Here is a 115,343-nt window from a genome sequence, read left to right on the forward strand (position 1 = left end):
CGGCGGACGCGCTGAGGGCAGGGCAGGGGGAGGCGGAGCGCGCGGCCGGCGCGGCGGACGCGCCGCGGGCAGGGCAGGGGCAGGCCGAGGGCGCGGCCGCCGCGGCGTCGCCTCCCGGGCTTTCCGGGAGCGCGCTCGAGGCGGCGCCCCCGGCCGCCGAGCGGACGGCGCGGCCGAGCGCGGCCGAGTGGGCCGACGCCGAGCCGGTGCTGCTCGCGAGGAGCACGACCCCCGCCGCGTGCAAGGCGCGGAGGCGGCGCGAGTGGCTGCGCCTCGACTGCGCGGCTCCGGCGCTCGCCGTGGTCAAGACGCTCGGGTCGAGCGCCGGAGGCGAGCCGGTGCGGGTCGACGCGCCGAGAGGCGGCGACACGGACGGCGGCTTTCCGGGGGGCGTCTCGCTCGTCTTCCCGGTCCGGCGCGGCGACCGGAGGGTCATCGAGATCCTCTCCGCCGAGGTGGGGTATCGCGGCGCCTCCGGGCTCGTCCCCAGCGTCGTGATCTCCGAGCAATGGATCGACGGCGACCCCGGACCGCTCGTGAGCGCGCTCTGAGCCTCCCCGGAGCGGCCGAGCCGCTCGGGCCAGCGCGTTCGCTCGGGCCAGCGCGTTCGCTCGGGCCAGCGCGTTCGCTCGGGCCAGCGCGTTCGCTCGGGCCAGCGTGTTCGCTCGGGCCAGCGCGTCCGCTTGCGAGAGCCGCGCAGTTCACGAGGGCCGCGCGCAACGCGTGTGACCGTATGTAATTGCGGTTACTGACGGTGCCAGCGCAAGATTCGGACAAGGACAGCTGCCCCACCACGCGCCATGATCGGCGTGGCTCGGCGAGCGAGCCCGATCGACCGGCTCCTGTCGACCTACATGCGCGCCGGTGGAGGTGGCGCGCGGAAGGGGGTTGAACCGGTCGGGGAAGGCCGTACCCTGAAGGGCTCATCGCGGACGTGCCGGTCGAGGATGGAGGGCGGATGAGCAGCTTATGTGTTGATTCTGTCGTTACGGAGAGCTTCGGGATCGAGCCGGCGCTGCGGGACGACACGCTCAGCGTGAGGCTCACCGGGATGGGCGACATGGCGGCGGCCGCGCCGCTCAGCACCTACGTCAAGTCCCTCCAGGGGGAGGTGACGCGCCTCTCGGTCGGCACCGTCGAGTTCGACGTGCGGGGGCTGAGCTTCATGAACTCGAGCTGTCTGAAGGCGTTCATCGGCTTCATCCTCGGGCTCGTGGGCCAGGGGCGGCGGTGCAGGATACGGTTCGTCACCGACGCGAGGCTCTCGTGGCAAAGGCGGAGCCTGACGCCCCTCGACCGCATGTGCCCGGAGCTGGTCTCGATTGCCGACACGTGATCCGAGAGCCCAGGTATGACGACGAGGCGCCCGACGATCGGCTTCGTGATCGACAATGTCGTCGGCGACTACCAGTCCGAGCTGCGCGCCGGGATCGAGCGCGCCGCCGAGGCGCGTGACGTCAACGTGCTCACCGCGTTCGGCGCGGTCCTGACCGCCGCGGATACGGCCGAGTCCGCGCGGAGCAGCTTTTACCACCTCCTCGGCGCGGGGACGGTCGACGGGATCATCGTCGCCTCGTCGACCCTCTGTCACTATCCCGGCGTCGACGGGATGCGGGCGTTCTGCCGGTCGTTCGCGCCGCTGCCGATCTCCAGCATCGGGATGGCGATGGACGGCATCCCGAGCCTCATGATCGACAACGGCCTCGGGATCGAGATCGCGGTCGGGCACCTCGTCGACGACCACGCGCGCCGGCGGGTCGCGTACATCAGCGGCCCTGCCGCCAACGAGGAGGCGCGGCTGCGCGCCGACGCCTACCGCCGGGCGCTCGCGGAGCGGTCCGTCCCGTTCGACGATCGCCGCTTCGTGTACGGCGCGTTCACGATCCCGAGCGGGCGCGCCGCGATGCGCGAGCTGCTCGCGCGCGGGGTCGATTTCGACGCCGTCATCGCCGCGAACGACAGGATGGCGCTCGGGGCGATCGAGGTGCTCACGGCGCGCGGGCTGCGCATCCCGCGGGACGTCCTCGTGTGCGGCTTCGACGACGTCGGCATCGCGCGCTTCACGAAGCCGTCGCTGACCACGATCCGCCAGCCGATCAGCCGGCTCGGCGTCGCCGCCGTGGACGCGATCCTCCGCATGATCGACGGCGAGCCCGTCCCGCCGCTCACGCACGTGCAGGTCGAGCTCACGCTGCGCGAGTCCTGCGGCTGCGGTCACCACTCGGTCTCGACGCTCGTGCCGCCTCCGGCGGCGGACTCGCGGTCCGGGGCGCCCGCGCTCGCCGAGGAGCGGGCGTCTTTGGAGCGCGCGCTCAAGCGGGCGGTGATGGTCCCGCCCGGCGCGCTCGACGGCTGGGCGATGGAGCTGCTCCTCTCGCTGGAGGAGGAGCTCGCGGGCGAGCCGGGCCGCTTCCTGCAGGTGCTCCAGGGCCTGCTCGACGCGGCGAGGCGCCAGGGCGTGGTCCTGGACCAGTTCCAGGCCGCGATCTCGCTGCTGCGCTCGCGGCTGTGCCACCCGCAGGAGCACGGGGGCGATCCGGCCGCGAACGAGGCGCTGGAGCAGCTCTGGCACGCGTCCCGGATCCTGATCGGGCGCGAGGCCGTGCACGCCGAGGGCGAGCAGCGGCTCAACGTCGAGCTCGCCGCGATCGAGGTCTCGTACGGCGCGCGGGGCTTCTCGGCGTGTTTGAGCCTGCCGGTGCTCAAGCGCCTGCTGGCGTCGGAGCTGCCCAGGATGCAGTTCTTTCGGGTCGCCGTGTCGCTCTACGACGACGCGCATCGCGCCACGCTGAAGCCGTTCTTCCTGATGGAGGACGGCCGCGAGGTGGAGGCGCCGTCCGCGAGCTTCCCGGCGCACCTGCTCGCGCCCCCGGGGTTCTGGGGCGCTCGGAAGCGCAGGAGCATGGTCGCGCTCCCCGTCGCGTTCGGCGAGGTGGAGCAGTTCGGCATCGCCGTGCTCGACAGCGGGGCGACCGGGATGAACTACGACGTGCTGCGCCTCCAGCTCGGCTCGGCGCTCAAGGCCGCGGCGCTGCACCGGGAGGTGGTGCGGGAGGTGGAGCTGCGCGAGCGCCTGGAGCAGGAGAAGGTCCGCCAGGAGAGCCGCGTCGCCGCGCGCATCCAGACGACGCTCGTGCCGAGGCAGCTCGCGATCGAGGGGCTCGAGCTCTGCGCGGTCATGAAGCCGGCCGCGGAGGTCGGCGGCGATTACTACGACGTGATCGCGAGGCCCGGGGGCGGCTGGCTCGGGATCGGCGACGTGGCGGGTCACGGCCTCGCGGCGGGCCTCATCATGTTGATGATCCAGAGCATGATCTCGGCGCTCGTGGGCAGCGAGCTGACCGACAGCCCGAGCAAGATCCTCTCCGTGCTCAACCGGGCAGTGTACAAGAACGTCCGCGACCGCCTGGAGCGTGACGAGCACGCGACGTTGCTCCTGCTCCGGTACGAGCGGAGCGGCCGCGTGACGTTCGCCGGCGCGCACGACGACATGATCGTGTGCTCGTCGCGCACCGGGCGTTGCGCGACGATCCCGAGCACCGGCGTCTGGATCGGCGCGCTGCCTGCCATCGACGCGATGACTCGAGACGCCGAGTTCGTCCTCGAGGACGGGGACGTCCTCGTGCTCTACAGCGACGGCGTGACGGAGGCGCGCAACGCCCACCACGAGCAGTTCGGCCTGGAGCGCCTCTGCCGGGCCATCGAGGCCGTCCAGGCCGCGCCTGTCAGCGTCATCCGCGACCGGATCCTCGGGGAGGTCGAGGGCTGGTGTCCGAGCCCGGACGACGACATCACGATCGTCGTGGCGAGGTACCGCGCGCCCGGATGACCCCGCGCTGCGGTGGCCGGAGGCGCTGGCAAGGTTGCGGGCGATCGAGGCGGTGCGGCGCGCCGTGTCGCGGGCCGCCGCCGGGCGTCGGGTCCGTCGTTCAGTCGATGATCTGGTAACAACCGAGCTCGCCTTTGCCGCGCTGATGACATGACGGGAAGTCCGGCGGGGCCGTGCCGCCGATGCGCACGCGCCGGCAGATCCCCGGCGTGCGCGTCAGGTACACCTGCCCCCACTCTCTCCCGGTCGGGCTGTATCCGGAGGACATCGTGCACTGGAGCCCTGCCTGCCTCGCCTCGTGGTCCGTGGGCTGCTCCAGGGAGGTGTCGTCGCCCTGCGCGGCGTCCTCCGCCGATGCGGCCGCGGTCGCGAGGCCGAGCGCGCCGGCGAGCGCGAGCCCGAGCGTTGCCTGGATTTTCCGGAGAGTGCTCATACGTACCTGCCTTTTCGATCGAGATCCGGCGCGCGCTGCGCAGCGCCCGCGGCCTCGTCACGATCGATGGCAACCTGCAACGAGGGTGCCCGGGGCGTGCGTCACCTCGAGGTACGGCGCGCGGATCTCGAGGGTTTCGGATGCCTTTGGGGGCCGCGCAAGCGCTTGACGAGCGCGCCTGACGGCGCTGACGGTGCGGCGAGCGGCGGAGTCAGCGCTGCGCTTTCCTAACCGGCCTGGGTTTCCCTGAGGCGGGCGCGCGGGGGACGGCTGCGAAGCGACGGCGCCGTGGCGGCCGCGCTCGTCGACATTTCGGTGCTGGCCGGTTATCGCTTTTACGCCGTTCGTGGACTGCCTGCGCGAGAGCGAGAGCGAGAGCGCGGAGGCGCGGCGGGTGGCGGGCGGCCGCGTGGCGGGCGGGAGCGTAGCTCGGTGCGGGCCGCACCAGGTGCGGCGATTGGCTCAGCTAACGCGACGGTTTGCGGGACCGTGTCGTCTTCCGCGTCCGCGAGGTGTGCTCCGGCGAGTGGGAGCGCGTCGTGGACGGGGAGCCTCGCGCTGGCCTGGATCGCGCCGGCGCGAGGACCTCGCTGGTCGATGAGGCGGTCGCCGCGCGCACGATCCAGCGATCGAGGTCAGCGCCGCGGGTGCAGGAGGTGATCTGGGCCCGCTCCTGATCGGTCGGCGGCAGGCCCCGCGCGGTGAGGATCACGAGCAGGGCCTCCTGCTTGCCTTCGATCCTTCCTTCGCGCCTGCCCTCCTCCTCGGAAACGAGCCGTACTAGCCGCGACATCACGGCTGCGGAGATCTTGTCAGGGGCCATGGCCATCTTTCTCGGTGCAGCGAGCATGGCCCCGCTTGGTACGGCGAGGATCACACGCACCTGGGCCTCTCGCAACGGCTCGTCGGAGTGCTGCTCCGTCGTGAGCAGTTCCCGGCACCGGGAGCAGGTATAGTCGAAATGCGTCGAGGTGGGAAGTCGTTGCTGGACTTCGGCAGAGAGAGCAGCGCTCTGCCTGATGTGCTACGTCCAGCGCTCCTGGTATCAACGGAATCGTGGGGGCATCATGTCGATTGCGAAATGACAACCCGCACGACATCGTAATCGCCGCTGGCGTCCTCTGTGCGGCACGCACGCCCCGCTCGAGCGGGAAATTCCCCGTCCGAGCGGGAACAGTTCCCGCTCTGCTCGAGCCGCGAGGAAGGCCGGTCGGCCCTGTTCCCTGTACAGCTGGATGTGCTCGGCGCTCCCCGTAGATACGCCGGAGGCTCGCCGCGATATCCTCTCGGCGAGCCCAGAGAGGCGAGATCCCGACGGCGTAACCGGCGAGCCGCGCGAGCAGGCCCCGGAGAACGGGCCCTTCCTGTGCCCGAAGAGCTCGCCCTCGACCAGATCCCGCGGCAGTTGCGCGGCAGCTCTGCCGAGCTACTGGAATTTCTTGGGTACGAGCACAGTGGTGTGCCTCGATGCTTTGGGGCCGTTCGGCGGCGAGGCGCTGCCCGAAGCGGCCAGCTGCGGCGTCGATCCGCTGTCTGCGCTGTCCTCGCGCGCCGGCTGTGGCAGCTCGAGCTTCGTCGGATGTGCGCCCGACTCGGTCACCGCGATGTCCGCGACGATCTCCGCCTCTCCCTTGAAGGCGCGGACCCGCCGCAAGCTGCCCAGCTCGCCTTCGATCTCGAGGAGCCCGTCCCGCATCGTCGCCGGTTTCCCATCGATCTCCACGGAAGCATCGGCGGGCAGCACCTCGAGCTTGACGCTGCGTCTGGGCGCGAGCGGCTGGATCACCGCGTGAACCGGCGGCTGTGGAACGACCTCCGTGAGCGCCGGGACCTCCATCGCTCGATGAACGCCGTACGCGCCAAGACCGCCGGCGAGCAACACGCCGACGCCGACGACCTGCGAGAACCGGCGCCGCGCTGGCCCGTTGTGCTGCGGCGCTGCGGCGGCGCCGACGGGCTCAGGGACCGTGTGGCTCGAGGTCAGCGTGGTCGCGCTCACGTCGAGGGCGGTCGGGCCGTCGCCGGAGACGACGGCCGGTCTCTCGGCCACCATGGCGCGCTCCGCGTCCGAGATGGGGACGAGCATGCTCTCGTCAAGGGTGAAATCGCCGTTGAGCAGCGGCATGATCGCCGCGAGCATCGCCGCGGCGCTCGGGTAGCGCTGCTCCCGGTCGTGGCGGAGCGCCGTGTGCACGATGTTCGAGATCTCCGGCGGAACCCACGGCGCGAAGTCCTGCACGAGCGGGGGCGGCTCCTGCACGAGCGCGGTGATGAGCTCGCCGAACGCGTCGATGTGCTCGTGCGGGGTCCGCCCCGCGAGGGCGCGGTAGAGGACGATGCCGAGCGACCAGATGTCGGTCCGGTGGTCGATCTCCCTGCGGCCCCGCGCCTGCTCCGGCGACATGTAGCGCGGGGTCCCCAGCATGGTCCCCGTCTGGGTCAGACCGGTCGATGGGTCCTCCGAGCCCTGGAGTCGCCTGATCTTCGCGATGCCGAAGTCGAGCAGCTTGACGAGGAGCGTCGGGTCTCCCTCGCGCCGCGCGAGGAACAGGTTGGCTGGCTTGATGTCCCGGTGCATCACGCCGGCCTCGTGCGCCTTCTGAAGGCCGACGCAGGTCTGCGCGACGATGCGGAGCGCGAGCTGAGGGGGCAGCGGGCCGAGGCGGCTGAGGAGCCGGCCGAGGTCCTCGCCCCGGAGCAGCTCGATGATCATGAAGGGCGCGCCGGTCTCCGCGTCCTTGCCGCTGTCGAGCACGCGCGCGATGTGGTCGGTGTCGATGCTGCCGGCGACCCTCGCCTCGCGCTCGAACCGACCGATCGCCGAGCCGCTGCGCTCCGCCCGCTCGGGGTTGATGAGCTTCACGGCGACGCGGCGCTCCGCGACGAGGTCCTCGGCCTCGTAGACCGCCCCCATGCCCCCTTCGCCGAGCAGCGAGCCCAGCAGATACCTACCGTTGAGCGTCTTGGCCTTCATCACCGCGGCCTTCTCGAAGGGTACTCCACCACGATGCGGTCGCTCTCTCCGCGGCTGCCTCGCCGCAGTTGCCCGCCAAGAGCCCGTATACCATGGGCCCCGCGCGTTCACGAGCCCCTCTCGCGGAGCGCGCCGCGACGGCGGCGCCGGCGCGCGGCGTTCCCGGTGGACGTCGAAAAACTGCGTGGGGTGTTGAGGTTGCGCGAGCGCGTCGACACGGGTGCGCGGTGGGGGGGCGCTGCGACCACAGGACGTGAGAGCACGCCAGCAATGGGCCACTGGCCGGCCACTACGCCGGGGCGGCGGGGCAGCAGGGCAAGCGTGATGAAGCTCCGTCGCGCTGCCAGCAGCAAGCGGCCTTCCGCTCACAGGACGAAGGAGGTGTCCCATGAGAGCATCAGGAACTTCCTAGTCCGACTGGGGATGATCCGCGATGCGCCGAGACAGCCGCTTATGCCGTTTGCGCGGTGATTGTTCTCCAGCGGTCGGGCCTGCTAGACGTCCCCCGTCATCACCTGAAGATTCCCAACGACCTGGGAACTCAATCCCCCGCGCGGCACCGGCTCGCATCGGCGCGGCCAGCATGCAGCCGGTTGGCTGGATCTCATATTGCATTCTTGAGTAGCCCAGGATCCTGGCGAAGGACCCTTCAGCCCCGAACGGTCGCAGCGATACACCGGTCGGAATCGTGCAGGCGACGCGGCTCGCCGGCGGGGCGCAGCCTGACCCGCAGGAGAGCGCAGCACCTCACCGGCCGGGCGCTCCGCGCGATCCCGCCACCCGCCGGCCACCACCGCCCCCGCCAGCGCGGACCCCGCGGGCGCGGCGCAGGGCCTTGCGGTCGCGGCGGGTACCGTCATCGGGAACTACGAGCTTATCCGCCCGCTCGCTCGGCAGCGGCGGCATGGGGACGGTCTTCCTTGCCCGCGACACGCCAGCTACGGCGAACGCTGGAGCGCGCTACGGCGACGGGGGCGATGTGGACGTGCTCCACCCGCGCGGGGGCGGTGGCGCTTCGCGTATGCTCCGCGGTCGACCTCACGGAAAGGAGCCTCGATGGCCTCTGCTCAACGCACCAAATCCGCGTCGAAGAAAGCTTCCGCCTCCAAAGTGCCCGCGAGGAGCCCTGCGCCTGCCAGGCGCGCCGCTCCGCCGAGGCGCAGCGCCGGAGGCGCGGCGCCCGACGGCCTCGTGGACCAGGCGCTGAAGGCGCGCTGGGAGGAGGCGATCGCGCGGTACCGGAAGGCGCGCACCGAGGAGCTCGAGGGCTGGGACGAGCGGTACGAGGCGCTCGGCGACATCCTCGACAGTGATCCTCCATATTACCTCGCCGGCGGCTTCAAGACCGCGCGCGCCTTCCTCCAGGCCGAGGTGCCGGACCAGGACGAGCGCTCGGTGCGCACGTACATCCGCGTCGCGCGCTTCTTCGAGCCCGAGGACGAGGCGAAGCACGGGATCAGCAAGCTCGACCTCTTGCTGCGTTACCTGGAGGCGGCGGGCGGGGTGCCGCTCGCGCCGGCGAAGATCCGGCCCGACAAGCAGAAGATCCGCGTGGCGAAGGGCAAGACCCAGCGCCTCGTACCGTTCCCGGAGGTGACGTTCGACGAGTTGCGCCAGGCGATCCGAACGGCGGCGCGGAGCGCCGGCAAGGTGACGAAGAACGCGCCGCCGCTGGTGCGTGCGCTCGGCGGGCTCCTCGCCAAGGCGAAGCTCCGCGGGGTGGGCGTGCGCCTGCGCGGCGGGAAGGTCGACCTGTCCGGAATCCCCGCGGGGGAGCTCGCGGCGCTCGGCAAGGTGCTCGCCTCGGCGAAGCTGCCGGCGGGCGACGGGTGACGCGCCACGACGCACACCCAGCTCGAGCGGGGAATTCCCCGTCCGGGCGGGGACAGTTCCCGCTCTGATCGAGGCCGAATCAGCGTGCGTTGGCGCCGCGCCCGATCTGTTCCTTACGATCGCGATCCATCTCAGGGGAGGCGAGCGCGGCGGGCGGCGCCCGAGGGGAGCGAGCCGGCGCATCGAGCGCGGCGCAGCTGGTGGCTCGACGCCAGCAGCCCCATCGAGAGCAGCGCGGCGAGCCACGGCGTGTTGCCGTCGCCGTGCGGCGCGGCGCTGCACCCCGGGTCGCGTCCGGCGGAGATGCTCGGCGGAGCGACGCAGGTGCCCTCCGAGCCGCAGACCCAGCCGGGCGCGCACTCGGCGACCGACGTACAGCGGTCGTAACACCAGCCCACGACGGGGTTGCAGCGAAAGCCATTGCAGTCGAGCTCCTCGCGCGCATCGAGGTTGCACGCTGCGCCCTCACTCGGGCAGTAGGCCGGCCCCTGGGCGCGGCCTTCGTCGATACAGCGCCAAGGCGCACACTGCGTACCCGGGCCCGCGCCCATGCAGCGGCCCTCCGGCCCGCAGGTGCTGAGGCACGCGCCCTCAAGGCCGCAGTCGTGGTGGAGATCGACACCCATCGGCTCCAGCGTGCAGCGGCCGAGGCTGCCGGGCAGCACGCAGGAGAAGCACGGTTCGGTGCACGGCGTGTCGCAACATACGCCGCTGACGCAGAACTTGTCGGGCGGGCACTCTCCGGCTTCAACGCACAAACCGATGTCGGCGGGGATGCTGGGCACGAGCTGCTCGATGTCCGTGCCTCCGTCCACAGGCGGGGTGCACTCGGCGATCACGACGATGGTGCAGCTGCCGGTCCGGGGCTCGCACACGCCGTCGTGACAGGCATCCGGTGCAGGGCAGATGATGGGGGCGCCGCCGATGCAGGCGCCCGCCTGGCAGGTGTCGGTCTGGGTGCAGGCGTTGTGGTCATCGCAAGCGGGACCAGTGAGCGGCGCGCAGGTGCCGTCCATGGGGCGCCAGCAGCCGCGGAGCACGCGTTGCACGGGCCGGCTTCGCAAGCGGTCGTGCAGCAGACGCCGTCGACACAGAAGCCGGTCTGGCACTCACCGGGAAGGGTGCACGGGGCACCGGTGGGGAGGGGGCTGAAGAGCTCCGCGCTCGCGAGGACATTGTCGTTTTTCCCGCCGGCGATCAGCACCTGCCCGCTTCCCAGCCTTGTCGCGGTGTGATCGTAGCGACCGGTCGTCATGGACGCCGTGGGGGCCCAGGTGTCTCTCGCTGGATCGTACAGCTCTGCGCTTGCAAGATAGGACGTCTGATCCCCTGGAACGAGCAAGCCGCCTGCGATGAGCACCTGCCCGTTGCTCAGCAAGGTCGCCGTGTGACGGGAGCGCGCCGCGCCCATCGAAGCGGCAGGAGTCCAGGTGCTGCTCACCGGATCGTACAGCTCCGCCGCACTCAGGTTCGCTCCTCCAGCGACGAGCGTCCGTCCGTCGCCCAGCAGCGTTGCTGTGTGACCGCTGCGGTCAGCCACGCCCATCGGCCCGGTGACGGACCAGGTATCGCTATCCGGGTCGTAGAGCTCCGCGCTCGCCTGGCTGGTCGCAGAGCCGCCGACGATCAACACCTTCCCATTCCCGAGAAGTGTTGCGGTGTGGCCCGCGTGGCTCGCGTTCATCGATCCGGTGAGTGTCTCAGTATCGCTGTCCGGATCGTACAGCTCCGCGGTCGTACCGACCTCTGGGTCTGAGCCAAGCCCGCCGGCCACGAGCACCTTCCCGTTGCCGAGCAGCGTGGCGGTGTGGTGGTCGCGACCCCAGAAGCTGCCAGCGGCGCCGGTCCAGGTATCGTTGTTCGGATCATATAGCTGCGGGAAGAGGTTCTGCACCCCGTCAAAGCCGACGCCGCCGGCGACGCGCACAAACCCGTTGCCGAGCAGCGTGGCAGTGTGATTGGTGCGGAGACCGCCCAAGGCGGCAGCGGGGACCCAGGTATTGCCCTTCGGGTCAAACAGCTCCGCGCTGTTAAGCACGAGTTCGTCGGAGCCGTCGGCACCGATGCCCCCGGCGACGAGCACTCGTCCGTCTCCCAGCAGCGTCGCGGTCTGGCCGGCATAGCGAGCCGCACCCATCGACCCGGCGGCTATCCAGGCAGGATCTACCAGCGCCCGCTGATCTCCCGCGTCCACCCACAGCTCGATCCGCTTGCCGTTCACCGCGAGCCTGGCCTCGATCGGCCGGCCTCCCTCCGCATAGGCCCGCGGCGCCGTGACGCGCAGCCTGGGTGTCCCGCCCTCATCGCAGAGCTCAATGGAACGCCCGCCCTGACGCAGCGCAGCGCCCTCGATCTCCCACGCGGCCGAGGGCCGGTCGCCCGTGGCGAAGCCCTCCTCGAGCAGCAGCCACTCCTCGTAGCCGCTCTCCGTGGCCGTCCAGTACGACGTGCCACCTGGCCGCGCATACGCCACGGCGCTGCCAGCAACGGCGCCCTCGCCGGAAGCGCCGAGCTCGCGTACGCGGACCTCGAAGTCGGCGGAGAGCGCCGCGCCTCGGTCGCTGCCTGAGCTGTGCGCAAGCCGAAAGCGGAACACGTCCTCTCCGCGTCTCGGCAACACCGCCCGGAGGTCACCTCGTCGTTGCCAGGCAGCCGTGCCGCGGCTCGTGGACTGCACGGCAAAGCCCTCCGCCACGGCGACCAGGGCGTCGCGGCGCTCGAGGATCTCCGCGGCCTGGTCGGGAAAGCGGTCGCGCAGCGCAGCGGCACCTGGCGACCCCGGTTCGGCGGCGCAGCTGGCGACGAGGGAGAGGCAGAGCAGCAGCCCGCAGCGTGACTCCCTCCCCCGGTCGAGGCGCGGCAAGCGCGGCGACGCCTGCCTCCTGCGCCTCGCCGCCTCGAAAGCCAGCAGGCCGGCCGCGAGCCACGCTGCGCCGGGTCGGCCAGGCACCTGCGCCGTCAGGTTGCACCCGGCGTCCTGCCCATGGGCCCTGTCCGGCGGCGGCACACAATGGCCATCGGCATTACAAACCGACCCCGGTGCGCAGTCGTCCACCGAGTGGCAACGCGAAAGGCAGGCGCCGAGCGCCGGCGAGCAGCGGTACGGCCCGCAGTCGAAGGGCACCCCCTCGTCGTCGGGACACGGAACGCCCACGCCCGGGCAGTGGGCCGGGCCCACGCCCTGGCTCGCCCCGGTGCACCGGCTAGGGGCGCACTGCGCTCCCGTGAACGCGCCGATGCACTCGCCGTTCGGCCCGCAGGTGCGCAGGCAGTCCCTTTCAGCCGGGCAGCTTCCGCCCAAGTCGACGCCTGGCCGCTCCGGAGTGCAGGTACCGAAGTGGCCGGGGAGAGCACACGAGTAACAGGCTTCGGAGCACTCGGTGTCGCAGCAGATATGGTCGACGCAGAACAGGCCCGGCGGGCAATCCTCCGGTGCGTCGCAGAGGCGGGCATCTCTGGGGATCCTCGGCGTGCTGTCAGGGCCGCCCGCGAGGTCGGTGTCGCAGCCGGGTTTGCGCGGCGTGGTGCACCGTCCGGTCCGCGGGTCACAGGTGCCGGCCTCGTGGCACGCGTCAGCTGGCGTGCAGATCCTGGGAATCCCGGCGCAGACGCCGCTCGCGCAGGCATCGCCGTCGGTGCAGGCGTCGTCGTCATCGCACAGAGCGCCATCGGCCTTCGCGGAAGTGGCGCAGGCGCCGGTGCTCGGGTCGCAAACCGCGTCGTGGCAGCTATCGGGCGGATGGCAGGATCGAGGGTTTCCGCCGAAGCAGATGCCGTCCTGGCAGGTGTCGGTCTGGGTGCAGGGATTGCCGTCGTTGCATGCGGGGCCGGTGACCTGGGCGCAGGCGCCGTTCGAGGGAGCGCCTGCTGTCGTCGAGCAGGCGTCGCAGGGGCCTGCATCGCAGGCCGTCGTGCAGCAGACGCCGTCGGCGCAAAAGCCGGTCTGACATTCGCCGGGAAGGGTGCACGTAGCGCCCACGGGAAGTGGGCTGAAGAGCTCTCCGCTGGCGAGCGGACTCACGGTTCCAGGTCCCGACTCGTTACCACCGGAGATTAGAACCAGTCCGCTCCCCAGTAGCGTTGCAGTGTGGAAGCCACGAGCCGTGCTCATTGCGGCGGCGGGCATCCAGATATCGTTCACCGGGTCGTACAGAGCGGTCGTTGGGATGGCATTCGATGTGGAGAGAGAGGTCCCGTTGAGACCTCCAGCGATCAAAACTCGTCCACTGCCTAGTAGCGTTGCAGTGTGATAGCCGCGAGCTGTGTCTGTTGATGGTGTGGGAGTCCACAGGTCGCTTGCGGGGTCATATAACTCCGCGCTCGCTAGAAACTCTGTCGTGTTGAGCCCACCGATGACGAGCACCTGACCATTGCTCAGCAGTGTCGCTGTGTGTGTGTCGCGATCTGAGTCCATCGGGGCGACTGGAATCCAAGCATCATTCGCTGGATCGTACAGCTCGACGTCGGCGAGGCTGTTCCCGTTGAAACCACCCGCAACAAGCACTTCACCACTGGCTAGCAGCGTCGCCGTGTGGTAGCCACGAGCCGAGTCCATCGAGGCGACCAGAGTCCAGGAGTCACTTGCCGGGTCATACAGCTCCGCGTCGGCCAGGTAACCTCCGGGCCTGGAACCTCCAGAGATGAGCACTTGTCCGTTGCTAAGCCGCGTCGCGGTATGGGCCCAACGAGAAATGCGCATCGAGGCGGCGGGAGACCAGGTATTCGTCGCTGGGTCATAAAGTTCCGCGGACGCATCGGCGTCAGCCGGGAGACCGCCAGCAACGAGCACCTGCCCGTTACTCAGCAACGTGGCGGAGTGTTCAAAACGAGGCGCGCCCATTGAGGCGACGGGAGACCACGTGGCGGTCACTGGATCATAGATTTCCGCATCGGCAAGTGCATCCACGTCGCTGCCACCCGCAACGAGCACCTGACCGTTGCTTAGCCGCGTCGCGGTGTGTGAATGGCGCGCTGCATTCATTACGCCAGCTGCTGTCCATGCCGGGTCTATCAACACCTCCTCGCCGTCCGCGTCCACCCATAGCTCGATGCTGTCACCGCGCACCGAAAGCCTCGTCTCAGTCCGGCGATCTCCGGTCATATAGGTCTGTGGCGCACTGACGCGTACCTTTGGCGCCCCATGGATATCACAGAGCTCCACGACGTTTCCCCGCTGTCGCAGCGTGGCCCCCTCCACCTGCCACACGGCCGCCGGGCGGTCGCTCGTGGCGACGCCCTCATCGAGCAGCAACCACTCCTCGTAGCCGCTCTCCGTCGCCGTCCAGTACGACGTCCCACCTGGCCGCGCGTACGCGACGGCGCTGCCGGTGATGACTCCCTCGCCTGAAGCATCGACCTCGCGCACGCGGACCTCGAAGCCCGTAGCAGGGATCCCGTCTCGACCCGTGCCATAGCCCCCTTCAATGTGAAAGCGGAGCGCATCCTCGCCCCGCTTCGGCAGCGCGACCCTGAGGCCGCCCCGACGCAGCGAAGCCGCCTCCTCGCCGCCCGTCGTTCGCACGGCAAAGCCGCCCGCCACGGCCGCGAGCGCCTGGCGGCGGTCGAGGATCGCCGCTGCTTGCGCGGGAAAACCGCGGCGCAGCGCCGCCGCATCGGGCGGCGCTGGCTCGGCGCCGCACCCCGGAAGCGGGACGGCCAGCAGCAAGGCGACGAAGGCAAGTGCAAGGCGACAGATCCCAGGCCCCAGATGCATGACCAGCCCTCCGCGGAGCGACGACCCGCCCGCGCACCTCGATCAGAAATCGTAACGAACCCCGACACCTGGCATGAAGGCGAACAGCACCGGACCGGTGAGCGCCTCGTCAGGAAAGCTGCCTTCGCCGTCGGTATAGGCGTAAATCCTTTGTCTTGGGTCCCACCGCGCCACGGAGCCGATCAGCACGAGCAAATCCACGCCCCACGAGAGCTCCACATGATCGCCGACACGCATGCCGATCCGGACCTCCGGATCCAGGTAGAACCACGCACGTCGGGGCACCTGGATGTAGGGACCCACCTCGTAGGGCTCGCCGCTCCTCGTCGTGAAGGCTCCCGTCCGGGTGTCGGCGACCGAGCCCAGCACCGCGCCGGCGCCGAGCCGCAGGCGCATGGGATACCGCTCGCCGAACCTGAGCCCGGCCCAGGCTCCGGCGAGAAAGCCTCGGACCTGGGCCACGTCATCGGCCGTGCCCGGGGGCAGCTCGTCAATCCCGCGCGCCTCGATGGACGCACTCCGCCCGGTTGTCGACTGCTGCATACGGATATAGCCCGCCGCGATCCCGAAGCCAAACCTCGTCCCGACATCGAGCTCGTAGCCTCCACGGAACACGCCGTGACCACCAACGGCCGGACCAGCGCTGCACGAGCCGCCGCACGCCGCGGCGATGTCGCCGGCGAAGGAGGGCGAGAGCGCGAGCGCTCCGTCGAGCTCCAGCGTGAACCGCGGCGGCTTGCGCCACCGGCGAGCGCTCCGGTCGCGCAGCAGCGCGAGCGAGACAACCGCTCGGTTCCCCCGGTGGAGCTCCACTTGATGCGTCTCCTTGAGGTACCCGTCGTAGAGCGCCTCGATTCGGTGCAGCCCGGGGCGGAGGCGTCCCTCCCACAGGCCGCGCCCGACGAAGAGCCCATCGATCGCGATGCTCCCGCCCGCAGGCACGAGGGAGACGCGGATCGCCGCGTCGAGCTCCTCGGCTGCCAGCGCGAGCTCTACGGTCTGCTTGGGCCGGATAACGACCGGAGCCGGCAACGTCCCGAAGCGCGCCTCGCCGCGCAGCATCACCGTGTGATCGCCGACCGCGATCGGCCCCTCCCACGGGGTCGTGCCCACGATATTGCCGTCGACCACCACGTCGAGCGCCTTGCCGCTGCGCTCCGCCACGCGGAGGCGACCCGCCTGGATCAGCGGGCGCAGCCGCGCCGTCACCTGCGCGATCTGTCCTCCCCCGACGGTGAAGCTCGCCTCGAACGGCTCGAAGCCCTCCTTGTACACCCGGACAACGTGGGTGCCCGAAAGGACGTGATGCGGCGCGAGCGACGGGTGCTCGCCGCGGGAGCGGCCGTCGATCGCAATCGCGGCGCCGGGCTCGGCTCCGTCGAGCACGAGAGAGCCGACGCGCTGGCGCAGCGCGACCACCTTCTTCTGCGCGAACGCCTTGACGTCGGCGGGCAGGGTGCTCGCATGAACCGAGAGCAGGCTCTCGAGCATGTCGAGCCCCTCGTCGAAGCGCCCGAGATTCACGAGGCACGCTCCAGCGCTGGACGTTGCGCTCCAAGCGGCTGGATAAAGCCTCCTCGCCTCGAGAAACTCGGCGAGCGCCGCGTCCCAGGCCTCCTGATCGTAGAGGCTCCGGCCCTCCCCGAAGTGAGCCGCTGCCCGCTTCTTCAGGAGCTCATCCTGCTCCGCGCTCGACGTCACCGCAGCGGGATCGGTGGTTGCCGAGACGACAGCGGCAGGGCTCGACGGCGCCGCTGGCTGCGGCGGGCTCGACGCCGCGGGCTGCGGCGGGCTCGACGCCGCGGGCTGCGGCGGGCTCGACGCCGCGGGCTGCGGCGGGCTCGGCGCCGCGGGCTGCGGCGGGCTCGGCTCCGCGGCTTGCGCGGCGACGGTCATCGATACCAGCTGAAGCCCAAGAGCCGCCGCGCAGGCACACAGCAGAGGGGGAGCAAAGGGCATGAGGGTTCATTCGCTTGCTGTTGTCGTTGAACAGGAGCAGGGCCGGAGCGACGGGGATCCCGGCGGCGTGCCGGACGGTGCAACCTCCGCGCCGAGGCCGGACCGCGTCACAACAGCGTGCAAGGCGCGAGCGCTGACGCGTCAGCGGAGCCGGCCCACGACGAGGTCGCGCTCGGATCGGGGGTGATATGCAGACGCCTCGTGGGGGCTCCACGTGTACCCGGCGAGCCCTCCGCGCTCGTCTGCGTAAATACGCAGAACACCCAGGCCCGCACCGGGGTGCCACGATCCGTCTTCGGTGAAACGTGTGTCGGTGGCGCCGTGGCCAGAGCTGCTCGAGTCGAGGAGCGCCACCTCGTACTGTGTCGTACCCGGGATCTCCGGAGGAGCCGGTGCGCTCCGGACGGGCAGCTCGGCGACGATGCCCACGTGCCCGGAGACCTCACTCCCTGCCGGGTACTTGATGGCGACGATGTCGCCGGGCTCGATCCTGTTCACGTCCTGGATCACCTCGAATCGCACCCCTGCAGCGATGGCGTCGTGGTACCTCGCCGCGTTCGGGCTCGCGCTGCCGGACCAGGACTCGATGTCTGCGCTGGAGAGACGGTAGGCCCGCTGGAGCACCAGCGTCAGGAACGTCCCGCACACGCTGCGGTTCCGGTACTGATGCGCTCCATCCACGCCCGCCCAGTGGACAAAGCTGGGATCGGTCCCGTACTCGTTGTGCTCGGGGTCGATGTTGTCCACGAGCTCCCGCGCCCAGCGCACGTGGTCAGGCGCGCCGTCCGACGGCAGGAGCATCGGCTCCGATCCGGGCTCGCATCCGGCCGATATGAACGCGCCCATGACAATGGCGCCGGTCAAAAGAAGATGGTTGGGGTGCAGAGACTCCACGGTCTTGTTCCTCTCGCTGGGTTCAATGCGCCTGCGGCGGTGCCGCGGCGCCGCGGCGACGGTGGGCAGCGCCGCCTCGGTCTTCTCCCGGTCAATCGAGCGCGCGGGCGCCGTTGTCAGCGTCTGCTGCTGCGCCAGGGCAACCATCGAGAGAGCAACAACCAAGCCACGATCGAGCCCCTCTTTGCTCCGTCGCCTGCTGATCGACCGTGGTGCTCAGAAGCCGGCGACGTGTGTCCGGGCGATGATCTGGCAAGCAGGAAGGAGAGCGGGTGTGCGTCCCGGCGTAACCTGGGTGTAACCGGGCCCGTGTTCCGGGACGCGCGCCGGAAAAGGCCCTCTGCGGCGCGCGCTTGCAGGTGTCACACCGGTGCAACGCGCGCAACAGCCCCGTCGTGCCGCACGCCGCCACCCAGGCCCGCGGCCTGCGGAGAGCGCAGGACTACCCGCCGCGGGCCGCTCGCGGCGCCCGGCGGGCCGCTCGCGGCGCCCGGGCAGGCCGCTCGCGGCGCCCGCCCTGTTCAGGAATCGCTGCTTGCCCGGAAGCTCTCGGGGTCGAGCCCGTACCGCTTCAGCCAGCGGTGGATCTGCATGCGCGCCTTGCCCATCGCGCGCGCCACGGACGCGACGTTGCCCTCGTGCTGGCGCAGGAGGCCGATGAGCTCCTCGCGCCTCGCCTCGTCCTCGCTCCTCCGGGCCACGGCCGCGCCGCCCTGGGCTGCCTGCACCTTGGAAGGCAGGTGATCGAGCTCGAGCTCTCCCTTCGCCCTGGCGAGCACGAGCGCGGAGGAGATGGCCTGCTCCAGCTCGCGTACGTTGCCGTCCCATCGATGCTGGAGCAGCGCCCGCGCCGCACGAGGATCGATCCGGAGCCGCCCGGCGAGCTCCGGGTCGAGGCGCCGGAGCAGCGCCGCGAGGACCAGGCCGAGATCCTCGCGGCGGGCGCGCAGCGGCGGCAGCTCGACGCGATGGCCGGTGAGGCGATTCAGCAGATCCGCGCGGAATTTGCCGTCCTCGACCATGTGGTCGAGCGGCTTGTGCGTCGCCGCGATCACCCGCAGATCGACAGGGAACGCGCGCGTGGACCCCACGGGGCGCACCTCGCGCTCCTGGAGCACCCGGAGCAGGACGGCCTGCGCCTGGGCGGGCAAATCGCCGATCTCGTCGAGGAACAACGTCCCGCGATCGGAGGCGCGCACGAGGCCGGGGCTGTCCGACGCGGCGCCGGTGAAGGCGCCCTTGCGATGGCCGAAGAGCTCGTCCTCGATGAGCTCGCCCGGCAGCGCGGCGCTGTTGACGGCCACGAGCTCGCCGGTGCGGCCCGAGAGCGCGTGGATCGCCCGCGCCAGGACCTCTTTGCCGGTCCCGGTCTCCCCCTCGACGAGCACCGGCACCGTCGACCGCGCGACGAGCGAGAGCCGCGCGAACGTCCGGCCGAGGGACGGCAGCATGGTCGAGAGCCCGGCCGCGGACGGCTGCAGGCCGGCGCCGTCGAGCACCGAGGGCTCTCCCTCCTCGAGGGACACCGCCTCGCGGTAAATGAAGAACGTGTAGCCGATCTCGAGCACGTCGCCGTCGACGAGGTCGGCGCGCGCCCGCGGGATCCCGTTGACGATACACCCGTTCTTGGAGCCGAGATCCTCGATGGCCCAGCGCGTCGCGCGCCGCCGGAGGACAGCATGCCTCGACGACATCCGCTGATCCTCGGAGCGAACCTCGAGCACGCGGCGCGGCCCCTCGTCGCGCCGCACGAAGGACCGCGGCCGTCCCCGGCCGATGAGCACCTCGTCGAAGCCGTGGAGCGAGAGGCGGGCTGGAGGCGCGAGCGGGCGATGGCTCTCCAGAACGAGATACAGATGCGGGCTGCTCGGACGACCCGCGAGCTCACGCGCCTCCGACGACGAGGAGAGCGTGGTGGTGGGATCGTGGTCGCCGGGCACGGATCCAGGCGTACCCAGTCGGGCCAACGCGGTCAATACGGGAGGGGCAGCGCGCCCCGCGGCCGCCGCGCGGGGAGGCTCCTCCGCGACGGACGCGCCGGCGAGCTTCGCTGGCGGCGAACGCGCGGTGCGGCCGTTCCCGCTCGAGCGGGGAATTCCCCGCTCGAGCGGGGACAGTCCCCGCGGCCGCCGCGAGCCCCTGGGCAGAGAGCGGCTCAGCGCCTGCCTCGCTCGGGCCGACAGGCGGCCGTCCGGCGCCCGGAGGTCCACCGGAGGCTGCGTTCGCTGATGGCCTGCACGAGACGGCTCGGACCGGGCAGGACGCGTCTAGAACACCGATGGCGTTGATCGAGCGCGAGATGAGGCGCCAACGACGAGAAGGACGCCAAGGACGCCAAGGACGCCAAGGACGCCAAGGACGCCAAGGACGCCAAGGACGCCAAGACAATATTTTTTCTTGGCGTTCTTGGCGTTCTTGGCGTTCTTGGCGCCTTGGCGTTTCAAAGCCTGCTCGTGATTGATGCCTGATACGCCTCGTCGAGAGGGCACCAGGGCTTTACGCCATCAGACGCGCCAATCTCGGCTGGCCTCATCGACCGTCCGCCGGCGGATCGGCCGGCAATCGCCGATACCAGGCACTGCTGGCACGCTTCTTGGAGGATTGGGAGGTCGGATGTCTGAAGAGGCGCTGTGCGCGCTTGTCTAAACAAATTGATGACATGGAGGACTGCCTTGGAAAAGCGAATCAGCTCTTTGAGCATGCTTGTGCTCGCGCTGCTGAACGGATGCGCGACCGGCGGCGACGAATCCGAGTGCCGGACCGATCGGTACCCGTCGGCGCCGGCAGGAGCGACCGGCGTGGTCCACGTCTCCGCCGGCTGCCCGTCCGGAGACGCCGACGGCTCCGCTGCGCACCCGTATCCGACGATCCAGCGAGGCGTGGACAACGCTCCGGAGGACGGCGCCGTGCTCGTGGCAGACGGCATCTACGAAGAGAACCTCCGGATCGACAGGACACTGTCGGTGGTCGGCGCCCCCGAGGACGTCGATCCGGAGGACACGCCGGTGCTCCTCAAGGCGCCGGAGCGCCATGCCGTCGTCGTCTCCGGCGAGGGCACGGACGTGTGGCTCCGTGGGCTCGCCATCGTGTCACCGAGCGAGGTCGGCCTGTGGGCGCGCGAGGGGGGCAGCGCCACGCTGGAGGGCTCGCGGGTAGACGGCGCGCGCGCCGATGCGGAGGGCAACTTCGGATACGGCGTCCTCGCGACCGACCATGGATCGTTCGTCATCTGCCGGAGCTTGATCTCCGAGTCGGCGGCCGCCGGCGCGCTCGTCCGCGGCGCGCGAGGCGAGATAGGCTGGTCGACGCTCCGGGAGAACCGCGGCGGCGGCATCCGGATCGAGCGCTCCACAGAGAAGGTGTCCATCTACGACAACAAGCTCGACGCGAACCACGAGGTGGCCATCGGCGTGCTGAGCTCTTCGGCGCGCATCGAGAACAACCTCATCGAGAACACGCGGACGTCCGAGTCCGGCGAGCTCGGAGACGGGATCCTCGTGCTGGGGGCGAAGGACGCGCTGGGCAACCCCGCCGGCGAGGCGCACGTCGAGGTGGAGTTCAACCGATCCATCCGCAACGCGCGTGTCGGCGTGCTCCTCTCGGGGGACGTGAGCGGCGCGGTGAGAAGCAACGCCATCGAGGACAACGGCCACGGCGCCGCCTTCGCAGCCGGGGTCTGGGCGCAGGCGGGCGCGGGAGCGGCGGATGGAGCGAGCCTCGTGTTCGTCGGCAACACGATCGCAGGGAATCGCTACGTCGGCCTGGGGCTGACGAGCGGCGCGCGCGCGACGATCCACGACAACACGGTGATCTCGACCAGGGCCGGCGAGGTGCGCGTGGGCGCCGAGCAAGCGCGGATAGGAGACGGCATCGCGGTGCTCGGTGGATCCTCCGCCGTCATCACGAAGAATCGCGTGGAAGACAACGAGCGGTTCGGCATCGTGTTCGACGCGAGCAGCAGCGAGCGCATGGAGGAGAACAGCATCCAGGGCAACGAGGGCATCTCGACGGTACTTCAGGGTTCCGAAGGGGCACCGACGAAGCTCGCAGAGACGAACATGCTGGTGGGCAATGGAGAGGACGCGCCGCGACGCGTGCCGGCAGGCACCTTCGGCGTGAAGGCGGACGACTTCTCGACGGGTGATCAGTAGACGACGCCGGGCAAGGCGCCCCCTCCTCCGGCGAGGCATCCGTGGTGCTGCGTGCTGCACGCGCTCGCCTCGGCTCGTTGCGCGAAGCCGACCGGCTCGCGTCCGCGCCGCGCGAGGGCGCGCACCTCGAGCGCCCTCAGGCCCACCCCGAGCCACATCCGGCGGCGTCGCCTCTCGCCGCCTCGACACGCCGCGCCCGGCTTGCGCAAACCCGCAACCGCGCCCACCCGCTGCCCGGCTCGCCTTCTGCCCGCGCTGCGGAGCGGCTAGGCTCCGCCCCCATGGCCAGGTCAGATCCCTTCGGCTGGATCGGCTCCGTCATGGAGGGCCAGTTCTCGATCGAGGCCGTCGCGGGCGAGGGGGCTTTCGGCGTCGTCTACCGCGCCACACACCTCGCCTTCGAAGCCCCGGTCGCCGTCAAGTGCCTCAAGATCCCGAGCGACCTCGACGCCGACCAGCGCGACGAGCTGCTCTCGCGCTTTCGCGCAGAAGGGCGGCTCCTGCACCGCCTCTCCAGGCTCACCACGGGCGTCGTCCAGGCGCTCCACATCGGGGCGGCCGAAGCGCCCTCCGGCAGCTGGACGCCCTACATCGTCATGGAGTGGCTCGACGGCGAGACGCTCGAGTCCGACCTGCGCCGCCGAGGCGAGGCGGGGCTCGCGCCGCGCGGCCTCGGGGAGGCCATCGCGCTGCTCTCGCCGGCCGCCGAGGCGCTGGCGATCGCCCACCGCGAGAACGTGTCGCACCGCGACGTCAAGCCGGCGAACCTGTTCCTGCTGCGCAATCGCGCCGGTCCGCCCCTCAAGGTCGTCGACTTCGGCGTCGCCAAGGTCTTCTCGGAGTCGCCCTCGCTCACCGCCGCCCTCGCGCGCACGGGCGACGGGTTCCGGCCGTTCACGCCGCGCTACGGCGCGCCCGAGCAGTTCAGCCCCCAGTACGGCGCGACCGGGCCCTGGTCGGATGTGTTCGCCATGGCGCTCGTGCTCATCGAGGTCGCATCGGGGCGCCCCGCGCTCGCGGGGAGCACGCTCATGGAGCTCTTCATCGCCGCCGCCGACGAGCAGCACCGGCCCGACCTCGAGAGCCGCGGCGTCGCCGCGAGCCCCGCCCTCGCGGCGGCGCTCCGGCGCGCCCTGTGCGTCAACCCCGCGCTCCGCTACCGCGACCTCGGCGAGATGTGGACCGCCGTGACGTCCGCGCACGCGGCGCTCCACGGCGAGCGCCCGGGCGCGAGCGCGCTCGAGCCCAACCTCGCCGACACACGGGTCGACAGGCCGCCCGTGGACCTCACGTCCGAGGCCTCCACCGGCGAGCACCGGGTCTGCACCGTGATGTTCGTCGATCTCGCGGAGGCGATCGGGCCCCTCTCGCGCATCGATCCCGAGGCGGTCAAGGAGGTCCTCGACCGGTGCGCCCGCGCGGTGCAGGAGCGCGTCGAGGCGATGGGTGGCCTCCTGGAAGGACAACCCGGCAACCGCGCCATGGCGGTCTTCGGGCTGCCGCGCGCGACCGACAGCGATGCCGAGCGCGCCGTCGCCGCGGCGCTGCAGATCCAGACGGCGCTCGCGCGCATCCCGCTCCCGCGCCCCCTCCGCTCGGCCACCCGGCTCGCGGCGCGGATCGGGATCGCGACCGGCCGCGTCTTCGCCCAGACCCCCGCGAGCCCCTCGGGCCGGAAGCTCGCCCTCGTCGGCGACGCGCTCCACGTCGCGGTGACGCTCCAGCAGGCGGCCAGCGCAGGCGCGGTCGCGATCGGGCGCGACACCTACCGCCAGGTCGCGGGCCGGTTCAACGTCGAGCGGCTTCCCCCGGTCGAGATCGCCGGGCAGGCGCTGCCCGCCTTCCGCGTCGTCGGCCCGGTGGCGTTCCGCCACGGGCTCGCCATGCCCGATTTTCACGGGCTCGAGGCCGCGCTCGTCGGCCGCGCCATCGAGATCCGGCGCCTCCTTGAGGCGTTCGAGACGGTGCTCTCGGAGTCGCGCGCCAAGGTGGTCACGCTCGTCGGGCCGCCCGGCGTCGGCCGCAGCCACCTGCTCGCCGAGCTGTACGCGGCCCTGTCGCTGCAGCGCCAGGGCTTCTTCCCCATCACGGCGCAAGGCGCGCCGCTCGACCAGGACACGAGCTACGCGCTCGCCGCCTCGCTCGTCCGGAGGCGCTTCGAGATCCACAAGGACGACAGGCCCGCGGTCGTCCGGCGCAAGCTCCGCCGCGGCGTCCGCTGGCTTCGCTTCACCCACCGGGGCAAGGCGTCCGCTCGCGAGCTCGACGACGCCGAGCTGGAGGACACCCTCGGGCAGATCGCCCTCCTCCTCGGCGCTCGATCGACCGGCAGCACCGGCGCGCCCACGCGCGACGGGACCGTCGGCATCGCGAGGAGCCGCATCGCCACGGCCGTGGTGCGCCTGCTCGCCTGGGCCGCGTCCCGCGCCCCGCTCGTCCTGTTCTGCGACGACGTGCAATGGTCGGACGGCGCGAGCCTCGACCTGCTCGACGAAGTCCTGGCGCGCGCCGAGGATCTGCCGATCCTCGCCGTGCTGTCCGCGCGCCCCGAGCTCTACGAGCTGCGGCCGCAGTGGGGCGAAGGCCGCGCGGCCCACGAGCGCGTGGACGTCGCGCCGCTGCCGCGCCGGTACGTCGAGGAGATGATCCGCGACCGCCTCCGCCTCGTCCCGGATCTCTCGCCCGATCTGATCAGGACCCTCGCCGATCGGGCCGAGGGAAACCCGCTCACGCTGGTCGAGACGCTGCACCTGCTCATCGACGCGGGCGTCGTGGCGCCCGCGCGCGAGGGGCCATGGCGCGCACACGCGGAGCGGCTCGGCGCGCTCACATTGCCCGCGACGGTGCAGGGGATCACCCAGGCGCGCCTCGACCGGCTCGACCCCGAGGCGCTCGACCTCCTCGAGCGCGCCGCGGTGGTCGGGCGGACCTTCTGGGCAGGCGCCGTGGACGAGCTGCGGCGCGTGGGCGGGCGCGCGCCGGCCACCGCGACGGCGGAGCTCCTGGACCGGCTCCGCAGGCGGCAGCTCGTGCGCCCTCGCGAGCCGTCGACCTTGCCGGACGAGCGGGAGTACACGTTCGCCGAGTCGGCGGCGCACGAGGTGGCGTACGAGATGCTCAGCGCGAAGCTGCGCCGCGCCCTGCACCTCGCCGTCGCCGGCTGGCTGGAGGCGCGCGGGCGCGGGGACGCGGCGCTGCTCGCCCTGCACTACGATCGCGGCGGCGCGCTCGCGCGCGCGGCCACCGAGTGCGCGAGGGCGGGCGCGTACGCCGCCTCGCTCGGCGAGAACGCGGAGGCGCTCCGCCACTTCGAGCGCGCGCGGCAGATCCACGACGAGAGCGAGCTCGGCGAGCGCGACGAGGCGGCCCCCTCGAGCGACCGCCCCTTCGACGAGCTCTCCTCGGAGCGCAGGGTCGCGCGCTGGGAAGATCGGGTGCGGCTGCGGGTCGACCTCGGCGACGTGCTCCGCCGGATCGGTCGCACGGACGAGGCGGCGGGGATCTACGAGGAGGCGCGCGCCCGCATCCCGCGGCGGGAGCGCCGCGAGGCCCCGGGCGCCGCGCCCTCCGAGGCGCTCGCCTGGGAGGCCCAGATCGATCACCGCCTGGCGCAGATCCATCGCCTGCGGGGGGAGCTCGCCGAGGCGCAGGCGCTCGCAGAGCGCGCGATCCGCCGCGCGATCGAGGCGGGCGCGGCGCGCGACGTGCCGCCGATGTACGCGCACCTCGCCATCCTGCACCGCCGCGCGCGGCGCCCGGAGGCGAGCTTCCGCGCCGCCCTCGAGGGGCTGCGCGCGTGCCGCGCGATCGAGCGCCGGGACGAGCGCTGGCGCGACGACGTGGTGCAGCTGCTGTTCGGGATCGGCACGGCGCTCTATGGCCTGCGCCGGATGGTCGGCGCCGAGCGGAGCTACCGCCAGGCGCTCCGCTCGCTCGACGAGGCGAAGCAGCCCCACCTGGCGGGCGTGGCCCTGAACGGCATCGCCGGTGCGCGCAACGCGCGGGGTGACCTCAAGGCGGCGCGCGAGCTCCTCGTCCGGTCGCTCAAGCTCAAGGAGCGGGTCGGAGATCTCCACCAGATCGCGGTGGCGTGCAACAACCTCGCGGAGGTCTCCGTCCGGCTGTGCGACGCGCCCGCGGCGCTGGAGTACGCCCGTCGCAGCGTGCGCCTCGGCGAGCAGATCCACGCGGGCAGCGACCTCGCCGACTTCCACCGGAACCTCGCCGAGGCGGCCTCGGCGGCAGGTGCCCTGGAGGGTGCGCTCGACGCCGGCCTGCGCGCGCTGGCGGTCGCCGAGACGACAGGGCGCGTGTACCTCGGCGAGGTCGCCGTCACGCTCGCGAACGTCTGCGTCCGCGCCGCCGAGCAGAGCCCCGCCGGCGGGGACCTCCGCGCGCGCGCCGCGGAGGCCGCGCAGCGCCTCGAGGGCTCGCTGGCGGAGCACTTCGATGACGACGCAGAGCTCCGGCGGAAGGCCGAGGAGTGCCGCGCCCTGCTGGCGCGAGCCCTGCCGGCGCCGGCGCCGGAGTCTGCACCGCAGGCGCGGATGGCCTCGGAGCACAGCGGGAGCTCCTGACTACAGCCGTCGTGCTCCACGCGGCGGGCCGCGCGACGCCCGCGACGCCCGCGAGGGCCGCGAGGGCCGCGAGGGCCGCGAGGCGGCTTTACCCAGCCGCCTCGCTCGTCTCTGCGCCTCAGTACGGCAGCTCATCCAAGAGAGGCGCCTCCGGCGGCCGCCCGCGCGCGCCGTTCTTCCCGAGCCGCGCGGTCGCCGGCACCCCAGCCCCGGGCTGCGTCGGCTCGCCGTCGTCGTCCTCCGGCCCGGCCAGCGGCTGCCCCAGGGGCCGGCGCCCGGTGAAGCGGAGATCCCGGGCGATCACCTCGGTGCGGTAGCGCTTGATCCCGTCCTTCTCGTAGCTCGACGTGCGCAGCCCGCCCTCGATGAGCACGCCGTCGCCCTTGTTCAGGACCTTCGCGAGCGACTCGGCGCGCGGCCCCCAGAACACGATGTTGTGCCACTCGGTGCGCTCCTTGAGCTCCTTGTTCTTGTCCATGAACGACTCGTTCGTCGCCATGCGCAGCTGGAGCACGGCCATGCCATTGCCCGTGTAGCGCAGCTCCGGATCCGCGCCGAGGTTGCCCATGAGAATCACCTTGTTCAGACCTTCGTTCATGATGTGCTCCTGATCGGTTGCGTGTTGTCGTCTGCTGTCGTTGGTCGTCTGATGTCGTAGGTCGTCTTCTATCGTTCGTCGTCTGCCGTCATCCGTTGCTCGTTCTCGTTCGCCGTCGTTCGCCGCGCCTCCGCGGCTCAGGCATCCATCGCCGCGGCGCCCCCGGGCCGCGCCGCCGCGGCCGCGTCGACCGCGGCGCGCAGCGACGCCGCGAGCGCCGGCTTGCCGAGCAGCGCCTCCCGGGCGCGCTCCCGCCCCTGCCCGATGTGCTCGCCCCCGAACGACAGGTGCGCGCCGCTCTTCTCCACGACGCCGATCTGGCACGCGAAGTCGATGAGGTCCGCCGCCCCGTCGATGCCGGCGCCCCAGCGGATATCGAACTCCGATTCCTTGAACGGGGGAGCCATTTTGTTCTTTACGACCTTGACGCGCGTCCTCGATCCTATGGCCTCGTCGCTTACCTTCACCGGGCCCACCCGGCGCACGTCGAGCCGCACGCTCGCGTAGAACTTCAGCGCGTTGCCGCCCGTCGTCACCTCGGGGTTGCCGAACACGACCCCGATCTTCTGCCGGAGCTGGTTGATGAAGATGAGCGTCGTGTCCGTGCGGTGGCATATCCCCGTGAGCTTGCGGAGCGCCTGGCTCATCAGCCGCGCCTGGAGGCCCATGTGCGACTCGCCCATGTCGCCCTCGATCTCGGCCTTCGGCGTGAGCGCCGCGACCGAGTCGACCACGATCACGTCGACGGCGGTCGAGCGCGCGAGCATCTCGACGATCTCGAGCGCCTGCTCGCCGCTGTCCGGCTGCGACACGAGCAGCCGCTCGGTGTCGACGCCGATGGCGCGCGCGTACGTGACGTCGAACGCGTGCTCGGCGTCGATGAACGCGGCCATGCCCCCGGCCCGCTGCGCCTCGCGCATCGCGTGGAGCGTGAGGGTGGTCTTCCCCGACGACTCCGGCCCGTAGATCTCCACGATGCGCCCGCGCGGGTACCCGCCGATCCCGAGCGCCGCGTCGAGCGACAGCGATCCGGTCCGGATCAGGCCGATGTCCCGAGCCTCGCCCTCGTCGTTCAATGACATGATAGCTCCCTTCCCGAACTGCTTCTCGATGGTGCCGACAACGGTCTTCACGGTGCGCATCTTCTCGGCGATCTCGGTCATCATGGTGGTCTCTCCTTCTCTGGAACGTGCTGCTGTTTGCGTGTCTCGCGTGTCTTGCGTGCGCGCCCCCGAGCGCGCGGACATCGATTCGGCGCGGCCGTCGGGGCGGCCGCGATCGCGCCCGGGTGGACCCGGGCGCAACGGCTTTGATCGCGGCGCCGGCTCAGGCGCCCGCCGCTGCGGCGGCGGGCGGCGGTCCGGCGCTCGCCTCGCGGTCGAACAGCCGGGCGCCGATCGCCTCGGCCACGTGCGCGGCGCGCACGGCGGGGCTCCGGTCCATGTCGGCGAGGGTCCTCCCGACCCGCAGGACCTTGGTGTACGCCCGCGCCGAGAGGCCGAGCCGCTCGACGGCCGCCGCGAGCACGCGCGCGCCCGCGGCGTCCGGCATCGCGACGCGCGCGAGATCGCGCGGGCCGAGCTCGGCGTTGTGCGCCACGGCCACCTCTCCCGCCTCGAAGCGCGCCCGCTGCGCCGCCCGGGCCAGGGCCACCCGCGCGCGCACCGCCGCCGAGCCCTCGGGCGCCTCGGGACGGCGAGCCGGCGAGCCGGCGCCGCCCTGCTCCGGCGCGCAGAGGTGCGCGACGTCGACCGGGGGCAGGGCGATCTGCAGGTCGATGCGGTCGAGCAGCGGCCCGCTCAGCCGGGCGCGGTAGGCGCGCACGCGGTCGATGGAGCAGACGCAGCGGTTGCCGCGGTCGCCGTAGAAGCCGCACGGACAGGGGTTGATCGCGGCGACGAGGATCGGCCGCGCCGGAAAGACGACGCGGGCGCGGGCGCGGCAGAGGGCGACGGAGCCCTCCTCGAGCGGCTCGCGGAGCGCCTCGAGCACGCCGCGGCGGAACTCGAGCAGCTCGTCGAGGAACAGGCATCCATGGTGAGCGAGGGAGACCTCGCCCGGGCGGATGGGGTCGCCGCCGCCGACCAGGCCGGCGGTGCTCACAGTGTGGTGCGGCGCGCGGAAGGGGCGTGTCGCGACAAGGCCCCTGTCCGGCGAGAGCAACCCGGCGACCGAGTGGATGGCGGTGACGTCCAGCGCCTCCTCGTAGGTCATCGGCGGCATGATCGTGGGCAGCCTTCGGCTCAGCATGGTTTTCCCGCTCCCTGGCGGGCCCATCATGATCAGGTTGTGCGCCCCCGCGGCCGCGATCTCGAGGGCGCGGCGCGCGCCGTGCTGGCCGCGGACCTCGGCGAGGTCCACCGCCGCGGCGCTCGGCTCGACGGCGACGGCCGGCGCGGCGCTCGCGCCGGGCAGCGGCTTATTGCCGCGGAGGTGCGCGACGACCTGGCCGAGGTGCTCCGCGACGAGGACGTCGATCCCGGCGACGCTCGCCGCCTCGCGCGCGTTCCCCTGCGGCACGATCGCCCGCAGGACGCCCTGCTCGGCCGCGCCGCGCAGCGCCGGCAGGACGCCGCGCACGGGGCGCACCGCGCCGCTCAAGGAGAGCTCCCCGAGCAGGCCGATGCGGTCGAGCCCTTCGGAGGGCACCTTGCCGAGCGCCGCCAGCGCGGCGATCGCGATGGCGAGGTCGTAGGCGCCGCCGCTCTTCTTCAGGTCTGCCGGGGCGAGGTTCACGGTGATCACATATTCGTCGAGCTCGACGCCGAGTTGCTGAAGCGCTGCGCGGACGCGCACGCGGCTCTCGCGCACGCTCGCCTCGGCGAGGCCGACCATCTGAAAGAACGATGGGCCGCGGCCCGAGTCGACCTCCACGCGGATCGGGTGCGCGTCGAGCCCAAGCAGAGAGAACGTGAGCGCCGTGGCCTGCATGCCGGGGCCTATTCGCGAACGGCGTGCCAGGCCGGAATCGCGGCAAATCGCGGGGTATTCGGGGCAGCGGGGTGGCGGATCTGGCGGAGAGGGTGGCGGCCGCCAGGGGAAGCGGCGCGGGGACCGAGGTTCACCCAAGCGACGTCCGACGGGCGGAGCTTGCCGACAGGCGTCGTTGCGATTCCACGCAACGGATGTCGGTCAGCCCTTCGAGCTCGGGTCCCCAGGCGCGTGGTAGACCTTCTTGATCTCGTAGTCCTTGATCTTCTGCTGCAGCGTCCTGAGCGGCATCTCCAGCACACGCGCCGCCTCGGTCTGGCTGCCGTCGGTCTCCCGCAGCACGTCCACGATCGCCTCGCGCTCGGCGCGCTGCAGGCGCTCTTTCATGGTCCCGCCCGACCGGCCCGGCGCTGCCGGCGCTGCCGGCGGCGGCGATCCCCTGCGACGGACCTCCGGCGGCAGATCCAGGGCCGTAACGAGATCGGTCTCCGCGACCACCACGGCGCGCTCGATCGCGTTCTTCAGCTCGCGCACGTTCCCGGGCCAGCTGTGCTTCTCGAGGAGCGCGAGCGCCTCGTCGTCGATTCCGCGCATGACACGTTGATTCGCCTTGCTCGCGGCGGCGAGGAAGCGCGTCGCGAGCGGCGCGATATCCTCCTTCCGCTCGCGGAGCGGAGGGATCTCCAGCGTGATCGTGTTCAGCCGAAAGTAGAGATCCCGCCGGAACTTGCCGGCCGCGACCATCACGTCGAGCTCCTGGTGCGTCGCGGCGATGATGCGGACGTCGACCTGGATCTCCTTGGTGCTCCCGAGGCGCTGCACCCGCCTGGTCTCGAGCACGCGGAGCAGGGTCACCTGGGCCTGCACGGACAGCTCGCCGATCTCATCGAGGAACAACGTGCCGCCGTCGGCGTCCTCGAACACCCCTCGTCGGTGGACGGCGCTGGTGTGCACGCCCGGTACGGTGCCGAAGAGGATCCCCTCGACGAGGCCGGAGGGGAGCGCTCCGCAGTTCACGCAGACCAGCGGCCGGCGGCGCCGGGGGCTCGCTTCATGGATGAACTGGGCAAGGACCTCCTTGCCTGTCCCGGTCTCGCCATGGAGCAGCACGGTCGGCCCCGAGGGGGCGGCCGCCGGCCTCCGGGCGAGGTCCACGAGAGCGCGCATCCCCGGGCTCTCGGCGACCACCTCGGCGGCGCCCTGCGTCGGCGCCCACTCCTCGCGTGTGCCGACCGTCCGCGGCTCCGCGAGGGGAACCAACGCGACAGGCCTCTCCGGGCGCGCCCGGCGAGCGGCCTCCCAGGCGACGCCGAGCAGCTCGTCGGCCGAGGCCGCCGTGCCGGGATACAGGGCGACGCCGCACACCAGCGCGGGCTCGCCCTTGCGGTGCTCGACGAGCGCGTGCGCTACCTCGCTCGCCTTCCTCTCGTCCACTTCGGGGAGGAGGATCTCGACCGCATCCCCGCTATAGAGCGCGATGCGATCCACCGAGCGGAGCAGCGCGCGCACGCGAGGACACCACCGCGCCACGTGCCCGTCGGTGCGGGGCTCCTCCCGGACCGCGAGCACGGCGAAGCTCCGGCCAAAGAACTTCGCGCGCCGGAGCTCCAGGTCGACGGCGCTGCGCATCGCGTCGTGCCCTTCGAGCCCGAGCAGCAGCGGCTCCGCGGCCGATATCACCTGGACCGTGGCCGGAACCGTTCCGAGACGCACCTCGTCCGCGGCGCGCAAGCACACACGCGCGCCTTTCTCGACCTGTCGGCCCGCGACGAACGTGCCGTTCAGCGACCCGAGATCCTCGACGACGATCTCGTCCGCCGTGAGCCAGGTGAACTGGGCATGGCGCCGGGAGAGGGTCTTGTCTGGGATGGCCACGTCCGCAGGCGACTCTCTCCCTACGACCACGGTGACGCCGGGACGCAGGCGAACCGTCTCCACACCATCGCGATGGTAGATGAGCAGCACGGCGTGGCGCTTCGAAGCGCGCTCCGGATCGAGCTGGTCGCTCCCAGCCGCGGAGACCGGGAGCGTGGCGGCCGACTCGTCGTCTTGCGGTTGATCGGGGGTGCTCATCCGTGGCGAGAATAGATCAGCCGGACCCGCCCGGCCAACGGTCGGCGCGTCATGGAAGCAGCGGCGCCCCGGGGTGATGAGCGTCGTCCCTAGGCCCGCCAAGCGCTCCCCGATGCCCGCGTAAGCCGTCGCCTGCGTGCGCACGCCGCCGTGTGAGGCGGCCGCGAACCCGCGCGGGCTCATCCCCTCGAGGCGAGCGCGAGGGGCGCCGATGCGAGCTCGCTCAACCGCAGTCCGAGCGGCGCTGGAGGAGGCAACACGTCACAGGGTCCACGTCGCCCAGTTCCACCAGCTGGACCATGTCGGATCACACGCCACGCTGTTCATGGTGTCGTTATACGTGTCGCAGCTCGAGTTGTAGAATCGCACGTACGAGCCCGTGTAATTGTAAGTTATGCCTGCGTCCGTGTAGGTGGCCGGGTGGCCGTCGGAGGTGGCCAGTATCCAGGCCGAGCGGAGCGTGTATCCCTGGGTCATGTAGTACCCGTACATATCGGCGGTCGTCGCGGTGTCGAGCGCGAGGCTCTCGAACCCGAAGACGAAATGAACCCCGTCGTTCAGCGAGTTCGTGCCGTAGTTGTACCGTCCGTTGGCGTCGAGCACCTGGCAGGCGTCGAACGCCATCGCATCCATGTCGAGCTCGCCCCAGTACGTTTCGCTCGACGTGAGGAGGTTGTCGCCGTAGCTCCCGTTGAAGTACGTGGCGTCGGAGCTGCCGTGCGTCGAGATGTATGCGTAATCGGAGGCGTCGCCGTAGATGTCGTCGTACGAGGCCTCCTCGAAGTCGCTAGACCATGCTTCCCAGTTGGTGGAGTACCGGTAAGAATAACCGGCGCCGGCCATGCGCCCGGTCCACCTCCTGACACCCTCCGCGCAATTGGCGAGATCGGACCCGGTGCCCGGGTGGTCATCGACCGCGTCAGCGTAGACCTCCCACGTCCAGCCATCGTGATCGGCCGCGTCCGAGGGGCCGTGTGTAAAGTACCCCGCATGCGCGGGGTGCGCGCCGAGGACGGCGGCCGGAAGCAGCAGAAGAGCGAGTCGAGCGGTTCTCATTGGGGTTCTCCTAGAGCATGCGTCAGAGGCTTCTGATCTGGGTTCTCGGTTTCGTGTGGTGCGGAGGCCGCCGCGGCCTACTTCGCGTCCCTGGCGCTGATCTGCAGCGAGGGAATGTCGCGCCCCGGCGCGGCGGGCTCGATCCAGAGCACGTCGATGGCCGTCTGGGCGCCGCTCTGGTCGACGCCGTGCGCAGCGCCGTGCACCGCGTAGACGGGCTCCGCGGTCTTCGCGGGAACCGAGGCGTCCGGGAGGTAGTAGCCGAGGCGGACGTCCGTGATCTCGAGGCGATCGACCCGCTCGATGTGCGCCTTGATGAGATTCCAGCGGCCGGTGCGCTCCGCGCGGTCGAGGTAGCGGCCGACGGCCTTCTCGGGCCTATCGATGGTCAGGCTCTCGATCGCCTCGAGGGGGCGGACGTTGCTCGTCAGGCTGGCGATGGCGCCGCCTCCGGCGTAGACGATCTGGACGTCATTGCCGCCGCCGAAGGTCGGCATGCCGTCGATGCGCTGAACGAAGGAGACCGACTGGGCCGTCACCCAGCGCTTCTGCGTGTTGCCAGACGGGTCCATGGTGCCCGCCTCGCTGACGCCGGCGCGGCCAGGGACGAGGCTCACGGGGCCCGCCGCCAGGAGGCCGAGCGCTCCGAGCCGGCGGTGCGCGTCCTTCCAGAGGTGGCGCTCGGAGAGGGGCGTGATCGGCGCCTCGGAGCCGATGCGATCGACGTCGTGATAGGCGGCGCCGCCGCCGTCATAGACATAGAGGTGGCGCGCGCCGGCGCGAACGTGGGTCACGCCGCCGAAGTCGGCCGTCGTCTCGGCCGCGCCGCGCACATCGAACGCGTCCTCGAGGGCGCGCAGGTCGACGACCGGGGCGCCCTTCTTGACCTTGTAGAGGGTGACCTGCTCGGGGACGTCCGGCATCCGGGCGGGGAGCTCGACGTCGAACGACAGCTGATTCTCGGTCCGATCCCGCTGCGGCGCGACGCTGGCGCCCTTCTGCGGCGCGATGCCGGCGCCCTTCTGCGGCGCGATGCCGGCGCCGCTCTGCGATGCGGCTTGTGAGGTCACCCCCTCGTCGTTCATGGCGGTTGAGGCGTCGTCGACGGCGCAACCAGCGAGCATCAGCGCCGGGAGCATGGCAGAGAATGAGATGGAGGAACGGTGGTTCATCGGTGGTCTCCTGGAGTCGTGGCGGCATTGACCGCGGGGGGGCGCTGCGATCTATCCAGACCGACCGGCCCCCGGTGATTCCCCCTATGCAGCTGGTGCGCCATCCCCGATGACGCTGGCTCCAGCGGTGTCAAGAGCCCCGGTTACCCCGGTTTCGGCAGGTGACGGAGGCGCGCGGCGCCGCGGTATGCGCGTGTTTCGGGCAGCCCGCGCAGGATCACGACGAGGCGGCGCGTTCCGCCTTGCGGGATTGCGCAAGGCGTCTCGTGCGCCGGCAGGGGGCGCCTGCGTGCGGGATTGCGCAGCGCGCGCCGCCCCCGGGCGGCGGCCGATGGCGCAGCCTCTGCTGGCTCCGCTCCGGACGACGTCGGCGAGCCGGCGCAACCCAGGGCGGGCCTGTCGACCGCGCGGGCGGGGAAGAACCACCGGCGGAGGGGCGCCGGAAATGCGTGTGCTGAATGAGCTGCCGTGGTCAGGTCAGGAAATGCCTGAGGGAGGGCGGCCGACTCACGCCGCCTCGCTCCCGCTTTTCACGCGATCCCTGCGGCGCTGCTTGGCGGTCCACGCCGCTCACCTCGAACGCGCCGAAGTCCGGGATGCCGGGACCCCCGTCCGCCGCGTGGACGTGCGCTTCGTGGTGACAGGGCTCCTCTTGGCTCCGGCGCGCTTCGTGGCGGCGTCGCTCCTCGTCGCCGCAGCCCCCGCGCCCCTCGCCGCCTTCGTCCCTCTCCCCCGCGGGCCGCCCGCGGGCCGCCCGCGCGCCGCCTGCGCGCCGCCCGCGCGCCCCGCGGCCTGGCGCACCCCGGCGCTCGCGCGCACCCTGGGTGAGCTGCTCTTCTTCTTGATGGCCGCCTTCTCCTCGGCGCTCCCGGCGGCCTGCTCGGCCCTGCGCTGCGCCTCCTCCCGGTCGACCTCGACCCCGCCATTCCTGCTCGCCGGCTTCTTCCGGCAGCTCCCCTGCTCGTTGGGTCGCTTCCCGGGGACCGGCTCGTACCCGGGCCAGCAGCGTGAGTCCTTCTCGTAAGGACGGCTCGATTGTTTCTTCACCACGGACCTCCTTCCGGCATGTCCCGCTCACCTGGAGCCCGGCGCGCCGGCGTCAACGCCGCCTCGCGCCGCCGGGACCGCTGCCTCGCGCCGGCGGGGACGCCCTCCCGCGGGCATCTCGCTGGCCCCTGGCGCCTCGCTCCTGGCTCCGTGGCTCCCTGGCCCCCGGAGCCTCGCCGCCGCCGCGCCCTGCCTCTCGCGACGCCGGCGCGGCGCCGGCGTGAAACCTTCGTTGCGTGTTGCTGGATTCCAGCTGCACCAGCCTCCAGAGCGACCTCACCTTGCGGCCGCGCCTCCTCGAGAGGTTGGCGCGCGGCGTCAGCTGCGTGGACGCGAGAGTCGATGGCTCGCGCCGGTCGTCGCGCCGTCGTGGTGTGGACGGTATCCGGCGGTGCCGGCACAAGAGCTCATGTGTCCTACATGAACCCATGAAAATGAGTCTCTGACTCGCTGTGATGTGAAAGCATGTTGACGGATGCGCTCGATTGGAAGTAAACACTGGATGCTAGGCTCGACACGACCAGGTGCGAATCTCTGGCTGCACACGATCGACCTCCTGAACCGAATCGCTCGGCCTGCGGAACGGCAACGGCATTCATCACCCGAGGTATTCATGATCAGCAACACGGCTCGTTTCCTGATGGCATCTGCTGCTGCTTCTCTCGTCGCGCTTGGCTCGGCTCACGCGAACGCGCAATCGTGCGCCGACATCTCGGATGCGGCGGCCGACATCATCTCGGCTGGGACTACGGTCGGCACTGGGGCTACGTTCTTCACGGCGGCTGTGAAGAACGCGTTCGGATACACGAGCACGGACATCGCCGTCCTCTGGGGGTCGACGAGCCCGAACTCGGCCGCTTATTACGACCAGATCGTCGCGGGGCACCACTTCACGCAGATCACGAAGGCGACCAATATCGCTGCGGGCGACGTCCTCGTGATCGACGCGAACGCCACCTACAGCGGGCACACCGTGATCGCCACGGGGGCGCCCACGCAGATCACGGCGCTGAACCCGGTCTTCGCCAACACGAAGCAGTGGGCGCTGCCGATCGCGGACTCGACGACCACGGTCCATGGCTGCAGCGCCTCCTTCCCCGACAGCCGCTGGTCCGGCAACTGCACCGCCGGCACGTTCACCGCGGGGCCCGGGACGGCCTACGTCCGCATCTACACCAACACCACGGATGACCTCCTTGGCTACTCCTGGAGCGTCACCTCGGGCGCCACCTATTATTCGCCCACGACGCGTCCCTATGCGGTCGGCCGGATCACGCCCTGCCCCCCCATCTGATCATCACGCCCTCTCGCTGAGCCTCTCCGTTTCTCCCTGACTCCTCACTTCCCGGCGCGCGCCGCGTGCCCCCTCCGCCTCAGGGCGACATCGCCTGTCCGGTGTCGCCCACATCCCTCGTTCAGCGAAATCCCGTAGCAGGTGCCCTCTCGTCAAGGCGCTTCTTCCGGTCCTCCCTTCGAAGCAGCGGGGGAGGAAGATCCAAGCGGAACGCGCCGGCGGGAGGGGCCGCGCTCGTCGACACGGCGCGGGCGGGCGCTGGGCATCCGCCGAGGCGGGGGCGTGGGAGCTTGCGCATGGAACACCGCCCGGCATGTCTCCCTGTCGGGCCTTGCCACCTGAGACGTTTCGTTGCGCGCCACACAAGGCGCGCCTGGGACCTCGAGCGCCCTGAAGCCTTATGGCACCTCGGTCGGTGCTCGGCGCGCCCGCCCGCGCCGCGTCGACGAGCGCGGCCCCTCCCGCCGGCGCTCACCATTGGACTTGAGGAGGGAAGGGGGGTGGATCCGATCGACTGCGGTCGGCCCCCTGGGAGGGGGGCGCGGCGTGGCGTGGGGGACGGGCTGTTGTTTGAGCCCGATGACGTCGCGTCCCCGCAGTGGGCAGCACGGAGGGGACGCGACGTCCAAGGCGAGTTCAGCCCGTCCCATGCGCCGCGCCGCGATCCCCCTCCCAGGGGGCCGGGCAGCTCGGCACTTCCTGCGCCTCCCCAAGGAACAACCGGAGCAGCGCACCGGATTCCTGTGGATGAAACGCAAGCCGCTGCTCTACGATGGAGGCTCCCGCGAAGGCGGGGGGAAGACAACCATTGCGAGGAGCGACTTGTGGAGGTTCCTGGACGTGCAGACGACCTCTCGCCCGAGCTGCGCGAGCGCTGGCGCGACTACGTGGATCAGGTGTACGCGAGGCTGCGCCCCTCGTACCCGTCGCGGTTCTTCCGGCGCTCGCCCGCCGACCTGAAGAACCCGGTGCCGCTCCAGGTGCGCTGGTTCGCGGACCCGCTCGAGCCGAAGCGGTGCCTCGGCGAGGAGGCGGCCCGCGCGCTGTGCGACTGGGACGTCGAGGGCCGTTATGCGCTGCACGACGAATACTGCGAGTACCACGTGGCCTACGCGGTGGACGCCGAGGGGCGCATGCGGCCGAAGCGGGTGGCCGTGAGCACGGAGCTGCGCGAGTACTGGGTGCTCGTGGCCGAGCACGATCCGCGCGCCCTGCTCGCGATGGCCACCGACGCGCTGGGCTTCGAGCCGCGCTGGCGCGACCTCTACGGCGTCGCCGACCCCCTGTCGCTTTCGCCCCGGGCGCGGCGCCTCCGCTTCGCCCGGCAGGTCGCCGGCAGCGGCAACCTCGATGACGGCGTGCCCACGCAACCCGTGGGCGCGCTGAACCGCGAGCACCTGCTCTTCATGGCGGTGTCGGTCAACGGCGTCGACGACATCTTCTTCATCCACATGTTCGGCAGCCGGCTGTACTCCGTGAAGACGCCGGAGGGCCTCCGGCCCGCCACGCGCGACGAGATCTTCCTCCAACGCAGCCGCCCGGACCTCGCGTGCCGCAACTCGGACCCGGAGGCGGCGCTCACCGCCCAGGACGCCGTGCAGAAGGGGCGGCCGATCACCTTCGCCGACCCGCTCGGCATCTATATCCACACGTTCGCGCGCGAGAAGTTCTCCTACAAAGACGACGTCCTCCCGGAGCGCTGGGTGCGCTTCCGGCGCGGCCAGCAGGGGATGTTCCAGCGGCTGGAGATCGGCCCGGGCGACGACGAGCCGGCCTTCCTCGACGACATCCTCCTCCACGAAGGCGCGAGGGCGCGGCCGGTGACGGGGGGTTATCAGATCCTGCGCAACGTGGAGGTCGGCCCGCTGATGATGATGGGCGATCCGGAGCCGGTGCTGCCGGAAGATCACGTGCTGCTGGAGCCTGGGACGGAGACGATCCAGTGCGCGCAGGGCGCGGTGTGCGGCACGATCAAGGCCCTCAAGCAGCGTTACGACGCGGCCCACAAGCCGCGCACCGGGACCCGCGGCGGTCCGGGAGGCTCCCATGGATGAGCGGTTCCAGGAGGGGCTGTTCCACCGCTCCGGCCAGCGCCCCGGCCCCTGCTTCACGCTCCTCTTCCTGCGCGCCGCGCCGGGCGCCACCGCCCGGAAGGTGGGCGGCGCGTTCGCCGAGCTGTGGGGCCGCTACCAGCGGCTGAAGGAGGGGCGGGTCCAGGACCTCGAGCCGGAGCGCGTCCCGCCCGGCAACCTGTCCGTGCTCGTCGGCTACGGCCTGCGCGCGTTCAAGCTGCCCGAGGCGGGGCGGCCGCTCCCCGCGGAGCTCGGGGAGCAGCACCAGTTCCTCTCGCCGCGCCCCACGGGCGGGGGGCCGTTCCTGCACGGATCCGGCCTCGCGTACGACGCCGACGTGCTGGTCAACCGGGCCACCGAGGATCTGGCGCTGCAGTTCATCGGGGACACGCAGCTCGCGGTGCACCGCGCCGTCGTGGAGACGTGGAAGTTCCTCCACGACCTGGGCGACGCGGCGCCGCTGATGATGACGGGCTTCTTCCAGGGCTTCTCGCGCGAGGACGGCCGCTCGTGGATCGACTTCCACGACGGCATCTCCAACCTGAAGAGCAGCGAGCGCGCGGAGGTGATGGCGATCAAGCCTGGCGGGAGCGCGGCCGACGCGTGGGTGGAGGGGGGCACCACGATGGCTTTCCTGCGGCTCTCGGTGGATCTCGCCGCGTGGCGCCGGCTGCCGGAGGTGGCGCAGGAGCTGCTCGTGGGGCGCGCGAAGCGGAGCGGATGTCCCTTCGCCTCGGTGGACGCGAGCGGGCGCGGCGTCCCCGTCGCGGGCTGCGCGGCCGACCCGAGCCACCCCGAGTTCCGCGAGCCCCCGGCGGTCGCCGACGAGCGGCTCCTCGTGAGCCACGTCCAGCGGGCGAACCAGCACCGGAGGAACCTCACGTCCCCCGACTCGCTGCGCATCTACCGGCAAGGATACGAGTTCCTCGAGCCGCTGGAGTCGGCCCCCGGCTTCCGGGCGGGGCTCAACTTCGTGAGCTTCCAGGACTCGCCCGAGCGCGTCTTCCGGATGTTGACCACGCCGGGCTGGCTCGGCCGGACGAACTTCGGCGGCGATCCGGCGACCACGCCGCCCGAGCTCACGTCGCTGCTGCGCGTGCGTGCGGGCGGCGTGTTCCTCGTGCCGCCGGTGGTGCCGGCGGAGCCTTTCCCCGGGGCCTCGGTCTTTGGCCTGTGAGGGAGGCGAGGGGAGGGGAGAGGGAGGAGAGGGGGAGAGAGGGGGAGAGAGGGGCGAGCCCGCGGGCGCGGCGGAGCGCCGGGGAAGGGTGACCGGGCGAGACGAGGATCAGCGCATGCCGTGCTTTTGAGGCGGCGTGGCCGTACGGCAGAGCTGCGTGACGCCGCGGCTGGTGAGCCTCTCGCTCGTCAGCTCGAAATCAGGCACGATCATGCAGAATCGGCCGCCCCTCTGGGTCGCGATGCTCGCCCGGCGCGAGAGCATGTCCTCGAGCTCGGAGCGGGTGATGGGCGTGTCCGTCTTCAGCGTGTCGGTGACCTGGAGATCGGCCGTGTTCGGACAGCTGATCGACGCGGATACGGTGAGGTTGGGCTTCACCCGGTCCCGGTCGCCGTCACCTGATTGAGACTGACCGCCTGCCTGGGCGCCGCCTGCCTGGGCGCTGCCTGCCTGAGCGCCACCTGCCTGAGCGCCGCCTGCCTCGGTGCCGCCTGCCTGGGCGCCGCCCGCGTGGCCCTGGCTGCCGCCTTGGGCGCCGCCGGCGCGTGCCTGGCTGCCTTCTCCGGCCGGGCCCTGCCCAACGCCGCCGGTCTGGCCCTGCGCGCCCGTGCCGCCGCGGCCTTGGCTGCCGCCGCCCGGCTGGCCGCCCGAGGGCTGCTGCGACCTGCCGGCCGCGGCGGGCTCGAGCTTGCCGTTCACCGTGGCCGTGTAGGTGCACCCGTCCTCGACCGCGAACGAGACCCGCTCCTCCAGCTTCATGGCCTTCTTCTTCTGGCCTTGCTGCTGATGCTGCTGCGCGTGCCGCCCGCTCGCGGCGCCGCCCTGGTTGCCCTGCTGCGGCTGCGCGCCGCTGGCGCCATGCTGCTGCGCGCCGCTGGCGCCATGCTGCTGCGCGCCGCTGGCGCCGGGCTGGTTGCCATGCTGCTGCGCGCCGCCGGCGGCGCCGGCCTGGTTGCCCTGCTGCGGCTGCGCGCCGCCGGCGGCGCTCGACTCGCGCTGCTGCGGCGGACTCGTGCTGCCCGTCTGTGCGGCCGCGAGCGCTGGCGCGGCCGCGAGCGCGCCCATGACGAGCGCGAGATGGATGGACCGATTCGATTTCATACTACCCCCACCGTAGAGCCTGTTCGATTCCGTGTTCGCCGCCGTCGCGGGCCGAGCGCCCGCCTGGAGCGACAAACGGGTTGATCCCGCCTGAAACGAGCAGAATTTCGAGCCGCCAAGGCGCCAAGGACGCCAAGGACGCCAAGAAGAAGACCGTCTCTCGGCGCCCTGGCGGCTACCTCTCGCTTGAACAACGTGACCGGTGTTCCACCTAGGCGGCCTGCTCCCAGGCCTTCCTCGACAGCGCGTCCTTGATCCACGCGAGGTGTCGCTGCTCATCGCCGTAGTTGCGCTCGACGATGTCCCGGGCCTCGGTCGTGAGCGCCTCGTTCAGCGCCGCCTCGTAGTACCGGTTCGAGAGCTCCTCGTTCCCGCGCATCGCGAGCAGCGCGCTGTGGTCGCCGACGCTCGTGATCGCCGTGAACCCCTCGATGATCTTGCCCTTGAGATCGCGGTCCTGCGCCGCGACGCCGCCGAGCGCCGCGACATGCGCGCTCAGGTCCACGACGTGCCGCGCGTGATCGTCCCTGAACCGCGCGAGCATCTCCCTGGTCTGGACGTGCTCGCACGCCTTGATGGCCTGCTCGTACGAGGCGATCGCGTCGCGATCGAGCTGGATGAGGTCGTTGAGCACCTCGATGACGTCTCTCGCCATGATCGACACTCCTTTCGGGGCCGCGCTCGGCACCCCTCCTCGGGGCCTGCCTCCGCCCGCTCGCTCCGGGCCGCGCCCCGCGCCGACCCCACGGCGCAGCACCTTGAGCACCGACCCCCCTAGCGCAGCACCTTGAGCCGTTGCACGGCGTCGCAAGCCGTGCGCGGCGTTTCCGTCCGCCCGCGGCCGTCGGCGCCGCGCCCAGCTCGGCCGCCGCTTGCGCCGGCGATATCGCCGCCCCACGCCGTCGCCGTCGCTGTCGCCGCCCCACGCCGGCGCTGGCGCCGTCGAGCCCGGCCCCGGCCGCCGCCGAGCCCGGCTCGTTCGCCGCGCGAGGCCGCCCGGCGCCGGCCGCGGCGGCGGCGGCCAGGCTGCCCCCAACGGCCCGACAACCTCACCTGGCACGAACCGTGAAGTGGGATCCGCTCAGGAAACCCTGACGAACCCCTGTGTCCCGGCGCCACCAGCGCCGGCGCCACGGAGACGGGATGTGCCTATGAAGCTCTCCATCAGCTCTCCGATCCGCACCGCGCTCGCGCTGCTCTGCCTCGCCACCACCGCGGCGTGTGCCGAGGGGCTCGCGAACGCGCCCAGCGCCAACCGCGACTGGACCCCGGAGGACCTCGAACAAGACGCCATCGCCAACGGCCCGAGGTCGTGCCCGAGGGAAGGCCCCGACCCGCTGGCCCCGCCCGGGGAGCGGCGCCTCATCTGCGCCACGCCCGCCCCGGTCACGTTGACCCATGTCGTCGCCTCGCCGTGAGCCCCGGCGCCGCGAGGGCCTATCGCCGCGCGCTCGCACCCTCGGTGGAGCGCGCCGCAGGGGCGCTCGTCGCCTGGACAGCTATCCTGCGATGACGTGAACGCAGGAAGCCCTCCCGGCGCTCCTGCCCGCGCTCCCACCTTCAGCCTGGAGGACAGCACCGCCGCCCCGCGCTGCGCCGCCACGGCCCTCCGCACCCGCGTGCAACTCGACCCGTACACGCACAACGGACACCCGTACACGCACAGCGGAACTGTCAATTTGAATCCAAGCCAGAATGTCCCGGAATGAGGCGATCTGCCCCAGGCCACCCGCCCCGTGCTCGCCGGCGGGCTCCCGCGGCGCGCCTACGGCTCGGACACGCCGCTCTCCGCCGGGGATTCCGCTGCGGGGGCCGGGCACCGCGGCGCCTCGGCAGGGGGCCCGCGGCGCGCGTCGCCCGCGACCTCCGCCGCGCGCTGGTCGGTCCTTCGATGCCGGGGCGCGATCGGGATGGTGATGGGCTCCTCGATGAGCTCCGGGGCGAGCGCGCCGCGGGTGGGGACCAGGTACGGCTCGCCGGGCTTGCGATCCTCGACCCACGTCCACGCGCGCGGCACCTTCCGCAGCCCGACGGGATAGAGGGTGAGCCCCCCGCGGTGGACGTGGATGCGCAGGAAGTTCTTGTAGTCCTCGATCCGCAGCGCCGAGAAGGCCTCGTTGCCGTGCCTGCGCACGACGTTGAGCGAGATCAGCAGATAGACGCCCATGAGCGTCGGCCCGACCAGGGCGCCCGTCGCGCCGGCGAAGAGCGTCACGGCGAGGATGCTCCCGAAGGACGCGAGGTTCCGGACGTCGAGGCCGAGCAGCGCGCCGCCGAGGTGGGTGAGCCCCAGCGCCGCGGCGAGGTGCACGAGCGCGTGCAGCGAGCCGGCCAGGCGGCGATACCAGGTCCGGCTCGTGTCGGTGAAGAGGATGAACACGAGCACCAGGATGAGCCCCCACGCCACCGCGCCGGACCCCGGCCGGCGCAGCGTCAGGGACGAGAGCATGTAGACGAAGGCGGCCACGGGCAGGAACCCCGCGTTGTAACGGACGAACAGGAGGTTATGCCACGTGAGCCGCCGCGACTCCGCCGCCGACGGGAACGACGCCTTCAGGGTGTAGGGGCGCTGGTCGTCGCCCGGGCCGGAGTGGACCACGTCCACCGGCTCGCCGTGCGTCGGGTGGAGGAACGCGCCGCCGCCGCCGGCGGTGATGTTCTGCCGGCCGTCCGCGGACTCGTGGCGGCGGTAGTGGTGCAGATCTCCGGCGATGCGCGCGACGACCTCGACGCCCGGCCGCGCCTCGGCGAGGTGCCGCTCGAAGAACGCGAGGTTGCTCTGGAGATCGGGGTTGTAGATGGCGCCCTTCACCCAGTCGGGCTCCGCGGTGCAGAGCACCACCCGGTCGCCGTCGCGCATCTCGGCCCTCGCCAGCCGGCAGAAGTACTCGATCTGCGGCTGGTCGATGTCGGCCTCGAGGTGGATGTCCACGCCGAGCAGCCAGAAGCCGTGCGGCAGCTTCAGCGCGAAGTAGCTCCGCGTCTGGAGCGTCTTCCAGGCCCCGAGCGTGCGCCTCTGGCCGAAGAGCCGCATGAAGCTCGTCAGCCCGTCGTACCAGTCGTGGTTGCCCGGGATCGCGAACAGGTGCGGCGGCTCCTTCACGTCGGCCTGCGGGAGCGCGGCCGCGTAGGGCATGACGAGGCGCGTCCAGTACGCCTGCCGCGTCGCGGACGGGTAGACCTGGTCCCCGCCCATGATCAGCACCTCCCCGCGCCTCGTCTCCCGGCCGCCGAGCGAGAGCGTCGGCCGCGCGAGCAGGCTCGCGATCGCGTAGGTCGGGTTGAAGCCGTCGCCGGTGTCCGCCACGTAGTCGAGCCAGAGCTCGTCGCGCTCGAGGCCGTCGCGCGCGGCGTAGTCGAAGGGCGGCTGCGGCCCCGCGATCGCCTCGAGGAGCCGGAAGTCGCCGCGCGCGCCCATCAGGCCGGAGATCGCCATGTCGAGCCCGGAGCGGGCCAGCTGGAACGGGCTGTACCAGCTCGTCATCGGGCTGCTCTTCTGGATCGCCTCGAGCATCGCGCGATCAGGGCGGGCGGTCATCCATCCCCTCCGAGGAGGGTCAGGGTATCACCGCCCGCGCGGGGCGCAGGGTGCGAGGCGCGGGCCGCGGGCCGCGGGCGCTGCCGCCGGCCGAGGCGCCGCGCGCGAGGCTGCCGCGGACGGCGCGTGGTGGAGGCGTCGGGCGGCGCGCCGGGCGCCTCAGGCGCCGTCCTTGAGGCAGCCGGCGAGCTCGCTGAGGAGCTTGTCGGCGGCCTCGAGCCCGCTCGTGAAGGCCTCGCCGTCCTTGGCGCGGCGGGAGAGCCGCATGTCGGGCGAGAGCCGGTACGGAGAGCTCTTCGGCTGCACCAGCTTGAGCACCTTGGCCGTGTCGAGCGGGGTGTCCTCCCGCAGGTGCAGCGTGACGCCCTTCGAGCTCGCCTCGCAGGCGAGGGCCTTCAGCCGGCGCAGCTCGGTCTTGAGCCGCATGAGGTGCACGAACCGGCGCGCCTCGACCGGCGGCGGGCCGAAGCGATCCTCCATCTCGGCGGCGAGGTCCTGCACGTCCTCCGCCGCGCCCGCGCTCGCGAAGCGCTTGTAGAGCGAGAGGCGCACGCCGACGTCGGAGACGTACTCCTCGGGCAGCAGCGCGTCGGCGTCGAACGAGAGCTCGGTGTCCACGTCGTGGACGACCGGCTCGCCGCGCAGCTCGTGCACCGCCTCGTCGAGCATCTGGCAGAAGAGCTCGAAGCCGACCTGCGCGACGGTGCCGCTCTGCTCGGCGCCGAGCAGGTCGCCGGAGCCGCGCAGCTCCAGGTCGAGCGAGGCGATCTGGAAGCCGGAGCCGAGCTCGGTGTGGCGCTCGAGCGCCTCGATGCGGGCCCGCGCCTCGTCGGTCATCGCGTTCGGCGGCGGCACGATGAGGTAGCAGTAGGCGCGCTCCTTCGAGCGGCCGACGCGGCCGCGCAGCTGGTAGAGCTGCGACAGGCCGAACATGTCGGCGCGGTCGATGAGGATCGTGTTGGCCCGGGGGATGTCGAGGCCGCTCTCGATGATCGCCGTCGCGCAGAGCACGTCGTAGCGGCCCTCGACGAAGTCGAGCATGGCCTGCTCGAGGTTCTGCTCGGACATCTGGCCGTGCGCGACGCAGATGCGCGCGCTCGGGACGAGCTCGGCGAGGCGCGCGGCGCGCTCGTACAGGCCCTCGACGCGGTTGTAGACGTAGAACACCTGGCCGCCGCGGCCGAGCTCGCGGAGCACGGCCTCGCGGATCACGGCCTCGTCGTGGCGCGTCACCACGGTGCGGATGGCGCGGCGGTCGGTCGGGGGCGTGGAGATGATCGACATGTCGCGCAGCCCCGAGACCGCCATCTGCAGGGTGCGGGGGATGGGCGTGGCCGAGAGGGTGAGCACGTCGACGTTGGTCTTGAGCGCCTTGATGCGCTCCTTGTGGGTGACGCCGAAGCGCTGCTCCTCGTCGACGACGAGCAGGCCGAGCCGCTTGAAGTGGACGTCCTTGGAGAGCAGGCGGTGCGTGCCGATGACGACGTCGACGCTGCCGTCGCGCAGGCCGCGGGAGACCTCGTCCTGCTCCTGCTTGGTCTGGAAGCGGGACATCGCGCGGACCTCGATCGGGTACGAGGCCATGCGGGACCTGAAGCTGAGGTAGTGCTGCTGAGCGAGCACCGTGGTCGGGCAGAGCACGGCGACCTGCCGGCCGGCGTTCGCGGCGCGGAAGGCGGCGCGGATCGCGACCTCGGTCTTGCCGAACCCGACGTCGCCGCAGACGAGGCGGTCCATCGGGCGGCCCGACTCGAGGTCGGCCGCGACCTCGGTGATGGCGCGGGCCTGGTCGGGCGTCTCGTCGAAGGGGAAGGTCGCCTCGAACGCGCGGTAGTCGTCGTCCGCGGGCGGGACGGGCTCGGCCGTGGCGGCGCGCCGCTCGGCGTAGAGGCGCAGGAGCTCGTCGGCCATCTTGCGGACGCTCTTCTCGACGCGCGCCTTCGTCTTGGCGAACGTCTGCCCGCCGAGCCGGTCGACCTTGGGGGCGCCCTCGCCGCCGCTGAACTTCTGGATCTGGTTCAGGCGGTAGACGGGCAGGTACAGCTTGTCGCCGCCCGCGTACTCCACGGCGATCAGGTCGACCGTGGTCGCGCCGACCTGCTTGTGCACGAGGCCGAGGTACCGCCCGATGCCGTGCTCCACGTGGACGACGTAGTCGCCGACGCCCAGGTTGCGCAGGTCCTCGAGGAACGCCTGCGAGGGCTTCGTGGCGGAGGCGGCGGCGCGCGCGGCGCGGCGGTGGGCGCGCGCGCCGAAGATCTCCTCCTCGGTGACGAGCGCGAGCCCCTCGGTGGGCGCGATGACGCCGCGCGCGAGCGAGCCCGCGACGACGAGGGCGGCGTCGCGCGCGGCGGCCGGGCCGGTCCCGTCGAGGAAGGCGGGGTCGAACGGGCCGAGGTGGGCCCTCACGCGCACGTCGCGGTGGCGGAGCAGGGTGACGAGGCGCTCGACCTGGGTCTGGGCGCGCGCCGCGATGAGCACGCGCAGGCCTGCCTCCTGCCACGCGATCACGCGGCGCACGAGCGGGTCGAGGGCGCCGTGTTTGCCGCGCGAGGCGCGGGCGGCCTTGATGGCGCGCTCGAGGTCCGACTGGTCGCGCGTGGCGAGCGAGGGCGTGTCCTCGGGGACGACCTCGAAGCGCTCCAGCGAGCCGGGGTTCTCGGTGGCGCCCTCCACGCCGGTGCGGTGCAGCGCGAGGGCGGCGCGCGCCGCGAGCCACGACGCGGCGTGCGCCTCGTCCTCGTAGAAGGCGTCGAGCGGGAAGTGCGGCTCGCGGTCCTTGTGGTTCCGGTCGGCGGCGGCGCGGCCGAGCTCGTCGCGCAGGGCGGCGGTGAGGGAGGCCGGGTCCTCCAGGACGACGAGGGTGTCGTCCGGCAGGTACGACGTGAAGGGGGCCAGGTCGACGTACGCGGGCAGGTACCCCTCGGCCCCGAAGAAGGCGCGGCCGCTCGCGACGTCGTCGACCAGGGCGCGCGCCTTCGACGACGGGAAGTCGACCGCGTCGCAGGCGGCGCGCACGCGCTGGCGGGCGCGCTCGACGTTGTCCGGGGTGAGGATCGCCTCGCGCGCCGGCGGCAGCCAGACCTCCTTCACGTCGGCGACCGTGCGCTGGTCGTCGGGGTTGAAGGTCTTGATCGACGCGATGATGTCGCCGTAAAAATCGATGCGTACGGGAAATTCGGCGGACGGCGCCCAGACGTCGAGCAGGGCGCCGCGGACGGCGAACGATCCCGGGTCCTCGACGAGCGGGCTGCGGACGTAGCCCGAGGCGCCGAGGCGGGCGGAGAGCGCGTCGCGGTCCATCTCCTGCTCGGCGATGACGAGCTCGGCGTGTTCGGTGACCTCGTCCTTGGGCACGACCTTGCGGGCGAGCGCGGCGACGGGGCAGACGAGGACCGACCACGGCAGGTCCATGGCGAGGTGGAAGAGGGTGGCGAGGCGGGTCTGGGCGCCGCGGCGGTCCGGGTTGACGTCGGCGTACGGGCTGGCCTCGTTCGGCAGGTAGAGCAGGACGCGGCCGGAGGTGGTGGCGCCGGCGGCCTCGGCGTCGTCGGCGTCCCGGTCGGCGAGCAGGAACGAGGCGTCGGCCGCGAGGGCGCGGGCGCTGTCGACGTCGGCGGTGAGGGCGACGATGCGGCGGCTCGGGGCGGCGGCCGTGAGGCGGCGGATCACGAGGGCGACGGCCGAGCCGGCGGCGCCGGCGGCGTGGAGCGTCCTCGGCTGCGCCGCGGCGGCGAGCGCTGCGGCGAGGTCGCGCGGGGTGACGACGCGGCGGTCGGTGGGCAGGTCGAGCGACGGGAGCGGCTCGTGGTCCGCCGGCGCGGAAGCGGGCGCGCTGGCGGGTGCGCCGTCGTTCGAGGGGCTGTCGGCGAGCTCACCCGCAAGCTCGCCCATGGTGGCGGTGAGCGGGGCGCTCGCGGTGGAGAGGAGGGGGCGCTCGGGGGGCATCGGCGCCGCGCGGTCTAGCATGGACATCGCGCGCCGACCGGGGGCGCCGGCCGGGGCGCGGCGCTCACGCGGCGCCGGCCGCGCGCGCCGGCCAGGGCGCGGCGCTCACGCGGCGCCGGGCGGCGCCTTGGCGGGGCCGCGCGGGTCGGCGCTCACCCCGAAGGCCGCGACCGTGAGCACCGCCATGAGCGCGCCGAACACGACGAGCCCCATGAAGGCCGCGATGCCGGCGTGGAGCGCCACCGTGGCCGCCACCCAGAGCCGCCGCGTGCGCCGCGGCCAGATCAGGACCGCGTAGCCGGCCTCCACGAGGATCACGAGCCAGCCGGCGATCATCGGGATGAAGGGGTGCTGCGCCATCCAGGAGAAGTCGACCTGGCGGTACCCGGGCAACATGACCGAGCGCCAGACCGCCTCCCCGTTCCACCACGCTTCGCCGGACGCCTTCGCGAGCCCGCTCGCGAGGTAGGAGATGCAGAGGTGCACCTGGACGACGCGCAGCGAGAGCCGCGTGGTCGCCGGCGGTCCTTGGGGCGCGCGGGCGCGCCGGCGGTCCAGCGACAGCGCTGCTCCCGAGGGCATCCAGAGGAGGTAGAAGAGAAAGATGTTGGCGTAGTTGTCCGCCCCGTAACTCGTGCTGTCCGCCGTCATCATCAGCAGGAAGTGGGTGAGCCAGGCCAGCGCCGCCGCCGCCCTCGTCCGCCACCCGACGAGCAGCGCGGCGAGCGCGAGCGCGTAGAGCGCGCCCGCGCCGAGGACGACGGACTCCTCGCCGACGCCCAGCGGCGCGAGGCGGTCGATGAGCCAGCCGATGCGGAGCAGGTCGCTCCTCGCGAACACCTCGTTGAGCGGCCCCTGGAGAATGCCGGATCGCCCGTACAGCTCGAGCAGCGCCGGGGCGACCATCGCGGCCTGGAGGAGGAGGACCGCCGCGAGCCCGATCCGCAGCGCCGCGAGGGGCGCCGCCGACGCGGGCGCGAAGGCGAAGCGATCGATCGAGAGCCACGCGTGCTCGAGCGACGCCCGGCCCGCGAGCCGGAGGACGGCGCGCCCGCTCACGGCGCCCCCCCGTCTCGGGTCGGGGCGGCGCGGAGCTGCGCGCGGGGGACGAACTTCGCCTGATAGTGCAGCTCGCACCGGAGGCCGTCTCCCTGGCGATACACGTGTATCGGAGCGACGTCGCATTCGTCCACGCGCACGACGACGCTCCGGGCTCCAGGGTGCCTGGCGAACATCTTCCCTGCCCAGGACGCGGCGATCGAGCGTTTCAGCGCCTGATCCTCCTCCAGCTGGAACTTCCCGACGACGTTCCCGGTCCGCAGGTCTGCCTCGGTGTTCGCCCCGGACTCGAGGTGGTCGATGATCACCGCCCCCGTCGCGTCCACGACCTCGAACGTGGCCATCGGCGGCGATCCGAAGTCGGGCGCGAAGAAGGAGTACCCGCTGTCGGCGCCGGAGAGCGCGCCGTAGCCGGCGATCGCGTCCGCCATCGGCCCTCGTCCTCGAAGGTCGATCTGAAGCGCTCCCAGGATGATCACCAGCCCGAGGTGTCCCGCGGCTGCGACCAGGACGACGAGCGCTCGCCCCCGGCCGATCGTCTCTCTTCCCATCGTCCCCCCTTCACGACCGCCCCTCTTCGCCGCACATTCGCCGCACACACCGGCCGGTGAGCTCGCGCGCGGCGATGGAAGGACGGTGGGGCGGCCGGGGCCCGCGTCCTGCGCCGCTGGTCCGCAGCACCCGCCTCAGCGAGGGTCAGCGTGGCTCACGACCACGACCGGCGCCGGCAGCGCCCCGTACGGAGCCGCGTCGGAGTGCAGACGACCGCGGTGTCCGTGGCCATGGTGCCCATGGCCGTGGTGCCCATGGCCGTGGTGCCCGTGGCCGTATTGCCCGTGGCCATGGTGCCCATGGCCGTATTGCCCGTGGCCATAGTGCCCGTGGCCATGGTGCCCATGGCCGTATTGCCCGTGGCCATAGTGGCCGTGGCCGTGATGCGGCTGGTGGTGATTCCTCGCCTCCGTCGAGCTCGGAACCGGCGTCTCCTCGACCAGCGCGAGCTCCCCGACCGGCGTGGTCGTGGCGGCAGCGGCGAGCTGGGCTCCGCCGAGCACCGCGGCGGACGCCGCCAAGATTCCGATCAATTCCACATGCTTCATCATCGACTCCTTCCAGGTGGAGCGCCCGACAGGGCTCCACCGGGCCTCGCACCAATGCAAGCGGTACGCCGGTTCGGCCGGAACATGGGGTGACGGCACCGCTGTTATCGCCGGCGTCATCCCCGACATCGCTGGTTCCACGGCAGAAGCGCCGGTGATGCGCGGCGCGGTGTGCACGGTGCGTACAGGCGGCGAGACCGAGAAAGAACCGAGAAGCGGGCCGGGCGCGGAGATTCATCACCAGCGCTCGGCGCGCCGTGAGGCCTCGCTCCCGCGAAGCTGTCCAGTCTCGCGCGCCAGAGATCTAGTTCCGAGCGTCACAAGTCTGGCCAGAGATCCAGAGAAGATTTCAACGCAAAGGCGCAAAGGCGCAAAGACGAAAAGATACAGAGAAAATTCTGGTTTGCGCCTTTGCGCCTTTGCGTTGAAATCTCTCTTCTCTCGCCGTGATCCCTGCCATGGAGGGGCCCGCGGCATCATCGGTCGGGATCGGCTCCTGGCCCGGCGTCGTCGCGCGGCGCCTGAAGGCGAAAGCGGCGCGTCGGCGCCGCCGTGCCCAGACGACGGCTGGCTGTCCGTGGCCAGGCCCATCAAGGCATGGCGGGATCGTCTCAGGGAGATAGGGCGCCTCCCGTCCACCTGTATGGAGCCACCTTGACGAGCGGGACGCACCGCATGATGCTCCGCGTTATGAGGACCAGGCGAAGCGCGGCGACCGTATGGATGTGGGCTGCGGCTGTGGCTGCATCCGGAGGGTGCGCGCAGCTCATCGGGGCGGACTGGTCCAGCTACGATCCCGGCGAGGGGGGCCCCGAGGGCGGCGGGGCGGGTGGGAGCACGGCAGGAGGCGGAGGCGCAGGCGGCCTCCCCGCCGTCACTGCCGTCTCTTGCACGCCCGACGCCAGGCGGTGCCTGGACGACGGACCGCAGCGGTGTGGCGACGAGGGCGAATGGGAGGACGCGGCGCCGTGCCCTGCGGCGGCGCCCGCATGTGATGGCGGCGAGTGCGTGCCCCCGAGCTGTGTCGGGCTGGCCAAGGTGTGCGGGCCGAGCGGCGATGAAAGCTGCTGCGCGAGCGCAGAGGCGGTGCCTGAGGGCACGTTCAACCGGAGCAACGACAGCGGGGCTCCGGCGACGGTGAGCGGGTTTCAGCTGGATCGGTTCGAGGTGACGGTCGGGCGTTTCCGGAAGTTCGTGGAGGCGTATGACGAGGAGGGCGTGCGCCCGCCGGCGGCGGGAGCGGGCGCGCACCCGAAGATCCCGGGGAGCGGGTGGGATCCGGCGTGGGACGACAAACTGCCCGAGGACGCGGCGGCGCTGAGGGCGGCTGCGAACTGCGATCCGGAGAGGTACGAGGTGTGGACGGATGAGGCGGCCGACCATGAGCGGCTGCCGATGACCTGCCTGAGCTGGTACGTCGCGTTCGCGTTCTGCGCGTGGGACGGGGGCCGGCTGCCGACCGAGGCGGAGTGGAACTATGCGGCGGCAGGGGGAGACGAGCAGCGGGAGTACCCGTGGTCGGATCCGGCTGAGTCGACCGAGATCGACGGCAGCTTCGCGGTGTACAAATGCACAGGAGACGGGAATGCGGACGATGATTGCCCGCTCAGCGATATCCAGCCTGTGGGGTCGCGGTCGCCCAAGGGGGACGGCAGGTGGGGGCACGCGGATCTGGCCGGGAGCATGTGGGAGTGGACCCGGGACACCTGGTCTGAGTCCTACTCCGGATCATGTGAGGATTGCGCCAACCTGGAGAGCGGCTCCGAGCGGGTGATCCGGGGCGGGGCCTGGTACAGAGATTGGCAGTTCCTGCTCACGTGGCACCGCAACCACTACGAGCCGTCGATCCTCACCAGCCACGTCGGGGTCCGGTGCGCGAGGACACCGTAGCCGCGCGCCGCTCCGGTTGACCCGAAGCGTCTTCCGCCGACTCAAGGCGTCTTCAGGACGAGCAAGAGATCGTCCACGACCCTCTCGACGTCGGCGTCCTCGTGGTTGACCAGCACGGTGACGGCGGCGCCGCGATCGACCGCGCAGTACGACGCGGAGACGAAGCCCCACATGCTGCCGCCGTGCCCGCAGGTGGCGCCGACCGGCGACGGGCGCTGCGCCAGCCCGAGGCCGTACCCCGGCGCGTCGGCCGACAGGGAGCCGACCCAGGTGGTCATCTCCTCGAGCTCGGCCGGGCCGAGCAGCCCGCCGTCGAGGAGCCGGACGAAGAAGGTCGTGAGGTCCTCCGTGTTCGACACGAGGCCCCCCGACGTCCACGCGGACGACGCATCCACGGCGGAGGTCACGTCGACGAGCTTGCCCCCGTAGGACCCGTAGCCGCGCACGAGCCCCGGCAGGGCGGGCTCTGCGCCGTCGAGGTACGTGCTCGCGAGCCCCGCGGGCTCGAGGATGCGCGTGCGCAGGAGCTCGACGACCGGCTTCCCCGACACCGCCTCGACGAGGAGGCCGGCGACGATGTAGTTCGTGTTGGAGTACTCGAAGCCTCGCCCCGGCTCGAAGTACGGCCGCTCTGCGGCGGAGAAGGCGACGAGCTCCTCGGGCGCCCACACGCGGGCCGGGTCGGCCTCGACGGCGCGCAAGAAATCGTGGGTATCCGTGTAGTTGAACAGGCCGCTCGTATGATTCAGGATCTGACGTACCGCGATCTGCTCGCCGCCGGGAACGCCGTCCACGTAGGCCGCCACGGCGTCGTCGAGCGACAGCGCGCCTTCGGCGCGGAGCATCAGGACCAGCGTCGAGATGAACGTCTTGGTGATGCTCCCGGCGCGAAAGAGATCCCCCGGCTTGACCGGCGTGTTCGCCTCGACGTCCGCCATGCCCGCCGCGCCGCGGAAGGAGCAGCCTCCGAGGTCCACGGCGGCGGCAGCCCCGGGGAGCCCCTGCGCGTCGACCGCCGCGTCGAGCGCGGCCTGGAGCCTGGCGGCGAGCGCGTCGCAGTCCACCGCGCCGGCCGCAGAGCCCGAGCCCCCGGGCCCACCGCCGTGGTCGCCGTCGACGTTCGCAGAAGCCTCCGTGTTGCCGGCGGGGCCGGACACACACCCTGCGAGCGACGAGAGGACCGAGCAAGCAATCCAGGCTACCGAGTAAAGGACATGACGCATCGAGCGAATCTCCAGACCCCACGCGGACGTTGAGACGAGACCACCACGCCGGGACGACGTGACTCGGGCGGTTGCGAACGCTGCGCGCGCCGAGCGGCGGCAAGAGACGGAAGAGCGCTTTTGATGTCAATGAATTATCACAGTAAAAGTGGCATCGCGCACTGCTCGCTCAGCGGGCGTGACATCGCGCACTGCGAGAGCCAACAAGGATACAGCCTATCGGTGCGCGGCGCGTGGCGGATTCCCCATCTCGTCGGGAGGCCTGCCTGTGGCCTGGATCTGTCTCCTCTAGAACACCGCTCGCGTTGCATCGAGGGAGAAAGGAACGCCAAGGCGCCAAGACGCCAAGAACGCCAAGAACGCCAAGAAATGAGGATGTCTTGGCGTTCTTGGCGTCTTGGCGTCTAGTTTCTCGCTCGATTAACGTGATCGGTCTTCTAAAGGCGTACGCCGCCGCCCACCGCCACGCCCCACACGGTCGCGCCTCGCTGCCCCGCGAGGCCGAAGGGCGCGTCCAGGTTGACGGCGAGCTGCGAGCGCACGAACACCGCCTCGAGCTCCGCGTTCGCATACAGGACCGCCGCCCATTGCGCGAAGTCGCGGCCGGCGAGCGGCGCCGATTGCGCCAGCACCTGCACGCGCAGCCCGGGCGTCAGCCACCCGAGCCGCACGCCCGCGTGCGCGGCGGCCGAAAGCGCCAGGCGCGACGGGTTGGAGCTCACCGAGATGAGCGCGGCCGGCTCCAGCGAGGCGCCGAGCACCACCGGCGCCTCCAGCTCCGCCCTGGCGCGCAGCAGCAGCGCGATCGGGATCGCGTTGGGCGCCCAGAGCCAGGGGTCGCCGAACCCGCGCGCCGCGGTCGCGACCGCATAGTTGTACTCGACCTCCGTGTTCACCGGGATCGTCCCCGGGAACGTCGTGAGCGGCGGCGCCAGGCCGAGCCCGGCGTGGATCCCGCGCTTCTCCTCGTCGAGCAACGCGGCCTGCACGGCCACGAACGGGTTGCCGAAGCGGAACGACGACCGCCGCGCCTCGCCCTCCACCTGGAACGTGGTCCAGGCCGACGTCACGTCCGCGGTCGCGGTCAGCCACCCGTTCAGGCGCACGCCCGCCGCGATCTGCGGCGCGACATGGACGGTCGCGATCTCGCGGTCCTGCGGCGACGCCGAGAACACCCCGTAGAGGGCGACGTAGCCGCGGTCCGCCGCCCGCATCGGCAGGTCGCCCACGCCCTGGGCCGAGCTCCGCGCGGGCGCGAGCGCCGCGACCACGCCCACGAGCGCCGCGAGCGCCGGAGCCGCGCCGGCGCCCGCCCGCCGCCGCCCGCTCACTTCGTCCTCCGGAACTTCTGCACGCCGCGCCCCCGCAGGCTGGTCACGTAGACGCTCCCGTCCCGGCCGACCGCGATGCCGTGGCCCCAGTCGAGCTCCCCTGGGCCATCCCCCGCCGCGCCCCACCGCTCCACGATCGCCCCCTCGCGATCGATCCGCAGCACGTGCCCTCGGGGGCGCTCCGGATCCTGGTCGCCCCCGTCGACCACGTACAGGTGCCGGTCCGGCCCGTACGCGATGGCCCACGGCCGCCCGAGCGCCGCGCTCTTCCACTGCGCGAGGTACTCGCCGCCTTCGCTGAAGACCTGGACGCGCGCGTTCTCCCGGTCCGCCACGTAGACCCGCCCCTCGTCGTCCGTGACGATCCCGTGGGGCGTGTCGAACTGCCCCGAGGCGAAGCCCTTCTCGCCCCATTCCGCCAGGAACTCGCCGCTCGCGGAGAAACGGGCGACACGAGCGTGGTTGTAGCCGTCCGCCACGTACACGTCGCCGTTCAGGCCGAAGGCCACGTTCGTGGGCCGATCGAGCTGCTCGGGGCTCGCCGCGCACCCGAGCGAGACGAGCGACAGACAGAGCCAGCCGCCTGCGCGCATCACGGCACCTCGCCGAGCGTCATCACCACGCTCCCCTCCGCCGTCAGCTTGAACACCCGGTCCTGCTCGGAGTCGGTCACCCACACGAAATCGTCCCGATCGACCTCCAGCCCGTGCGGGTACACGAACAGCCCCTCTCCCCACGCGTCGAGCAGCTCCCCCGTCTCCGGATCGAAGACCAGGATGGTGGGCTCGCCGATCGGCGCGTCGTTGCCCGAGTCCCGCCCGGCCGCGTGGCTGACCAGCACACGCCCCCGCCCGTCGACCGCGACGTCGAGCGCAGGGCCGAACACCACCCCCTCGGGGACGCGCGGCCAGCCGTCCACCACCTCGTACGGCCCCGCGGGCACGTCGTCCGCGGCGGGAGGCCGCGACGACGTGCACGCCCCCGCGAGCGCGCCCGCCGCCGCCAGGCACGCCGCCCGTGCGCGCAGGCACGCCGCCCGCGCGCGGCCGCGCCGGGCCGCCCCGCGAGCCGCCATCTCGCAGCCGTCCCAGCCGCGCCTGTCGCCCATGTTGCCCCTGTCGCCCCTGCCAAGCAACTCCATGACGGTCGAGGATAACACTGTTATCCTATCGCCGTCAACCGGGCGAGGCGCGGGCGTGGCAGACTCGCGGGCATGGGTGTGATGGCCGCGGACGAGCCGGTCGAGCGCGTGTTCCAGGCGCTCTGCGACGGGCGCCTCACGCGCGACGACCTCACCGCCCGCAAGCTCGCGGCGTTCCTCGGTCAGACGACGATGGTGCTCTACCACCACTACGGATCGCTCGACGGGTTCCTCATCCGCGTCGACGGCGCCGGGTGGCGGATGCTCGCGGAGGGCCTGGAGGCGAGGGCGCGGGCCGGCGCCGACGCGCGCGCGCTCGCCGTGTACTACGTCGAGTTCGCGCTCCGGCGCCCGGACCTGTACTGGCTCATGGCCGAGCGCCGCTTCGATCGCGCCCGCCTGCGCGACGAGGGGCGCCTGCGGCTCGCGCGGCCGCTGTGGGGCGCCTTCGTGGGGCTCCTCGGCCGTTACGGCAGCGCGCGGCCGGCGGAGGACACACACGTGCTCTTCGCCGGCCTGCACGGCATCGCGATGCTCACGCTGAGCGGCCGCGCCAACCTCGGCGAGGACCCGGCCGCGGACCACGAGGTCGCCTTCGCCGCGGCGCGCCGCCTCGCGGACCTCGTGCTCCCGCCCCGCCCCGCCGAGCCGGCGGCCCCGGCGGCCCCGCCGGCCCCGCCGGCCATCGAAGGCTGCACCCTGCGCCGCAGCCGCTGAGCCGGCGCGCGGCAGCCGAGGATCCGGCTGGGACAACTCGGCACGTCCTGCGAGCGAGCGGCATCGATCTCTGCTCGGAGGTGCTCGTGCGCGCGCGACGCAGGATCGCTTGGTTGCTCGCCGGAGGGCTGCTCGCCGCCGGCGCAGGTTGTGGCGGCGACGAACCGGAGGCGCTCGGCGCGGCGCGGCGCGCGATCGCCGCGAGCGCGGACCGCGCCGCGCACGCGCCCGACGCGCTCGGCGCCCAGCGCGACGCGGCGATCGCCGCGAACGCGGACGCGAGCCTCCTCGTGGTCGCCTACACCGACCCGCGCGGCGCCCTCGCGAGCCCCGTCAGCCTGTCCGCGGTCGCGCGCTCGACGAACGGCGGGCGGACCTTCGCCGAGGTGCTCGGCCCGAGCGGCGAGAGCGCGCTGCGCGCCGCCGCCGGCGGTGAGGTGCTCGGCTCCCCCCGCGTCGCCTACGACCCGAGCCGCGACGTGTTCGTCAGCGCCTCCACGTACGTCCGCCCCGCCGACGACCTCCAGGGCCTCGGCCTCCACACGTCGGGCTCCGGCAGCGCGGCCGGAGCCGCGTGGTCCGGGCCGGTCGAGGTGACGCCCTCGTTCGTCGCGGGGGAGAGCGCCGAGCAGGGGTCCCTCGACGTCGACACCACCACCGGACGGCTCTCCGCGACCTGGGTCCAGCGCGGCGGGGCGTCCCCCAGGATCCTCTACAGCCGCTCCGACGATCTCGGCCAGACCTGGTCGCCCGCGGCGGTCCTCGCGCAGGCGCCGGCCGGCGGCGAGGTCGACGGGCCGAGCGCCCGCGTCCTCCCCGGCGGCGCCGAGCGCGACGCGGTCGTGTACGCCGTCTGGCGATCCATCGCGCCGGGGAGCTCCCTGCGCAACATCGGCTGCCGCCGCTCGACCGACGGCGGCGCCACGTGGGAGCCGCCCGTCCTGCTCGACGTGGACGGTTACCCCCCTGAAGATCAGGTCCTCGGCGTCGACCGTGCCAGGAGCTCCCCGTCGATCGACGTCGATCACGCCACGGGGCAGGTCTACGTGGTCTATCAGCGGAGCGGCGCCGGAGGGACGGGGGACATCGCCCTGCGCGCCTTCGCGGGCCAGTGCGCCGCCGGCAGCCCCGTGCTGCTCAACAGCGATCCAGGGCGGGATCGGGCCCAGTTCTTCCCGTTCGTCGCGGTCGACCGGACGACCGGCAGCGCGCACGTCGTCTATTACGACCAGGATGTCGCGGGCACGGGCGATCTGACCGAGATCATGCACACCTCGTCGATCGATCTGGGCGCAACCTGGAGCCCGCCTGCGCCGATCTCGGACCGCGCGTTCCACGCGGGGTACGGCAACGACACCACCCGGCAGAACCTCGGCGAACACATCGGCGGCGTGGCGGTCGCCGGCGAGCTGTTCAGCGCCTTCAGCGTGCCGGGCGACGCGCCGCGCTTCGACGAGGGGCAGCCGACGTCGGCGTCCATGATCGCGCCGAACGTCCATGTCGATGTCCGCGACGAGCTCGTGCGTGTCGTCCCGCTGCGCGCCGTCGGCACGCGGATCGCGGAGGCGGCGTGCGGCGATCGCGCGAACGAGCTCGTCGACCCGGGGGAGCTCGTCGAGGTCCGGGTGTACCTCGAGAACTACCTCGCCAACCCGGCCTCGGGCAGGACGACCGTCTCGGGGATCTCGGCGACGCTCGCCGCGGAGACCCCGTCCGTGACCGTCGTGTCGTCGAACGCGGACTACCCCGACATCGAGCCGCTCGGCGCCGCGGCGAGCGAGATCCCCTTCCAGATCAGCACGGCCCGGGACTTCGTCCCCGGCGACCCGATCGATCTGACGCTCACGGTGAGCGCCGATCAGGGCGCGATCGAGCTGCCGGTCCGGATCGAGACGGGCGTCCCCGGCGCGCCCGACGTCCTGCTCCGCGAGGATTTCGACGCCGCGAGCGCGCCCGCGTTGCCGTCCGGCTGGAGGTCGGAGCGCACCGGCGGGCCGGCCTCCGTCGCTCCCTGGGTCGTCGCGCAGACGCTGACGCCCGGCGACGACGCGGCGTTTCACGACGAGGGCCCGACGACGGGGAGCGTCGCGCTCGTGTCGCCCGCGGTGACGATCCCGGAGGGCTCCGGGGCGTCCTACGTCGCGCTCGATTTCGATCTCACCTACGACCTGGAGGACGATCCGCAGCGCTTCATTCAGGCCTTCGACGGCCTGACCTTGCGGGTCGAGGACGTCACCGACGGCGCCGCGCGGCGGGCGGTCCTCGCGGAGGCGTTCGCCGAGCGGATCACGACCGGCGCGAGCCACCACTTTCCCAAGCACCTCCCGGCCCTGGGCGACCCGGACTACCTGGGGGACCAGTCGGTGTGGTCCGGGAGCTCGGGCGGGCGCACACACGTGGCGATCCGCTTCCCGGGCGAGGGGATGCGCGGGCGGACCGTCCAGCTCCGGTTCGAGTACACGCAGGACTCGACCCTGCGCTGCACCGACGTCGGGCGCGCCGGGCCGTGCGGCGTCGCGATCGACGACGTCGTGCTCGCCGCGGTGCCGGTCGAAGCCCGGGGTTGCGGGGCGGATCTGGAGATCGCCCTCGATGCCGCGCCGGATCCCGTGGCGCCGGGGGAGCAGCTCACGACCACGATCGCGGTCACCAACGAGGGGCCGGGCGACGCGAGCGACGTCGTGGTGACGTCCATCCTGCCGGACGGGGCGAGCCTCGTCGGGGCCGCCGGGGCCGGCTGGACGTGTGGCCTGGAGGACGAGGAGCTCGTGTGCCGGCGCGCGTCGCTCGCCGCCGGGGCGAGCTCCTCGATCGCGGTCACCGTGGTCGCGCCGGCGCTCGCGCCGCCGGCGGTCGTCGGCGAGATCGAGAGCGAGGCGGAGGTCGACGCGGCCGAGCACGATCCGGATCCGGAGAACAACGAGGACGAGCTGAGCACGGTCGTCTCCGTGCCGACGCGCGTGATCGGCGTCTTGACGGTCGTGAGCACGCGCGTCGCCGACGAGTCCGTCGTCTACACGCTGCTCCTCAACAACACGGGGGGTCGCGCGCAGCGCGACAACCCGGGGTACGAGTTCACGGACGTGCTGCCGCCCGAGATCGCGCTGAGCGGCGCGATCGCGGAGAAGGGGGCGGCGGCGGCCGATCCCGTGACGAACTCGCTCGGCTGGGACGGGGAGGTCGCGCCCGGGGAGTGGGTGCTCATCTCGATACAGGGAGAGCTCCTGCCGTTCACCGAGGGGCTCGTGGTGTCGAACCAGGGCACGGTCTACTTCGACGCCGACTCCGACGGCATCAACGAGTCGAGCGTGCTCACCGACGATCCCGTGCTGGCCGGCGCCGCGGATCCGACGCTCCTGCTCGTGCTCCCCGCGATCTGCGGCGACGGCGAGCTCGGGCGCGGCGAGGAGTGCGACGACGGCAACCTGTTCGACGGGGATTGCTGCTCGGCGCTGTGCGTCGCCGAGCCGACCAGCGTCCTCTGCCGACCCGGCTTTCCGTGCGACCCGGCGGAGTACTGCGACGGCGCGGGGAGCTGTCCCCCGAACGTGGTCTTTCCGGACGGCACGTCCTGCGGTGACTTCGATGCCTGCAACGGAGACGAGGTCTGCTTTGAGGGGGACTGCTTGAGCAACCTTCCCCTCGACTGCGACGATGGAGACCCGACGACCACGGACGAGTGCCATTCTATGTACGGCTGCCGCAACACGCCGATCGAGGCGTCGACCGCCGCCGCCGGGGGGGCCGGCGGCGGCGACGGGGGCGGCAGGGACGTAGGCGTCTTGGTCGGCGCGGGCGGCGGCGGAGCTGGGGGAGGTGGCGGTGTCGGCGGAGCCGGGGGCGCCGGTGGAGTCGGCGGCGGCGGCGGTGGAGCCGGCGGCGGTGAAGCCGGGGACGGAGGGGACGGTGCGGGGGCCGGCGGAGCCGGCGGCGACGGCGGGGGTCGAGACGCGGCAGGCGGGGAGGGGGGCCACACCGGCGAGGGGGCGCCGCCCGAGCCGTGCTGCTGCTTCAGCTGCGCCTACGCCGCAGCCGGCGGCGATGCGAGCCGCACGCCGGGGGCAGCGGGGACGGTGGCTAGCGTCCTGGCGCTCGGGATCGTGTGGTGTTTCCGCCGCCGACGCAGGGAGCGGCGGGAGCACGCCGGGTGAGGGCAGAGCGCCGCGCTCGCTCCCTCGCCGTCACTTGTAGAGGAAAACCCCCTTCAGATCCTCGGTTTGCGAGATGGCCGCGCCGTCCTTCCACGAGGTGGCGCGGAACTGGTAAATCATGCCCGGCATCAGCGCCGGGCCGTCGTACGCGACCGAGACGTCCTCGCTCCCATTCACCCTGGGCACCTCCGTGTTCTCCCAGATCTTCTTGCCGAGCGCGTCGAACAGGGCCACCCCGTAGAGATCTTCGCTGGAGTCGTCCTCGAACACGAACGTCGGTGTCCCGCTGACCTCCTCCAAGGTGCTCGCGCCGGGCGACACGACCGCGAGCGCTCCCGTCACCTTGAACGATTCCTGCACCGGCAACTCTGCGCCCGCGACCGTGATGCGCACGATCTCGGTCCCGCCGATCGACGTGTCCGGATCCCGCACGAGGGCGTCGTTCTCGAACGCCGCGAGGATCACGTACTCGCCGTCGGGCACGCCGTCGATCGAGAACACGCCGCTGACGTTGCCCTGCCGGAGCCCGCGCGGGGTCTCGCCGCGCGCGGCCGTCGCATCGAAGGTGTCGGCCACGACGAGGATGACCGACGTCGCGCTCCCGCCGGGCGCATTCACGATCTCCACCTTGCCGCTCACGACCGAGGTGGCCTCTCCGGTCTCGTGCAGGTCGACCCCCTTGGTCTCCGCGCCCGCGCTGACCGTCGCGGTCGCCGTGTCGAGCGCGAGGCCGGCCGCATACCCCTTCACCGTGACCTCGCCCGACGGCACGTTGAAGATCGTGTACGTCCCGTCGAGGTCGGCCGCGCCCGTGGCGCCGCCCGCGACCACCAGCGTCCCGCCGGGCGTGTCGGCGCGCACGACGCCTGAGACGGCCCCGAGATCCGCGCTGTCCGGGAGCGGCAGCAGCGCGATCTCGGTGGCCGCCGACGCGATCGAGGGCGGCTGGCCCGCCGCGGTCGCGAGGTCGATGGGCAGCGCGACCCGCGGCGCCTTCGGGAACGTCTCGTAGGCGAGCGCGTCGGCCCGCAGGGTCACGTCGGCCTTCACGGGCGCGCCGCTCGCGTCGCGCCGCGCCGGCACGACGAGCTCGTACGTGCCGTCCTCCTTCGTGACGGCCACCCGCGAGATCACCGCGTCGTTGGCGTCGCGGGCGAGCACCCGCGCGCCCGCGATGGCCTTGTCGTCGAGCGAGTCGACCACGCGGCCCCTGAGGGTCACCGGCTCGAAGCAGGCCGGCTCGGCGCCCTCCACCTCTTCACACACCTGCGTCGCCGCGCACCCGGTCTGCGCGGACAGCGAGCAGCTCTGCGATTCCTCGTCGCCCCCGCCGCACCCCATCCCCACCGAGGCGCAGAACATCCCGACAGCCATTGCGCGCGTCCCCATCCCCATCCTTCGCATCGACGGATCTCCTTTCACGTCACGTCTCGTCGCCACGTTCACAACGCCCCAGCACGCGGCCGGCTAGCGGATGTAGGGCTGGCAGCACCCCGTGATGCAGTATTCGGCGGCCGAGCAGGGCTCCTGCCCGGGCAGCCCGCACGGCTGGACCCCCGGCGCGCACTGCCCTCCGCTGTCGCCGCCGCTCCCGCCGCCGCCGGTGCCGGGCTCGCCGCCGCCGGTGCCGGGCTCGCCGCCGCCGGCGCCGGGCTCGCCGCCGCCGGTGCCGGCCTCGCCGCCGCCGCTCCCGCTGCCCTCGAAGCAGTCTGCAGGCAGCGTGTCCTTGCCGAGGCACAGCTCGCAGCGGCCGCAGTCGTTCAGGCAGGCGGTCACGGGCGTGCACGGCTCGCAGCGGCTCGGGTCGGTGATGCCGTCCCGCGAGCAGGAGCCTTCGCCCGTCCCGTCGGCGTCCGAGCCGAGCCAGACATAATCGCCGCTGCCCGCAGGCAGCTCGCAGCAACCGAAGCAGTCGCAGCCGTTCGGCGTGAGCGGACCGCAGAGGGTATGGCACGCGTCCGACTGCTCCCGCTGCAGATCGCTGCAGCTCTGGGTCTGGGCGCCCGGCGTCGTCGCGCGGGGGTTATAGGCGCACATCTCCCCGTTGTTCGACTCGGGGTGATAGCCGGGCGCGACCTCGTTCGGATCACACTGGTGGTTCCAGTGACAGTCGTCGTTGCCCGAGCCGGAGTCCTGGTCGAAGTAGCAGTCGACGGTGCACGAAGGCCCGGCCTGGCCGGGGATCCCGCCGTAATAGCTGTCCTCGGTGTTGTCGCACGGACCGAGGCAGTCCGGATCCTGCGAGTCGAGCAGCCCGTCGCCGTCGTTGTCGATGAGATCCCCGCACAGGTACGTCTTGCCCTGACAGGTAGCGATGCTCGTCGGGGGCGCGATCCCTCCCGCGCCCGCGCCGCCGCTCCCGCCGCTCGCGCCGCCGCCGCCGCTCCCGCCGCTCCCGCCGCTCGCGCTGCCGCCGCCGCTCCCGCCGCTCGCGCCGCCGCCGCCGCTCGCGCTGCCGCCGCTGTCCGCGGCGCCGGCGCCGCCGGACGGGGCGGCCCCGTCCACGGTGCTGTCGCTACAGCCGACGCCGAGGGTGAATCCGAACAAGGTCGTCGTCAGCAGACTCAGAGAGAGCGGGAGAGCAAGGCGCATGGTATCTCCAAAGGTGGCTTTCAGCACTCCCGCCTACAGCGCAGGCTGCGGAGCGGGTGTACCGGCGCGGTCCAGCAGGCTAGTCACATCGCCGCGCGCTCACGGCTCATAAAAAAGCACGGGTACACAAAAATGCCGGTAACCGCTGGGATCCGGCGTGCTGCCGTGGGGCGATGCCCCACGTTGTTCCTGGGTCGGCCGTCCCTGGCGCCTTTTCCAGGAAGCTGACGGAAGCTGACGGAAGCTGACGGAGGCTGACGGAGGCTGACGAGCGGGCGCTCGCGTCGATAGCTGTGTGCGCACCTGCACGGCACGCGGTCTCGCTCCGCGAGGCTGCCGGGCGGATTGAGCCGACCACGCCACGAGAGGAGTCGCTTCCTCTCCTGGCGTCCTCGGTCGGCCTCTGGTTGGCTGTTGGTTTCTTCTATCGAATCGGCTGCTTACGAGCCGGTGTGACCGGCCGCCGCGCGGCGGTCACCCCGCGCGGCGGCGCCGCCGGCGGGATCCCAGGCCGATCGCGCCGGCGAGCAGCGCCGTCAGGCCGACGAGCTCGCCCGCGCCGCCGTGCCGCTGCATCGCAGGCATCGCGCAGACGAACCCGGACGAGACCTCGGGCTCCGGGGCCGCCCCGCCGCCGCCGCCGTCGCTCCCGTCGTCGCAGGCGTCGCCGATCCCGTCGCCGTCGCTGTCGCCCTGATCGGCGTTGGCCACGAGCGGGCAGTTGTCGGCGCCGTCCTCGAGGCCGTCGTCGTCGTCGTCCGCGTCGTTGCTGTCGCAGGCGTCGCCCTGGCCGTCCTCGTCGCTGTCGGCCTGGTCGGGGTTGTGGACCGCAGCGCAGTTGTCCTGCTCGTCGGCCGCGCCGTCGCCGTCGTCGTCCTCGTCGCAGGCGTCGCCGAGCCCGTCGCCGTCGACGTCGGCCTGGTCGACGTTCGGCGCCTCGTCGCAGTTGTCGGCCGCGTTGGTCACGCCGTCGTCGTCGCTGTCCTCGCACGCGTTGCCGACGCCGTTGCCGTCGCTGTCCGTCTGGTCGGGGTTCGGGACGCCCTCGCAGTTGTCCTGCTCGTCGAGCACGCCGTCGCCGTCGTCGTCGCCGGCCGCGTGATCGCAGGCGTCGCCGCGGCCGTCCGCGTCCGTGTCGGTCTGGTCCTGGTTCGCCGCGTTCGGGCAGTTGTCCTCCGCGTCGACGAAGCCGTCGTTGTCGTCGTCGTCCTCGCAGGCGTCCCCGGCGCCGTCGCCGTCCGTGTCCTCCTGGAAGATGTTGGGCACGCTCTCGCAGTTGTCCTCGGACTGCGGCAGGTTCGGCAGGCCGTCGTCGTCGATGTCCAGATCGCAGGCGTCGCCGAAGCCGTCCCCGTCCACGTTCTCCTGGCCGGGGTTCGGGTTGCCAGGGCAGTTGTCGTCCGCGTTGAAGAGCCCATCGCCGTCGAAGTCGATGTCCGGCTCGCAGGCGTCCCCGGTGCCGTCGCCGTCGGCGTCCTCCTGGCGCGGGTTCACCGCGGTGAGGCAGTTGTCGCAGGCGTCGCCGATCTTGTCGTCCTCCACGTCGGCCTGGTCCGGGTTCGGCTCGAAATCGCAGTTGTCGATGTCGTTGGCGACGCCATCGTCGTCGAGGTCCTCATCACAGACATCGCCGATGTCGTCCCCATCGGCGTCTTCCTGCCCCGGGTTCTGGAGCGACTCGCAGTTGTCGTCGTCGTTGCGGACGCCGTCGCCGTCGAAGTCGCCGTCGCAGGCGTCGCCGACCCCGTTGGCATCGAGATCCGCCTGGTCCACGTTCGATACGGCAGGGCAGTTGTCGCAATGATCTCCGACCCTGTCTCCGTCGCTGTCCTCCTGTGCCGGATTGGGTACACTCGGGCAATTGTCGTCCTGATCGATGATCCCGTCGACGTCTGTATCCGGGTCTTCCGCCACCGCCAGGGCCGGCAGCATCAGCGCGAAGAGGCCCGCCGCGAGCCCCATGGTGAAACGTCGCCCGCGCGACCGCCCGAACCCTCTCTCCGAACGCCTCATCGCGCCTCCCTCCTTCATGGCAAGAGCTTCGTCACGAACACGTCCGCGCCCTTGCCGCCGCCGAGCTGCCTGTCGCCGAACGCCACCTCGCCGGTGAACGCCCCGGTCACGAACACCTGCTCGTTCTCGTCGAGCGCCGCGCCCGTCGCCCAGTCCGGCTCCGGCCCGCCGAAGCGGTGGCTCCAGCGATAGCCGCCCTCCGGATCGAGCTTGGCCACGAAGATGTCCGTCTCCCCGGCGCTCGCGAGCGGCGCGCCCGCGAGCTTCAGCTCCTCGCTGAACCCGCCGGTCACGATCACGTTCCCCGCGCCGTCGACGAGCAGCTGCCCCAGCGACGCGCCGCGCTCGCCGATCGCCCGGCTCCAGCGGTGCTCGCCCTTCGCGTCGAGCTGCGCCACGAACACCGCGGTGCCCTCGCCGGCGCGCCGGGGGCCGCCGCCGAGGTCGATCGTCCCCCGGAACTCCCCGCCCACGGTCACGTTGCCCGCCCCGTCCACGGCCACGGCCACGGCCCGCTGCGGCCCCGCGTCGCCGAAGCGCTTGCTCCAGCGGTGCTTGCCGAGCGCGTTGAAGCTCGCCACGAACACGTCGAAGTCGCCGGCGGTCCGCAGCGGCCCGCCGCCGAGGTCGATCTCCCCGGCGAAATCGCCGACCACGATCACGTTGCCGAGCCCGTCGAGGGCCACCGCGCGGGCCTGCTGGTCGAAGCCGTCGCCGAAGCGCCGGCTCCAGAGGTGGTTGCCGGCGTCGTCGAAGCTCGCCACGAACACGTCGCTGCCGCCGGCGCTCTCGAGCCGGTCCGGGCCGATCGTCATCGCGCCCGAGAAGCGGCCTGCCACCGCGACCTGCCCGTCCTCGCTCGCCGCCACGCCCGTCGCCGCCTGCGGCCCCTTGCCGCCGAGCGGCTGCACCCACAGCTCCTGCCCCTCGTCGTCGAGCCGCGCGACGTAGCCGTCCCGCCCGCCGAGGCTCGTCCGCGGCGCGCCGCCGAACTCCAGCGTGCCCGAGAACTCCCCCGCGACCAGGAGGTGCCCCTCCGGATCCCGCGCGAGCGCGTTCACGATCTGCGGGTCGAACGCGCCGAACCGCCTGAGCCCGAGCCCGGACCCGTCGCTCTCGGCGAGCCGGGCGAAGAAGACGTTCTCCGCGCCGACCGAGTCCACCGCGTCGTCGTCGAGCGCCACGCGCTCCGCCTTCGTGAGCCTCCCGACGAGCGCCGCGCTGCCGTCGCTCGCGACCGCCACGCTCGGCCCGGCCTGCTGCCCGTCCCCCCCGAGCTCGCGCGCCCACTGCACCTCGCCGCCCGGCTGCGGCGCCTCGCCGCCCGCGCCGCCGCCGCCCTCGGAGCCCGCAGGATCCGACAGGGCCAGCTCCGGCGCGCAGCCCAGCGCCGCGCAGCCCAGCGCCGCGCAGCCCAGCGCCGCGCAACCCAGCGCAGCCCGGCCCAGCGCCGCCCAGCCCCGCGCCGCCCGGCCCAGCACCGCCCCGGCCGCCATCGAACGAAGATCCCGCGCCCTCATCAGAACACCCCTTGCCAGATGACGCCTTGCGTCATCGGCGTCACGAGCGGCATGAGCGACGCGGCCCGTTCGCTCCCTGCCGTCGGGCGCAGGAGGATGCCGCCCACGGCCGCGCCCACGCCGGCGAGCCCCACCACGCCGAGCGTCACCGACAGACCCAGGCTCCGGTTCCACCGCCCCCGGAGCGCGTCCATGCTCTCGACGTCGTGGGTCCGCCGGTCGCACACGGACCCCGGGCATTCCGTCTCGAGGGCGTCGCGCGCGGCCGCGTGCTCGACCGCGAACGCCACGCTGCCCGCGAGCGCCGCGATCCCGACGCCGCCCGCGGCCCACGCCCACGTCGGCACGGGCGCGCGCGTGTCCCTGGGCGGGGCCTCGGGCGGCAGCGGTCCCTGGACGCCCTCCGGCGGGGCCGAGCGCCCCGGGACGAGGGCGACGTGGACCTCCACCGGCGCGAGCTCCGCGTCCTTGAGCTCGACGTCGCGCCGCTCCGTCCGGAAGCCGGGCGCGGTCACCACCACCTCGTGGCGACCCGGGTTGAGCTTGCGCGGGTACGCGAGCGCCGCGGGGGGGATCGGCTGGCCGTCCACCCGGGCCTCGACCTCGGCCGCGGGCGCGCCCTCGATGTGCAGCACGAGCGAGGGGATGCGCGCGTCGAGCCGCTCGACCATCTCCGCGGCAGCCGCCCGCGCCTGCGTGAACGCCGCGGGCTCCTGCGCCCCGCGGGGCAGGTGCACCACCTCGTACGCCGTCTCGCGCGCCTCGATGAGGTGGCCGAGCGCCTCGTCGGCGCGCGCGAGGTCGAGCCCCGTCGTGGGGACGCGCATCAGCGCGTGGGCGGCCTGGAAGTCCGCGCGGGCGCCGGCGACGTCGCCCGCGTCGCGCTTCTTGCGCCCCTCGATGAGGAGCGTCCGGGCGGTCTGGCGGTCCGCCGCCGAGGGCTCGGCCCGGGCCGGGAGCGCTCCGGCCATCGAGAGGACGGCCAGGGCGATGCCTGCGGCGCGGGCGGCACGAGGGCGCAGCAAACTCATGTCATCACCAAGAGGCCGGGACCTCCCCGGCCAACCTGGTGATGATCGCACGCGGGTTGTGCGGGGGTCAACTACCCCATCGCCGGGATCCGCGCATGCGCGCGTTTTCGTAGGTTTCGTAGGTTTCGTAGGTTTCGTAGGTCGCGCAGCGCTGCTGCGGGAAGTCCCTCGGAATCAGCAGAAAAAACGCCAAGGGCGCCAAGACGCCAAGGGCGCCAAGAGGAGAGGGAAGGGCCGTCCCTGCATTCCCTTCTTCTATCTCCCTGTTTTCTTGGCGCCCTTGGCGTCTTGGCGCCCTTGGCGTTTTTCTGCCGATCCGGGGCCGCGTCCCGCCGTGGAGGCAGGTTGCGTGTGGCGGTGCGGCGTATCCCGCGCGCGCGGCGGCGCGGCCGGGGTGATCAGGTGGCGGGGCGGCTCTGGGGCGACATCGACACGGCCGACACCGGGGCGGCGCCCCCGTCCGTCGCCCTCGACGACGCTGCCCCGTCGGCGGCCGGCGCGCGCGCGGGCGCCGGCGCCTCGAGCGGCGGGACCGGCGTGAGATCGGCCTTGGCCGGGCCGCGGATGACCCGCCCCGTCGCCTCGAACCGGGCGCCGTGACAGCGGCAATCCCAGCTGCGCTCCGCCGGATTCCACGACACGATGCCGCCGAGGTGCGTGCACATGGCCGACATCTCGTGGAGCTGCCCCGCCGGATCGCGGTAAATGGCGAGCTTCTTCAGGCCCCTGCGCACGACGGCGCCGGAGCCCGGCGCGATGTGCGACGCGTCGTGGACCTCGCCCGCGCCGAGCCACGCGGCGTACTGGCAGGCCACGTTGACGTTCTCCTTGATGTACTCGGACACGGCCCCGGCGCTCAGGTTGACGCGGGTCGGGTCGTAGAGCGACGCGAAGCGGTTCTCGCGCCCCTGCACCAGATCCGAGATCACGATGCCGGCGATCGTCCCGTGGGTCATGCCGTTGCCGCAGTCGCCCGTGGAGATCAGGATCCGCGAGTCCTTCTTCACGCGGCCGATGTACGCGAGCCCGTCGACGGTCTCCATCACCTCGCCGGACCAGCGGTGCAGCACCTCGCCGGCCTGCGTGAAGCGCTCCCTGGTCCACGCCTCGAGCCGCGCGTGGCGCTGGTCCGCGTCGCTCGCCTGGCCCGTCTTGTGGTCCTCGCCCCCGACGATGAGGATCTCGTCCGGGCCGTCCGCGCCGTCGACGTTGGCCAGACGGACGTAATGGAACGGGTCGGCCGTGTCCCAGTAGAGGCCCGGCGGGACGGCGCCCCGGGGCATGCGCAGGCCGATGGCGTAGGTCCGGTAGCCGGCCTGCTTCATGTGGACGCTGATGCGCGGGATGAAGGGGGAGTTCGTGGCGAGCACCGCCTCGCTCGCGAGGACCTGGTGCCCGCGCGCCGTCTTGACGACGACCTTGTGGGGCACCTCGTCCTCGGCGACGTCGACCACGTGCGCCAGGGTGTAGAGCTTGCCCCCCTCGCGCTCGATCGCCCGCGACAGCCCCGCGAGGTAGCGGCGGATATGGAACTGGGCCTGATCGGGGAAGCGGACCGCGGGCCCCGTGTCGAAGTCGATCAGCGGCGCCCGGTCGACGTAATGCACCGAGCCGAGCCCGGCCCGGTGGGCGGCCTCGATCTCGTCGCGGAGCGTGGACGTGAACGACCCCGGCGCCGTGAAGAGGTAGCCGTGGACGCGCCGGAAATCGCAGTCGATCTCCTCTTCCTTGACGATCCGCTCGATGGTCTCGATCGCGTTCGTGTGGCTCCGCGCGGCGAGGCGCAGGTCGCGCGCGCTGTGCAGCTTCGCGAGCGAGGCCCAGCGCCGGTCGAGCGCGTTCGTGATGTGCGCGGTGGTGAACCCCGACTCGCCCCCTCCGACCGCGCCGTTGTCGAGGACGATGACGCTCTTGCCGGCCTTCGCGAGGAGATAGGCCGTCGTCAGCCCGGCGATCCCGGCGCCCACGACGCAGACGTCCGCCTTGTGGTCGGCGGCGAGCGGGGCCATGGGGGTGATGACGGCGTGGGTCCAGACCGTGTTCTTGTCGTAAGCTCGATCGGTCATATTCTCTCCGCGTTTCTACGCCGAAGGCCGCAGCCCGGCGCTCGGTCATCGATCGCGTCGAACGCCTCCGGGGAGGCGAGGTGAAGCAGGGAGCCTTCATTGCGCGCCGCACGTCTCATGAGGCGCGCCTCGACAGGGTGACGAGCAGCCCGTAGTGATCGGAGAAGCCGCTCTTCAGCTTCTTCTTGCCGGCGTCGATCGTGAGGCTCTCGCGCATGATCTGGGCCCCGGCGGCCTCCCCCTCGAAGCCGCGCAGGAGCACGTGGTCGATGAGGGTGCCGCGGGTGCCGCGCCCCCCGTCGAGGGGGTTGTCGAAGCAGTAGGTGCACCTCGCGTCGTCCTGGGACGCGTAGGGGTTCACGAACCCGCGCTCGACCAGCCTGCCGTAATGGGCCGGCAGGCGCGCCGAGATCGACGGCGGCTTGGCCGGGCCGGTGTTGAGATCGCCGACGAGCAGCGCCGCGCCGCGGCCGCCCGTCTTCTGGTCGACGTAGGCGAGGAGCGCGTCGATCTGCGCCGACTGGTCCTTCAGCCAGGAGGCGTTCCGGGGGTGCGGGACACCTTCCATGTTCGCGGTGAGGTGCGTGCAGAAGACGTGGAGCTCGCCGACCGAGGGCGGCGAGAGCCTGGCGTAGAGCACGGCGCGGCGGTCGATCGCGGACGGGAGCACGAGCGCGTCCCGCTCGAGGATCTCGGCGTTCGTCAGGATGGCCGTGCCCGCGGCCCCGGAGTACGCCTCGAGGGCCGTCGCGCCGCCGACGCGCGCGGGGGGACGCGCGCCGGCGGCGCTCTTCGCCGGCGTGCGGAGGCACGCTCGGGCGAGCTCGTCAGGCCCCTTCCGCGGGTTCGCGGAGAGGCAGTTGAAGCACTCCGGCGACAGGCCGGTGAGCTTCGCGGAGCAGCTCTGGAGGAGGCAGGGGAGCAAGGCGTGCTGCGTCAGGCCGGCGCAGCGATCCGCGGCGCACGCGACGAGCGGATCCGTCTCCTCGCGCGTGCACCCGCCGTCGCCCTGACCCGGCGGCAGCCTGAAGGTGTTCGGGAGCGTGCTCGCCGTCGACGCGACGAGCTTCTGCCAGTGCTCCTCCAGCCAGAACTCCTGCACGCAGAGCAGGTCCGCCGGCTGCCTGGCGAGCTCGCGGATGAGCGGATCCGCGCGCTCGTCCACGTACTTCAGCACGCCCATCGCGAGGCCGCCGTTGTAGGTGGCCACGCGAAACGTGGTGGGGGACTCCGGCGCGTCCCCCGCGCGGTCCACGCGCGCGCGCCCCTCGGCTTCCGTCGCGGCGGCGCGCGGAGAGAGGCTGCCGTCCGGCGCGCCGGCGCCCTCGCGCCCGGGGCTCTTCTCGCCGCTGCACGCGGCCAGCGCGAGCAGGCAGACGATCGTTGCGCTCCGGGGCAAGGCCGACGCCATCGGGCGAACGAGAATGCAGATCGCGTACCGCGGCCGCCCGCCCGCGCGCGCCGCGCGCCCGGCCGAGGGCGTCGTGTTCTTGCGCTGCGGTGTGAGGCATTCCGCCACAATGGGACAAAGCTGCACCGGGCGGGCACGACGATTTGTATTCTTTGCGCAGCGCGGAGAGGGCGACCCGCAGGTAGTAGGATGTGGCCCGGCATTTACGTAAGGCAGCTGCTTGATTCGATCCACGCGCACGCGTACTCAAGCCTTCAGGGCGCAGCAGATGGTGATGCTCCACGCGGCGAACGACGGCTACCGGACCATCCTCGCTCCCCTTGAACACCCCGCAGCGCGGGCTCTTCGTCGAGACGACACGGAGGAATAATGAAAGCGCATTTCTTAGCGAGAGTGGCCCAGATCGCTCTTTTGACGAGCATGGGAATGCCCCTGGGCTGCGACGGCTGCGGCTCGGATGGCGGGGGTAGCACCGAGGCGTCCTCCAGCGGCACGGGAGGCGCCGGCGGGGCGGGGGGGACCGGCGGGCAGGGCGGCGACGCGGGCGGCGGCGGCGACGGTGGCGACGGTGGCGACGCGGGCGGCGGCGGCGGCGGTGGCGACGCGGGCGGCGGCGGTGGCGACGCGGGCGGCGGCGGTAGCGGCGGCGCCGGTGGGGCCGGTGGGCAGGGTGGCGCCGGTGGGCAGGGTGGCGCCGGTGGAGCCGGCGGCGTAGGTGGCGCGGGCGGCAGCGGCGGCGCGGGCGGCAGCGGCGGCGCGGGCGGCAGCGGTGGAGTCGGCGGCGCGGGCGGCAGCGGTGGAGTCGGCGGCGCGGGCGGCAGCGGTGGAGTCGGCGGCGGAGTCGGCGCGGGCGGCGGCGGCGGCGGGGCGGGTGGTGGGCCGTCCGAGCCCGTCGGAGAGGCGCTCTGGGGCCGCGGCGTCGTCGATGAGCGGAACGACAGGATCGAGGCAATGGCGGCGGATGAGGACGAGAACGTCGTCCTGGTCGGCGGCTTCCAGGCGGTGATCAATTTCGGCGGCGAGGCCGACGCGCTCGAGAGCGCGGGCCAGAACGACGTCTTCGTGGTGAAGCTCGATCCGGCGGGAGGTCACCTCTGGAGCAAGCGGTTCGGCGACGGGGGGCACCAGTACCCGCTCGCGGTCGCCACGGATCCGGGCGGCAACATCTTCATCGCCGGAGAGTTCGAGGGGACCCTCAACTTCGGCGCGGACCCGAGCACCGCGCTCACGAGCGCCGGCGCGAGGGATCTCTTCATCGCGAAGCTCGACGCCGACGGCAACCACCTCTGGAGCAAGCGCTTCGGCGACGCGCAGGATCAGTACGCCACGGCCCTGGCCGTCACCGGAGAAGGGGAGATCGTCGTCCTCGGCGTCATCAACGGCAGCATCAACTTCGGCGACGACCCCTCGACCGCGCTCACGGCCGTCGGCACCTACAACGCCGCCGTCGCCAGGCTCGACGCGTCGGGCGGCCACGTCTGGAGCAAGCGCATCGGGTCCGACACGAGCTGGCAGCGCTTCCGCAGCGTCGCCGCCAACGAGTCGGCCGTCTATGTGGCCGGCGCGTTCGGCGGCATCCTCGACATCGACGGTCGACGTGTGGAGAGCGCCATCGAGCGCGAGACCGAGGGCGAGCCGGTCTATGGCATCGACGCCATCGTCGTGAAGCTCGACCTCGGGTCGGGGGACCTCGCCTGGGCGCGCGGCCTGGGGGCCGCCGGCGAGCAATACGCGAAGTTCGTCAACCTCGGGCTCGACGGCAATCCCGTCGTCCTCGGCAATTACGGCGGCGCGTTCCAGATCGGCTCCACGGAGATCCCGCACCCGGCGACGGCGGGATACAACCTCTACCTCGCCCGGCTCGACGCCGAGGCGGGTGAGCCGCTCGCGGCGCGCGGGTTCCCGTCCCGCGGCGATCAATTCGTCTGGGGTCTGTCGCAAGATCCCTGGGGCAATCCCGTGTTGAGCGGCTACTTCACGGGCTCGCTGGAGCTCGGCGGAGAGCCCATCTCCATCGAGGCGCCTTCGACGGGCGACGCGTTCGTGGCCAAGCTCAGCCCCGACTTCTCCCAGGAGCTCTGGTCCGATGTCTATCGGGACCAGTTCTATTCCTTCATCACCGCCCAGACCGTCACCGCCGGCGGCAACACCGTCGTCGCGGGCCTCTTCTACGGCGCGCAGCTGGAGCTCGGGGGCGACCTCCCGCCCATCGAGCACAGCGCCCCCGCGCCCGACGCCGGCAACGGCGACCTCTTCCTCGTCACCCTCTCGCCCTGACGCAGCCCGCCCGGCGCGCGCGGGGGGTGATGTCACCACCCCGCGCGCTGCCTCTCTACCTCACCTCCGCGCCGCCTCTCCGCCTCACCTCGAGGCGCGCGTGAGACGCATCGCGTGCGCCTGGGGCGCACCGCTCGCGCGAGCGCCGGCGGCCGCGAGGTGATCGACGCGCTCGCGGCGAGCTCGGCCATGGGCCTCGACCGGTGGCCGGGAAGGCGGGCTTCGCGCGCGCCGATCCGGGCTTCGCGCGCGCGCCGATCCGGGCTTCGCGCGCGCGCCGATCACGGCGGGCTGCGGCCCGGCGCGCCCGGGATCACGCGCGCAGCGCGGATCGGCGGGTGCGCCGAGACCGAGGTGTGATTGACGAGAGACAGATCTGGGCGGGTGTAGGTGGATGGGCGCCAGGCGCGGCGCACGCCATCACGGCGCTCGTCCAAGGCGCGGCGCCTCTGGCGAGGGGCCCTTGGACAAACGCTGGTTCAGTGGCTCTGCTGACCGGCGGGGATGTGCTGCTCGTGGCCCTCGCGGCGCGGCTCCTGCACGTCGTCCCGCTCGTTCTGGTCCTGCGCGCCGCTCGACCCGTCGCCCCGCGCCTCGCCGCCCTTGCGGCCGATCTGGGCCATGTGGGCGCGGTTCTGGCTCACGGCCGCGCCGCCCTTGCGGCCGATCTGGGCCATGTGCTCGCGGTTCTGGCTCACGGCCGCGCCGCCCTTGCGGCCCGCGGCGCGGGCCTCCTCGGAGCTGAACTCGTGGGCGGTGCCCTTCTGGTGCGCGGCCTTGCCGCCCATGCTCGCGATCCGGCGCTGCTGCAGCTCGTCCATCGCCGCGAACCCACGGCTGCTGCTCTGACTCTGGTTCTGCTTCATGACAGTTCTCCTTCTGGTCGAGCGCATCGTTCCGCGCGCTCACGAGGACATCGCCCGCAGCGGTGGTCCTCACTCGCGGAGCTGAACGACGTCGGTGTTGAAGGGGGCAACTGCAACGTGGATGCCACGGAGAGGAGAGCTCCTGGATCGCGCTGGAGCAGCGGGCGCCGGGGCGGCCCCGCCGCGGCGAGCGCCGGCCAGCCGCCGGCGACGGCAACGAACGCAGGGCGGGATCGCGCCCTGGGCGTCGGCGGCGCGCGCGGCCGCGCGTCGACGCGCGCCAACATGCGGCCGCGCGCGCGGGACGATCCGCGGCGAGGATCGCCGCGGGAACAGCCGTCCCGCTCGGCTCAGCTCGTCCGAAGGGGCTTATTTCCGCGGGCTGATCCGCGCGGAAAACCCAGCGGACGCGGCAGACTGCCTCACTCACCTGAGCACTGAAGCCATCACGCCCCGCACTACAAACCAGCGACGAGCCCGGCAAGGAGCACGTATGTCCGAGCTGAGGTGGCCCGGTGCGGCGCGTCACGCGCGGAGGCCAGAGGCCGTGCCGTGCGAGCGCGGCCGTTCGGTGCGGAGCGCCGCGCCGGCGCCGCGCCGAGCGCAACGGCGGCGTCGGATCAGCCGAGCGTCTTTCTCATGCTCACGCCGGTGATCCGGTGACCGAGCGCCTCATAAAGCCTGCGCGCTCGCGTGTCGCTCCGGATCGTGAGGTGGAGGAGCGCCTCGAGCGCGGCGGCTTCCAGCGGGCGCAGGGAGACGGGCAAAGAGCGCATGCCGCGAGCTTGCCCTCGGACCGCGCGGCTCGCCGGATGTCGGCCCTCGGCCGTCGGACGAACACCCATTGAGCCCGCGAGCGCGCGGGCCATGCACGCTGCTGCATCGAACTCTGCGCGACGCCCGGGGCCGCCGTCTTGCCGCGGCTGGCCTGCTCGGGTAGAGCCGCGATCATGATCCTGATCGGCCAATACGACTCTCCGTTCGTTCGCCGCGTCGCCGTGGCGCTCCAGCATTATGGCCTCGCCTACGAGCATCGCCCGTGGTCGGTGTGGGCCGACGCGGACGCCATCGCGAAGTACAACCCGCTCCGGCGCGTGCCGGTGCTGGTGATGGACGATGGAGAGGCGCTCGTCGAGAGCGCGGCCATCCTCGACGCGCTCGACGATCTGGTGGGGCCCGAGCGCGCGCTCCTGCCGCGATCGGGCGAGGCGCGCCGCGCCGGCCTGCGGATCTGCGCGCTGGCGACGGGCGTGGCCGACAAGGCGGTGAGCTTGCTTTACGAGCACGTGCTGCGCACCGGCGAGCGTCGCAGCGCGATCTGGGTCGACCGCTGTACGGCCCAGATCTCCGACGCGCTCGATCTGCTCGAGAGCGAGCGCGCCGCGCGGGGCGGGGACCACCTGCTCGGCGCCTTCAGCCACGCCGACATCGCGCTCGGCTGCGCGCTGCGCTTCCTCAACGAGGCGCACCCGTCGCTCGTCGACGCTGCGAAGCGGCCCGCGCTCGCCGCGCACTCCGCCCGCTGCGAGGCGCTTCCGGTGTTCGCCGCGGTGGTGCAGCCCCTCCACGTGGCCGTGTAGCGGTCGCGGCCGCTCACCGCGCCGGCGGCGCGGGGTCGGCGAGCGGCGCGCAGGGGCCGGCCGGCAGGAGCGACCGGCGGGGGCCCGCGCGGGGCGGCCCCCGCGCCGGGAGCGCTCGCCGTCGCCGCCACGCCGTCGCACAGCGCAGCGCGTAGGATCCGCACCGCTGCGTCGCCGCGTTCGCAGGTGCCCGCCGCGGTTCCGGGAAGCTGGTGCGCTCCCGGGTCGAGGCGAAAGCGACACGCCCGTGGGGGAGTCCGACGTGGCCCGGAGAGTCCGACGCGGCCCAGGGAGGCCGACGCCGCCCGCGGGCGCTCCTGCGACGCCTCTGCGAGGCCTGCGCGTCGAAAACTCGACGTCCCCATGGCCCTCAAGTTGCTGCTACGTCACGCGCGTGACACGAGGCACGTCCGGCGCTGCCTTGCACGTGGTACAGAGCGGCCTGCTTCGGCTGCCCCCGCGCGCCACGCCTTCACTGGAATAATCCCCCATGCATGAGAGGCTGACAACGGACTGTGGTAAGGTAGACGACCCACGCAGCAGCGTGCTCGACGTCGAGCGCGCCGGTGCGCTCTGGAAGGACGTCCTGCGCGGCCTGGTCGCCGTGTTCGCGCTGCAGGACGTGCTCATGATCGGCTACCTCGCGGTGACGACGGTCGTGCTGCTCTGCGCGGACGCGAGCGAGGTGCGGTCGCAGTGCGTGCACCGCAACCTCGCTTACATCGCCGCGCTGGTGGCGGGCTGCGTGTTCGCCCGCCGCGCGACGTTCGTGGCGCCCGTGATCCGGCGGACGGTGTACCGGCTCCTGCTCGTCGGCGTCTTCCTGCTCAACTACCTCGCGCTCCGGCACGTCCTCCCCGTCGTCCGGAGCGACGCCCTCGACACGGAGCTCCTCCGCCTCGACCTGCTCCTCTTCGGCGTGGAGCCGGCGCTCTGGCTCGAGCGCTTCAACACGCGCCCGGTCGTCGAGTGGTTCGCGTTCTTCTACTTCAGCTACTTCTTCATCTGCTTCTTCTCGATGGTGCTGTCGCTCTGGGTCACGCGCCCCGGCCGCGCCGTGACGCAGTACGCGCTCGGCACCGCGCTCGTCTATTGCGTCGGCCAGCTCGGCTACATGGCCGTCCCCGCCTACGGCCCGATCGTGGCGCTGAGCAGCTCGTACCCGGGGCCGGTCGACGGCGGCTTCTTCTGGAACACGGTGATGAAGATCGTGCAGTCCGGCGGCGCCATGAAGGACGTCTTCCCCTCCTTGCACACGGCCGCGCCGCTCTGGTTCGCCCTCTACGCCTTCAGCCGCGCGCGCGCCGACCGGCGGCTGCTCGGGCTGGCCGTGGTGACCGCGTTCTTCTCCTTCAACATCATCATCTCCACCATGCTCCTCCGCTGGCACTACGCGGTCGACGTGGTCGCCGGCGTCGCGCTGGCCGTGAGCGCGGCGTGGGCCGCGCCGCGGCTCGCCGCGTGGGAGGAGCGCCTGCGCGAGCGCATGGGCCAGCCGCAGCCGTGGATCTTCAGGTAGGCGCGGCGCCAACCGCTCCCCGGATCTCGACGCGGACACGCGACGACGCGGGGACCGCCCGCACCTCGGCGCCGCTCTCCGGCAGGAAGCCGTCCGACTGCTTGCTCCAGAGCTGCTTGTAGGCCCCGCCCTTCGCGAGCAGCTCGGCGTGGGTGCCGTCCTCCACGATGCGGCCGCTATCGAACACCAGGATCCGGTCGAGCTGCGCGATCGTCGAGAGGCGGTGGGCCACGACGAGCACCGTCTTGCCCTTCATGACCCCCTCCAGCGTGTCCTGGATGGCCTTCTCGGTGATCGAGTCGAGGCTGGAGGTCGCCTCGTCGAGGATGAGGATCGGCGCGTCCTTCAGGATGACCCGCGCGATCGCGATGCGCTGGCGCTGCCCGCCGGAGAGCTTCACGCCGCGCTCGCCGACCATGGAGCGGTACCCGTCCTTCATCTGCTCGATGAACTCGTGCGCGTGCGCCCGGCGCGCGGCCTCGACGACCTCCTCCTCGGTCGCGTCCAGGCGGCCGTACCGGATGTTGTCGAGCAGCGTCCGGTGGAACAGGCTCGGATCCTGCGGGATCAGGCTGAGCTGCGCGTGCAGGGCGTCCTGCGTCATCTCGCGGATGTCCACGCCGTCGATCGCAATCTGCCCGGCGCCGACGTCGTAGAGGCGGAGGATGAGGCTGACGAAGGTCGACTTGCCCGAGCCGGAGAAGCCGACGAGCCCGACGCGCTGCCCGCGCGGGATCGTCACGTTGAGCCCCGAGAAGATCGCGCGATCGGGCGTGTAGCCGAAGGTCACGTCCCGGAACTCGATGTGACCGCGCTCGATCGTCGGCGCGAGGGCGCCCTCCCGGTCGACGATCTCGTGCGAGCGGATGATGGTGTTCACGCCGTTCGCGACGTTGCCGACGAACTCGAAGAACTCGAGGAAGCGGCGGCTCAGGTTGCGCGCCTCGTTGATGATGAGCAGCGACAGGCTCGTCGCCATCACGAACTCGGCCACGCCGATCTCGCCGCGCCGCCAGAGCGTGAGCGCGTAGTAGAGCGTGCCCACCTTGAGCAGCGCCGCCGACGTGAACTGGAACCACCGCACGCTCTCGGAGTACCAGTTCGACCTGCGGACCGCCCGGAGCTCCTTCGCGAGCTGGTCGTTCAGGTACTCGCGCTCGAAGCCGAACCGCGCGAAGAGCCGCGCGCTCGTCAGGTTCGTGACCGAGTCGACGAGCTTGCCCGTGGTCTCGCTGCGCGCGGACGCGGCCCGCACCGCGTGCGGCTGACAGCGGGTCGCGAGGAGATACGAGATGCCGACGAACAGCACCGCCCAGATCGAGACGAACGCGCCGAGCCTCGGGTGCGCCCGGTAGAGCAGCCCGATCGAGACCGAGAACACGATCGCGATCGGCCAGAAATCGAACAGGACGGCCCAGAGCGTCTGCGAGACGCCCATCGACGTCTCGCTGATCCGGTGGGCGAGCGCGCCGGCGAAGTTGTTGCTGAGGTAACGGTGGGAGTGGTGCTGGAGGTACGCGTAGAGGTGCCGCGTCACGTTCTGCCGCTGCCACGGCCCGACCGTGATCTGACAGAGGCCGGCGATGCGGCTGCACAGGAGCTCGCCCACGATGAGCGCGCCGAACAGCGTCATCGACCCGCCGAGCTCCGCGTCGAGCGCGGCCGCCGCGACGCCCTGAGCGCGCGTCACCGACTTGATGATCTCGCCGATCGCATAGGGGATCAGGATCCCGAACGAGGCGTGCGCCGACTCGAACACGAACATCGCCAGGTACCAGTACCGATAGCGGCCGATGAAGTGGACGATGAACCGGAACGGCGTATCGGGGAGCGACGGCGCGCCGGGGGCGCGTTGCAGAGGGGTGATAGATTCCACGGAGTATCCTCGACGTCGGCGCGTCCGGCGCGCCATCATGAGCCTACGGGCCGTCGCTCTCCGAGCAGCGTGCTCCCCACCCAGGTCGGCGCGTCGACGGAAGCCGCGTCACCCTCTTCTTATCATTGCCTGGCTGTCGCGGCCCGCAGCCGGAACGTGGGGTCCTGCTCGGCGCCGCCGGGCTTCGCCGCGCGCCAGCCGAGGTGGTGCGCGTAGCTCCCGAGGCGGCCGTCCCGCGCGAGCCGCTCCTCCTGCACGAGCTCGCGCCGCTCGGCGAGCGGGCTCACATAGAGCGCGTCGGTCGGGCAGTAGAGCTCGCACATGAAGCACGTCTGGCAGTCTTCCTGGCGCGCGATGACCGGCGCGTCGCCCGGCCGCGCCTCGAAGACGTTCGTGGGGCAGACCTTCACGCAGAGGTTGCAGTCGATGCAGCGGGCGTCGCTCAGTAGCTCGATCACGCGAGATCTCCTCGACGGTGGGGGGGCCGGTACGGCTCGACCCAGACGGCCGACAGCCCCCCGGCGATGAGGTGGTGCGTCTGGCCGGGATCGGTGTCCGGCAGGTCGGTGCGCCGGTGCAGCCCCCGGGACTCGGCGCGCGCGAGCGCGCTCCGGTAGCAGAACCGCGCCGTGGCCAGCATGGCGGCCGCCTCCCGGGCGCGGATCTGGGCGACGCCGTCCGCGTGGAGGTGCGCCGCCGCGTCCTCCCACGCGCGCTCCAGCCGGCCCACCGAGGCCTCGAGCTGGTCGCCCCGCCGGAAGAGGTTCTTGTCGAGCGGCAGCATCTCCTGCTGCACGAGGTCGATGACCTCCCTGGCCCCGAGCCCGCCCGCGCGCCCGCTGGGCCGGAGGCCGGCGGTCCCGGCGGCGCGCACGCGCCTCCCGGCCGCGCCGTCGCCCAGCGCGGCCGCGAACTGCGCCGCGGCGCGGCCCGCCCACGTCCCGCTCGAGATCGCCCAGGCCGCGTTGGGGCTCCCGCCGCCGCTCGACGACCCGACGATGAGCTCGCGCGAGGCCGCGTCGCCCGCGGCGTAGAGCCCCGGCACGCTCGTCCCGCACCCCTCGTCGACGACGCGGATCCCGCCGCTGCCGCGCACCGTGCCCTCCAGCCGCAGCGCGACCGGGAACCGCTGCCGGAACGGGTCGATCCCGAGCCGGTCGTGCGGCAAGAAGCAGTTCGGCTGCCCGTCGCGCAGCCAGCGCTGCGTCTCGGCGCTGGCGCGGTCGAGCACCGCGTAGACCGGCCCCTCGCGCAGCGCCCTGGCCACGGCGACCATGCGATCGCCGCGGCTCTCGATCACCTCGCCCGACTCGGTGGTGAACGTCGCCCAGAAGAAGGGGAGGCCCTTCGTGACCGACGCGTAGGCCGGGCTGATCCCGTACTGGGCCGAGAACTCCATCCCGGAGAGATCGGCGCCCGCCTCCACGGCCATCAGGTACCCGTCCCCGGTGTTCACGTCGCAGCCGAGCGCCTTGCTCAGGAAGGCGCAGCCGCCGCTCGCCAGCACCACGGCCCCGGCGCGCACGGCCCACGGGGCGTCTTGCTGGCGGGAATAGCCGCGCGCGCCGGCGACCACGCCGTCGCTCACGAGCAGCTCGAGGGCAGGGGAGTGGTCGAGCACCCGGACGCCGGCGCGCCGGATCTGCCGGCGGAGGAAGTGCATGTAATCCGGGCCCCGCAGGTTCGCGCGGTATTGAAGGCCGCTGTCGTCGAGGGGGAAGGGGTAACCCCACGCCGCCAGCTGGTCGATCTGCGTGTAGGTCGCGTCGAGCACGCGCTCCATCCACGCGCGGTGGGCGAGCCCGCCGCTCCGCGCGAGCCTCGCCTCGATCGCGCGCTCGCGCGCGTCGCCCTCGGGCGGCACGTACCAGGCGCCGGTGTTCGCGGGGGCGGTGGCGCCCGACGTGCCGCAGTAGCCCTTGTCGACGAGCACCACGCTGCGCGCGCCGCTCGCCGCCGCGCCGAGCGCGGCCCACGCGCCGGCGGGGCCGCCGCCGATCACCAGCACGTCGGCGAAGCCGTCGGTCTCGGAGGCGCTCGGAGGGGATGGCTGGACAGGAGTGTTCATCGAACGTACCGCAACGTGCCGCGGCGTGCCGCGCCGCAGGCCACAGGCACTAACCGGGCCAGCGCTGCCATGGAGGGGGACACGAGGCGCCGGGGCCCGCGCTGCTGCTCCGGCAGCAACGCGTGATGATCCGCTGCTGCGGCGCGAGCAAGATCTGTGTCCGCCTGCCCGTCGGCCCGTCGTCCAGCCGGCCGGACGGAGCGTCGCGCCCGCGCCGCGACTCGGCCTCTGCAAACGCTCGTTCGACCTCTTGAGCCTTTCAGACACCTTGCGCCGCTGGCGATCTCCGCTAAGCGGTCGAAGATGAGCTGTCGCCGCGAACAAGCGGAGCCGCAGGCGGGATGAGCGAGAGCATGGAACGCCGGTCGATCGACGAACACCGGTCGATCGATGGACACCGGTCTATCGACGGACACGGGGCCATCGACGGACACAGGTCGATCGAGGAATCCGCAGAACGGCCCGACTCCCCCGGAGGCCTGGAAGACCTGACGACCGTGAGGCCCGTGGACGACTCCGAAGATCACCTGTTCCAGGACGTCGAGCTCCTGAAGCGGGAGCTCGAGGGCGCGAGCCCCGGCCGCGAGTCGGCGCTGATGCGGCTCCTCGCCGCGCGCGTCGCCATGAACAGCGCCTTCCAGTTCTGGGGCCTGCTCGACGTGCACGGCACGAGCTGGGAGTCGAACCACGCCTCGATCCACGGCGCCGGCGTGGCGCGGAGCCAGGTGCACGGCGCGCCGTTCTGGGATTGCCGCTGGTGGCAGCGCTCGCCGGAGGCGAAGGACCGGCTCAAGGAGGCCGTGCGGCGCGCGGCAGGGGGCGAGTTCGTCAGGTACGATGTCGAGATCCTCGGGGGCAGCGAGGGAGAGGAGCTCATCACCATCGATTTCAACCTGAACCCCGTGAGGGACCGGCGGGGCGAGGTGGTGTTCCTGATCGCCGAGGGCCGGGACGTCACCGAGCAGCGGCGGCTCGAGCGGGAGGTCGCGCGGCACCGGGACGAGCTCGCGACGCTGGACCGGCTCAAGACGGAGTTCGTGGCCAACGTGAGCCACGAGTTCCGCACCCCGCTCACCCTCATCCTGGGGCACGTCGAGGACGCGCTGTGCCAGCCCGACCGCGCGCTCGCCGGCGAGGGCCTCGCGGCCGTCCAACGCAGCACGCTCCGGCTGCTCCGGCTCGTGAACACCCTGCTCGACTTCTCCCGCATCGAGGCGGGGCGCCTCCCGACGTCGTTCGAGCCCACCGATCTCGCGCGGCTCACCGCGGAGCTCGCGAGCTCCTTCCGGTCCCTGGTGGAGGGCGCGGGCCTCGCGTTCGTCGTGGACTGCCCGCCGCTGCCGGAGCCCGTCTACGTGGACCGGGCGCAGTGGGAGAAGATCATGCTGAACCTGCTGTCGAACGCCTTCAAGTTCACGTTCCGGGGGCAGATCACGGCCTCGCTGCGCCTCCGCGACGCGTCCGTGGAGCTCTGCGTGAGCGACACCGGCACGGGGATCCCGGCGGACGAGCTGCCCCGCATCGTCGAGCGGTTCCACCGCGTGCAGGGCGCGCGCGGCCGGAGCATCGAGGGCACCGGGATCGGGCTCGCGCTGGTCCAGGAGCTCGTCCGGATGCACGGGGGCTCCCTGCGCGTGTCGAGCGAGGTGGATCGGGGGAGCACGTTCGTCGTCTCGATCCCGAGGGGCCGCGCGCACCTGCCGCCGGATCGCGTCGCCCCGCCGGGCGAGCCGGCCCCGAGGCAGGCGGCCGAGGCGACCGCGGCGAGCGCCGGGGCCGAGGTCCCCGCGCTGCTCCGGCTCCCGTACTACACGCCGGCGCGCGGGCCCGGCGACCGTCCCGCCCCGCCGGGCGCGCGCGCCGAGGCCCCGCCGGGGCCGCGCCCGGGGGAGGACGGCGGCCGGATCCTCGTCGCCGACGACAACGCGGACATGCGCGACTACCTCGTCCAGCTCCTCGGGCGAAGGTGGCGCGTCGAGGCGACCCCCGACGGCTGCGCGGCCCTCGCGTCCGCGCGCGCCCGCCCGCCCGACCTCATCGTGTGCGACGTGATGATGCCCGGGCTCGACGGCGTGGAGCTCCTCCGGGAGCTCCGGGCGGACCCGCGGACGTGCATGATCCCCGTGGTGCTCGTGTCCGCGCGCGCCGGGGAGGAGGCGGTCGTCGAGGGCATCGAGACGGGCGCGGACGATTACCTCGTGAAGCCGTTCTCGGCGCGCGAGCTCCTCGCGCGCGTGACGACGCAGCTCGAGCTCGGGCGGATGCGGCGGGCCGCGGCCGAGGCCGCGGAGCGGGAGCGCGCGGAGGAGGCGCTCCGCTTCCTGGACGCGGCGAGCGTGGCGCTCGCCGACTCGCTCGACCCCCGGGCGACGCTCGCGCGGGTGGCGCAGCTCGCGGTGCCCGCCCTCGCCGACGTCTGCCTCGTCGACCTCAACGAGGACGAGGAGGGCGTGGACCTCCGGCGGGTGGAGGTGGCCTGCGCGGATCCCGCGCAGGCGCCCCTCGCGGAGGAGGCGAAGCGCCTCGCGCCCAGGGTCCTCGGCGGCCCCGGCCACGCGTTGGCGAGCGCGCTGATCGAGCGGGGCCCGGTGCTGCTCGATCCCCTGACGGAGGAGCACCTGCGCGCGCTCGCGCAGGGCGAGGAGCACCTCCGGGCGCTGCGGGCCCTGGGCGGGCGCTCGCTGCTGTGTATCCCGCTGGCGCGGCGGGGGCGGCTGCTCGGCGTGCTCACCTTCCTCGCCGCGCGGCCCGGGCGCTACGGCGACGCCGAGCGGGCGACCGCGCAGGAGCTCGCGCGCCGCTGCGCGCTCGCCGCGGACAACGCGCTCCTCTACCGGGACGCCCAGCGCGCGATCGCCCTCCGGGACGAGTTCCTCTCGATCGCCTCGCACGAGCTCAAGACGCCGCTCACCCCGCTCGGGCTGCAGATCCAGACCCTGCTGCGCCGGGCGCCGGAGCTCGCCGTCGACGCCGAGCGCCGGGCGTGGCTCACGGCGCGGCTCGAGCTCATCCGCCGGCAGGGCGACCGGCTCAAGCGGCTCGTCGACAACCTGCTCGACCTCTCCCGCCTCTCGGCAGGGCGCCTCGTCCTCGATCTGGAGCCTGTCCGGCTCTCGGAGGTCGTCCGGCAGGTGGTGTCCCGGTTCGACGAGAGCGGCGAGATCGCGGCGTCGGGCTCCTCGGTCGCCGTGCGCGCCGAGGGCGACCCCGCCGGGCGCTGGGACCGGATGCGGCTCGACCAGGTCGTCGACAACCTCCTCTCGAACGCGCTGAAGTACGGCCAGGGCAACCCGATCGAGATCGCCGTCGCGTCGACGGCGGAGGCCGCCACGCTGACCGTCGCGGACCACGGCATCGGGATCGCGCCCGAGCACGTCGGGCGCATCTTCGGGCGGTTCGAGCGCGCCGTGTCGGCGCGTCACTACGGCGGCCTCGGCATGGGACTGTACATTTCCAGGCAGGTTGTCGACGCGCTGGACGGCGTGATCCAGGTGAGCTCCGTTCCGGGCGAGGGTTCGACCTTCACGGTGACCTTGCCGCTCGCCGGACCTGCCGCCCCCCCGGATGGAGCGAGCGCGCCTCATGTCGAGCCGCCCCGGTAGGCGCATCCTGATCGTGGATGACGACGCGGCGATCCGCCGGACGCTGGGCGAGCTCCTGGAAGAGGAGGGCTACGCCGTCGCGTCGGCCGCGAACGGGCGCGAGGCCCTCGATTGCCTGCGGGACGACCCCACGTTCGCGCTGGTCCTGCTCGATCTGATGATGCCGGTCATGGACGGGTTCCAGTTCCGGGCCGAGCAGAAGAGCGATCCGGCGCTCGCGTCGCTCCCCGTCGTGGTGATGACCGCGCGCGGCGGCATGGATCGCGCCGGCTTCGACGCGGAGGCGGTCGTCAGCAAGCCGTTCGATCTGCTGCTGCTCATGGGCGCCATCGAGCGGAGCTGCCGGGGAGGCTGAGCGGCCGGGCCGCTCGTTGACGGCGCACGGCGCATGGCGCACGGCGCACGGCGCACGGCGCACGGCGCGCGGCGCACGGCGCGCGGCGCACGGCGCACGGCGCACGTTATGGACCGACCGTCGCCCCCGCGAGGTTCGCGATCACCGCGAGCAGCTCCGCCGGATCGATGGGCTTGGGGACGTGGGTGTTGAACCCGGCCCGCAGGGCGCGCATGCGGTCCTCGGTGCGCGCGTACGCGGTGAGCGCGACCGCCGGGATCCGCCCCCCGCTGCGCGCCGGCAGCGCCCGGACCTTGCGGATCAGCTCGTAGCCGTCCTCGCCCGGGAGCGCGATGTCCGACACGAGCACGTCCGGCCGCAGCGCCTCGAGCGCGGCCAGCGCCTCGGCCGCGGACGCCACCGCCGTCACGTGGGCCCCGCACTGCTCGAGCATCGCGGCGACCAGCTCGCGCGTGTCCTCCTCGTCGTCGAGCACGAGGACGTTCAGCCGGTCGAGCGCGGGGCGGGGCTCGACCCCGGAGGGGAGCTCCAGCCCCGACTGCCGCCGGCGCTCGCCGAGCCGCCGCGGCGGCGCGGCGAGCGGCAGCCGGACGGTGAACGCCGCCCCCCGGCCGCGGCCCTCGCTCGTCGCGTGGGCCGTGCCGCCGTGCATCTCCACGAGGCTCTTCACGATCGTGAGCCCCAGCCCGAGGCCGCCGTGCTTGCGGGTCGTGCCGCTGTCCGCCTGCCGGAACTGCTCGAACACGTAGGGCAAGAACGCCGGATCGATGCCCTGGCCCGTGTCGGACACGACCACCTCGGCCGACGCGTCGACGCGCTCGAGGCGGACGTGCACGACCCCGCCGCGCGACGTGAACTTCACGGCGTTGCTGAGGAGGTTCCACACGACCTGCTGCAGCCGGCCCGCGTCGCCCGAGACCGCGCCCACGCCGGGGTCGAGCAGCAGCTCCAGCCGGACCCCCTTGGCGTCGGCGGCGGGCCGCACCACCTCGAGCGCGGCCTCGATCACGGCCACGAGCTCGATCGGCTGCACGTCGAGCCGGAGCTTGCCCGCCATGATGCGCGAGATGTCGAGCAGGTCGTCGACCAGCTGGGCCTGCGCCTGCGCGTTCCGCTCCACCGTCTCCAGCGCCTTCTCGCGCCGGTCCTCGGAGAGCTTGCCGGTGCGCAGCATCCGGATCCACCCGAGCACGGCCGTGAGCGGGGTGCGGAGCTCGTGGCTCATCGTCGCAAGGAACTCGTCCTTCAGCTGGCTCGCGGCCTCGGCCTCCCGCCGGGCCGCCTGCGCCGCCGAGAGCAGGCTCTGCCGCTCCTCCTCCGCGCGCCGCCGCGCGGTCACGTCGAAGAACGACGTCACGACGCCGGCGACGGCGCCGTCCGCGGCGCGCAGCGGACGCGCGTTCACCGAGAGCCAGACGAGGGTGCCGTCCCGCCGCTCCAGGCCGAGCGTGACGCCCGACTGCGGCTCGCCGGTCCGGAGCGCCACGTTCGTGGGGACCATCTCGGCGGGGAACGGCGAGCCGTCCTCGCGGATCATCGGGAGGAACGGATCGAGCGTCCTCAACCCGACGAGCTCGTCCACCGACATCCCGAGGATCCGCTCGGCGCTCGCGTTCGCGGTGCGGATGACCCCGGCCGCGTCCTGGAGCGTGATGCCCTCCTCGAGCGCGCTGATGATCACGCGGTAGCGCTCCTCGCTCTCCCGGAGCGCCCGCTCCGCCTCGATGGCGTCGGTCTCGTCGCGCGTGATCAGCACGGCGCCCGCGGACGAGCCGTCGGCGTGCCGCAGCGGCGACGCCGTCCCGGCGAGCGCGCGGACCGAGCCGTCCGGGCGCGTGACGAGCCAGCGCGCGTTCTCGACCCGCTCGCCCCGGAGCGCGCGCTCCAGCGGGCTGTCGCTGAGCGGCATCGGGCAGCACGCCGCGGCCGGCATCCCACAGCCCTCGAGCCGCGCTGCGGCGGCGCCGGCGCCCCGAGCGAGCACGCCGTGCTGGCGCTGCGCCTCCCGGTTGCAGATGCGCAGCACCCCGCGCTCGTCCGTGGCCATGATGCCGTCGCCGCTCTGCTCGATCAGCGCGCGCAGCAGATCGCGCTCCACCGCCGCGGCCCGCTCCGCCCGCTCCGCCCGCTCGCGGAGCCGCTTCGAGCGGACGAGGGCCCCGACGCGGGCCGAGAGGGCGGCCGCGGGGCAGGGCTTCACCACGTAGTCGTCGGCGCCCGCGGTGAGCCCCTCGATCAGGTCCTGCTCCTGGCCGGCCACCGTCAGGATGAGGATCGGGAGGCCGACCGTGGCGGGGTTCGAGCGCAGGACGGCGCAGACCTCGGTGCCGGACATGCCCGGCATCATCTGGTCGAGCACGAGGACGTCCGGGAGCTCGCCCCCCGTCATGCGCTCCAGCATCACCGGCGCGTCCGAGAAGACCCCGACGTCGTAGGCGGCCGCGAGGCCGCGCGCCGCCATCTCGGCCTCCAGCGGGGAGTCGTCGAGGATCCACACGACCGCTCGCTCCGCGCGGTCGCTCGACGGCGGCCCGTCCCCCCCTCCGCGCGCGCACGGCCCCGCCCCGGCGCCCACGACGCCCGAGCGGCGCGGCGGGGCGCTCGCGTCGCGCGCCGCGTCGGCGGGCAGGAAATCCATCGAGAGGGGGTGAGTCATGGTTCTCCAGGAGCAGCAGGGGGCCGCCGGACTCCGCTCTCCGCGGCGACGCCCCGATCCAGCGCGGGTCCACGGCGTGGAGAGGTGATGGTTCCTCAGGAGTCGTTACCGCCCAGTCTCATCTGAGCGAGAGCGCGGGGCGGCGCAAGCTCCGCGCGGCGAAAAGCACGGTGTCGCAGTCTTGGCCGGCGCGCTGGCGCGCCGCATCGCTCCTCGGTTCTTTCCCACCATGACCACGGACCACGTCGCTCGTGAGTAGTTCTCGTCGTACATCGACGAGCGTAGTGGGTTTCACCGAGCGGCGCGGCCGAGCCCGGTCCGGCGCCCTGCCGGGAGAGCGCGCCGCCCGCCATCGAGTCCGCCTCGCGATTTTGCCCCTTCCGAGCGCGCGACCTCGTCGCTGCTCGGGCTCACTCCGACGGGAGAAACCTGATTCTTTTCGCGGCGCTTCGCCTCGCGATTGACACCCCGCGTCCGAGCCGGCTATTCCCTGCGCTCGAGCACCGCTGTGGCCGAGATCCTCGTCGTAGATGACAGCAGGGTAATGCGCGAGATGGTCGTGGCGTGCCTGCGCTCCGAGCAGTACGCGTTCGCCCATGCGGCGAGCGGGCTCGAGGCGATTGAGACGCTCTCGCTGAGGCCCTTCGATCTCGTGGTGCTCGACCTGAACATGCCCGATATCGGGGGACTCGAGGTCATCGAGTTCATCCGTGGGCAAGACAAGCTGCGGAGCCTGCCGATTCTGGTGGTGACCACCCGCGGTGATGAGGAGTCGAGGGCCCGGGCGCTCGGCGCGGGGGCGTCCCAGTTCATGACGAAGCCCTTCACGCCCGACGCCATCCTCGGGAGCGTGCGGTCGCTCCTCGGGGATGGCGTCGCGGGCGCCGGATGAGCGACGCGCTCGACGTCGGCGAGTTCGTGGGCGGCTACCTCGTCGAGGTGGAGGAGCACCTCTCCGCCTCGACCGCCAACCTCCTCGCCGTCGAGGCGGCGATCCGCGCCGGCGAGTCGAACCCCAAGGCGATCCGGGAGCTGTTCCGCTCGCTCCACACCATCAAGGGCCTCTCCGCCATGGTGGGCGTGGAGCCGGTCGTGGACATCGCCCACGCGATGGAGACCGTGCTCCGGGCCGCGGACCGGGCGGCGGGGAGCCTCTCCGCCGCCTCGGTCGAGGTGCTGCTCCGCGGGCTCAGGGCCATCGAGGAGCGGACGCGGATCCTCGCCGCGAAGCAGCCCGTGCCGGCCGCGCCGGCGTCGCTCCTCGACGCGCTGGCCGCGCTCGAGCTCGCCGCCGCGCCGCCCCCGCCCGCGCCGGAGATCACCGCCGACCCCGAGATCCTCGCGAAGCTCGGGCCGGGCGAGCGGGTGCAGCTCGCGCAGGGCGTGGCGCGCGGGCGGCGCGCGCTGCGGGTCGACTTCGTCCCCTCGGCCGCGCGGACCGCCGAGGGGATCAACATCACGAGCGTCCGCGAGCGCGTCGGCAAGATCGCGGAGATCGTCAAGGTCATCCCGCTCTCGGTCCCGGCCACCGACCGGGCGCCGGGCGGCATCTCGTTCGCGCTCCTCGTCCTCACGAGCGCGACGGACGCGGAGCTCGCGAGCGCGGCGTCGGCCGACAGCGTCCGCCCGCTCACCGTCGAGCCGGCCGCGCCCCTCGCGGTCGCGGCCCTCTCCGAGGACGAGCCCGAGGACGCGGCGGACCGGGAGCCCCAGCTCCGCGGCGTCGTGCGCGTCGAGGTGGCGCGCCTCGACGACGCGCTCGACAAGCTGTCGGCGCTCGTGGTCGCGAGGTTCCGGCTCGCCCGGGCGGCCGCGGATCTGAGGGCGCGCGGCGTCGACATCCGCGATCTCTCGGAGATCCTGCGCGAGCACGACCGGCAGCTGCGCGACCTCCGCGGCGCCATCATGCGCGCGCGCATGATCTCGGTCACCGAGCTCCTCGAGCGGGTGCCGCTCGTCGTGCGCGGCCTCGGCCGGGCCACGGGCAAGCAGGTCCGGATCGAGATCGACGCCGGCAAGGCGGAGCTCGACAAGGCGGTCGCCGAGCGCATCTTCCCGGCGATCGTGCACCTGCTCCGCAACGCGGTCGACCACGCGATCGAGCCGCCCGCGGAGCGGCGGCGGCTCGGCAAGCCGGAGGAGGGCGTGATCCGGGTCGCCTGCTTCGAGCGCTCGAACAACCAGCTGGAGCTCAGCGTGACCGACGACGGGCGCGGCGTCGATCGCGAGGCGGTGGCGCGGCGGGCCGGCCGCCCCGTGCCGGAGACCGACGCGGCGCTGCTCGATCTCGTCACCGCGCCCGGGCTGTCGACGCTCGATCAGGCGACCAAGACGAGCGGCCGCGGGCTCGGGATGGACATCGTGCGGCGCATCGCCGTGGAGCAGCTCGGCGGCGAGCTCTCCGTGCGCACCGCGCGCGGCGCCGGCACCACCTTCACCCTCCGGATCCCGCTCACGATCACGATCGTCGACGCGTTCTCCTTCCTCTGCGGCGACCAGCCGTTCGTGACGCCGGTCGCCGGCGTGGAGGAGGTGATGGAGATCGAGCCGGCCCGGATCGTCCGCGGCCCGGCGCCGCACCGGGCGCGGGGCTCGACGGGGCTGATCGAGCGCCGCGGCGAGGCCGTGCCCCTCTTCAACCTCGGCGCCGTCTTCGAGCTCGACGCGTCCTCCGCGAGCCGGGCGCTCGTCGTGCGGCGCAACGGCGCGCCGTTCGCGTTCGGCGTGCACCGCGTGCTCGGCCAGCAGGAGGTCGTCGTGCGGCCGCTCGAGGACCCGCTCGTGCGCGTGCCGGGCGTGAGCGGCTCGACGGACCTCGGGGACGGGCGCCCCACGCTCGTGCTCGACCTCGTGGCGCTGAGCGGCAGGCTCACCGCGCCGCCCTCCTCCCACGCCGCCGCCCTCGTGCGCCGCAGCGAGGCCACCTCATGAGCGACCTGCACGTGGTCCTGAAGCTCTCGGACACCGAGTACGTCCTCTCGTGGCAGGACGTGCTCCACCTGGAGTCGTTCACCGGCGCGACCCGGGTGCCGGGGGCGCGGCCGTACGTGAGCGGCCTCATCCAGATCCGGGGCCGGGTCGTCCCGGTCGTGGATCTCCGCGCGCGCTTCGGGCTGCCGAGCGCCGAGCCAACGCTCGACTCGCGGGTCATCGTGGTGCAGAGCGGCGCCCGCACCGTGGGCCTGCTCGTCGACAGCGCGCGGGAGGTCGTCAACATCGCGGCGGACGCCCTCCGCCCGCCCCCCGAGGTGATGGCGCACGAGAGCGCCGGCTTCGTGAAGGCGGTCGCGCAGCTCGGGAAGCGGCTCGTGATGCTCGTCGACGTCGGCAGAATCATCGATGAGGAGCAGGATCATCATGGCAAGTGAGGCAATCGCGGACATCGACGGGGCGCTCGCGCAGGCGGAGCAGGCCGAGCGCGCGCTGCGCCAGGCGGTCGCGAGCGCGGCCGCGATCGAGCAGGCGGCCTCGCGGGTCGCCGCCGCCAGCGCCGAGCAGGCCGCGGCCGGCCGGGAGCACGGGGCCGCGGCGGGCGCGATCGGGGGCGAGATCGACGAGGCGGCGTCCGTCGCGCAGGCGCTCGCGCGCTCCTTCCCGCGGCTCAGCGGGGGCCTCGCCGAGGTCGCGCAAGGGATCGAGGCGACGGCGGGCGGCCTCGGCGCGCTCGGCCCGGCGCTCTCCGGCGTGAAGGGCGACGCCGACACGCTCGCGACCTCGGCGGAGACGACGGCCTCCACGCTCGAGCAGGTCGCCCGCTCGGTGAAGGGCGTGAGCGACGGCGCGGAGGAGCTCGCCTCGTCGAGCGAGGAGCTGCTCGCCGCCGTGTCGCTGACGAGCGGGAACGTGAGCGAGATGGCGACCCGCGGCGAGAGCGGCGCCGCGGCGTTCGAGGAGGTCGCGGCCACGATCGAGGAGATGTCGAAGGGCATCGGGCGCCTCTCGGCCGACGCCAAGGGGGTCGGGGCGCAGATCGCGAGCATGGCCGGGGGCGTCGCGGGCGTGACCGGGTCGCTCGAGCGCGTCGCGAAGGACGCCGTCGAGATGGCGAGCGCCGTCGAGGAGACCGCCGCGACCGCCGAGCAGATGGCGCGGTCGATCCGCGGCGTCGCGGAGAGCGCGAAGGCGCTCGACGCGAGCGCCTCGGTGACCGCGAGCACGATCACCGAGATCGCGAGCTCGATCGAGGAGGTCGCGGTGACGGCCGAGAAGAGCGCCGCGACCATCGAGGCGAACGCGGTCGCCGCCGAGGAGCTCGCGCGGACCGCGCAGCAGGTGGCGCAGAGCGCCGAGCAGATCAACACGCTCGCGGTCAGCAACGCCGCCGCCTCGTCCCAGGTCGAGGCCTCGACGCGGCGCATCGTCTCGATCGTCGAGGGCGCGCGCGCGACCGCGGAGCAGGGCGTCGTCACCGCCCGCCAGGGCGCGTCGACCGTGGGCCGGTCCATCGCCGGCCTCGGGAGCATCCGGCAGGCGATGGTCGACTCGGCGTCGGTCATGAAGGAGATGGGCAAGCGGGCCGAGGAGATCGGCGACATCGTCCAGACCATCAACCTCATCGCCGACCGCACGAACCTCCTCTCGCTCAACGCGAGCATCGAGGCCGCGCGGGCCGGGGAGCACGGGCGGGGCTTCGCCGTCGTCGCCGAGGAGATTCGGAACCTCGCGGACAGGGCCGCCGTGTCGAGCGCGGAGATCGCCAAGATCGTCCGCGCCCTCCAGGCGAGCGCCCGGGAAGCGGTGGCCGCCTCGACCGAGGGCGTGAAGGTCGCGGACGAGGGGACGCGCCTCGCGGGCGACGCCGATCGGGCGCTCGCGTCGATCCTGCAGGGGGTCGAGGAGCTCGGCCGCTCGATCCGCGACATCGATCGGGCGAACGCCGAGCAGGTGCAGACGGTGGGGTCGCTCACCCAGACCGCCGCGCGCATGAGCGACGAGGGCAAGTCGATCGCGCGCTCCGCGGCCGAGCAGACCAAGGCGATCCAGGCGCTCGCGCAGGGGAGCGCCGAGATGCGGCGCATGGCCCGGCAGACCAAGGAGGCCACGGCCGAGCAGGCGCGCGCGCTGCGCGACGCCGTGAAGAGCAACGCGCAGCTCACCTCGAGCGCCGAGCGGGTGTCGCGGGCGACCGAGGAGCAGGCGACGGGGGCGTCCCAGCTCGCGAAGGTCGCCGCGCAGATGCGCGCGCTCACGCAGCAGACCAGCGCCGCGATGACCGAGCAGACGCGCGCCCTGACCGCGATCACCACGCTGACGCAGGAGGTCGCGGGCGCGGCGCAGCGCATGATCGCCGGCCTCTCGGAGCAGGCGGGCGGGGCGGCCGAGGTGGCGCGCGTGATGGACGACCTCCGGAAGCAGTCGGCCCAGTCGGCCCGGGGGATCGTCGAGCAGGCGCGGGCCACGAAGCAGCTGGAGGCGTCCGCCCGCCAGGTCGCGAGGCTCGCGGCCGCGGTGACCACCGCGACGGCGGACCAGAGCAAGGCGACGGCGGCCCTCGCGCGGGAAGCGGACGTCGTTCGCCGCATCTCCAGGCAGACGGCGCGGGCGATGAACGATCAAGCGGAGTCCGTCGCCGCGCTCGCGTCGGGCGCGGCCCGCCACGCCTCGGCGCTGCGGGAGGTGACCAGGACGGCGTCCGATCAGGCGGCCCGGAGCGAGCAGGTCGCCGACGCGCTGGCCCGGCTGCGCGACCCGCTCCGGGCGATCCTCGCGGCCACCGCCAAGCAGGCGCGGGACTCCGGGGCGGTCGCGACCGACGCCGGCTACGTGCTGGAGCAGGTCGGCAAGATCCGGCACGCGACCGGCGCGCAGGCGGACGTGATCGCGGGCGTCGCCGCGGCCGTGACGCACCTCAGGGCGAACGGGAGGCAGCCCCACGCCCCGCCGGAGACGGCGTGAGCCCGCGGCGGCCGTCGCTCGCCGTCTCCGAGGCGGAGCGGCAGCGCGTCGCCGAGGTGGATCGCCTCGCCGCCTCCGGGCGCGCGGGGGTGCCCGCGCTCATCGAGATGCTGGCCGATCCGAGCTGGGCGGTGCGGCGGGGCGTCGTCGCGTCGCTCGCCGCGCTCGGCGACGCCGCGGTCGAGCCGCTCTGCGCGTGCCTGCGCGCGCGGCGCGACAGCGAGGCGCGCGTCGCCGCCACGGTCGACGCGCTCGTCGCGTCGCTCGGGGACGTCGACGACGCCGTGCTCGCGCTCACCGGCGACCCGAACCCCGCGATCGTCGCCGACGCGGCGCAGATCCTCGGCCGCCGCACCTGCGCGAGGGCGGTCCCCCGGCTCGCGGAGCTCACCTCGCACCCGGACGACAACGTCGCGGTCGCCGCCATCGAGGCGCTCGGCCGCGTCGGCGGCAGGTCGGCGGTCGACGCGCTCGTCGCGGCCGTCACGAGCGGAAATTTCTTCCGCGTCTTCCCGGCGATCGACGTGCTGGGCCGGAGCGGCGATCCGCGCGCGATCGGGCCGCTCTCCGCGCTGCTCGACGATCCGCGGTACCTCCTCGAGGCGGCGCGGGCGCTCGGCCGCACGGGCAGCCGGAGCGCCGTGGCGCCGCTGATGCGCCTCGTCGCGCGCCCGAGCGACGCCCTCGCGCGGGTCGCCGCCGTGGCGCTCGCCGAGCTGCGCGAGCGGTACCGCGACAGCTACGGCACGGCCGCGCCGATCGACGAGGCGCTCCGGGGCGAGGCGCCCGCGCCCGGCGCGGGGCGGCGGCTCTCCCAGAGCCTGACCGGGGCGGATCCCGGCGAGCAGGCGATGATCTGCGCGGTGCTCGGCGCCGTCGGCGGCGAGGACGCCCTGGTCGACCTGATGCGCCTGCTCGACGCCGCCCCCGCCGTGGCGAGCGCCGCGGCGGAGGCGATCGCCCAGCTCTGCCGGAGCGCGGACGCCCGGGTGCTCGCGGCGCTGCGCGACGGCGACAGCGCCCGCCGGCTGCTGCTCCTGCCGCTCGTCCGGGGCCCCGTCGCCGCCGACGAGATCGAGGCGTGCCTCGCCGATCCGGACCCGGAGGTCCGCGCGGCCGCGTGCGACGCGCTCGCGCGCGCCGCGGATCCCCGCGCGGCGCGCGCGCTGTTCCGGCTGCTCGACGACCCGAACGCCCGCGTGGGGCACGCCGCGCTGGCCGCGATCCAGACCCTGGGCGGCGCGGACGTCGAGGAGCTCGCGCTCGCGGCGGCGCGCGGCGGCACGCCGGCCGCGCGGCGCGCCGCGCTCCGGATCCTCGCCTACTTCGCGCCGCCCGCGGCGCTGCCGATCTTCGTGGAGGGCCTCCGCGACCCCGATCTGCGCGTGCGCGAGCGGGCGATCCACGGCCTCGCGTTCTTCTCGGAGCCGGCGGCGATCGACGCGCTGCTCGCGGTCGCGGCCGACGCGTCCGAGCGGGTCCGGTCGGCGGGGATGCGGGCGCTCGGCCAGGCGCAGCGGGAGCCGCGCGTCATCGACGCGCTCCTCCGAGGGCTCCGCGACGAGGACGCGTGGGTCCGCTACTACGCGTGCCAGTCGCTCGGGAAGCTCGGGTGGGAGGCGGCCGCGGGGGCGATCGCCGATCGGCTCCGCGACGAGAGCGGCCAGGTGCGCGTTTCGGCGATCGAGGCGCTGTCCGGGATCAAGGGGCCGCTCGCGCTCTCGGCGCTGGAGCAGGCGGCCCGCTCGACCGACACGGACATGCGGCGCTCGGCGCTGATCGGGCTCGGCATCGCCGGCCGGGAGGAGTCGCTGCCGACGCTGCTCGGCGCGCTGTCGTCCGAGGACGTGGCGACCCGGCTGGTCGCGGTCTCGGCGATCTCCGGGTTCTCGTCGCCCGAGGTCCTGCCCGCGCTCGTGCGGGCCGCGGGCGACGCCGACGAGAGCGTGCGCGCGGCGGCGACGGGCTTCATCGCGGCGCGGCCCGGGGTCGACGCCACGGCGAGCCTCATCGCGCTGCTCGCCGCCTCCCGCGCGCCGGGCCCGCTGCTCGCCGCGCTGTCCACGCCCGTGCCGGGGCGGGTCGAGGGGCTGCTCGCCGCCCTCGCGACGGCCGACGACGAGCTCTCGCCCCTCCTGACCGCGGCGCTCGCGCGGATGCGGCTGCCCGCGGCGAGCGCCGCGCTCCTCGAGGCGCTGCGGCTGCCGCACGCGCCGGCGCGGAAGGCCGCGGTCAGCACGCTCGCCGCCGTGGCCACGCGGGAGGCGCTCGCGGCGATCGAGCACGCCGCGCGGACCGATCCGGACCCCGAGGTGCGCCGCGTGTCCTCCTCGGTGCTCTCGCAGTGGGGGTGACGTATCCATGGTGAGCCGCCTCCCGATCTCCCCGCAGGTCTTCGCGATCTTCAGCGCGCTGATCGCCGAGAAGGTCGGGATCCACTACGAGGCGGGCGACCGCGAGCTGCTCGGCGACAAGATCTCCACGCGCGCGATCGACGCCGGCTTCGACTCGCTGCTCGATTATTACTACTACCTCCGCTACGACCCTGCGGGCGCGGCCGAGGTGGACGCGCTGATCGAGGCGCTGGTCGTCAGCGAGACGTATTTCTTCCGGGAGCTCGCGCAGATCGAGGTCGCGGTCTCGGAGCTCGTCGCGCCGCGCGTGCTCGCGGGGGAGCGGCCGCGGATCTGGTCGGCGGCCTGCGCGAGCGGCGAGGAGCCGCTCACGATCGCGATGCTGCTGGCCGAGCGGGGGATGCTCGACAAGGTCGAGCTCGTCGCGAGCGACGTCAGCGAGCGGGCGCTCGCGCGGGCCCGCGCCGGCGTGTTCAGCGCGCGCTCGCTGCGGGGCAACGCGCCGCCGCCGCCGTTCGCCGAGAAGTGGCTCCGGACGATGCCCGACCGCGTCGTCGTGAGCGACGAGCTCGTCCGGGCCGTCCGCTTTCAGCGGGTCAACCTGCTCGACACGCCAGGGATCGCGGCGCTCGGGACCTTCGACGTCATCGTCTGCCGCAACGTGCTCATCTATTTCCACGACAACACGGCGCGCTGGGTGGTGAGCAACCTCTCGGGGGCGCTCGCCGTGGGGGGCTTCCTCCTGGTCGGCGTGTCCGAGTCGCTCCTCCGGCTCGGCACCGCGCTCGCCTGCGAGGAGCGGAGCGGGGCGTTCATGTACCGGAAGGTGGTGTGACGGTGGGCGCGCCGAGCCTGATCCGCGTGCTCGTCGTCGACGACTCGGCCTTCGTGCGCAAGGTGCTCCGGCAGGTCCTGAGCGCGAACCCCGCGATCGAGGTCGTCGACGTCGCGCTGGACGGCCTGGACGCGCTGGAGAAGATCGCGCGCCTCAAGCCGGACGTGATCACGCTCGACCTCGTGATGCCGAACCTCGACGGCCTCGGCGTGCTCGGGGCGCTGCCGCGCGAGGGCGCGCCGCGGGTGATCGTGGTGAGCAACGCCGAGGCGGACAGCGAGCTCGGCGTGAAGGCGCTCCTCGGCGGCGCGTTCGATCTGGTCGAGAAGCCGACGTCGCTCGCGACCGACCGCCTGTTCGGCCTGGCGGACGAGCTGGTCCGCAAGGTGATCGCGGCGGGCGCGGTCGCCGCGGTCGCGCGGGTCACCCGCGAGGCGCCTCGCCCGCCGCAGCCCGCGCCGGGGGTCGCGCTCGCGGCGGCCGGGCGCACGCGCCTCGTGGTGGTCGGCACGTCGACGGGCGGCCCGCAGGCGCTCACCCGGCTGTTCACCGCGTTGCCCGGCGACTTCCCCGTCCCGATCGTCGCCGCGCTGCACATCCCCGCCGGCTACACGGAGTCGCTGGCTCGCCGCCTGGACGAGGCGAGCGCCATCTCGGTCGTCGAGGCGTCCGACGGCCTGGAGCTGCGGCCGGGGCTCGCGGTCGTCGCGCGCGGCGGGACGCAGCTCGAGGTCCGGCGCCGCCTGGATCGCACCAGCGTGCATTTCGCGGAGGCGTCCGCGGCCCACGTGTACTGTCCGTCGGTGGATCTGCTCTTCACGAGCGCCGCGGCCGAGGTCGGCTCGGGCGTGCTCGCGGTCGTGCTTACGGGCATGGGCGACGACGGCCTCGCGGGCGCCCGCGCGATCCACAAGGAAGGCGGTCGGATCCTCGCCGAGTCCGAGTCGTCCTGCGTCGTCTACGGCATGCCCCGCCGCGTGCTGGAGGCGGGCCTCGCCGCCGCCCAGGCCCCCATCGACGAGATGGCCTCTCTCCTGCGAACCCACCTTTAGCGCGGCGGGGCGTGGGCCATCGAAGGAGGGGCGGGCGCGAGGTCGTCCAGGGCGGGGGCGGGGCGCGGGGTGAGGCGCAGCATGCGGACGGCGAAGAGGGCGAAGAAGAGGTAATGGGCGAGGAGGAAACGCTCCCAGAAGGCCGGGAAGAGGAGCGTGCGGACCACGAGGTGCAGCAGCATCAGGGCGACCACCACCACCCAGGGATCCTTCAGCGTCAGCTTGCCGCCGGCGCGCACGTAGGACGCCGCGGCGATCGCCAGCACGAGAAGATACAGCACCGCGTAGCTCACGAGCGCGTCGGGGAGGAGGCCCGTGACGACCACCCGCACGTAATCGTCCAGGCCGACGGGGGCAGGGGCGGACGCGGGGTAGACGAGGTGGTTGATGAAGGTGTGATGAAAGAGCGTCCGCCAGCCATAACCGCCGAGGCGGCTGACCACGGCATAAGCGGCCAGGATCGCCGCCGAGGAGGCGGCGAACCGCAGCAGCCGCACGCGCAGGCGCTCGCCGCGATCGAGGACGAGCAGGCCCGCCGAGAGCATCAGCCCGAGGATCGCGCTGTCGTGCCGCACGAACACCGCGGCGGTGAGGATCGCGAACGCGAGGCGCCAATTGCGCTTCTCGAGGAGGACGTACACCGCGGCCACCACGAAGAACGCCGCGAGGCCGTCCGGCGTCGGAATGCGCGCGGCCTGCGTGAAGGGGAAGCTCAGGAAGACGAAGCTGCTCACCAGGACGGCGCTCACCGGATCGAGGTAGCGCCGCATCCAGATCAGGCCGAGCAGCGAAAGGAGCGCGTACGATAACGCCGCGACCGCGGACGCCGCGTGCACGACGTTGACCCCGCCCTTGTAAAGCAGGTAGACGAGGCTCGAGAAGATCACCCGCACCCGGTAGAACGGGAGCTGCTCGACGAATGCGTCCGGAGCCTGCGCGAGCTCGGCGCGGTATGGCGTGCCGCTCGTCAGCTCCTCGACGTCGTCCTCCCGCGCGGCCTCGCGGAGCGCGCCATACGCGCCGCCGTGAATGACGGCCGGATCGCGCGACTCGTACGACAACACCACGCCGGCGTAGCCGAGCACGTCCCAGCCGACCTGCGGCGAGACGACCCCGCCGAGGCCAGCGACGCACGTAACAATGACGAAATACACCACGGCCGCGAACCGTCGCGACCAGGGACGATCGTGCTCGCCCCCGCTGCCCGTCAGCTCCGTAGACACCATTGCCGCCCCCGAATTGACTTTCGTTGACCTCTCCGGCCCCCGCCGCAGGGACCGGGTGGATGGCCTGGCGCACGCTGTCGGCTGTTCCCCTCGCCAGACCGAGCGACTAAGTGAATCTATGTAGACGCGTACATGATCCCACAGGGGTGCAATGCGTCAAGAGCCTGGACGTCGGGAACTTGCCGATGTCTGCGCAGGGACGGGAGCGGCAGGCGGCAGGAGGCGGCACCTGAATACCGTCTGCAACGTTCTCGTTATCGTGCAGCTATCGTGCAGTCGAGGCGGAATCTGGGGGTGTCTTCACGATTCATTGGGTGATTCCCATCGCGCCGCTGGGGAGAGGCGCGATGTCCGGGGACGTGTTGCGCCCGGGACGTTAAATGCTTGATCACCGCGAGCGTTCGCCCTTAGGATGCAACGATCATGGGATTGCCAGCTTCGTCGTCTCAGGTCGGATCTGCGGAGGTGGAGGGCGTCGCGGCAGCGTCGTACGAGCTCCTGAAGCGCGCTCCTTTCCCGGTGATCTCCCACGACGCGGCGCTGGTCATCACCGGATGGAACGAGGGAGCCGCCCGGTGCTTCGGGTACGAGGAGGAGGAGGCCCTGGGCCGGAGCGTCACCGATCTCGTGCTCTCCGGGGAGCCGGGCGAGGCGTGGCGTCGCTCCCTCGCGGACGGCGCCGCGCCGCGGGTGTTCACGTGTGCCCGGAAGGGGGGCGGCACGGTGGCGTGCGAGTGGCGTCGCCAGGCGGTGCTCGACGAGCGAGGCCGCTCGACATCATGGCTCTGCATGGCGGTGCCCGCGCCGAGCGAGCCCGCGCCGGGCGAGCTCGCGCCGAGCGAGCCCGCGCCGAGCGGCTCTGTCCCGCCGCCCTCGCTGGCGGAGCGGATCCTGAATGTCGTCATGAACACGCTCCCCATCGCGATCTGGGCCGTCGACAGGCAAGGGACGTACATCTTCCACGACGGCAAGGGCGTCGATCTGGCGGGCGCGCAGCGACGATCGTGGCTCGGCCTGAACTGCTGGGACATGTGGGCCAACCACGAAGGCGCGGCGGAGATCCTGCGCCAGGTCCGGGCGGCCATGGAGGAGAAGCAGAGCAGCCATTCGTTCGCGTCGACCATGGACCATCACTGGGAGAGCTGGTGCCTCCCGGATGAGGACGAGCACGGCGAGGTCGAGGCCGCCATCGTCCTGACGCTCGACGTCACCGAGATGCGGCAGACGGAGAACGAGCTGCGCGCGAAGCTCCAGCTCATCCAGCGCCAGCAGCAGCTCATCCAGCAGCTCTCCACCCCGATCATCCAGGTCTGGGACGGCGTGCTCACGGTCCCGCTCGTCGGAATGGTCGACAGCGCGCGGGCCACAGAGCTGATGGACAACCTGCTCGGCGCGGTGAGCCGCTCCTCGGCGCGTTACGCGATCATCGACCTCACCGGCGTCGAGACCGTGGACACGCAGACGGCCTCCTACCTCATCGGCCTCGTCCGGGCCATCCGCCTCCTCGGCGCCGAGGCCGTCATCACGGGCATCCGCGCGACCGTCGCCCAGACCATCGTCTCGCTCGGCGTGGAGCTCTGCGGGATCCCGGTGCACACGAACCTCCGCTCCGGGCTCCAGCATTGCATCCGGCAGATGGCGCAGGAGGGGCGCCTCGCGAAGGGCGCTGGCGCGCAAGTCGTCCAGGGCGGCCAGGTCGGCCAGAGCGCCGAGCGGCGCGACGGACCCAAGAACGGGCTCGGGCGGGCGACGTGAAGGGCCGCGGGCCTCAGAGCGGCCAGTAGACGACCTTCCCGTCGATCTCCTGGAACGTCGCCGCGTTGCCGTCCTGCGAGACGATGAAGGCGATCCGGTCCGGGTACCCCGACACGAACGCCGCCGCCGCGCGGTGGCGCGTGCCCCGCGCGTCGAGCGCCCAGCTCTCGTCCATCCGCTGGTTCGGGGTCGCGGTGAAGACCTCGGCGATGATCGCCTTCGGCGGGGGCAGCTTCGCGCCGAAGGCGAGCACGTCGAGGCAATGGCTCATGACCACCGCGCCGTCGACGGTCGTCATCCTGACGATTTGATCCAGCATCCGGTGGACGCGCTCCGACGTCTGCAGCGCGTGGTCCGCGCCGCGCGGCCGCCTCTCCAGCGCGGGCCGCGGATCCGGCGCGGCGTCCGCCGTGTGGGCGTCGGACATCTCGAGCAGCGCCGCGCCGAAGCCGACCGGCGGCGCGAGCCGCTTCACCTCGGTGTCGAGCTGATTGCCGTCCTCGCAGAAGAGCTGCGGCAGCCCCTCGCCGGGGCCGAGGATCGCGAGCAGGCCGCCGCGGCCGAGCTCGACCATGCCGTCGACGATCCGCAGGAGGTAGTTGCGCACGTGGCGGATGAGCGGTCTCGCCTGCACCCGCAGGACGGCCTTCTCGATGGAGTCGAGGTGAGGGCGGTGCTTGGGCATCCAGGTGCGCAGGGCGCCGCGCTCGTACCGGACGATCTCCCACTCTCCGCGGAACACCGCCGCCACGCCGGGCTTCGGGGCGACGACGCGGACGAGCTGATCGAGATCCGAGAACTGCCGGCGATGCGGCGTGACGATGCCGGCGATCACCAGCGCTTCGTCCATCGCCGCGCCGCCCTCGCGCGCGCCCTCGTGGGGCACCACGGCGAGGCAGGACCGCGGCCACGCGCACGCGGAGGCCAGGTTGGCGACGTGCTGCACGTCGAACGCCACCGTGGACGCGAGCCGCACGAGATCCCAGGACGGCCGCTCGGACTCGAAGGCGGCGAGGCTGCCGGCGAAGACCGCGCCCACGGGGTTCGAGCGGCCCTCCTCCGTCGCCGTGGACGCGAAGAACATCGTCTCGATGAGCCGCGTCAGGACAGCGACAGGAGGGTCCGGCGGCGCCGCGCCGGGAGCGAGGCTGGACCTCGCGGCCAGGCGCTGCGCCGAGACCTGCGACTGCGTGTCCAGCTCGACGAACGCGGCCGCGACATCCGCAGGATACTTGGGGCGCATGGTGCCTTCATCCTAGCCTGACCTCCCCGGATCCGCGCCGGCAAACGCTCCCGTACGCGCAGGGAGCAGGGGAGACGCCGCGGCGCGCGAGGTCCCCCTGCTCCCTTCGATTCCGCCAGAGGACCGCGCGTTACGCGGCGCGCCGCGGGCCGCCGGCCTTGCGCTTCGCGCCGTCGGCCTTGCGCACCTTCGGCTCGGCCTCGTGGGCCTCCTTCTCGTCGTTCGCGGCCTTGCCGCCCTTCTGGCCGAGGCTCTTCTTGAGCAGCGCGATGAGGTCCACCGTGCCGGTCTGACGGCCCCTGTCCTCGTCCTCCTCGGCGGGCTCGGCGGACGTCGTGGTCTCTCCGGATTTCACCTTCTTCTCGATGAGCTTCATCACGTCATCGCGGTACTCGTCCTTGTATTTCTCCGGCTTCCACTCGGTCGCCATCTCGGCCACGAGGCGCTCCGCCATCTCGAGCTCCCGCTTGCCGAGCCCCTTGCCCTCCGCCTCCAGCTCGGGGAGGTCGAGCTCCTCGTCGGTGCGGAGCTCGTGCGCGAACCGGAGCAGGTTCATCACGAGCGCGCGGCCGCGCGGCATCACCGCCGCGATGTGCTCGCGCGTCCGGATGACGACCTTCGCGATCCCGACCTTGCCCGTCTTCCGCAGCGCCTCGCGCAGGAGCACGTACGCCGTCACCGGGGACTTCTTCTTGTTCTGCGACGCCGGGGCGAGGTAATACGGCTTGTCGTAGAACATCGGCTCGATCTCGGACGCGTCCACGAAGTCGAGGATGTCCACGGTCTGCGTCGCCTCCACGTTCGCGCGGCGGAGGTCCTCGTCGGAGACCACGACGTACTCGTCCTTGTCGTAGGCGTAGCCGCGGACGATGTCATCCCAGCTCACCGGTTTGCCCGTCTCCCGGTTCACGCGCTCGTAGCGGATCGGGGTCATGTCCCGCTTGTCGAGCTGCTTGAAGGAGATCTCGTTGGGCTCCTCGGCTGGGTAGAGTGCGACCGGGATCTGCACGAGCCCGAAGCTGATACTCCCTTTCCAGATGCTGCGAGGCATGCGCTCTCCTTCCCAAAGAGGTCCGTTTCAGGTCTTCGGCAGGGAGCGATGCAAGCCCGCGGCCGACGGCCCGATCCCGCCGATCGGGCGCCTCCGGAGCCCATCCGTCCGCGCCGGCGGTCTCTCCGCGCGACCGCGCTGCGATCGCGCCGCGATCACGCTTACCGATGTGATGGTCGCATTTCGCCACAGCCGCTGGGCGCGTGACGAATGCTGCCCCGATCGCCCGCAGCGCGTTGTATAAGCGGGCGATATGCCGCGGCGGAACCACGATCTCCACGGCGCTGCGCCGGACAACAGCCGGACTGCGCTGCTCCTCATCGACGTGATCAACGATCTGGAGTTTCCGGAAGGTGAGCAGCTGCTCGCCCACGCCCTCCCGATGGCGCACCGCATCCGCGCGCTGAAGCAGCGGTGCGTCGACGCCGGCATCCCCGCGGTCTACGTCAACGACAACTTCGGCCGCTGGCAATCCAACTTCCACCGGCAGATCGAGCACTGCCTGGAGGACGGGGTGCGCGGGCGGGAGATCGCGGCGCTCCTCCGGCCAGGAGAGCAGGACTACTTCGTGCTCAAGCCCAAGCACTCGGGCTTTTACGGCACGACGCTGGAGATCCTGCTCGAGTCCCTCGGCGTGCAGCGGCTCATCCTCACCGGGATGGCGGGGAACATCTGCGTGCTGTTCACGGCGAACGACGCCTACATGCGCGATTACCGGCTGATCATCCCGTCGGACTGCGTGGCGTCCGAGGGCGAGGAGGACAACGGCTACGCGCTCCGCCAGATGCAGCGCTTCCTCAAGGCCGACATCCGGCCGTCCACCGAGATCGACCTAAAGCAACTGCCCGCCTGACACGTCCGGTGGGGGGGCCGGGCGCGGGGCGGGCAGCTGCTCTCGTCGAAGGCCGCCGCTCGGACGTCGCCGTCCGAGCGGCGCCGCTCGGGCGCCCGCGGTCAGGCGAACGCCCGGTTCTCCTTGGAGACGCCCTCCTCGGTGAGGACGGCGATGTCGGTGGCGCCGCCGCGCTCGAGGATCTGCTTCGCGGCCGAGCGCTCCTGGGCGTTGTCCACGTGGACCGAGATCAGGATGTTGCCACCCTTGATCTTGCCCTCGTACTGCTTCGCCTCGACCTCGGGGATGCCGAGGCCGATCAGGGCGCCGGTGACGCCGCCGAGCGCGGCGCCGGCGGCGGCGCCGCTCAGCGCGGCCATGATCGGACCGGCCGCGATGAAGGGCCCGAGCCCGGGGATGGCGAGCGCGCCGATGCCGGCGAGCAGGCCGATGGTCCCGCCGAGCGCGCCGCCCGCGCTGGCGCCGGCGGTCGCGCCCTCGGGCGCCTTCGTGTTCTTCTCATGCGCGAAGTCCCGCGTCCCGTGTTTGTCGGGGAACAGCGCCGAGATGTCGCTGGTCATGAAGCCGGCGCGCTGAAGCTCACCGACGATGATGTCTGCCTGAGCGAGCGTGCTCACGAGGCCCAGGACCGCTTTCTTTTGTGCCATGGTATCTTCCCTTTCAACCTGATCAGTGAACGTCGACTTCGAGCTGGTTGTCCACCTGCTTCACGCCCGCGATCCCTTGTGCGATCGCGGCGATATCGGCCTTCTCCTTGTCGTTCTTGACCGGGCCGCGCAGCGTGACCACCTGCCCATTCGTGATGATCTTGACGTTCTTCGCGTTCATCGAGAACCCGTCGTTGGCGACCACCGCCTGACGGATCTTCTGCGTGATCGTGCGATCGGTCTCGTTCTCGCCCTGGTCGCCGGGGGTCAACGCCGCCGGATCGCGATCGCGATCGTTCTTGTCCGTGTTGTCGGCGGCCGTGGGCGTGGGGTTGTTCGCCCGCGCGGCGACCTCGTCAGGTACCGTCGCGGTGTTCTTGTCGCCCGAGCGAGGTGTGCCTTCCGCTCTGTCGCAGCCGACCGCGGCAGCGAGCGAGAGAGACATCATGAGGAAGAGTTTCGTCGTGTTCATGCCCGGACACCGTCGCAACTCCCGGGCCATGAGGTGAAGAGAGCGCCTGTTGGGGATGGGCTGTGGCCGGGGCGGATCGGCGGCCAGCGCAGCGCCGCTGGATGTGTCGAGTTTCACGCCGCGACGGACGAGGCTGTCCAAGGCTTCGTCCACGACGCAGAGCGACAACCGGGCTCAGCGACGGGATATCATGGCGGAGCGCCCCACATGAGGCGAACTGCCCCGTGCCGGCGTCGCGCAAAATCTGGAGAAAACGAGTCTGCGGTGGGGGGATGGGCAGTCCGAGAGGACATCACCGCGGACGTTCGATGCCGAGCTGGCGGAGCTTGCGGTAGAAGGTCGCGCGCGACATGCCGGCCTCGCGCGCGGCCTGCACCGCGTTCCAGCCGGTGCGGTCGAGGGCGCCGAGGATCGCGGCCCGCTCGTCGCGGAGGGGGTTCGGCGCGCCGCGGCCGTGGGCGCCGCGGCCGGGCGCGCGCGGCAGGTCGACGTCGTCGGGGCCGATCTTGCGGCCGTCGCAGAGCACGACGGCCTTGGTGATCACGTTCTCCAGCTCGCGCACGTTGCCCGGCCAGCTGTGCTGGCCGAGGCGCCGCAGGGCCTCGCGGGAGAGCTGGGGGGTCGGCCGGCCGAGCTGCTCGGCCGCGCGGCGCACGAAGTGGAGCGCGAGCTCCGGGAGGTCCTCCAGCCGGTCGCGCAGCGGCGGGAGGCGGATCTGGACGACGGCGACGCGGTAGTAGAGGTCCTCGCGGAAGCGGCCGCGCGCGGTCTCGGCGAGCAGGTCGCGGTTCGTGGCGCACACGAGGCGGAAGTCGACGCGCACCGCCTCGGCGCTGCCGACCGGGCGGACCTCGCGCTCCTGGAGCACCCGGAGCAGCTTCGCCTGCACCTCGAGCGGCATCTCGCCGAGCTCGTCGAGGAAGAGCGTGCCGCCGCGGGCCGCGACCACGAGGCCGGTCCGGTCCCGGTCCGCGCCCGTGAACGCGCCGCGGACGTGGCCGAAGAGCTCGGACTCGAGGAGCGCGGCCGGGAGCGCGGCGCAGTTGATCCCCATGAAGGGGCCGCCCTTGCGCGGGCCGGCGAAGTGGATGGCGCGCGCGACGAGCTCCTTGCCGGTGCCGCTCTCGCCCGTGACGAGCACGCTGACCGGCGTGTCGACCACGCGGTCGAGCGTCGCGAACACGGCGCGCAGCGCGGCGCCGCGCCCGACGATGGCGCCGTAGTCGTAGCGGTGCTCGAGCGCCTGCTGGCGGACCAGCACCTCCTCCTGGAGGCGGCCGATCTCGGCGGCCTGGCCGCGGAGGAGCTCCTCGACCCGGCGGCGCTCGGCCTCGAGCTCGTCGGTGCGGCGGCGCAGGTCCTCGACGAGGCGCGCGTTGCGCAGGGCGAGCGCGAGCTGGTCGGCGAAGGCGAGCAGCAGGTCGACGTCGTCCGGGGCGAAGCGCGCGCGTCGGAAGCGGTTGTCGAGGTAGAGGGCGCCGAGGACGCCGTCCGGCGAGCGGATCGGGACGGCGATGACGGACCGGAGCCGCATGGCGTGCACGGAGGCGTGCTCGCGGAAGCGCTCGTCTTCCTGGGCGTCCACCGTGACGACGGGCTCCTGGGCCGCGATCGCGCGCTCGGCGATGCCGTAGCTGAACTTGAGGTGGCTCCGGCCGACCTTCTCGCGGTCGACGTTGCGCGCGACGGCGACGCGGAGCTCGCCGCCCGGCTGCTCGAGCAGCAGGAACCCGCGTTCGGCGGCGGTGAGATCGATCGCGGCGTCCATCGCCATGGCGAGGATGTCGGCGATCTCGACCGAGGAGTTGAGCTTGCGGAACATGGCGAGGAGCCGCTCGAGCTTGGCCGCGCGCTCTTCAGCGTGGTGCGCGTGAGACGCGGGGATGCCGGAGGCGGGGATGCCGGAGGCGGGGATGCTGGCGGGGATGCCGGAGGCGGGGATGCTGGCCGGGCCCGCGGGGGGGCCGCCGGGGGGGCCGGCGAGCGCGGCCGCGGGGGAAGGCTGGGCGGCGCGGCGGCGGGGGTGCATCCAGAACGCGTGCTGCAGCGGCTCCGGCAGCGAGCGCGCCATGGCGGTCCAGGCGACGGCCGCGCGGTCGCGCTGCGCGGCCGCGGCCGCGGGCTCGCCGGCGGCCTCCTCGACGGCGGCGAGCGCGAGGCGGACGTCGGCGACGAGGTCCGGCTGCGCCGCGCGCTCGGCGAGGTCGAGGGCGCGCCCGAGGCGCTCCCGCGCGGCGGAGATCCTGCTGACGTCCGCGCGGTCGTCGGGGTGCGCGCGGCCGTCGTCCGCAGGGTCGTCGCCGCGCTCGCCGTCGAGCAGCACGAGCCGGCCCTCGAGCAGGGCAGTGCGCGCGCCGAGATCGGGCGCCTCGAGCGCGGCGCCCTGCGCGCGCGCCCGGGCGAGCGCGGCGCGCGCGTCGTCCAGCGCGCCGCGCGCGAGGTGCGCCCTGCAGAGCTCGAGCTCCTCCTCGACGACCTCGCGCTGGGCGCCCTGCGCCTCGAAGCCGCGCCGGGAGCGCTCGAAGCAGCGCGCGGCCTCCTCGGCGTCGCCGGCCGCGAGCGCGCAGTCGCCGAGGACGGAGGCGGCGGCCGCCGCGAAGAAGGGGGCGCCGCGCCGCGCGGCCTCGGCCTCGACGCGCGCGGCGACGCGGGCGGCGCGCTCGAAGGCGCCGACGTCGGCCCAGAGCTTGGCGAGGTCGAAGTCGAGCACGAGGACCAGGTCGGCCTGGCCGAGGGCCGAGGCGAGCCGGGCGCCGCGCTCGTAGGCGGCGAGGGCCTCGCCGAGCTCGCCGGACTGGTGGCACGCCGTGCCCACGTTGAGGCTGCAGCGGGCGACGAGGTCGCCGAGGCCGTGCTCCTCCGCCGTGGCCAGGGCCTGGCGGTAGCCGGTGAGCGCCGCCTCGACCTCGCCGGCGCGGAAGGCGTCGATGGCCTGGTACGAGAGCGCGCGCACGAGGCTGCGGGGGGCGCGCCGGTCGCGGTGCAGCCCGGCGGCGAGCCCGAGGTGCAGGCCGGCGAGGCGGCGCTCGCCGAGGTAACTCGCCGCGACGCCGACGTCCTCGTGGAGGCTGGCGAGCACCTCCGGGTCGTCGCACGAGGCGAGCGCCGGCTCGGCGCGGGCGCGCGCCTCGGCGTGTGACCCGAGGCGGAGGAGCGCCCGGCTGGCGAGGTCGGCCAGGGCCGCGCGTTCGCGCGGGGCCGAGGTGGCGGCGGCGGCCTCCTCGACGTGCGCGAGGGCGGCGGTGGGGTCGCCGAGCTCGAGGAGGCACGCGCCGAGGCGGGCGAGCGCCTGGGCCCGGCGTGCGCCGAGGCGGCCGGCCGGGTCGGCGCGGTCCTCGGCGAGCAGGCGCTCGAGGACCTCGCGGGCCCGCGCGGCGCGGCCGCCGCGCTGGAGGGTCGAGGCGATCTCGAGCCGGGTCTCGGGCGCCGCGACGGCCTCGAGGAGGGCCTCGGCCGCCGCGGCCCACGCGCGCGGGTCGGCGTCGCGGTCGGCGCGGCGCTCGAGGAAGAGGCGCTCGGCGGCAGGGCCATCGCCGGAGAGGGCGAGGTGGAGGATCGCGCGGGGGGCGAGAAATGCGGTGGGGGTGGAACCTTTGGCGGCGGCGGCCGCAACCTGGGTGGGGGTAGGCGCAACCCGGGTTGGGTCGGCGGCCGCAACCTGGGTGGGGGCAGGCGCAACCCGGGTTGGGTCGGCGGCCGCAACCTGGGTGGGGGCAGGCGCAACCCGGGTTGGGTCGGCGGCCGCAACCTGGGTGGGGGCAGGCGCAACCCGGGTTGGGTCGGCGGCCGCAACCTGGGTGGGGGCAGGCGCAACCCGGGTTGGGTCGGCGGCCGCAACCTGGGTCGGGCCCGCATCCGCAACCTGGGTTGGGTCGGCGGCCGCAACCTGGGTCGGGCCCGCATCCGCAACCTGGGTCGGGCCCGCCGCCGCAACCTGGGTCGGGCCCGCGGCAGGCCCACCCCCGCCAAGCCGCGCCGTCAGGGCCGCCGCGGCGCGCGCGTGCGCCGCGCGGACCACGTCGCCGCCGAGGGCCTCCAGCAGCGCGGCGATCGGCCCCGCGCGCGTCAACACCCAGCCGCCCGCGGCCCGGGTGGCGACGCCGCGGGCGGCGAGCTCCGCGAGCTGCGCCGCCGGCAGGCCCAGCGACGGGAGCTCCTCGTCCGCCGCCGCGCCGCCCTGCACCGCCAGCGCCGCGACCGCGTCGCGCAGCGGCCCCCGCAGGCCGCGCAGCCGCAGCGCGTACCGCGCGCTCGCCCCGGGCGTCGTCGCGTCGAGCTGCCCCACGTCGCCGCTCTCCGCGAGCCGCCCCGCCGTCACCACGAGGTCCGCCGGCCACCCGGCGCTCGCGCGCAGCACCGCCTCGGTCGCCTCGCCCATGCCGATGTCGGCCATCCAGCGCTGCACCGCCTCCCGCCCGAGCGGCGGCAGCGGCACCTCGCGCACGCTCCGCCCCGCCTCCGCGGCCACCGCGGCGAGCGGCGCCCGGCTCCCCGCCTGCGCCACGCGCTCGGCCGCGATGAGCAGCACCGGATCCTCCGGCCCGAGAAGGCGCACCAGCGCCTCGAGCATCTCCCGCTCCGTCCCGCTCACCTCGTCGGCGTCGTCGAGCGCGAGCACCACCGGCTGCGCCCCCGCGGCCACGAGGCGCTCGTGCGCGCGCAGGGCGCCCAGCGCGCCGGCGGGGAGCGCCTCCTCGCCGGTCGCGCGGCCGAGCATCGAGGCGACGGGCGACGCGGCCCGCGCGAACCCCTCGACCGTGGCGACCCTGAGCTCCGCGCTCCACTTCGCCTCCCGCAGCAGGCGGCTCTTCCCGCAGCCCGGCTCCCCGGCGATCACCACCAGCCGCGGCCCGCTCTTCCCCTGCTCGAGCGCCGCGAGCGCCTCGGCGATCGCGCGCACCTCGGCCTCGCGGCCCACCAGGTGGGGCGGCTCCGGCGGCGGCGGGGCCACCGCGCGCGGCGACGCGCCCACCCAGTCGAGCACCTCGCCCGCGTCGGCCGGCCGGTCGCGCGGCTCCGGCTGGAGCAGGCGCTCGACGAGCGCGCCCACCACGTCCGGCAGCGGCTCCGAGAGGAGCGGCGCGATCGCGCGCAGCGTGCGGCCGAGCGAGAAGAGGTCCGCGCGGCCGTCGGCCGGCTCGCCGCGGACCACCTCGGGCGCGAGGTAGCCCTGGGTCCCTGAGACGGCGCCCCCGGGCCTGCGCCCGATCCGCGCCGCGCAGGAGAGGTCGATCAGCACCGCGCGCCCGGCGGCGTCGACGAGGATGTTCGCCGGCTTCACGTCGCCGTGCCGGATGCGCGCCCGGTGCAGGAAGCGCAGGGCGTCGAGCACGTCCACGATCGCGCCCCGCGCCTCCTCGAAGCGCCGCCCCTTCACGTGCTCGTCGAGCGGCGCACCGAGGATCGCCTCGGACGTGAAGTAGAACCGCGGCTCGCCGGTCTCCCGGAGCATCCCGAAGTCGTGCACGCGGACGAGGTGGGGGTGGAACAGCCCCGCCAGCATCCTGAACTCCCCCCGGAACGCCGCCCGCTCCGCCGTGCACGCGTGGCCGAGCAGCTTGAGACAGATCTCGCGCCCGAGCGCCTCGTCGCGCGCGAGCCACGCGGTGGCCAGCCCTCCCCGCCCGAGGGGGCGGAGCAGGCGGTAACGGCGGGCGAGCAGGTTCCCTTCGGCCGGAGTCACGGGCACAGTGTCTCATGGATGTGCCACCTGAGACAGTGAGACAGCTTATGAGACACTACCTTCGATCATTTCGAGCAGATTGCCTGGGTTTTTCGTTCGGCACTGGGTTTGCTCTATCGCCAGGCATGACGGCGCGGAGGACAGAGAGGCGGGGGGGCCGGCGGGGCGCGATGGCCGCGCTGCTGGCGGTGCTCCTCGGCGGGTGCGTCGTGAGCCCGCAGCCGAGCCCTCCGGTCATCGTCCTGGACGGGGACCTCATCGCGTCGTCGCCCGACCCGATGATCCTCCGCACCACGACCACGGTGGTGGGCGGGGCGGGCGCGGTCGATCCGCCGGAGGGCGTCATCGTCGCGACGAACCTCGATACCACGGCTCCGCCGGTCGTCGCGGAGGTGAACGCGGACGGCAGCTTCCAGGTCGAGGTGGAGGCCACCACGACTCAGGTCGTGCGCCTCCAGGCGAAGCAGGAGGGCTACCGGTCGCAGCCGGTGGACGTGCTGCTCGCGGAGGATCCCGCGAGTGGGACCACGCCGCCCGAGCTGACCTGCCTCGGCCTCGAGCCCGGCGCGTGGGTCTCGCTCGACCTCGGCGCGGCCGCCGACGTGGTCGTCCGCAACACGTGCGCCGAGGAGGTCGCCTTCGACGCGCCGCGCCTGCGCCGCGGGAGCTCGCCGTTCACGGTCAGCGTGACGGCGCCCTTCGTGGTGCCGGCGGGCGGGTCCACGGTCATCACCGTCCGCGCGGACGGTGACGGGGAGGAGCGCGAGGACGTGCTCTTGCTCGGGTTCACGGCGCCCGTGATCGGGCGCCGCGCGCTGACGCTCACGATCCCCGACTGAGCAGCCGGGGAGACCGCTGGTGTACGCGCCGCTCCGGCGGCGTTTTGAGCCCTTCTTCCAAAGGGAAAGGGCTCGTTCATGCGAACGCCTCGCCGCAGCAGGCGAGGTCACAAGGTGGAGGAATGGTCATGAATTTTCGTAATCGTCTTATGAACAGCCACTTCGGTTCCGTGATCCTGCTTGCCTTCTCGGTGTTCCCGTTCGCGGCGGGCTGTCATGTGGATGTCGTCGATGGGAGCGACACCGAGGTCGACTCGTCGTCGGAGGAGGCGAGCAGCGGCCGCGCGTGCGGCGGTCTGCTCGGGCTGACCTGTCGGGACGGCTTCTTCTGCGACTACGAGCTCGAGGCGATGTGCGGCGCGTTCGATCAGACCGGCGTCTGTACGCGCATCCCGCGCGCGTGCACCGAGGAGTACAACCCGGTCTGCGGCTGTGACGGCAAGACGTACGGCAACGAGTGTGCGGCGAACCAGGCGGGCGTGTCGGTGTCGTCGCGCGGCGAGTGCGCGCCTCCGCCGGAGCGGGCGTGCGGCGGCCTGCTCGGCCTCTCGTGCGAGCGCGGGGAGTTCTGCGACTACGAGCTCGACGCCACCTGCGGCGCGGCCGACCAGACGGGCGTGTGCCGGACGATCCCGGAGGTCTGCACCGAGGAGTACAACCCGGTCTGCGGCTGTGACGGCAAGACGTACGGCAACGAGTGCGCGGCGAACCAGGCGGGCGTCTCGGTGTCGTCGCTCGGCGAGTGCGCGCCTCCTCCCGGGGAGATCTGCGGCACGCGCGGCGCCCCCGAGTGCGCGCCCGGGTCCTTCTGCGACTTCGAGCCCGAAGCCGCGTGCGGCTCGTTCGACCTGCCGGGGACGTGCGCGCCGATCCCGGAGTTCTGCACGAGGGAGTACAACCCGGTCTGCGGCTGCGACGGCAGGACGTACTCCAACCCGTGCGTCGCGAACGCGTCGGGCGTGTCGGTGGCGTCGTTCGGCGAGTGCGGGTCCGAGCCCGATCCGAAGCAGGCGTGCGGCGGCATCGCCGGCCTCGCGTGCGACCGCGGGGAGTTCTGCAACTACAGCCTCGAGGCGCTGTGCGGCGCGGCGGACCAGATGGGCACCTGCGAGACGATCCCGGAGGCCTGCACGTTCGAGTACAACCCGGTCTGCGGCTGCGACGACCGGACGTACGGCAACACGTGCGCCGCGAACGCGGCGGGTGTGTCGGTCGCGTACCGCGGCGAGTGCCGCTCGGCCCTCTGAGCGCGCAGCGGGGCAGCCGAGCGCGCGGAGCGGTCGCCGAGCGCGCGGAGCGTAGCTGAAGCAGGAGGCCGGACGGGCCTGTGGCCCGGCGGCCCCGGCGGTTGAACCCGGAGGGCACGCGGCGTATACCGCGCTGCCCTCCGTTTCCCATGCAGACGCCCACCTCGCCCCCGCCAGCGTCGCTCCGCCTCGGGCTGGTGTGGCTGATGGCGGCGGCCGCGGGCGCCACCGTGGCCAACCTTTATTACAACCAGCCCTTGCTCGGCGACATCGGCCGGACCCTGGGCGGGCCGGCGGCCGCGGGCGGGCCGGGCGATCCGGGCGGCCTGGGCGGGTTGCTCGGTCTCGTGCCCACGATGACGCAGGTGGGGTACGCGGCGGGGATGCTGCTGATCGTGCCGCTCGGCGACAGCCACGAGCGCCGGCGCCTCATCGTGGTGATGGCGGTGCTGACGAGCGTCGCGCTCGCGGCCGCGGCGCTCGCGCCCGGCTTGCCGTGGCTCGTGGCGGCGAGCTTCGCGGTGGGCATCACGAGCGTGGTGCCGCAGCTGATCTTGCCGTTCGCGGCGCAGCTCGCGCCGGACGCGCAGCGCGGGCGGGTGGTGGGGATGGTGATGAGCGGCCTGCTCATCGGCATCCTGCTGTCGCGCACGGTGGCCGGGCTGGTCGGCAGCCACCTCGGCTGGCGGGCGGTGTTCTGGATGGCGGCGGCGCTGATGCTGGCCCTGGGACCGGTGCTGCGCTTCGTGCTGCCGGCGCAGCCGCCCGTCTCGGCGATGCCGTATCCGGAGCTCCTGCGCTCGCTGGGGCGCCTCGCCCGCGACGAGCCTGTGCTGCGGCTGCACTCTGTGCTTGGCGCGCTCACGTTCGGCGCGTTCAGCGCCTTCTGGGCGACGCTCGCGCTCTATCTCCAGAGCTTGCCCGCGCACCACGGCCCGCAGACCGCCGGCCTGTTCGGCCTGGTGGGCGTGGCCGGCGCCGCCGCGGCGCCGCTCGTGGGCCGGTACGCGGACCTGCGCGGGGACCGGCGGATCAACGCGCTGGCGATCGCGGTGCTGCTCGGGTCGTTCGGGGTGCTGTGGGCGCTCGGAGCGTGGCTGTGGGGCATCGCGCTCGGCGTGGTGCTGCTGGATCTGGGGGCGCAGGCCAACCAGATCTCGAACCAGGCGCGGGTGTACTCGCTGCGGCCGGAGGCGCGCAGCCGGATGAACACGATCTACATGACCACGTACTTCGTGGGCGGAGCGGCCGGGGCGTGGCTCGGGACCGCGGCGTGGGCGAGGTGGGGGTGGAGCGGCGTGTGCGCGGCGGGCGGGGGGATGTCGCTGGCGGCGCTCGTGGTGCTGTGGGCCGGGGCTGCGCGCGCGGGGCGGGGGGAAGGAGCGGCGCACGGGGGAGGGTGAGGCGGGGGGGGCGGGCGGAAGGCCGGGGGCTCGGCCGGGAGGTGACGGCGGCTGAGGGCGGGGAGTGTGGTACCCTGCGCCGCGTCTGATGAGCACCATGGAAACCAAGGCCGTCCGGGATCTTGCCGTTTCGAAGCGGGCGTTCTCCGTCCCTGCGAGCACGCTCGACGATGCGGTCCGCCTCTGCGACCCGTTCAGCCCCCTCGATCCACGCGAGGACGTGCGCCTGCACGAGGACCTGAGCCAGATCCGGGGCGGCGATCGCCTCGCCAAAATCGCGCGGAACATTCGGCGCGCGGGGGGGACGCCCACGCTGCACCTGCTGAGCGGTCATATCGGCGGCGGCAAGACCACCGAGCTACTCCTGATGAAGA

79 protein-coding genes and 1 pseudogene (2 of these 80 only partly in view) are annotated in these 115,343 nt (G+C 72.7%); 34 read left to right on the top strand and 46 right to left on the bottom strand.

Annotated features, from left to right (window positions below; all coding sequences use genetic code 11):
• The 3 genes from WMF43_RS14475 to WMF43_RS14485 all read left to right on the top strand — a co-directional run.
• Positions 1-551, top strand: the 3' portion of a protein-coding gene (locus WMF43_RS14475) for a hypothetical protein (RefSeq protein WP_437680734.1). 91 nt of this gene lie to the left of the window's left edge; only the last 551 of its 642 coding nucleotides appear in the window; the start codon falls outside the window, past its left edge; its stop codon occupies positions 549-551.
• 407 nt (positions 552-958) lie between these two features.
• On the top strand, positions 959-1,336 hold the full coding sequence (locus WMF43_RS14480) for a hypothetical protein (protein WP_437680736.1): 378 nt from the start codon (positions 959-961) through the stop codon (positions 1,334-1,336).
• 15 nt (positions 1,337-1,351) lie between these two features.
• Positions 1,352-3,829: a SpoIIE family protein phosphatase gene (locus tag WMF43_RS14485; RefSeq protein ID WP_437680737.1), complete on the top strand. Its 2,478-nt coding sequence runs from the start codon at positions 1,352-1,354 to the stop codon at positions 3,827-3,829.
• A 100-nt stretch (positions 3,830-3,929) separates the two neighbouring features.
• On the opposite strand, the gene WMF43_RS14490 is transcribed toward WMF43_RS14485, so the two are convergent.
• From WMF43_RS14490 to WMF43_RS14500, 3 genes are all read right to left on the bottom strand, one after another.
• On the bottom strand, positions 3,930-4,262 hold the full coding sequence (locus WMF43_RS14490; protein ID WP_437680739.1) for a hypothetical protein: 333 nt from the start codon (positions 4,260-4,262) through the stop codon (positions 3,930-3,932).
• A 466-nt stretch (positions 4,263-4,728) separates the two neighbouring features.
• A complete protein-coding gene (locus WMF43_RS14495; protein ID WP_437680741.1) occupies positions 4,729-5,085 on the bottom strand; it encodes a hypothetical protein in 357 nt (118 codons plus the stop codon).
• A gap of 603 nt (positions 5,086-5,688) precedes the next feature.
• Positions 5,689-7,236 carry a serine/threonine-protein kinase gene (locus WMF43_RS14500; RefSeq protein WP_437680742.1) on the bottom strand — a complete coding sequence of 516 codons (1,548 nt, stop codon included), beginning with the start codon at positions 7,234-7,236 and terminating at the stop codon, positions 5,689-5,691.
• 1,056 nt (positions 7,237-8,292) lie between these two features.
• Between WMF43_RS14500 and WMF43_RS14505 the strand changes: the two genes are divergently transcribed.
• Positions 8,293-9,069 carry a hypothetical protein gene (locus WMF43_RS14505; protein WP_437680743.1) on the top strand — a complete coding sequence of 259 codons (777 nt, stop codon included), beginning with the start codon at positions 8,293-8,295 and terminating at the stop codon, positions 9,067-9,069.
• A 131-nt stretch (positions 9,070-9,200) separates the two neighbouring features.
• Here the strand turns inward: WMF43_RS14505 and WMF43_RS14510 are convergent, their stop codons facing one another.
• Together WMF43_RS14510 and WMF43_RS14515 are read right to left on the bottom strand one after the other, a co-directional pair.
• Positions 9,201-9,944 (bottom strand): hypothetical protein, encoded by a 744-nt coding sequence (locus WMF43_RS14510; RefSeq protein ID WP_437680745.1) that lies wholly within the window; start codon positions 9,942-9,944, stop codon positions 9,201-9,203.
• Entirely contained in the window at positions 9,905-12,193 is a 2,289-nt protein-coding gene (locus WMF43_RS14515) for a Kelch repeat-containing protein (RefSeq protein ID WP_437684007.1), read from the bottom strand. The genes WMF43_RS14510 and WMF43_RS14515 overlap by 40 nt, the downstream gene beginning before the upstream one ends.
• 457 nt (positions 12,194-12,650) lie before the next feature.
• Here WMF43_RS14515 and WMF43_RS14520 point away from each other — a divergent pair, with 457 nt between their 5' ends.
• A complete protein-coding gene (locus WMF43_RS14520; protein ID WP_437684287.1) occupies positions 12,651-13,016 on the top strand; it encodes a hypothetical protein in 366 nt (121 codons plus the stop codon).
• A gap of 110 nt (positions 13,017-13,126) precedes the next feature.
• Here the strand turns inward: WMF43_RS14520 and WMF43_RS14525 are convergent.
• Together WMF43_RS14525 and WMF43_RS14530 are read right to left on the bottom strand one after the other, a co-directional pair.
• Positions 13,127-14,782: pseudogene (locus WMF43_RS14525) on the bottom strand (Kelch repeat-containing protein); the annotation flags it as partial.
• 42 nt (positions 14,783-14,824) lie between these two features.
• On the bottom strand, positions 14,825-16,483 hold the full coding sequence (locus WMF43_RS14530; RefSeq protein ID WP_437680747.1) for a PEGA domain-containing protein: 1,659 nt from the start codon (positions 16,481-16,483) through the stop codon (positions 14,825-14,827).
• Positions 16,484-16,496: 13 nt separating this feature from the next.
• Between WMF43_RS14530 and WMF43_RS14535 the strand changes: the two genes are divergently transcribed.
• Positions 16,497-16,691, top strand: coding sequence for a hypothetical protein (locus WMF43_RS14535; protein ID WP_437680749.1), 195 nt, complete (start codon positions 16,497-16,499; stop codon positions 16,689-16,691).
• 191 nt (positions 16,692-16,882) lie between these two features.
• On the opposite strand, the gene WMF43_RS14540 is transcribed toward WMF43_RS14535, so the two are convergent.
• Together WMF43_RS14540 and WMF43_RS14545 are read right to left on the bottom strand one after the other, a co-directional pair.
• Positions 16,883-17,782, bottom strand: a complete 900-nt coding sequence (locus WMF43_RS14540; RefSeq protein ID WP_437680751.1) for a hypothetical protein — start codon at positions 17,780-17,782, stop codon at positions 16,883-16,885.
• Between the two features lie 374 nt (positions 17,783-18,156).
• Positions 18,157-19,575: a sigma 54-interacting transcriptional regulator gene (locus WMF43_RS14545; protein WP_437680752.1), complete on the bottom strand. Its 1,419-nt coding sequence runs from the start codon at positions 19,573-19,575 to the stop codon at positions 18,157-18,159.
• Positions 19,576-20,334: 759 nt separating this feature from the next.
• On the opposite strand from WMF43_RS14545, the gene WMF43_RS14550 reads away from it, so the two are divergent.
• Positions 20,335-21,786 carry a right-handed parallel beta-helix repeat-containing protein gene (locus WMF43_RS14550; protein ID WP_437684008.1) on the top strand — a complete coding sequence of 484 codons (1,452 nt, stop codon included), beginning with the start codon at positions 20,335-20,337 and terminating at the stop codon, positions 21,784-21,786.
• Here the strand turns inward: WMF43_RS14550 and WMF43_RS14555 are convergent.
• On the bottom strand, positions 21,780-21,944 hold the full coding sequence (locus WMF43_RS14555; RefSeq protein ID WP_437680754.1) for a hypothetical protein: 165 nt from the start codon (positions 21,942-21,944) through the stop codon (positions 21,780-21,782). The two genes, WMF43_RS14550 and WMF43_RS14555, sit on opposite strands and share 7 nt — an antisense overlap.
• Before the next feature lie 123 nt (positions 21,945-22,067).
• Here WMF43_RS14555 and WMF43_RS14560 point away from each other — a divergent pair, with 123 nt between their 5' ends.
• Positions 22,068-26,363: a protein kinase domain-containing protein gene (locus tag WMF43_RS14560; RefSeq protein WP_437680755.1), complete on the top strand. Its 4,296-nt coding sequence runs from the start codon at positions 22,068-22,070 to the stop codon at positions 26,361-26,363.
• Positions 26,364-26,481: 118 nt separating this feature from the next.
• On the opposite strand, the gene WMF43_RS14565 is transcribed toward WMF43_RS14560, so the two are convergent.
• From WMF43_RS14565 to WMF43_RS14590, 6 genes are all read right to left on the bottom strand, one after another.
• Positions 26,482-26,961, bottom strand: a complete 480-nt coding sequence (locus tag WMF43_RS14565; protein ID WP_437680757.1) for a single-stranded DNA-binding protein — start codon at positions 26,959-26,961, stop codon at positions 26,482-26,484.
• A gap of 137 nt (positions 26,962-27,098) precedes the next feature.
• Positions 27,099-28,127 carry a recombinase RecA gene (gene recA, locus WMF43_RS14570; protein ID WP_437680759.1) on the bottom strand — a complete coding sequence of 343 codons (1,029 nt, stop codon included), beginning with the start codon at positions 28,125-28,127 and terminating at the stop codon, positions 27,099-27,101.
• Positions 28,128-28,287: 160 nt separating this feature from the next.
• On the bottom strand, positions 28,288-29,892 hold the full coding sequence (locus WMF43_RS14575) for a YifB family Mg chelatase-like AAA ATPase (RefSeq protein ID WP_437680760.1): 1,605 nt from the start codon (positions 29,890-29,892) through the stop codon (positions 28,288-28,290).
• Positions 29,893-30,093: 201 nt separating this feature from the next.
• Positions 30,094-31,965 (bottom strand): sigma 54-interacting transcriptional regulator, encoded by a 1,872-nt coding sequence (locus tag WMF43_RS14580; protein ID WP_437680762.1) that lies wholly within the window; start codon positions 31,963-31,965, stop codon positions 30,094-30,096.
• 261 nt (positions 31,966-32,226) lie between these two features.
• A complete protein-coding gene (locus WMF43_RS14585) occupies positions 32,227-33,021 on the bottom strand; it encodes a DUF6345 domain-containing protein (protein WP_437680764.1) in 795 nt (264 codons plus the stop codon).
• 77 nt (positions 33,022-33,098) lie between these two features.
• The gene (locus WMF43_RS14590; RefSeq protein WP_437680765.1) at positions 33,099-34,193 is read right to left on the bottom strand and encodes a hypothetical protein; all 1,095 of its coding nucleotides are present in this window, start codon (positions 34,191-34,193) and stop codon (positions 33,099-33,101) included.
• A 634-nt stretch (positions 34,194-34,827) separates the two neighbouring features.
• On the opposite strand from WMF43_RS14590, the gene WMF43_RS14595 reads away from it, so the two are divergent.
• The 4 genes from WMF43_RS14595 to WMF43_RS14610 all read left to right on the top strand — a co-directional run bounded on the left by WMF43_RS14595 (position 34,828) and on the right by WMF43_RS14610 (position 39,783).
• The gene (locus WMF43_RS14595) at positions 34,828-35,217 is read left to right on the top strand and encodes a hypothetical protein (protein WP_437680767.1); all 390 of its coding nucleotides are present in this window, start codon (positions 34,828-34,830) and stop codon (positions 35,215-35,217) included.
• Positions 35,218-36,024: 807 nt separating this feature from the next.
• Positions 36,025-36,534, top strand: coding sequence for a hypothetical protein (locus tag WMF43_RS14600; RefSeq protein WP_437680769.1), 510 nt, complete (start codon positions 36,025-36,027; stop codon positions 36,532-36,534).
• An 824-nt stretch (positions 36,535-37,358) separates the two neighbouring features.
• Positions 37,359-38,588, top strand: a complete 1,230-nt coding sequence (locus WMF43_RS14605; RefSeq protein ID WP_437680770.1) for a hypothetical protein — start codon at positions 37,359-37,361, stop codon at positions 38,586-38,588.
• A complete protein-coding gene (locus WMF43_RS14610; protein WP_437680772.1) occupies positions 38,581-39,783 on the top strand; it encodes a Dyp-type peroxidase in 1,203 nt (400 codons plus the stop codon). Before WMF43_RS14605 ends, WMF43_RS14610 begins: the two co-directional genes overlap by 8 nt.
• 108 nt (positions 39,784-39,891) lie before the next feature.
• On the opposite strand, the gene WMF43_RS14615 is transcribed toward WMF43_RS14610, so the two are convergent.
• A complete protein-coding gene (locus WMF43_RS14615) occupies positions 39,892-40,959 on the bottom strand; it encodes a hypothetical protein (RefSeq protein WP_437680774.1) in 1,068 nt (355 codons plus the stop codon).
• A 136-nt stretch (positions 40,960-41,095) separates the two neighbouring features.
• Positions 41,096-41,539 (bottom strand): PA2169 family four-helix-bundle protein, encoded by a 444-nt coding sequence (locus tag WMF43_RS14620; RefSeq protein ID WP_437680776.1) that lies wholly within the window; start codon positions 41,537-41,539, stop codon positions 41,096-41,098.
• A gap of 496 nt (positions 41,540-42,035) precedes the next feature.
• Here WMF43_RS14620 and WMF43_RS14625 point away from each other — a divergent pair, with 496 nt between their 5' ends.
• Entirely contained in the window at positions 42,036-42,302 is a 267-nt protein-coding gene (locus WMF43_RS14625) for a hypothetical protein (protein WP_437680777.1), read from the top strand.
• A gap of 347 nt (positions 42,303-42,649) precedes the next feature.
• Here WMF43_RS14625 and WMF43_RS14630 read toward each other — a convergent pair whose 3' ends face one another.
• The 5 genes from WMF43_RS14630 to WMF43_RS14650 all read right to left on the bottom strand — a co-directional run bounded on the left by WMF43_RS14630 (position 42,650) and on the right by WMF43_RS14650 (position 50,514).
• Positions 42,650-44,422, bottom strand: a complete 1,773-nt coding sequence (locus WMF43_RS14630; RefSeq protein ID WP_437680779.1) for a metallophosphoesterase — start codon at positions 44,420-44,422, stop codon at positions 42,650-42,652.
• A 159-nt stretch (positions 44,423-44,581) separates the two neighbouring features.
• Positions 44,582-48,397 carry a transcription-repair coupling factor gene (mfd, locus tag WMF43_RS14635; RefSeq protein WP_437680781.1) on the bottom strand — a complete coding sequence of 1,272 codons (3,816 nt, stop codon included), beginning with the start codon at positions 48,395-48,397 and terminating at the stop codon, positions 44,582-44,584.
• Positions 48,398-48,475: 78 nt separating this feature from the next.
• A complete protein-coding gene (locus tag WMF43_RS14640) occupies positions 48,476-49,429 on the bottom strand; it encodes a hypothetical protein (RefSeq protein WP_437680783.1) in 954 nt (317 codons plus the stop codon).
• Positions 49,426-49,980, bottom strand: a complete 555-nt coding sequence (locus tag WMF43_RS14645; RefSeq protein WP_437680784.1) for a hypothetical protein — start codon at positions 49,978-49,980, stop codon at positions 49,426-49,428. The genes WMF43_RS14640 and WMF43_RS14645 overlap by 4 nt, the downstream gene beginning before the upstream one ends.
• A gap of 135 nt (positions 49,981-50,115) precedes the next feature.
• A complete protein-coding gene (locus tag WMF43_RS14650; RefSeq protein ID WP_437680786.1) occupies positions 50,116-50,514 on the bottom strand; it encodes a hypothetical protein in 399 nt (132 codons plus the stop codon).
• A 753-nt stretch (positions 50,515-51,267) separates the two neighbouring features.
• On the opposite strand from WMF43_RS14650, the gene WMF43_RS14655 reads away from it, so the two are divergent.
• On the top strand, positions 51,268-52,419 hold the full coding sequence (locus tag WMF43_RS14655; protein WP_437680787.1) for a formylglycine-generating enzyme family protein: 1,152 nt from the start codon (positions 51,268-51,270) through the stop codon (positions 52,417-52,419).
• Positions 52,420-52,460: 41 nt separating this feature from the next.
• Here WMF43_RS14655 and WMF43_RS14660 read toward each other — a convergent pair whose 3' ends face one another.
• The 4 genes from WMF43_RS14660 to WMF43_RS14675 all read right to left on the bottom strand — a co-directional run bounded on the left by WMF43_RS14660 (position 52,461) and on the right by WMF43_RS14675 (position 56,132).
• The gene (locus tag WMF43_RS14660) at positions 52,461-53,642 is read right to left on the bottom strand and encodes a serine hydrolase domain-containing protein (RefSeq protein ID WP_437680789.1); all 1,182 of its coding nucleotides are present in this window, start codon (positions 53,640-53,642) and stop codon (positions 52,461-52,463) included.
• A gap of 437 nt (positions 53,643-54,079) precedes the next feature.
• A complete protein-coding gene (locus tag WMF43_RS14665; protein ID WP_437680791.1) occupies positions 54,080-54,973 on the bottom strand; it encodes a hypothetical protein in 894 nt (297 codons plus the stop codon).
• On the bottom strand, positions 54,970-55,566 hold the full coding sequence (locus tag WMF43_RS14670; protein ID WP_437680793.1) for a hypothetical protein: 597 nt from the start codon (positions 55,564-55,566) through the stop codon (positions 54,970-54,972). Before WMF43_RS14670 ends, WMF43_RS14665 begins: the two co-directional genes overlap by 4 nt.
• Positions 55,566-56,132, bottom strand: coding sequence for a hypothetical protein (locus WMF43_RS14675; RefSeq protein ID WP_437680795.1), 567 nt, complete (start codon positions 56,130-56,132; stop codon positions 55,566-55,568). Before WMF43_RS14675 ends, WMF43_RS14670 begins: the two co-directional genes overlap by 1 nt.
• A 54-nt stretch (positions 56,133-56,186) precedes the next feature.
• Here WMF43_RS14675 and WMF43_RS14680 point away from each other — a divergent pair, with 54 nt between their 5' ends.
• On the top strand, positions 56,187-56,831 hold the full coding sequence (locus WMF43_RS14680; RefSeq protein WP_437680797.1) for a TetR-like C-terminal domain-containing protein: 645 nt from the start codon (positions 56,187-56,189) through the stop codon (positions 56,829-56,831).
• 113 nt (positions 56,832-56,944) lie between these two features.
• Positions 56,945-60,982: a hypothetical protein gene (locus WMF43_RS14685; protein ID WP_437680798.1), complete on the top strand. Its 4,038-nt coding sequence runs from the start codon at positions 56,945-56,947 to the stop codon at positions 60,980-60,982.
• 30 nt (positions 60,983-61,012) lie between these two features.
• Here WMF43_RS14685 and WMF43_RS14690 read toward each other — a convergent pair whose 3' ends face one another.
• From WMF43_RS14690 to WMF43_RS14720, 7 genes are all read right to left on the bottom strand, one after another.
• On the bottom strand, positions 61,013-62,371 hold the full coding sequence (locus WMF43_RS14690) for a hypothetical protein (protein ID WP_437680799.1): 1,359 nt from the start codon (positions 62,369-62,371) through the stop codon (positions 61,013-61,015).
• Positions 62,372-62,449: 78 nt separating this feature from the next.
• The gene (locus WMF43_RS14695; RefSeq protein ID WP_437680801.1) at positions 62,450-63,574 is read right to left on the bottom strand and encodes a hypothetical protein; all 1,125 of its coding nucleotides are present in this window, start codon (positions 63,572-63,574) and stop codon (positions 62,450-62,452) included.
• A gap of 474 nt (positions 63,575-64,048) precedes the next feature.
• Entirely contained in the window at positions 64,049-65,587 is a 1,539-nt protein-coding gene (locus WMF43_RS14700) for a thrombospondin type 3 repeat-containing protein (protein ID WP_437680803.1), read from the bottom strand.
• Between the two features lie 14 nt (positions 65,588-65,601).
• On the bottom strand, positions 65,602-67,107 hold the full coding sequence (locus WMF43_RS14705; protein ID WP_437680804.1) for a hypothetical protein: 1,506 nt from the start codon (positions 67,105-67,107) through the stop codon (positions 65,602-65,604).
• Complete coding sequence (locus WMF43_RS14710; protein ID WP_437680805.1) at positions 67,107-68,138, bottom strand: hypothetical protein; 1,032 nt, start codon at positions 68,136-68,138, stop codon at positions 67,107-67,109. Before WMF43_RS14710 ends, WMF43_RS14705 begins: the two co-directional genes overlap by 1 nt.
• A 398-nt stretch (positions 68,139-68,536) precedes the next feature.
• Complete coding sequence (locus tag WMF43_RS14715) at positions 68,537-70,204, bottom strand: FAD-dependent oxidoreductase (protein WP_437680807.1); 1,668 nt, start codon at positions 70,202-70,204, stop codon at positions 68,537-68,539.
• 115 nt (positions 70,205-70,319) lie between these two features.
• Positions 70,320-71,603 carry an endonuclease/exonuclease/phosphatase family protein gene (locus WMF43_RS14720; protein WP_437680808.1) on the bottom strand — a complete coding sequence of 428 codons (1,284 nt, stop codon included), beginning with the start codon at positions 71,601-71,603 and terminating at the stop codon, positions 70,320-70,322.
• Between the two features lie 432 nt (positions 71,604-72,035).
• Between WMF43_RS14720 and WMF43_RS14725 the strand changes: the two genes are divergently transcribed.
• Positions 72,036-73,892, top strand: a complete 1,857-nt coding sequence (locus WMF43_RS14725; protein ID WP_437680810.1) for a PE-PGRS family protein — start codon at positions 72,036-72,038, stop codon at positions 73,890-73,892.
• A 479-nt stretch (positions 73,893-74,371) separates the two neighbouring features.
• Here WMF43_RS14725 and WMF43_RS14730 read toward each other — a convergent pair whose 3' ends face one another.
• Both WMF43_RS14730 and WMF43_RS14735 read right to left on the bottom strand, forming a co-directional pair.
• Positions 74,372-74,758 carry a KGG domain-containing protein gene (locus WMF43_RS14730; RefSeq protein WP_437680812.1) on the bottom strand — a complete coding sequence of 129 codons (387 nt, stop codon included), beginning with the start codon at positions 74,756-74,758 and terminating at the stop codon, positions 74,372-74,374.
• Positions 74,759-75,378: 620 nt separating this feature from the next.
• On the bottom strand, positions 75,379-75,534 hold the full coding sequence (locus tag WMF43_RS14735) for a hypothetical protein (protein WP_437680814.1): 156 nt from the start codon (positions 75,532-75,534) through the stop codon (positions 75,379-75,381).
• 174 nt (positions 75,535-75,708) lie between these two features.
• On the opposite strand from WMF43_RS14735, the gene WMF43_RS14740 reads away from it, so the two are divergent.
• Positions 75,709-76,338 carry a glutathione S-transferase family protein gene (locus tag WMF43_RS14740; RefSeq protein WP_437680816.1) on the top strand — a complete coding sequence of 210 codons (630 nt, stop codon included), beginning with the start codon at positions 75,709-75,711 and terminating at the stop codon, positions 76,336-76,338.
• A gap of 490 nt (positions 76,339-76,828) precedes the next feature.
• Positions 76,829-77,857: a phosphatase PAP2 family protein gene (locus WMF43_RS14745; RefSeq protein WP_437680818.1), complete on the top strand. Its 1,029-nt coding sequence runs from the start codon at positions 76,829-76,831 to the stop codon at positions 77,855-77,857.
• Here WMF43_RS14745 and WMF43_RS14750 read toward each other — a convergent pair.
• The 3 genes from WMF43_RS14750 to WMF43_RS14760 form a co-directional block, all read right to left on the bottom strand.
• Positions 77,850-79,769 carry an ABC transporter ATP-binding protein gene (locus WMF43_RS14750; RefSeq protein ID WP_437684010.1) on the bottom strand — a complete coding sequence of 640 codons (1,920 nt, stop codon included), beginning with the start codon at positions 79,767-79,769 and terminating at the stop codon, positions 77,850-77,852. The two genes, WMF43_RS14745 and WMF43_RS14750, sit on opposite strands and share 8 nt — an antisense overlap.
• Before the next feature lie 86 nt (positions 79,770-79,855).
• Positions 79,856-80,191 (bottom strand): 4Fe-4S dicluster domain-containing protein, encoded by a 336-nt coding sequence (locus WMF43_RS14755; RefSeq protein WP_437680820.1) that lies wholly within the window; start codon positions 80,189-80,191, stop codon positions 79,856-79,858.
• The gene (locus tag WMF43_RS14760) at positions 80,188-81,801 is read right to left on the bottom strand and encodes an FAD-dependent oxidoreductase (protein WP_437680821.1); all 1,614 of its coding nucleotides are present in this window, start codon (positions 81,799-81,801) and stop codon (positions 80,188-80,190) included. Before WMF43_RS14760 ends, WMF43_RS14755 begins: the two co-directional genes overlap by 4 nt.
• Before the next feature lie 506 nt (positions 81,802-82,307).
• Between WMF43_RS14760 and WMF43_RS14765 the strand changes: the two genes are divergently transcribed.
• Complete coding sequence (locus WMF43_RS14765; protein ID WP_437680823.1) at positions 82,308-85,403, top strand: ATP-binding protein; 3,096 nt, start codon at positions 82,308-82,310, stop codon at positions 85,401-85,403.
• Positions 85,384-85,758: a response regulator gene (locus tag WMF43_RS14770; protein WP_437680825.1), complete on the top strand. Its 375-nt coding sequence runs from the start codon at positions 85,384-85,386 to the stop codon at positions 85,756-85,758. Before WMF43_RS14765 ends, WMF43_RS14770 begins: the two co-directional genes overlap by 20 nt.
• A gap of 106 nt (positions 85,759-85,864) precedes the next feature.
• Here the strand turns inward: WMF43_RS14770 and WMF43_RS14775 are convergent, their stop codons facing one another.
• The gene (locus WMF43_RS14775) at positions 85,865-88,414 is read right to left on the bottom strand and encodes a hybrid sensor histidine kinase/response regulator (protein WP_437680827.1); all 2,550 of its coding nucleotides are present in this window, start codon (positions 88,412-88,414) and stop codon (positions 85,865-85,867) included.
• A gap of 508 nt (positions 88,415-88,922) precedes the next feature.
• Between WMF43_RS14775 and WMF43_RS14780 the strand changes: the two genes are divergently transcribed.
• Genes WMF43_RS14780 through cheB form a run of 7 tightly spaced genes read left to right on the top strand, consistent with a single transcriptional unit; the run spans position 88,923 to position 98,550 of the window.
• A complete protein-coding gene (locus WMF43_RS14780; RefSeq protein WP_437680829.1) occupies positions 88,923-89,306 on the top strand; it encodes a response regulator in 384 nt (127 codons plus the stop codon).
• Positions 89,303-91,345, top strand: coding sequence for a chemotaxis protein CheA (locus WMF43_RS14785; protein ID WP_437680831.1), 2,043 nt, complete (start codon positions 89,303-89,305; stop codon positions 91,343-91,345). Before WMF43_RS14780 ends, WMF43_RS14785 begins: the two co-directional genes overlap by 4 nt.
• Entirely contained in the window at positions 91,342-91,782 is a 441-nt protein-coding gene (locus WMF43_RS14790) for a chemotaxis protein CheW (RefSeq protein ID WP_437680833.1), read from the top strand. Before WMF43_RS14785 ends, WMF43_RS14790 begins: the two co-directional genes overlap by 4 nt.
• Positions 91,772-94,309 (top strand): methyl-accepting chemotaxis protein, encoded by a 2,538-nt coding sequence (locus WMF43_RS14795; protein ID WP_437680835.1) that lies wholly within the window; start codon positions 91,772-91,774, stop codon positions 94,307-94,309. Before WMF43_RS14790 ends, WMF43_RS14795 begins: the two co-directional genes overlap by 11 nt.
• Positions 94,306-96,663 carry a HEAT repeat domain-containing protein gene (locus tag WMF43_RS14800; RefSeq protein ID WP_437680836.1) on the top strand — a complete coding sequence of 786 codons (2,358 nt, stop codon included), beginning with the start codon at positions 94,306-94,308 and terminating at the stop codon, positions 96,661-96,663. The genes WMF43_RS14795 and WMF43_RS14800 overlap by 4 nt, the downstream gene beginning before the upstream one ends.
• Positions 96,664-96,670: 7 nt before the next feature.
• Positions 96,671-97,498 (top strand): CheR family methyltransferase, encoded by an 828-nt coding sequence (locus WMF43_RS14805; RefSeq protein WP_437680838.1) that lies wholly within the window; start codon positions 96,671-96,673, stop codon positions 97,496-97,498.
• A complete protein-coding gene (gene cheB / locus WMF43_RS14810; RefSeq protein ID WP_437680840.1) occupies positions 97,495-98,550 on the top strand; it encodes a chemotaxis-specific protein-glutamate methyltransferase CheB in 1,056 nt (351 codons plus the stop codon). Before WMF43_RS14805 ends, cheB begins: the two co-directional genes overlap by 4 nt.
• Here the strand turns inward: cheB and WMF43_RS14815 are convergent.
• Positions 98,547-99,776: a hypothetical protein gene (locus WMF43_RS14815; RefSeq protein ID WP_437680842.1), complete on the bottom strand. Its 1,230-nt coding sequence runs from the start codon at positions 99,774-99,776 to the stop codon at positions 98,547-98,549. The genes cheB and WMF43_RS14815 overlap by 4 nt on opposite strands.
• A gap of 423 nt (positions 99,777-100,199) precedes the next feature.
• On the opposite strand from WMF43_RS14815, the gene WMF43_RS14820 reads away from it, so the two are divergent.
• Positions 100,200-101,531, top strand: a complete 1,332-nt coding sequence (locus WMF43_RS14820; RefSeq protein ID WP_437680844.1) for a PAS domain-containing protein — start codon at positions 100,200-100,202, stop codon at positions 101,529-101,531.
• A 13-nt stretch (positions 101,532-101,544) separates the two neighbouring features.
• Here WMF43_RS14820 and WMF43_RS14825 read toward each other — a convergent pair whose 3' ends face one another.
• Complete coding sequence (locus WMF43_RS14825; RefSeq protein WP_437680846.1) at positions 101,545-102,774, bottom strand: putative sensor domain DACNV-containing protein; 1,230 nt, start codon at positions 102,772-102,774, stop codon at positions 101,545-101,547.
• Between the two features lie 130 nt (positions 102,775-102,904).
• On the bottom strand, positions 102,905-103,825 hold the full coding sequence (locus tag WMF43_RS14830) for a Ku protein (protein WP_437680847.1): 921 nt from the start codon (positions 103,823-103,825) through the stop codon (positions 102,905-102,907).
• Between the two features lie 253 nt (positions 103,826-104,078).
• Here WMF43_RS14830 and WMF43_RS14835 point away from each other — a divergent pair, with 253 nt between their 5' ends.
• Positions 104,079-104,678: a cysteine hydrolase family protein gene (locus WMF43_RS14835; RefSeq protein ID WP_437680849.1), complete on the top strand. Its 600-nt coding sequence runs from the start codon at positions 104,079-104,081 to the stop codon at positions 104,676-104,678.
• 101 nt (positions 104,679-104,779) lie between these two features.
• Here the strand turns inward: WMF43_RS14835 and WMF43_RS14840 are convergent, their stop codons facing one another.
• The 3 genes from WMF43_RS14840 to WMF43_RS14850 all read right to left on the bottom strand — a co-directional run bounded on the left by WMF43_RS14840 (position 104,780) and on the right by WMF43_RS14850 (position 111,480).
• Positions 104,780-105,325: a DUF3341 domain-containing protein gene (locus WMF43_RS14840; RefSeq protein ID WP_437680851.1), complete on the bottom strand. Its 546-nt coding sequence runs from the start codon at positions 105,323-105,325 to the stop codon at positions 104,780-104,782.
• A 22-nt stretch (positions 105,326-105,347) separates the two neighbouring features.
• Positions 105,348-105,938: a BON domain-containing protein gene (locus tag WMF43_RS14845; protein WP_437680853.1), complete on the bottom strand. Its 591-nt coding sequence runs from the start codon at positions 105,936-105,938 to the stop codon at positions 105,348-105,350.
• A gap of 151 nt (positions 105,939-106,089) precedes the next feature.
• Positions 106,090-111,480 carry a sigma 54-interacting transcriptional regulator gene (locus tag WMF43_RS14850; protein WP_437680854.1) on the bottom strand — a complete coding sequence of 1,797 codons (5,391 nt, stop codon included), beginning with the start codon at positions 111,478-111,480 and terminating at the stop codon, positions 106,090-106,092.
• 170 nt (positions 111,481-111,650) lie between these two features.
• Between WMF43_RS14850 and WMF43_RS14855 the strand changes: the two genes are divergently transcribed.
• From WMF43_RS14855 to WMF43_RS14870, 4 genes are all read left to right on the top strand, one after another.
• Positions 111,651-112,319, top strand: a complete 669-nt coding sequence (locus tag WMF43_RS14855) for a hypothetical protein (protein WP_437680856.1) — start codon at positions 111,651-111,653, stop codon at positions 112,317-112,319.
• Between the two features lie 128 nt (positions 112,320-112,447).
• Positions 112,448-113,566, top strand: a complete 1,119-nt coding sequence (locus WMF43_RS14860; protein ID WP_437680857.1) for a Kazal-type serine protease inhibitor family protein — start codon at positions 112,448-112,450, stop codon at positions 113,564-113,566.
• Between the two features lie 149 nt (positions 113,567-113,715).
• On the top strand, positions 113,716-114,969 hold the full coding sequence (locus WMF43_RS14865) for an MFS transporter (RefSeq protein WP_437680859.1): 1,254 nt from the start codon (positions 113,716-113,718) through the stop codon (positions 114,967-114,969).
• Positions 114,970-115,189: 220 nt separating this feature from the next.
• On the top strand, positions 115,190-115,343 hold the beginning of the coding sequence (locus WMF43_RS14870) for a hypothetical protein (RefSeq protein WP_437680861.1). Its footprint extends 1,064 nt past the window's final position; the window shows 154 of its 1,218 coding nt (coding positions 1-154); the start codon lies at positions 115,190-115,192; its stop codon lies beyond the right edge, outside the window.

This window comes from Sorangium sp. So ce131 (assembly GCF_051519095.1).
Classification (GTDB): Bacteria; Myxococcota_A; Polyangia; order Polyangiales; family Polyangiaceae; genus Sorangium.

What these genes read in the sequence shown, in the direction of transcription:
- WMF43_RS14775 (WP_437680827.1), bottom strand. Translation starts at nt 88,414, where the DNA reads ATGACTCACCCCCTCTCGATGGATTTCCTGCCCGCCGACGCGGCGCGC.
- WMF43_RS14860 (WP_437680857.1), top strand. Translation starts at nt 112,448, where the DNA reads ATGAATTTTCGTAATCGTCTTATGAACAGCCACTTCGGTTCCGTGATC.
- WMF43_RS14825 (WP_437680846.1), bottom strand. Translation starts at nt 102,774, where the DNA reads ATGCGCCCCAAGTATCCTGCGGATGTCGCGGCCGCGTTCGTCGAGCTG.
- WMF43_RS14490 (WP_437680739.1), bottom strand. Translation starts at nt 4,262, where the DNA reads ATGAGCACTCTCCGGAAAATCCAGGCAACGCTCGGGCTCGCGCTCGCC.
- WMF43_RS14835 (WP_437680849.1), top strand. Translation starts at nt 104,079, where the DNA reads ATGCCGCGGCGGAACCACGATCTCCACGGCGCTGCGCCGGACAACAGC.
- WMF43_RS14840 (WP_437680851.1), bottom strand. Translation starts at nt 105,325, where the DNA reads ATGGCACAAAAGAAAGCGGTCCTGGGCCTCGTGAGCACGCTCGCTCAG.
- WMF43_RS14740 (WP_437680816.1), top strand. Translation starts at nt 75,709, where the DNA reads ATGATCCTGATCGGCCAATACGACTCTCCGTTCGTTCGCCGCGTCGCC.
- WMF43_RS14560 (WP_437680755.1), top strand. Translation starts at nt 22,068, where the DNA reads ATGGCCAGGTCAGATCCCTTCGGCTGGATCGGCTCCGTCATGGAGGGC.
- WMF43_RS14770 (WP_437680825.1), top strand. Translation starts at nt 85,384, where the DNA reads ATGTCGAGCCGCCCCGGTAGGCGCATCCTGATCGTGGATGACGACGCG.
- WMF43_RS14725 (WP_437680810.1), top strand. Translation starts at nt 72,036, where the DNA reads ATGGGAATGCCCCTGGGCTGCGACGGCTGCGGCTCGGATGGCGGGGGT.
- WMF43_RS14585 (WP_437680764.1), bottom strand. Translation starts at nt 33,021, where the DNA reads ATGAGAACCGCTCGACTCGCTCTTCTGCTGCTTCCGGCCGCCGTCCTC.
- WMF43_RS14550 (WP_437684008.1), top strand. Translation starts at nt 20,335, where the DNA reads ATGCTTGTGCTCGCGCTGCTGAACGGATGCGCGACCGGCGGCGACGAA.
- WMF43_RS14610 (WP_437680772.1), top strand. Translation starts at nt 38,581, where the DNA reads ATGGATGAGCGGTTCCAGGAGGGGCTGTTCCACCGCTCCGGCCAGCGC.
- WMF43_RS14750 (WP_437684010.1), bottom strand. Translation starts at nt 79,769, where the DNA reads ATGGCGCGCCGGACGCGCCGACGTCGAGGATACTCCGTGGAATCTATC.
- WMF43_RS14785 (WP_437680831.1), top strand. Translation starts at nt 89,303, where the DNA reads ATGAGCGACGCGCTCGACGTCGGCGAGTTCGTGGGCGGCTACCTCGTC.
- WMF43_RS14690 (WP_437680799.1), bottom strand. Translation starts at nt 62,371, where the DNA reads ATGGGGACGCGCGCAATGGCTGTCGGGATGTTCTGCGCCTCGGTGGGG.
- WMF43_RS14670 (WP_437680793.1), bottom strand. Translation starts at nt 55,566, where the DNA reads ATGCGCGCAGGCGGCTGGCTCTGTCTGTCGCTCGTCTCGCTCGGGTGC.
- recA (WP_437680759.1), bottom strand. Translation starts at nt 28,127, where the DNA reads ATGATGACCGAGATCGCCGAGAAGATGCGCACCGTGAAGACCGTTGTC.
- WMF43_RS14820 (WP_437680844.1), top strand. Translation starts at nt 100,200, where the DNA reads ATGGGATTGCCAGCTTCGTCGTCTCAGGTCGGATCTGCGGAGGTGGAG.
- WMF43_RS14745 (WP_437680818.1), top strand. Translation starts at nt 76,829, where the DNA reads ATGCATGAGAGGCTGACAACGGACTGTGGTAAGGTAGACGACCCACGC.
- WMF43_RS14575 (WP_437680760.1), bottom strand. Translation starts at nt 29,892, where the DNA reads ATGCAGGCCACGGCGCTCACGTTCTCTCTGCTTGGGCTCGACGCGCAC.
- WMF43_RS14710 (WP_437680805.1), bottom strand. Translation starts at nt 68,138, where the DNA reads ATGAGTTTGCTGCGCCCTCGTGCCGCCCGCGCCGCAGGCATCGCCCTG.
- WMF43_RS14555 (WP_437680754.1), bottom strand. Translation starts at nt 21,944, where the DNA reads ATGTGGCTCGGGGTGGGCCTGAGGGCGCTCGAGGTGCGCGCCCTCGCG.
- WMF43_RS14580 (WP_437680762.1), bottom strand. Translation starts at nt 31,965, where the DNA reads ATGAGCACCCCCGATCAACCGCAAGACGACGAGTCGGCCGCCACGCTC.
- WMF43_RS14495 (WP_437680741.1), bottom strand. Translation starts at nt 5,085, where the DNA reads ATGGCCCCTGACAAGATCTCCGCAGCCGTGATGTCGCGGCTAGTACGG.
- WMF43_RS14790 (WP_437680833.1), top strand. Translation starts at nt 91,342, where the DNA reads ATGAGCGACCTGCACGTGGTCCTGAAGCTCTCGGACACCGAGTACGTC.
- WMF43_RS14700 (WP_437680803.1), bottom strand. Translation starts at nt 65,587, where the DNA reads ATGAGGCGTTCGGAGAGAGGGTTCGGGCGGTCGCGCGGGCGACGTTTC.
- WMF43_RS14760 (WP_437680821.1), bottom strand. Translation starts at nt 81,801, where the DNA reads ATGAACACTCCTGTCCAGCCATCCCCTCCGAGCGCCTCCGAGACCGAC.
- WMF43_RS14795 (WP_437680835.1), top strand. Translation starts at nt 91,772, where the DNA reads ATGGCAAGTGAGGCAATCGCGGACATCGACGGGGCGCTCGCGCAGGCG.
- WMF43_RS14620 (WP_437680776.1), bottom strand. Translation starts at nt 41,539, where the DNA reads ATGGCGAGAGACGTCATCGAGGTGCTCAACGACCTCATCCAGCTCGAT.
- WMF43_RS14805 (WP_437680838.1), top strand. Translation starts at nt 96,671, where the DNA reads ATGGTGAGCCGCCTCCCGATCTCCCCGCAGGTCTTCGCGATCTTCAGC.
- WMF43_RS14705 (WP_437680804.1), bottom strand. Translation starts at nt 67,107, where the DNA reads ATGAGGGCGCGGGATCTTCGTTCGATGGCGGCCGGGGCGGTGCTGGGC.
- WMF43_RS14565 (WP_437680757.1), bottom strand. Translation starts at nt 26,961, where the DNA reads ATGAACGAAGGTCTGAACAAGGTGATTCTCATGGGCAACCTCGGCGCG.
- mfd (WP_437680781.1), bottom strand. Translation starts at nt 48,397, where the DNA reads ATGTCCATGCTAGACCGCGCGGCGCCGATGCCCCCCGAGCGCCCCCTC.
- WMF43_RS14855 (WP_437680856.1), top strand. Translation starts at nt 111,651, where the DNA reads ATGGCCGCGCTGCTGGCGGTGCTCCTCGGCGGGTGCGTCGTGAGCCCG.
- WMF43_RS14735 (WP_437680814.1), bottom strand. Translation starts at nt 75,534, where the DNA reads ATGCGCTCTTTGCCCGTCTCCCTGCGCCCGCTGGAAGCCGCCGCGCTC.
- WMF43_RS14500 (WP_437680742.1), bottom strand. Translation starts at nt 7,236, where the DNA reads ATGAAGGCCAAGACGCTCAACGGTAGGTATCTGCTGGGCTCGCTGCTC.
- WMF43_RS14830 (WP_437680847.1), bottom strand. Translation starts at nt 103,825, where the DNA reads ATGCCTCGCAGCATCTGGAAAGGGAGTATCAGCTTCGGGCTCGTGCAG.
- WMF43_RS14715 (WP_437680807.1), bottom strand. Translation starts at nt 70,204, where the DNA reads ATGACCGATCGAGCTTACGACAAGAACACGGTCTGGACCCACGCCGTC.
- WMF43_RS14540 (WP_437680751.1), bottom strand. Translation starts at nt 17,782, where the DNA reads ATGGTTGCCCTGGCGCAGCAGCAGACGCTGACAACGGCGCCCGCGCGC.
- WMF43_RS14645 (WP_437680784.1), bottom strand. Translation starts at nt 49,980, where the DNA reads ATGGGAAGAGAGACGATCGGCCGGGGGCGAGCGCTCGTCGTCCTGGTC.
- WMF43_RS14730 (WP_437680812.1), bottom strand. Translation starts at nt 74,758, where the DNA reads ATGAAGCAGAACCAGAGTCAGAGCAGCAGCCGTGGGTTCGCGGCGATG.
- WMF43_RS14660 (WP_437680789.1), bottom strand. Translation starts at nt 53,642, where the DNA reads ATGCGTCATGTCCTTTACTCGGTAGCCTGGATTGCTTGCTCGGTCCTC.
- WMF43_RS14680 (WP_437680797.1), top strand. Translation starts at nt 56,187, where the DNA reads ATGGGTGTGATGGCCGCGGACGAGCCGGTCGAGCGCGTGTTCCAGGCG.
- WMF43_RS14695 (WP_437680801.1), bottom strand. Translation starts at nt 63,574, where the DNA reads ATGCGCCTTGCTCTCCCGCTCTCTCTGAGTCTGCTGACGACGACCTTG.
- WMF43_RS14815 (WP_437680842.1), bottom strand. Translation starts at nt 99,776, where the DNA reads ATGGTGTCTACGGAGCTGACGGGCAGCGGGGGCGAGCACGATCGTCCC.
- WMF43_RS14480 (WP_437680736.1), top strand. Translation starts at nt 959, where the DNA reads ATGAGCAGCTTATGTGTTGATTCTGTCGTTACGGAGAGCTTCGGGATC.
- WMF43_RS14590 (WP_437680765.1), bottom strand. Translation starts at nt 34,193, where the DNA reads ATGAACCACCGTTCCTCCATCTCATTCTCTGCCATGCTCCCGGCGCTG.
- WMF43_RS14505 (WP_437680743.1), top strand. Translation starts at nt 8,293, where the DNA reads ATGGCCTCTGCTCAACGCACCAAATCCGCGTCGAAGAAAGCTTCCGCC.
- WMF43_RS14865 (WP_437680859.1), top strand. Translation starts at nt 113,716, where the DNA reads ATGCAGACGCCCACCTCGCCCCCGCCAGCGTCGCTCCGCCTCGGGCTG.
- WMF43_RS14485 (WP_437680737.1), top strand. Translation starts at nt 1,352, where the DNA reads ATGACGACGAGGCGCCCGACGATCGGCTTCGTGATCGACAATGTCGTC.
- WMF43_RS14625 (WP_437680777.1), top strand. Translation starts at nt 42,036, where the DNA reads ATGAAGCTCTCCATCAGCTCTCCGATCCGCACCGCGCTCGCGCTGCTC.
- WMF43_RS14630 (WP_437680779.1), bottom strand. Translation starts at nt 44,422, where the DNA reads ATGACCGCCCGCCCTGATCGCGCGATGCTCGAGGCGATCCAGAAGAGC.